General features: G+C 39.3%; 103 protein-coding genes and 2 other annotated features (2 of these 105 only partly in view). Of the genes, 21 read left to right on the plus strand and 82 right to left on the minus strand.

Annotated features, from left to right (window positions below):
* From recJ to ABH902_RS01530, 12 genes are all read right to left on the minus strand, one after another.
* Positions 1-505, minus strand: the 5' portion of a protein-coding gene (gene recJ / locus ABH902_RS01475; RefSeq protein ID WP_404588753.1) for a single-stranded-DNA-specific exonuclease RecJ. Its footprint begins 1,805 nt before the window's first position; the window shows 505 of its 2,310 coding nt (coding positions 1-505); its start codon is at positions 503-505; the stop codon falls past the left edge of the window.
* Positions 506-658: 153 nt separating this feature from the next.
* The gene (locus tag ABH902_RS01480) at positions 659-1,069 is read right to left on the minus strand and encodes a lipopolysaccharide assembly LapA domain-containing protein (protein ID WP_404588754.1); all 411 of its coding nucleotides are present in this window, start codon (positions 1,067-1,069) and stop codon (positions 659-661) included.
* Between the two features lie 13 nt (positions 1,070-1,082).
* The gene (locus tag ABH902_RS01485) at positions 1,083-1,883 is read right to left on the minus strand and encodes an SDR family NAD(P)-dependent oxidoreductase (protein ID WP_404588755.1); all 801 of its coding nucleotides are present in this window, start codon (positions 1,881-1,883) and stop codon (positions 1,083-1,085) included.
* Positions 1,884-1,894: 11 nt separating this feature from the next.
* Entirely contained in the window at positions 1,895-2,827 is a 933-nt protein-coding gene (gene rnz / locus ABH902_RS01490) for a ribonuclease Z (protein WP_404588756.1), read from the minus strand.
* 70 nt (positions 2,828-2,897) lie between these two features.
* Complete coding sequence (locus tag ABH902_RS01495) at positions 2,898-4,193, minus strand: sensor histidine kinase (protein WP_404588757.1); 1,296 nt, start codon at positions 4,191-4,193, stop codon at positions 2,898-2,900.
* Complete coding sequence (locus ABH902_RS01500) at positions 4,186-4,878, minus strand: response regulator transcription factor (protein ID WP_404588758.1); 693 nt, start codon at positions 4,876-4,878, stop codon at positions 4,186-4,188. The genes ABH902_RS01495 and ABH902_RS01500 overlap by 8 nt, the downstream gene beginning before the upstream one ends.
* Positions 4,879-5,010: 132 nt before the next feature.
* The gene (locus ABH902_RS01505) at positions 5,011-5,580 is read right to left on the minus strand and encodes a DUF1269 domain-containing protein (protein WP_404588759.1); all 570 of its coding nucleotides are present in this window, start codon (positions 5,578-5,580) and stop codon (positions 5,011-5,013) included.
* Between the two features lie 69 nt (positions 5,581-5,649).
* On the minus strand, positions 5,650-7,497 hold the full coding sequence (locus tag ABH902_RS01510) for a carbohydrate-binding domain-containing protein (RefSeq protein ID WP_404588760.1): 1,848 nt from the start codon (positions 7,495-7,497) through the stop codon (positions 5,650-5,652).
* 9 nt (positions 7,498-7,506) lie between these two features.
* The gene (locus ABH902_RS01515) at positions 7,507-8,184 is read right to left on the minus strand and encodes a DUF4956 domain-containing protein (protein WP_404588761.1); all 678 of its coding nucleotides are present in this window, start codon (positions 8,182-8,184) and stop codon (positions 7,507-7,509) included.
* On the minus strand, positions 8,174-8,902 hold the full coding sequence (locus ABH902_RS01520) for a polyphosphate polymerase domain-containing protein (protein ID WP_404588762.1): 729 nt from the start codon (positions 8,900-8,902) through the stop codon (positions 8,174-8,176). Before ABH902_RS01520 ends, ABH902_RS01515 begins: the two co-directional genes overlap by 11 nt.
* Positions 8,903-9,043: 141 nt before the next feature.
* Positions 9,044-10,357 carry a GTPase ObgE gene (obgE, locus tag ABH902_RS01525; RefSeq protein WP_404588763.1) on the minus strand — a complete coding sequence of 438 codons (1,314 nt, stop codon included), beginning with the start codon at positions 10,355-10,357 and terminating at the stop codon, positions 9,044-9,046.
* Positions 10,358-10,489: 132 nt separating this feature from the next.
* Positions 10,490-11,479, minus strand: coding sequence for a DUF4003 family protein (locus tag ABH902_RS01530; protein ID WP_404588764.1), 990 nt, complete (start codon positions 11,477-11,479; stop codon positions 10,490-10,492).
* A 156-nt stretch (positions 11,480-11,635) separates the two neighbouring features.
* Here ABH902_RS01530 and gap point away from each other — a divergent pair, with 156 nt between their 5' ends.
* Positions 11,636-12,646 carry a type I glyceraldehyde-3-phosphate dehydrogenase gene (gap, locus tag ABH902_RS01535; protein WP_404588765.1) on the plus strand — a complete coding sequence of 337 codons (1,011 nt, stop codon included), beginning with the start codon at positions 11,636-11,638 and terminating at the stop codon, positions 12,644-12,646.
* Between the two features lie 73 nt (positions 12,647-12,719).
* Here the strand turns inward: gap and ABH902_RS01540 are convergent, their stop codons facing one another.
* From ABH902_RS01540 to ABH902_RS01595, 12 genes are all read right to left on the minus strand, one after another.
* Complete coding sequence (locus tag ABH902_RS01540; RefSeq protein ID WP_404588766.1) at positions 12,720-13,751, minus strand: 3-deoxy-7-phosphoheptulonate synthase; 1,032 nt, start codon at positions 13,749-13,751, stop codon at positions 12,720-12,722.
* A gap of 54 nt (positions 13,752-13,805) precedes the next feature.
* Positions 13,806-14,048 (minus strand) — a binding site (T-box leader).
* Between the two features lie 62 nt (positions 14,049-14,110).
* Positions 14,111-14,563 carry a Fur family transcriptional regulator gene (locus ABH902_RS01545; RefSeq protein ID WP_404588767.1) on the minus strand — a complete coding sequence of 151 codons (453 nt, stop codon included), beginning with the start codon at positions 14,561-14,563 and terminating at the stop codon, positions 14,111-14,113.
* A gap of 126 nt (positions 14,564-14,689) precedes the next feature.
* On the minus strand, positions 14,690-15,556 hold the full coding sequence (locus tag ABH902_RS01550; protein WP_404588768.1) for a S1 RNA-binding domain-containing protein: 867 nt from the start codon (positions 15,554-15,556) through the stop codon (positions 14,690-14,692).
* 19 nt (positions 15,557-15,575) lie between these two features.
* Positions 15,576-15,902 carry an AzlD domain-containing protein gene (locus tag ABH902_RS01555; protein WP_404588769.1) on the minus strand — a complete coding sequence of 109 codons (327 nt, stop codon included), beginning with the start codon at positions 15,900-15,902 and terminating at the stop codon, positions 15,576-15,578.
* Positions 15,892-16,596 (minus strand): AzlC family ABC transporter permease, encoded by a 705-nt coding sequence (locus tag ABH902_RS01560; protein WP_404588770.1) that lies wholly within the window; start codon positions 16,594-16,596, stop codon positions 15,892-15,894. The genes ABH902_RS01555 and ABH902_RS01560 overlap by 11 nt, the downstream gene beginning before the upstream one ends.
* A gap of 149 nt (positions 16,597-16,745) precedes the next feature.
* Positions 16,746-18,578 carry a cell division site-positioning protein MapZ family protein gene (locus ABH902_RS01565; protein ID WP_404588771.1) on the minus strand — a complete coding sequence of 611 codons (1,833 nt, stop codon included), beginning with the start codon at positions 18,576-18,578 and terminating at the stop codon, positions 16,746-16,748.
* Positions 18,579-18,735: 157 nt separating this feature from the next.
* On the minus strand, positions 18,736-19,842 hold the full coding sequence (gene rpoD / locus ABH902_RS01570) for an RNA polymerase sigma factor RpoD (protein ID WP_154775571.1): 1,107 nt from the start codon (positions 19,840-19,842) through the stop codon (positions 18,736-18,738).
* 59 nt (positions 19,843-19,901) lie between these two features.
* On the minus strand, positions 19,902-21,830 hold the full coding sequence (gene dnaG, locus ABH902_RS01575) for a DNA primase (protein WP_404588772.1): 1,929 nt from the start codon (positions 21,828-21,830) through the stop codon (positions 19,902-19,904).
* A gap of 260 nt (positions 21,831-22,090) precedes the next feature.
* Positions 22,091-23,065 (minus strand): SPFH domain-containing protein, encoded by a 975-nt coding sequence (locus ABH902_RS01580; RefSeq protein ID WP_404588773.1) that lies wholly within the window; start codon positions 23,063-23,065, stop codon positions 22,091-22,093.
* Positions 23,052-23,285, minus strand: a complete 234-nt coding sequence (locus ABH902_RS01585; RefSeq protein WP_404588774.1) for a hypothetical protein — start codon at positions 23,283-23,285, stop codon at positions 23,052-23,054. The genes ABH902_RS01580 and ABH902_RS01585 overlap by 14 nt, the downstream gene beginning before the upstream one ends.
* 32 nt (positions 23,286-23,317) lie before the next feature.
* Positions 23,318-25,651 carry a cation-translocating P-type ATPase gene (locus ABH902_RS01590; protein ID WP_404588775.1) on the minus strand — a complete coding sequence of 778 codons (2,334 nt, stop codon included), beginning with the start codon at positions 25,649-25,651 and terminating at the stop codon, positions 23,318-23,320.
* Between the two features lie 142 nt (positions 25,652-25,793).
* A complete protein-coding gene (locus tag ABH902_RS01595; protein ID WP_404588776.1) occupies positions 25,794-26,408 on the minus strand; it encodes a lysozyme family protein in 615 nt (204 codons plus the stop codon).
* 168 nt (positions 26,409-26,576) lie between these two features.
* Here ABH902_RS01595 and ABH902_RS01600 point away from each other — a divergent pair, with 168 nt between their 5' ends.
* Together ABH902_RS01600 and mprF are read left to right on the plus strand one after the other, a co-directional pair.
* Entirely contained in the window at positions 26,577-27,293 is a 717-nt protein-coding gene (locus ABH902_RS01600) for an alpha/beta fold hydrolase (protein ID WP_404588777.1), read from the plus strand.
* An 11-nt stretch (positions 27,294-27,304) separates the two neighbouring features.
* Entirely contained in the window at positions 27,305-29,893 is a 2,589-nt protein-coding gene (mprF, locus tag ABH902_RS01605) for a bifunctional lysylphosphatidylglycerol flippase/synthetase MprF (protein WP_404588778.1), read from the plus strand.
* A 33-nt stretch (positions 29,894-29,926) separates the two neighbouring features.
* Here mprF and ABH902_RS01610 read toward each other — a convergent pair whose 3' ends face one another.
* The 9 genes from ABH902_RS01610 to ABH902_RS01650 form a co-directional block, all read right to left on the minus strand.
* A complete protein-coding gene (locus tag ABH902_RS01610; protein WP_404588779.1) occupies positions 29,927-30,787 on the minus strand; it encodes a PhzF family phenazine biosynthesis protein in 861 nt (286 codons plus the stop codon).
* Positions 30,788-30,888: 101 nt separating this feature from the next.
* A complete protein-coding gene (gene tuf / locus ABH902_RS01615) occupies positions 30,889-32,076 on the minus strand; it encodes an elongation factor Tu (protein WP_404588780.1) in 1,188 nt (395 codons plus the stop codon).
* A 208-nt stretch (positions 32,077-32,284) separates the two neighbouring features.
* Positions 32,285-34,273: an N-acetylglucosamine-specific PTS transporter subunit IIBC gene (gene nagE / locus ABH902_RS01620; RefSeq protein WP_404588781.1), complete on the minus strand. Its 1,989-nt coding sequence runs from the start codon at positions 34,271-34,273 to the stop codon at positions 32,285-32,287.
* Between the two features lie 24 nt (positions 34,274-34,297).
* Positions 34,298-35,131 (minus strand): PRD domain-containing protein, encoded by an 834-nt coding sequence (locus ABH902_RS01625; RefSeq protein WP_404588782.1) that lies wholly within the window; start codon positions 35,129-35,131, stop codon positions 34,298-34,300.
* A 280-nt stretch (positions 35,132-35,411) separates the two neighbouring features.
* Entirely contained in the window at positions 35,412-36,041 is a 630-nt protein-coding gene (gene rpoE, locus ABH902_RS01630) for a DNA-directed RNA polymerase subunit delta (protein ID WP_404588783.1), read from the minus strand.
* 75 nt (positions 36,042-36,116) lie between these two features.
* On the minus strand, positions 36,117-36,548 hold the full coding sequence (locus tag ABH902_RS01635; protein ID WP_404588784.1) for a DUF1934 domain-containing protein: 432 nt from the start codon (positions 36,546-36,548) through the stop codon (positions 36,117-36,119).
* 97 nt (positions 36,549-36,645) lie between these two features.
* Positions 36,646-37,590 (minus strand): sugar-binding transcriptional regulator, encoded by a 945-nt coding sequence (locus ABH902_RS01640; protein ID WP_404588785.1) that lies wholly within the window; start codon positions 37,588-37,590, stop codon positions 36,646-36,648.
* The gene (locus tag ABH902_RS01645) at positions 37,587-38,582 is read right to left on the minus strand and encodes an alpha-ketoacid dehydrogenase subunit beta (RefSeq protein ID WP_404588786.1); all 996 of its coding nucleotides are present in this window, start codon (positions 38,580-38,582) and stop codon (positions 37,587-37,589) included. The genes ABH902_RS01640 and ABH902_RS01645 overlap by 4 nt, the downstream gene beginning before the upstream one ends.
* On the minus strand, positions 38,579-39,553 hold the full coding sequence (locus ABH902_RS01650; RefSeq protein ID WP_404588787.1) for a thiamine pyrophosphate-dependent dehydrogenase E1 component subunit alpha: 975 nt from the start codon (positions 39,551-39,553) through the stop codon (positions 38,579-38,581). Before ABH902_RS01650 ends, ABH902_RS01645 begins: the two co-directional genes overlap by 4 nt.
* 191 nt (positions 39,554-39,744) lie before the next feature.
* Here ABH902_RS01650 and ABH902_RS01655 point away from each other — a divergent pair, with 191 nt between their 5' ends.
* The 4 genes from ABH902_RS01655 to yidA are packed head-to-tail and all read left to right on the plus strand — an operon-like array spanning position 39,745 to position 43,200.
* On the plus strand, positions 39,745-40,107 hold the full coding sequence (locus ABH902_RS01655) for a hypothetical protein (RefSeq protein WP_404588788.1): 363 nt from the start codon (positions 39,745-39,747) through the stop codon (positions 40,105-40,107).
* Positions 40,097-40,957 (plus strand): biotin/lipoate A/B protein ligase family protein, encoded by an 861-nt coding sequence (locus ABH902_RS01660; protein ID WP_404588789.1) that lies wholly within the window; start codon positions 40,097-40,099, stop codon positions 40,955-40,957. The genes ABH902_RS01655 and ABH902_RS01660 overlap by 11 nt, the downstream gene beginning before the upstream one ends.
* Positions 40,958-40,992: 35 nt before the next feature.
* On the plus strand, positions 40,993-42,369 hold the full coding sequence (locus ABH902_RS01665; protein ID WP_404588790.1) for an HD domain-containing protein: 1,377 nt from the start codon (positions 40,993-40,995) through the stop codon (positions 42,367-42,369).
* A gap of 24 nt (positions 42,370-42,393) precedes the next feature.
* Positions 42,394-43,200 (plus strand): sugar-phosphatase, encoded by an 807-nt coding sequence (gene yidA / locus ABH902_RS01670; RefSeq protein ID WP_404588791.1) that lies wholly within the window; start codon positions 42,394-42,396, stop codon positions 43,198-43,200.
* Between the two features lie 186 nt (positions 43,201-43,386).
* Here yidA and ABH902_RS01675 read toward each other — a convergent pair whose 3' ends face one another.
* Entirely contained in the window at positions 43,387-43,833 is a 447-nt protein-coding gene (locus ABH902_RS01675; RefSeq protein ID WP_404588792.1) for an NUDIX hydrolase, read from the minus strand.
* Between the two features lie 169 nt (positions 43,834-44,002).
* Here ABH902_RS01675 and ABH902_RS01680 point away from each other — a divergent pair, with 169 nt between their 5' ends.
* Positions 44,003-44,377, plus strand: a complete 375-nt coding sequence (locus ABH902_RS01680) for a VOC family protein (RefSeq protein WP_404588793.1) — start codon at positions 44,003-44,005, stop codon at positions 44,375-44,377.
* Between the two features lie 162 nt (positions 44,378-44,539).
* Positions 44,540-45,259, plus strand: coding sequence for a gamma-glutamyl-gamma-aminobutyrate hydrolase family protein (locus tag ABH902_RS01685; RefSeq protein WP_404588794.1), 720 nt, complete (start codon positions 44,540-44,542; stop codon positions 45,257-45,259).
* Positions 45,260-45,320: 61 nt separating this feature from the next.
* Here the strand turns inward: ABH902_RS01685 and ABH902_RS01690 are convergent, their stop codons facing one another.
* The 3 genes from ABH902_RS01690 to ABH902_RS01700 form a co-directional block, all read right to left on the minus strand.
* The gene (locus ABH902_RS01690) at positions 45,321-46,145 is read right to left on the minus strand and encodes an aldo/keto reductase (RefSeq protein ID WP_404588795.1); all 825 of its coding nucleotides are present in this window, start codon (positions 46,143-46,145) and stop codon (positions 45,321-45,323) included.
* Positions 46,146-46,253: 108 nt separating this feature from the next.
* Positions 46,254-46,883, minus strand: a complete 630-nt coding sequence (locus ABH902_RS01695; RefSeq protein WP_404588796.1) for a glucosaminidase domain-containing protein — start codon at positions 46,881-46,883, stop codon at positions 46,254-46,256.
* Positions 46,884-47,007: 124 nt separating this feature from the next.
* The gene (locus tag ABH902_RS01700) at positions 47,008-48,024 is read right to left on the minus strand and encodes a branched-chain amino acid aminotransferase (protein ID WP_404588797.1); all 1,017 of its coding nucleotides are present in this window, start codon (positions 48,022-48,024) and stop codon (positions 47,008-47,010) included.
* 169 nt (positions 48,025-48,193) lie between these two features.
* On the opposite strand from ABH902_RS01700, the gene ABH902_RS01705 reads away from it, so the two are divergent.
* Complete coding sequence (locus ABH902_RS01705; RefSeq protein WP_404588798.1) at positions 48,194-49,123, plus strand: mechanosensitive ion channel family protein; 930 nt, start codon at positions 48,194-48,196, stop codon at positions 49,121-49,123.
* A 45-nt stretch (positions 49,124-49,168) separates the two neighbouring features.
* On the opposite strand, the gene ABH902_RS01710 is transcribed toward ABH902_RS01705, so the two are convergent.
* The 6 genes from ABH902_RS01710 to racE form a co-directional block, all read right to left on the minus strand.
* Positions 49,169-50,293: an N-acetyldiaminopimelate deacetylase gene (locus ABH902_RS01710; protein WP_404588927.1), complete on the minus strand. Its 1,125-nt coding sequence runs from the start codon at positions 50,291-50,293 to the stop codon at positions 49,169-49,171.
* An 85-nt stretch (positions 50,294-50,378) separates the two neighbouring features.
* Positions 50,379-51,080 carry a 2,3,4,5-tetrahydropyridine-2,6-dicarboxylate N-acetyltransferase gene (gene dapD, locus ABH902_RS01715; RefSeq protein ID WP_404588799.1) on the minus strand — a complete coding sequence of 234 codons (702 nt, stop codon included), beginning with the start codon at positions 51,078-51,080 and terminating at the stop codon, positions 50,379-50,381.
* Positions 51,081-51,186: 106 nt separating this feature from the next.
* Complete coding sequence (cbpB, locus tag ABH902_RS01720; RefSeq protein ID WP_404588800.1) at positions 51,187-51,684, minus strand: cyclic-di-AMP-binding protein CbpB; 498 nt, start codon at positions 51,682-51,684, stop codon at positions 51,187-51,189.
* A gap of 109 nt (positions 51,685-51,793) precedes the next feature.
* Positions 51,794-52,312, minus strand: a complete 519-nt coding sequence (locus ABH902_RS01725; protein WP_404588801.1) for a YfcE family phosphodiesterase — start codon at positions 52,310-52,312, stop codon at positions 51,794-51,796.
* A 9-nt stretch (positions 52,313-52,321) separates the two neighbouring features.
* Positions 52,322-53,668, minus strand: coding sequence for a ribonuclease PH (gene rph / locus ABH902_RS01730; RefSeq protein WP_404588928.1), 1,347 nt, complete (start codon positions 53,666-53,668; stop codon positions 52,322-52,324).
* 5 nt (positions 53,669-53,673) lie between these two features.
* Positions 53,674-54,489 (minus strand): glutamate racemase, encoded by an 816-nt coding sequence (gene racE, locus ABH902_RS01735; RefSeq protein ID WP_404588802.1) that lies wholly within the window; start codon positions 54,487-54,489, stop codon positions 53,674-53,676.
* A 433-nt stretch (positions 54,490-54,922) separates the two neighbouring features.
* Between racE and ABH902_RS01740 the strand changes: the two genes are divergently transcribed.
* From ABH902_RS01740 to ABH902_RS01755, 4 genes are read left to right on the plus strand one after another with little or no spacing between them, the layout of a single operon-like run.
* Positions 54,923-55,651 (plus strand): amino acid ABC transporter ATP-binding protein, encoded by a 729-nt coding sequence (locus ABH902_RS01740; protein WP_404588803.1) that lies wholly within the window; start codon positions 54,923-54,925, stop codon positions 55,649-55,651.
* A 50-nt stretch (positions 55,652-55,701) separates the two neighbouring features.
* Positions 55,702-56,514 carry a transporter substrate-binding domain-containing protein gene (locus ABH902_RS01745; RefSeq protein WP_404588804.1) on the plus strand — a complete coding sequence of 271 codons (813 nt, stop codon included), beginning with the start codon at positions 55,702-55,704 and terminating at the stop codon, positions 56,512-56,514.
* A 44-nt stretch (positions 56,515-56,558) separates the two neighbouring features.
* Complete coding sequence (locus ABH902_RS01750; RefSeq protein WP_404588805.1) at positions 56,559-57,257, plus strand: amino acid ABC transporter permease; 699 nt, start codon at positions 56,559-56,561, stop codon at positions 57,255-57,257.
* 12 nt (positions 57,258-57,269) lie between these two features.
* The gene (locus ABH902_RS01755) at positions 57,270-57,926 is read left to right on the plus strand and encodes an amino acid ABC transporter permease (protein ID WP_404588806.1); all 657 of its coding nucleotides are present in this window, start codon (positions 57,270-57,272) and stop codon (positions 57,924-57,926) included.
* Between the two features lie 52 nt (positions 57,927-57,978).
* Here ABH902_RS01755 and pheT read toward each other — a convergent pair whose 3' ends face one another.
* From pheT to lepB, 6 genes are all read right to left on the minus strand, one after another.
* Positions 57,979-60,405 (minus strand): phenylalanine--tRNA ligase subunit beta, encoded by a 2,427-nt coding sequence (pheT, locus tag ABH902_RS01760; RefSeq protein ID WP_404588807.1) that lies wholly within the window; start codon positions 60,403-60,405, stop codon positions 57,979-57,981.
* A 6-nt stretch (positions 60,406-60,411) separates the two neighbouring features.
* On the minus strand, positions 60,412-61,458 hold the full coding sequence (pheS, locus tag ABH902_RS01765) for a phenylalanine--tRNA ligase subunit alpha (RefSeq protein ID WP_404588808.1): 1,047 nt from the start codon (positions 61,456-61,458) through the stop codon (positions 60,412-60,414).
* Positions 61,459-61,523: 65 nt separating this feature from the next.
* Positions 61,524-61,740, minus strand: a binding site (T-box leader).
* Positions 61,741-61,780: 40 nt separating this feature from the next.
* Complete coding sequence (locus tag ABH902_RS01770; RefSeq protein WP_404588809.1) at positions 61,781-62,125, minus strand: winged helix-turn-helix transcriptional regulator; 345 nt, start codon at positions 62,123-62,125, stop codon at positions 61,781-61,783.
* A gap of 76 nt (positions 62,126-62,201) precedes the next feature.
* Positions 62,202-65,993, minus strand: coding sequence for a helicase-exonuclease AddAB subunit AddA (addA, locus tag ABH902_RS01775; RefSeq protein ID WP_404588810.1), 3,792 nt, complete (start codon positions 65,991-65,993; stop codon positions 62,202-62,204).
* Entirely contained in the window at positions 65,986-69,561 is a 3,576-nt protein-coding gene (locus ABH902_RS01780; protein WP_404588811.1) for a PD-(D/E)XK nuclease family protein, read from the minus strand. The genes addA and ABH902_RS01780 overlap by 8 nt, the downstream gene beginning before the upstream one ends.
* Before the next feature lie 103 nt (positions 69,562-69,664).
* Complete coding sequence (lepB, locus tag ABH902_RS01785; protein WP_404588812.1) at positions 69,665-70,210, minus strand: signal peptidase I; 546 nt, start codon at positions 70,208-70,210, stop codon at positions 69,665-69,667.
* A 199-nt stretch (positions 70,211-70,409) separates the two neighbouring features.
* Between lepB and ABH902_RS01790 the strand changes: the two genes are divergently transcribed.
* Together ABH902_RS01790 and ABH902_RS01795 are read left to right on the plus strand one after the other, a co-directional pair.
* Positions 70,410-70,718, plus strand: coding sequence for a hypothetical protein (locus tag ABH902_RS01790; RefSeq protein ID WP_404588813.1), 309 nt, complete (start codon positions 70,410-70,412; stop codon positions 70,716-70,718).
* A gap of 1 nt (position 70,719) precedes the next feature.
* Positions 70,720-71,133 (plus strand): hypothetical protein, encoded by a 414-nt coding sequence (locus tag ABH902_RS01795; RefSeq protein WP_404588814.1) that lies wholly within the window; start codon positions 70,720-70,722, stop codon positions 71,131-71,133.
* A gap of 82 nt (positions 71,134-71,215) precedes the next feature.
* On the opposite strand, the gene ABH902_RS01800 is transcribed toward ABH902_RS01795, so the two are convergent.
* Complete coding sequence (locus tag ABH902_RS01800) at positions 71,216-72,565, minus strand: glucose-6-phosphate isomerase (protein ID WP_404588815.1); 1,350 nt, start codon at positions 72,563-72,565, stop codon at positions 71,216-71,218.
* A gap of 218 nt (positions 72,566-72,783) precedes the next feature.
* Entirely contained in the window at positions 72,784-74,130 is a 1,347-nt protein-coding gene (gdhA, locus tag ABH902_RS01805) for an NADP-specific glutamate dehydrogenase (protein ID WP_404588816.1), read from the minus strand.
* A 138-nt stretch (positions 74,131-74,268) separates the two neighbouring features.
* Here gdhA and ABH902_RS01810 point away from each other — a divergent pair, with 138 nt between their 5' ends.
* Positions 74,269-75,555, plus strand: a complete 1,287-nt coding sequence (locus tag ABH902_RS01810) for an NAD(P)/FAD-dependent oxidoreductase (protein WP_404588817.1) — start codon at positions 74,269-74,271, stop codon at positions 75,553-75,555.
* Between the two features lie 95 nt (positions 75,556-75,650).
* Entirely contained in the window at positions 75,651-76,088 is a 438-nt protein-coding gene (locus tag ABH902_RS01815; RefSeq protein ID WP_404588818.1) for a hypothetical protein, read from the plus strand.
* 44 nt (positions 76,089-76,132) lie between these two features.
* Here the strand turns inward: ABH902_RS01815 and ABH902_RS01820 are convergent, their stop codons facing one another.
* Positions 76,133-77,527, minus strand: coding sequence for a 6-phospho-beta-glucosidase (locus tag ABH902_RS01820; protein WP_404588819.1), 1,395 nt, complete (start codon positions 77,525-77,527; stop codon positions 76,133-76,135).
* Between the two features lie 201 nt (positions 77,528-77,728).
* Here ABH902_RS01820 and ABH902_RS01825 point away from each other — a divergent pair, with 201 nt between their 5' ends.
* The gene (locus ABH902_RS01825; protein ID WP_404588820.1) at positions 77,729-78,727 is read left to right on the plus strand and encodes a LacI family DNA-binding transcriptional regulator; all 999 of its coding nucleotides are present in this window, start codon (positions 77,729-77,731) and stop codon (positions 78,725-78,727) included.
* A gap of 27 nt (positions 78,728-78,754) precedes the next feature.
* On the opposite strand, the gene ABH902_RS01830 is transcribed toward ABH902_RS01825, so the two are convergent.
* The 21 genes from ABH902_RS01830 to ABH902_RS01930 form a co-directional block, all read right to left on the minus strand.
* Entirely contained in the window at positions 78,755-80,014 is a 1,260-nt protein-coding gene (locus ABH902_RS01830) for an ABC transporter permease (RefSeq protein WP_404588821.1), read from the minus strand.
* Entirely contained in the window at positions 80,007-80,906 is a 900-nt protein-coding gene (locus ABH902_RS01835) for an ABC transporter ATP-binding protein (protein WP_404588822.1), read from the minus strand. Before ABH902_RS01835 ends, ABH902_RS01830 begins: the two co-directional genes overlap by 8 nt.
* 171 nt (positions 80,907-81,077) lie before the next feature.
* Positions 81,078-82,868, minus strand: coding sequence for an excinuclease ABC subunit UvrC (gene uvrC, locus ABH902_RS01840; RefSeq protein WP_404588823.1), 1,791 nt, complete (start codon positions 82,866-82,868; stop codon positions 81,078-81,080).
* Between the two features lie 118 nt (positions 82,869-82,986).
* Positions 82,987-83,301 carry a thioredoxin gene (trxA, locus tag ABH902_RS01845; protein ID WP_404588824.1) on the minus strand — a complete coding sequence of 105 codons (315 nt, stop codon included), beginning with the start codon at positions 83,299-83,301 and terminating at the stop codon, positions 82,987-82,989.
* An 89-nt stretch (positions 83,302-83,390) separates the two neighbouring features.
* The gene (locus ABH902_RS01850; protein WP_404588825.1) at positions 83,391-85,754 is read right to left on the minus strand and encodes an endonuclease MutS2; all 2,364 of its coding nucleotides are present in this window, start codon (positions 85,752-85,754) and stop codon (positions 83,391-83,393) included.
* A gap of 59 nt (positions 85,755-85,813) precedes the next feature.
* Positions 85,814-86,362 (minus strand): CvpA family protein, encoded by a 549-nt coding sequence (locus ABH902_RS01855; RefSeq protein WP_404588826.1) that lies wholly within the window; start codon positions 86,360-86,362, stop codon positions 85,814-85,816.
* 18 nt (positions 86,363-86,380) lie between these two features.
* Positions 86,381-86,821, minus strand: coding sequence for a cell division protein ZapA (gene zapA / locus ABH902_RS01860; RefSeq protein ID WP_404588827.1), 441 nt, complete (start codon positions 86,819-86,821; stop codon positions 86,381-86,383).
* A 220-nt stretch (positions 86,822-87,041) separates the two neighbouring features.
* Complete coding sequence (locus ABH902_RS01865; protein WP_404588828.1) at positions 87,042-91,394, minus strand: PolC-type DNA polymerase III; 4,353 nt, start codon at positions 91,392-91,394, stop codon at positions 87,042-87,044.
* A gap of 352 nt (positions 91,395-91,746) precedes the next feature.
* Positions 91,747-93,459 carry a proline--tRNA ligase gene (locus ABH902_RS01870; RefSeq protein ID WP_404588829.1) on the minus strand — a complete coding sequence of 571 codons (1,713 nt, stop codon included), beginning with the start codon at positions 93,457-93,459 and terminating at the stop codon, positions 91,747-91,749.
* A 74-nt stretch (positions 93,460-93,533) separates the two neighbouring features.
* A complete protein-coding gene (rseP, locus tag ABH902_RS01875) occupies positions 93,534-94,802 on the minus strand; it encodes an RIP metalloprotease RseP (RefSeq protein ID WP_404588830.1) in 1,269 nt (422 codons plus the stop codon).
* Positions 94,799-95,956 (minus strand): 1-deoxy-D-xylulose-5-phosphate reductoisomerase, encoded by a 1,158-nt coding sequence (locus ABH902_RS01880; protein WP_404588831.1) that lies wholly within the window; start codon positions 95,954-95,956, stop codon positions 94,799-94,801. Before ABH902_RS01880 ends, rseP begins: the two co-directional genes overlap by 4 nt.
* A gap of 60 nt (positions 95,957-96,016) precedes the next feature.
* Complete coding sequence (locus ABH902_RS01885) at positions 96,017-96,817, minus strand: phosphatidate cytidylyltransferase (protein ID WP_404588832.1); 801 nt, start codon at positions 96,815-96,817, stop codon at positions 96,017-96,019.
* Complete coding sequence (locus tag ABH902_RS01890) at positions 96,814-97,620, minus strand: isoprenyl transferase (protein WP_404588833.1); 807 nt, start codon at positions 97,618-97,620, stop codon at positions 96,814-96,816. The genes ABH902_RS01885 and ABH902_RS01890 overlap by 4 nt, the downstream gene beginning before the upstream one ends.
* Before the next feature lie 238 nt (positions 97,621-97,858).
* Positions 97,859-99,376, minus strand: a complete 1,518-nt coding sequence (locus tag ABH902_RS01895; protein WP_404588834.1) for a PASTA domain-containing protein — start codon at positions 99,374-99,376, stop codon at positions 97,859-97,861.
* Positions 99,369-100,043 (minus strand): ABC transporter ATP-binding protein, encoded by a 675-nt coding sequence (locus ABH902_RS01900; protein WP_404588835.1) that lies wholly within the window; start codon positions 100,041-100,043, stop codon positions 99,369-99,371. Before ABH902_RS01900 ends, ABH902_RS01895 begins: the two co-directional genes overlap by 8 nt.
* A gap of 18 nt (positions 100,044-100,061) precedes the next feature.
* A complete protein-coding gene (locus tag ABH902_RS01905) occupies positions 100,062-101,528 on the minus strand; it encodes an ABC transporter permease (protein ID WP_404588836.1) in 1,467 nt (488 codons plus the stop codon).
* A 187-nt stretch (positions 101,529-101,715) separates the two neighbouring features.
* The gene (frr, locus tag ABH902_RS01910) at positions 101,716-102,270 is read right to left on the minus strand and encodes a ribosome recycling factor (protein ID WP_404588837.1); all 555 of its coding nucleotides are present in this window, start codon (positions 102,268-102,270) and stop codon (positions 101,716-101,718) included.
* Positions 102,271-102,273: 3 nt separating this feature from the next.
* Complete coding sequence (gene pyrH / locus ABH902_RS01915; RefSeq protein ID WP_154775510.1) at positions 102,274-102,996, minus strand: UMP kinase; 723 nt, start codon at positions 102,994-102,996, stop codon at positions 102,274-102,276.
* A 126-nt stretch (positions 102,997-103,122) separates the two neighbouring features.
* A complete protein-coding gene (gene tsf / locus ABH902_RS01920; protein WP_404588838.1) occupies positions 103,123-104,004 on the minus strand; it encodes a translation elongation factor Ts in 882 nt (293 codons plus the stop codon).
* 226 nt (positions 104,005-104,230) lie between these two features.
* Positions 104,231-105,019, minus strand: coding sequence for a 30S ribosomal protein S2 (rpsB, locus tag ABH902_RS01925; RefSeq protein WP_154775508.1), 789 nt, complete (start codon positions 105,017-105,019; stop codon positions 104,231-104,233).
* Between the two features lie 205 nt (positions 105,020-105,224).
* Entirely contained in the window at positions 105,225-106,007 is a 783-nt protein-coding gene (locus ABH902_RS01930) for a TrmH family RNA methyltransferase (protein ID WP_404588839.1), read from the minus strand.
* Between the two features lie 117 nt (positions 106,008-106,124).
* Between ABH902_RS01930 and ABH902_RS01935 the strand changes: the two genes are divergently transcribed.
* Complete coding sequence (locus ABH902_RS01935) at positions 106,125-106,400, plus strand: acylphosphatase (protein WP_404588840.1); 276 nt, start codon at positions 106,125-106,127, stop codon at positions 106,398-106,400.
* 120 nt (positions 106,401-106,520) lie between these two features.
* On the plus strand, positions 106,521-107,450 hold the full coding sequence (gene yidC / locus ABH902_RS01940) for a membrane protein insertase YidC (RefSeq protein WP_404588841.1): 930 nt from the start codon (positions 106,521-106,523) through the stop codon (positions 107,448-107,450).
* Between the two features lie 45 nt (positions 107,451-107,495).
* Here the strand turns inward: yidC and ABH902_RS01945 are convergent, their stop codons facing one another.
* The 9 genes from ABH902_RS01945 to ABH902_RS01985 all read right to left on the minus strand — a co-directional run.
* On the minus strand, positions 107,496-108,065 hold the full coding sequence (locus ABH902_RS01945) for a TetR/AcrR family transcriptional regulator (protein ID WP_404588842.1): 570 nt from the start codon (positions 108,063-108,065) through the stop codon (positions 107,496-107,498).
* Between the two features lie 62 nt (positions 108,066-108,127).
* Complete coding sequence (locus ABH902_RS01950; protein ID WP_404588843.1) at positions 108,128-108,922, minus strand: tryptophan-rich sensory protein; 795 nt, start codon at positions 108,920-108,922, stop codon at positions 108,128-108,130.
* Between the two features lie 249 nt (positions 108,923-109,171).
* On the minus strand, positions 109,172-111,253 hold the full coding sequence (gene glyS, locus ABH902_RS01955) for a glycine--tRNA ligase subunit beta (protein ID WP_404588844.1): 2,082 nt from the start codon (positions 111,251-111,253) through the stop codon (positions 109,172-109,174).
* A 1-nt stretch (position 111,254) separates the two neighbouring features.
* Positions 111,255-112,160 (minus strand): glycine--tRNA ligase subunit alpha, encoded by a 906-nt coding sequence (gene glyQ / locus ABH902_RS01960; protein ID WP_404588845.1) that lies wholly within the window; start codon positions 112,158-112,160, stop codon positions 111,255-111,257.
* Between the two features lie 318 nt (positions 112,161-112,478).
* Positions 112,479-113,288: a DNA repair protein RecO gene (gene recO / locus ABH902_RS01965; RefSeq protein WP_404588846.1), complete on the minus strand. Its 810-nt coding sequence runs from the start codon at positions 113,286-113,288 to the stop codon at positions 112,479-112,481.
* Positions 113,289-113,422: 134 nt separating this feature from the next.
* Positions 113,423-114,325 (minus strand): GTPase Era, encoded by a 903-nt coding sequence (era, locus tag ABH902_RS01970; protein ID WP_404588847.1) that lies wholly within the window; start codon positions 114,323-114,325, stop codon positions 113,423-113,425.
* An 11-nt stretch (positions 114,326-114,336) separates the two neighbouring features.
* The gene (locus ABH902_RS01975; protein WP_404588929.1) at positions 114,337-114,738 is read right to left on the minus strand and encodes a diacylglycerol kinase family protein; all 402 of its coding nucleotides are present in this window, start codon (positions 114,736-114,738) and stop codon (positions 114,337-114,339) included.
* A complete protein-coding gene (gene ybeY / locus ABH902_RS01980) occupies positions 114,722-115,198 on the minus strand; it encodes an rRNA maturation RNase YbeY (RefSeq protein WP_404588848.1) in 477 nt (158 codons plus the stop codon). Before ybeY ends, ABH902_RS01975 begins: the two co-directional genes overlap by 17 nt.
* Positions 115,198-115,343, minus strand: partial view of an HD family phosphohydrolase gene (locus ABH902_RS01985; protein WP_404588849.1) — the final stretch only. It continues 2,053 nt past the right edge of the window; only the last 146 of its 2,199 coding nucleotides appear in the window; the start codon falls outside the window, past its right edge; it ends in the stop codon at positions 115,198-115,200. The genes ybeY and ABH902_RS01985 overlap by 1 nt, the downstream gene beginning before the upstream one ends.

Here is a 115,343-nt window from a genome sequence, read left to right on the forward strand (position 1 = left end):
TTACAATAACGTCAACACCTGCATCACTAGCATATTTCAGCGCTTCATGTCCGGCTACACCATTATCAACAGTAATGATTAATTGCGTGCCACTTTCAATTTTTTCTTTAAATACTTCAAGATTTGGCCCATAGCCATGGATAAAGCGATTGGGTAAGAAGAAGCTCACTTCTCCTCCGATTAATTCGATCGCTTCTTTCATGACAGTGGTACTGGTAATACCGTCAGCATCATAATCTCCATAAACAAGAATCTGCTCCCCGTTGGCTACAGCTTCTTGAATGCGGGTAACGGCTTTTTCCATATCATGCATCAAGTAAGGATCATAAAGATTTTCCAAGGTTGGTCGCAAAAAAGCTTCCAACGACTCTTGGTTTTGGATGTTACGATCCCATAATAATTGTCCGACTAAAGGATTAATTGCTTCATTTTTGAGTATTTCTGAAAATTCTGCTGGCAGCTCTGCACTTTCGCGCAAGCGCCAAGTATATTTAGCTTTTTTCACGACGTCACTCCTAACCAAGTAATTATATCAAATGGATTAGAAAAACTAAAGCAACTTTGTTAGCTCCTTGTGAAGCTACTTTTGCTTTAGCTCAGAAAAACAGAAGCAAAAACTGTCTTTGGATGGACAATTTTTGCTCCTGTTTCGATACAGCTACCGTTCTTCTTCAGAATTTCTAGGCTTGGTAAAACGATCAATCCGACTGCCGACAGGTTCCTGACTGGTCGTTTCGGATAATGCTTTTGCCTCAAGCAGCTGATTTTCGTACTGTCGTTTCACTTTTTCGACTTCCTCAGCTACGATTTTGTCTGTTTCATTTTGGTAGGCATCCAATTGTTTTTCCAGTTCCTTAACTTGCTTTTTTTGTTTCCACATTGTTGTAGTTGAAGTCAATAAACCGATCAAAGCCCCTAGGATGGCTGATCCGAGAATAATTAAAATTAAAGGACCCGATACCTTGGTAAACCCAAAATTGACTGGAACCGTTTGATTGTTTAATACGGCAAAAAGCACAATGATTAACACTAAAACAAGCCCGAAAATGACACGCCCCTGATTTTTCAAATGGATCAACTCCTTATTTTTTGTTTAATAGACCGCCGGCAAGCCAGTCACCTAAATGCGGGAAGAGGGAATAAAAATGGTAAGCCCCCTGCATAATAAGCGGACGATTGATTTCTCTTTTAAAAGTGCCCATTGCAGCAACAATTTCTTGTGCCAGTTTTACCGGATCTAATACAAACAGATCGACAGAGGCCAAATAGTCGCCGGAAGGATCGGCAATATCAAAGAAATTCGTTTGAATTGGACCTGGATTCACCGTCGTAACTGCTACACCTAAAGGCTTCATTTCTAAGCGGAGTGCATTTGAAAAGCCAATAACGGCAAATTTTGTCGCAGAATAGACCGTTGATTTAGCCGTAGCCATTTTTCCGGCCATCGAAGCGACATTGATAATATGACCAGTGCCACGCTCTGCCATTTGAACCGCTGCTTTTTGAGTAAAGACCATCATTCCTAAAACATTAACCTCAAACATATTTTTGGCAACCGTTAAATCAGTATCAATGAAGTTTTCGAAAATACCATAGCCAGCATTATTCACTAGAATATCAATTGCTCCTACTTCTGTTTGGATACTTTGATAAACTTTTTCAACACTTTCTGGATTAGCGATGTCCAATTGGAAACAAAAAGCTGGTTTACCACTTAATTCCTCGCAGGCTTCTTTTACTTTTGAAATGAGGTTCACTCGTCTCGCACAAACAACGACGATTGCTCCCTGTTTGGCTGCTTCATAACAAATTTGCTCACCTAAACCGGCAGAACCTCCCGTTACTACCACAACTTTATCCGTTAAATCTTGTCTTATTCTCATGTTTTTCCTCCTTATTCATGCGTGAAAGGAATCTCGATGATTTCCAGATCCTTCACAGCCTTCACCTGCGGAAAGAGCTCTTTCGCTTCGTTTTCTAATTCGATAATATCCTTAGTCAAATAACGTGCACTAATGTGCGTTAATACTAATTTTTTTGCGTGAGCAGCTAAGGCAACCTCTGCTGCTTGGTGACTGGTAGAATGATGATACGCTTTAGCCATTTTGGCTTCATTTTTATTGAAGGTACTTTCATGCACTAATAGATCAGCATCCTGAGCCAGTGTCACGCTATTCTGTGTTTTACGCGTGTCGCCTAAAATAGTCACGATGCGGCCTTTTTTACTTGCGCCTACATACTCTTTGCCATTGATGACTTGTCCGTCCGGCAAGGTTACGGTTTCTCCTCGTTTAATTTTACCGTAAATCGGACCGGAAGGAATATTTAAAGCAGCGAGTCTTTCAACCTGTAGCTCCCCTTCATGATCGGCTTCGACAATACGGTAGCCATAACTTGTGATGCCATGATCCAACGGCAGACAAGTAACTGTAAACTGTGAGTCAGAAAAAATAGTGCCGGTTTCTTTTATTTCATGAAATTTTAGTTCGTAGGACAATTTTGTTTGCGAAACTTTCAATGCAGTACGCACAAAATCCGCAACTCCCGGAGGACCGTATATGTCCAGCCGTTCATTCCCCCCCTGAAATGAGCGGCTACTTAACAATCCGGGTAAACCGAAAATATGATCGCCGTGTAAATGAGTAATAAAAATTTTTTCGATCTTTCTTGGCCGAATATTGCTTTTTAAAATTTGCAGCTGTGTTCCTTCGCCGCAGTCGAAAAGCCAGACAGCATTTCTTTCGTCCAATAATTTTAAAGCAATACTGCTCACATTGCGATGCTTTGCCGGTACGCCGGCTCCTGTACCTAAAAATTGTATTTCCATCGGTTCCCCAACTCTTTCTTTAAACTTCTTCTTCATTTTAGAAGAAAGTAGCTGCTTTAGCAAATGATTTTTATTTTAAAGGAAAACGTAAAATAACTGTCGTTCCTTTAGGTGAGGTATCTGCTAATTCGATTTTCCCTTGATGTTCGCTGACAATCCATTTAGCAATGGCCAAACCAATTCCGTAGCCTCCTGTTTTGCGGTTTCTGGATTCCTCTCCGCGATAAAAGCGTTCAAAGACTGCGGCTTTTTTGTCATCCGTAATGCCACTGCCGGTGTCAATGACTTTAACCAGCCACTCATGATTTTTAATCGTGGACAAAACAGTAATGCTTTCGCCTTCCGCTGTATATTTCAATGCATTATCAAGCAAAATAATCAGCAGCTGATGAATTTTCTTTTTATCTAAAAAAAGCTGCTGTTCTTCACCCAACTCAAGGGTGAATTTTTTCCCTTCAGCGGTTGCGAGTTCTTGATAAGGAAGTAAAGCGTGATTTAAAAACGCATTAATCTTCAGCGGTTCCTTTTCTAAAACAATGGCGTTGGAATCGGAACGCGCCAATAGTAATAAATCACTGGTCAACTGACTTAGCCGTTGCACCTCATCCAGCGATAAAGCAATTGTTTCAGATTCCTCAAGAATGGTGTGGTTCGGCGTAGTGAATAATTTTTCCAGCTTAGCTTGGATAATCGTTAAAGGGGTTCTTAGTTCATGAGACGCATTTTCAACAAACTGCTGCTGCTTTTCCCAAGATATTAAGATAGGCTTCATTGACCATTTTGAAAGGAAATAGCTTAAGGCAATCGAAAGCAAGCTAAATATAATCATGCAGATAATCAGAATTTGTTTTACTTTTTCTACGGTTCCTTTGATCGGATCTGTATTGACCATTATTTGAATATAGGCAATGTTTTGTTGGTTTTCCACCGGAATAGTGATGGAACGAAATTGTAGCGTTCGATCGTTGCTGTCTTTAATTTGAATGTTGTCAATTTTTTTAAGAGCGTCCGTTGATAATGTTAAATTTTTAAAATCATAGATACGGGAGCCTAATTCATTTTCGTTGAGAATTTCGCCATCGGCTGACCAAAGGATCACCTGTTGCTGAAAATTATTCGGCGGAGGCGTATCCGCATTGCCAAATTGAATCGGTGGACCATTTAACTGCTGGCTTTTAGTAAGTTGTCTTTCTAAAAATTTAGAATCCGTTGCTAAATGCTCTAAATCATGATCCACACTTTGATAAATAGAGGTCTGTAAGAGCTGAAAGACAATGATTCCCAACACTAAAAAGATACTGGCAAATGAAATCAGGTTAATCAGAAAATAGCGAATTCGCTGTTTATCCGTCAGTTGTTTATTCATTGTCAGATTCCTCTAACGGTTCAAACAAGTAACCGACATTTCTCAAGGTTTTGATCCAGCGATCCAATCCAAAAGGCTTTAAATTTTTTCGTAAATTACTCATGTAAACCTCCACAACTGTTAACGTGGTATCCGACTGGAAACCCCAAATCCGATCAAATAATTGATCTTTAGTAATGATTCTGCCCTGATTTTGCATAAGATAATGCAACAAGTCAAACTCTTTTCCCTGCAGAATAATTTCGTTATCCTTGTAATATACCTGATGACTATCCAACTCCACACACAGCTCTTTGATTACCAGCTCATTTTTGACATTCATACCTAGTGCGCGGCGTGCCAATGCTTGAACTCTCATTAACAGCTCCTGACGATGAAAGGGTTTGGTTAAGTAGTCATCTCCACCGTTTTTAAAGCCGTTTACCTTATCTTCCAAACCGTCCTTAGCTGTTAAAATTAAAACGGGGGTATATATGTTTTTCTTTCGTAAATTACTTAAGACTTGTTCGCCGCTCATTTTAGGCAGCATCAAGTCTAAGATAATTACGTCATAAATACCACGTTCCGCCTCATAAAGGGCTTCTTCACCATCATAAACCTGAGTAATTTCACCACTTTCGATCAAAATTTCTAAAATGCTGTCTGATAAAATGTCATCATCTTCAACTAAAAGTATTTTAAGCATACTTGTATCCCATCTTTCTCACTAAGAAATGTTCAATCACTTCTTTTTTTCTATGTATAAAGTTTAAGTAAAAAAGGCTGGAACGAAACTATAGTTAGTCAAGCTCCAGACCCTTTATTTAATTACCAAAGATTATTGTTCTGATTCTGAGGATTGAGCCTTTTTATTGCGCCAAGCTTTTTCTGCGGAATCCTTCGTTTCTTGTTCCACTTGCTTCGCATTGGCAATTTCTTGTTCCACATCCTCAAAGTCCAAGCGCGTAATTTCGCCGCCCAATTCATTCATAATCAGTTGGTTCAAAGGACGATTATCGTCTTCTTCTGCGATTAAAATTAAACCTGTTTCCCCTTCGCCAATCTGTTTGGTCACGTGTTCAAAAACAGTTTGAGCACCTTGAATTTCCTTGGCATCTTGACTGGCCCCCAACAAACTACCGGCAAACCAGCCAAGTAAAATGCCTAAGGGACCGCCTAAAATACCGATCAGCATACCAATCATACTGTTTTTAGACGTATGGTCGTTCCCGGTAAAATCAAGGAAATCATCAATTTTAAACTGATGCACGCCGTCATTTACATGAGTGACAACCGCCATTTGCTCTCCTTTTACTTGTTTTTCAGCATACAATTTTTTGATTTCGGAAAATGCTTGATACGCTTGACTCTCTACTTCAAAGTGCATAATAATGACTCTTTTTGACATCGTACCACCTCATTTGTTTTGATGTTTCTATTTTAGCAATAAAGCAGTAGAAAACGCAATGAAAATCAATTACATCGGCGGCTGAGCGCCCATTTGGTTGCCGCTGACTGCTGCGCCTGTTTGGTCAACAGAAGTTAAAACAGAGTCAATTGAAATTTTGACTAATTCGGTGCCATCTGTATAGCTACCTCCAGTGTATAAACCGTTTTGCTCTGAGCCATTATCTTGTCCGCCTGTAGCAATCGTTACCGTATCACCCACCTTTAGATTAGGCGCGCTAACAGCAATATGAGTAAACTCTTTTTTCGGTGCAATGGAAGCAATCGTTTCTCCCGCAGCATTTTTGAAATTAATTAGGGTTCCGGCGGCTTGTGTTTCGTCAAAATACAAGCTCAGACTTGCCTGTGAAGAAGAATCGCTTGTACTCATAGCCATACCTGAACTGCCACTAGCAATGAATAATCCGCCATCTATAGTAAAGCTACCGTCGTAATCTAAGGCTCCATTCCCATTGTCGACAGGACCATTGACTACCAGTGTGCCGTCGGTCATTCGGATGTCGCCATTACTGTCAATACCGTCACCATCCGCTTCTACATAAATTGTGCCACCAGTGATTTCAATAAACTTCGTGCTGTCACCGCCGCCACCCGGTTCGCCAAAGGCGTCAGGTCCAAACGCTCCATCTGTGCTGTCACTATCACTGCCACCTGCAGCATTAATCCCATCATCAGAAGCCTTTACAGCAATTGTTCCGCCTTTAAGGGTCACAGCAGCACCTTCCAACCCTTCGTAGGAATTGTTTACCGAAATTTTACCATCGTTAAGCAACAGATCCGTATTGGCGTGCATACCGTCATCTCCTGAATCAATAGTAAAAGTACCATTATTAATAGTGATCGCAGCATTTGAATGAACAGCATCGTCAGCGGTGTTTAGACTGTACGTTCCTTCGTCTATAAGGATGTTGCCGGAGGCTTTTAAACCTTTATAACTGGCTGTTGCATCAATAGCTTGATCGTCATAGCCGCCAGCTGTTTTAATCGTCATTTTCGCTGTAGCAATCGACAAATTCGTTTCGGCCTGCACACCGTCATTACCGGCTTCAATAGTAAATGTCCCCCCATCAATCGCGATCCAGCCTTTATCCGTCTCTGTTGCGTTGTTTGCTTGAATCCCGTCTCCTTCTGTCGTTTTCAGTGTGAAGTCACCATCGGCAATTGAAACGGAATCTTTGCCTTTTAAAGCGTTGTTTTTAGCTGTAACATTGATTGTTCCATTTGTTATAACTAAGTCATCCTTGCTGCGAATACCGTTATTATAATTACCGGTAACCGTCAAAGTACCGTTGCCGTTAATAGTCAAATCATCTTTACTGAAAAAGGCGGCATCTGGTTCTGTTTCTTCCGCGTTTGCAAAGGTATAGTCAGCGCCGTCGGTTAAGGTGTTTTTGGTGCCTTTAACTAAGGTGGTAATAACCTTTTTGGCTTGTTCTACGTAGATCGCCGAAGAGCTCTCATTAGTGATCACAACATTATTCAAGACCAAATGAACAGCTTCGTCATTGGCGTTAATTGTCACTTGTCCTTTAAATTCACCTTCTAAAATATAAGTTCCACCAGCAGTAATTGAAAGAACATTTTCTTTTAAAGTAGCACCGGAACCGTCAATTTTTATTGCCGAATTATTTAGGGTGATTTTTGTTACGTTTTTCTCATCGTAGCTGTCATCAAAGTCTTCCTCGTCATACGAACCATATTTGGTATTTGCTTGCTTTGTTTCGTTAACAGCAGTAATTTCAGTTAAAGAGCTGTTGTTTGTTGCCGTTGTCATCTCTGTCGCAGAGTCGGTCTGCTTACAGCCAAACAAGAGCAAAACAAGAGTTGCTAAAGCGATGTGCAGTCGTCCTTTTTTCATTCCTTTCACCTACAATTCTTCTCTATTAGTCGACACTTTGCCGGATACAATTGTTAGATTACCGTTTCTTACGCGCATAGCATCTATTAATTCCTTTTCCGTGTTGCTGTTTTTCAGCATTATTCGATAGCGCAGCTCATACAAGCTACCCATGTTGGCTGTTTTTACTGAATCTAAAGATGCTGAATAGGTATAGCGCTGAAATAAATCATCAAACAAACCCGGATAATCCAAATCCTCTGGAATCGTAATCTTTATTTCGCGTTCAGCTACTTTATGCTTTTCTCCAAAACTTGTGGTATTAAGCACTAATAAAAACAAGCCGGTAATAACCGAAAATAATAAAATATAGCCCACAAAGCCCATTCCGGTTGCTAAGCCAATTCCCATTGACCAAAAGATACTGGTGATTTCTCTGGCACCGCCTGCGACTGAACGAAACCGGATTAAACTAAAGGCGCCCAAGACAGCGACGCCAGTGCCTAAATTTCCATTTACCAGCATTATGACTAATTGAACTAAGACTGGTAAGACGGCTAGCGTGATCACAAAATTTTTACTATAAACGTTTCTGTACATATGTACACAAGCCACTAAAATTCCAAGAACTACAGAGGTCAAAATACAAATCAGTAACTGCTTGAATGACAAATCAACCGAACTTTCCACTAATAAACTAGACAACATGACTAAAATCCTCCTTGCAATATAAATAACGCTGATACGTCTGCGCGTATTTTGAAAATGATGTGGGGTAAATTGCTAATTTCGTTAAAATTTCAGAGAACCACAATGGGTAAGCTCCTAACGCTTTTACTTCCATTAGAACATCAATTTCCGGAGCGACACGTTGTCCTAAATCATTTAACTCGTGATGCAACGATTCTTTTCGATAGCGAATATTAAAATCAAATGTTACACGAAAATCCGGGTCATCTGCAGCAAACAGTGCACGCCTGTCATAAGCAATCATCACTTTCGGCTCCAGCTTTTTACGAGCAAACAACCAGTCAATTTCCTGTTTGATTTGATGGTCCTTTGGCGCCGTAAGCTTTAAATTATGTGGATGCTGCAAATAGCTTTTCGCTGCTAGGTAAGGCAAAGCGATTCTTCGCTTGTATACGACCCCTTCAACCTTCTTTTTAATTTCTAAAAAAACATCCGACTCATTTTGAGGAACACCGTAACTTCTGATTCTAAATTTTTCTTTGTACACTGGTTTTGTTATAGAATGACGAATCATATCATATTGTTTCGTATCAAAATAAATAGAAATAATCGTATGTAGACCGTATTCGTCTTCCTGCATATAATGGGCTAATTCCTCTCTTAGCTGCTTATATTGTTTATCTGTTAGTGCATATTTCTTTTCTTTACGCTGAAAACATTTTTTTAATTTAACCATGACATCCTCTCCTTTATCTAAACTCATGGTATAAAAGGAACCATAAATTAAACTTAAAGACGAAAGATTTTTTTATAAAAAACAAAAAAACTTACCTTTGCATCCGAAAATGTAAAGGTAAGTTTTTATTTTATTAAGGAATTATTCAACAAATTCAAACTCATATTCAGCAATCCGAACAATATCGCCATCTTTGGCGCCGCGTGCACGCAATGCTTCATCAATACCCATACCACGTAGCTGTCGGGCAAAGCGCATGACGCTTTCATCATGTTCGAAGTTGGTCATCTTAAATAACTTTTCTAACGATTCGCCGGATAAAATCCAGGTTGCATCAGAATCACGATCAATTGTAAATTCAGGGCCTTCTGGCTGAAAACCATAGTGCACCACATCTTCCACAATCTCTTCTTCGTACAAGGGAAACTCTGGTGTCACATCCAACAAATCGGCAGTTGCATTTAACAAAGGTTCGATTCCTTTGCGAGAAACGCTGGAAATTGGGAAGATTGGCAGATGCTCTGCATATTCATCTGTCCGTTCTTTTTCTATTTGTTCTTTAAATTTCGCTAAATTCTCTTCTGCTTCTGGCATATCCATTTTGTTGGCTACAATAATCTGCGGACGCTCCATTAAGCGTAAATTGTGAGACGCTAGCTCCTTGTTAATTGCTAAATAATCTTCATAAGGGTCGCGCCCTTCCATTCCGCTCATGTCGATCACATGTAAAATGACCCGTGTTCGTTCAATATGACGCAAAAATTGCGTGCCCAAGCCTACACCCTGTGAAGCACCTTCAATCAAGCCGGGTAAATCTGCAGCAGCAAAGCTGCGGCCGTCGCTGGTAGTAACCATGCCTAAATTAGGAACAAGGGTTGTAAAATGATACGCACCAATCTTAGGACGTGCAGCTGAAATAACTGAAAGTAAGGTTGACTTGCCCACAGATGGGAAACCGACTAATCCCACATCAGCCAGAACCTTTAACTCCAGTTCTATTTTACGCTCTTGTCCCGGCTCTCCGTTTTCCGCAATTTCCGGTGCAGGATTTTTTGGCGAAGCAAAACGGATATTGCCTCTGCCGCCTCTACCGCCTTTGGCTACCGTCAAGGTTTGACCGTTTTCTACTAAGTCACCGATTAAGGTGCCTGTTTCAGCATCACGTACAGTTGTACCCGGTGGCACTTTGATAAAGGTATCTTCCGAACCCCGACCGTGCATTCCTTTGCTCATGCCGTTTTCGCCCGGTTGCGCTTTGAAATGACGATTAAAACGGAAATCCATCAGCGTCCGTAAGCCCTCTTCTACAATTAAAATAACGTCACCGCCGCGACCGCCATCACCTCCAGCAGGTCCGCCGTCCGGTACATATTTTTCTCTGCGGAAAGCGACCATCCCGTCGCCGCCTTTTCCTGCTTTGACGTCAATCGTCACTTGATCTAAAAACATGGACATTTGTTGTCCTCCTATTCTTTTAAAAACTACAGCAGCTCTTCACTGCGATCGTTCTTTTTAACGTGCTGTTCAGCGTTAAAAGCCTTTCTTATTGTAAAGGTTTAACTGGGTTTTGTCTAGCCGCATTCGTTCCTACGAATTAGAACTGTTTGCAGCAGTAGTACTAACAATGATTGCTGAAGCAATCATTGCCTGTTCCTGTGCAAGCATAATTGAAAGAGTCAATGCTGATACATCTATATAATCCTTAGAAGCATGCATCTGCTCTGTGATATATAAATTCAATGCTAATAATTGCCGCATTTCCTTGTAAAAACGTAAATGGGTCTTTTCTGCAATAAGTGCTAGATATTCTTCTATAGAATCAATTGTTAAAGGAGTCGTCATATCCAAAAAAGCTAAAGTTACAACACTTGTATAAAATTCAGCTTTAAAACGAATCCCTAACTGCTTTAAAGCTTCAATAATTTTAGGAATTCGCAATATCAATTCAGCAGAGAATTTTCCAGTTAACTGTGCTGCTAATGCAGCAGCAAACTGTAATTCATCAGATTTATAAAATCCATTATCATTAAAAGTACGATAATACTGCTCAACTAAAATCGCAATTTGTTCAGCACTTTGTTCTTCCAGCAATCTGCTTTGTGCCAAAGAAACAGCTGTGACACCATCTTCTGGACCAGTTAAAAAGAAGTGATTGCTTTTCATTTCTTTAAAAATATCATAAGCTTTTTTTATAATCAATTCTTTTTCAGCTGTTTCCGAATAGCTCAATACATAGGCAGCGAAATAGGAATAAGAAGAAAGGTTAAATCCTACGTTCCGCAGTCTTTGATAATCTGACAACAAAGTAGGGATCACAGTCGTCGTACTATTGGTGCGAGCCAAAAACATACCAAGTATCATACTTCTAACCGGCTGCGATAATAGATGAAACGCGCCCAATTCATTTTTCAACGCCTGATCCAGCTGACGATAATCAGAATCTGAATACTGTTTATCTTCCAGTGTGATCATCTGTGCTATCATATAGGCGACCCGCTTGTCCAGCCATTTTCCTTTTCCGGCTTTTAAACGTTCGTAATTCTCCTGCAGTAAATTTACCTTTGTTACCCGATTCATTTTTTCCACTCCTTTTTGAAGTCAAGATTTTTGACAAAAATCATAAAAGCGTTCATGCTTATAGTATAGCTTAGATAGAAGTAATTTTGAATGTTTGAATCTAACTGATTATTAATTTTTTAATAATCCAGATTATATCAAAGGAGGAAATTTAGTATGACAGTAAAAGTAGGTATTAATGGTTTTGGACGCATTGGACGTTTAGCATTCCGCCGCATTAAAGAAGTTTCCGATGATATTGAAGTAGTCGCAATTAATGATTTAACGAGCCCTACAATGTTAGCGCAGCTTTTACAATTTGACTCAACACATGGCACCTATCCCGGTAATGTAACCGCAACAGATAATGCGATCGTTGTTGACGGTGAGGAAACACGCGTTTATGCAGAGCCAGATGCCAGCAAAATCCCTTGGGCTAAAGAAAATGGCGTGGATATAGTTTTAGAATGTACTGGTTTTTACACCTCTCAAGAAAAAGCACAGGCTCATATTGATGCCGGTGTAAAACGTGTGGTTATTTCTGCACCTGCTGGTTCTATGAAAACAATTGTCTACAATGTAAATGACGATACGCTTGATGCTAATGACAAAATTATCTCTGCTGGTTCTTGTACAACCAACTGCTTAGCACCAATGGCGTATTTCTTAAACAACGAATTCGGTATTGAAGTAGGAACCATGACAACGGTTCACGCATACACATCTACGCAAATGCTCTTGGATGGACCCGTTAAAGGCGGCAACTTGCGGGCTGCTCGTTCTGCAGCTGACAATACAATTCCTCACTCTACAGGAGCAGCTAAAGCAATTGGCTTGGTTATTCCAGAACTAAACGGAAAATTACAAGGACATGCGCAACGTGTACCTGTAGTAGATGGCTCTTTAACTGAATTAGTGTCTATTTTAAAAACCAAAGTAACGGCCGATCAAGTCAACGAAGCTATCAAAAAACATACAGAAAATAATCCTTCGTTTGGTTATGATGATCGTCAAATTGTTTCCGGCGACGTTATCGGAACGACCCAAGGCTCTATTTTTGATCCGACTCAAACAGAAGTTACTACTGCCGGTGACTTCCAATTAGTAAAAACAGTCGCTTGGTATGACAACGAATACGGTTTTACTTGCCAAATGATCCGTTTATTAGAAAAATTTGCGAACCTTTAAGTCGAATTACTGATTAGTTAAACCAACGTTCCGTTCATGAGCATTTAGACATGAACGGAACGTTTTTTTGAGATTAATCACAATTTTCGGCAATGTAATGAACTAAGCGTTCTGTTTCTTCCCAGCCAAGACAAGGATCCGTAATAGATTGACCAAATACTGTTCCGTTTGCCTCTTGTCTACCACCTTCCAAGAAGCTTTCAATCATAAAGCCACGAACCCACTGCCTAACTTCCTGATTCCATGAGCGATTAATCAAGGTTTCTTTTACAATGCGTACCTGCTCCTTATACTGCTTGCCAGAATTATCGTGGTTGGTATCAATCACAATAAAGGGATTCTGATAGCTGCCTTTTTTGTAAAGCTCAATCACTTTAACAAGGTCTTCGTAGTGATAGTTAGGCAAATTTTCACCGTATTCATTCAATCCTCCCCGCAAAACGACATGTGCTAATGGATTCGAGCTGGATTCAACCTCTGTGCCATTAAAAATAAACTCTTGCTTTTGCTGTGCGGCATACAAGGAGTTAAACAAGACCTGCAAGTTCCCGCTAGTCGGATTTTTCATACCGGTTGGCTGATCAATGCCGCTGGCTACAAAACGATGCTGCTGGTCTTCCACAGAGCGTGCACCGACAGCAATGTAGCTAACCAAATCTTCTACAAATTCTAAATTTTCCGGATAAAGCATTTCATCCGCTGTGGTCAGTCCTGTTTCGGTGATGACGCGCTTATGCAAGGAACGAACTGCCGCAATTCCTTTGATCAAATTGCTTTTACCACTGGGATCCTGATGATGAAGTAAGCCTTTATAGCCATCACCATTTGTACGCGGCTTATTGGTGTACACTCGAGGAACAATGAAAATTTGGTCTTTGACCTGTTCTTGTAACCGTGCCAAACGTAAAGTATATTCCAGTACGGCTTTTTCATCATGTGCCGAACAAGGCCCAATCAACAAAAGGATTTTTTCATTTTTCCCTTCGATAATTGCTTTAAGCTCTTGATCTCGGAGCTGCTTCTGTTCTTTTTGTTGCACAGTTAGCTTCGATAAGGCTTTGACTTCTTCAAAATTAATTGGTTGACTAATGGTTTTAAAACTCATACGATAACTTCCCTTCATTTTTAGATAAATAAAAAAGCCCCATCCTTCCATTTCTGAAAGGACGAGACCATACGATCCGTGTTACCACCTTTATTTGCAGTGCATTCACATCCACTGCCTTATCAGGTACAAAAATATACCCTGACACGCTAACGGGTGTGCCTCGCCGTCACAGCCTACTTGATTCGGTGTGCAGTTCCAAGAGGAATTCAAATGAGTCAGGAATGTGCGCCTCTCAGCAACCGGCTACTTTCTGTTGCCCTTCATCATTTTACTAATTCTTGTCATAACTTTTGTTCTTTTTGTTTAGATCATTGTAAAAGAAGCCGAGCGAAAAGTCAATGCTTAACTAAAAACAGCTATTTCTTTTTTTGCTGGCATTGACGACAAATACCATGAAAAGTTAAGCGATGATCCTTTACCATAAACTGATAGCGCTGTTCAACGACTTGCTCTACCTCTAGCAACAGATCCTCTTCCACCTCTTCAATATTGCCGCATTCTAAACACAAAAGGTGATGATGAAAATGCTTGGCTCCTTCTTTGCGTAAGTCATAACGAGCTAATCCATCATTAAAGCTTACCTTGTCCACGACTTTTAAGTCCGTTAAAATTTCTAATGTTCGATACACAGTTGCCAGACCAATCTCAGGACTTTTTTGTTTCACTAAAAAATAAATTTCTTCCGCTGATAGATGATCTTTTTCATTTTCAAGTAACACTAAAACTGTTGCTTCACGTTGAGGCGTCAGTTTGAACCCAGATTCATGCAATTGTTGTTTGGTCTTTTTTAATGCAGCAGTTGAATCCATATATGCAGCCCCTTAATTATAATAATTTTAATTTAGACCTGATTATCCTAGTTACAAATTATAATAAGTATAAAATAAGCCCGGAATTTTTGCAAGCAATTCTCAATTAGAACAAGAAAACTTTAATTATTGCTTTTTATCTTCTAATAATACGGTATAGTCAGCTTCTTGTTTAATCTTCCCCTGCTTTAATAAATTACCAAGCGCACGTTTAAACTGCCCTTTACTGATGCCAAAGGTTTGCTTAATCGCTTCTGGATCCGATTTATCTGTAAAAGGGATTTTATGATCCTGCGCACGCTCCAAGAACGTCAAGATCATTGCCGCATCATCCCCAATAACTTCGTAGCTGCGCGGTTTTAGGGAAAGATTCAAAAGTCCATCCGGACGGACTCCGATCACACGACCGGCCACTTTCTCACCTAAACGAGGTTCTTGATAACGCTCTGACGGATGAATGAAGCCTATCGTAAAATCATCATTTAACACGTATGTTCCAGCCATTTTTAAGCGATAAACAATGCCGCTGATATTCTTGTTTTTTAACTCTTCGGTTCCTTTTATTGCCATTGCTTTAAAGACTTTTTCGTCTGCCAACGTTCCCCAAATACGTGCTTTTTCATCCACCTTTAAAGCAATCATCAGCTGATCCCCTTTTTTAGGCCATAATTCACGCATTAAAGGCAGCTCGTCTAACGATACGACGACATCCTTATCTTTCAGACCAATATCTACAAAAGCCCCTAAATCTCTTCTTGTACCAGTCACCGTACCGAAGGCATATTGACCAATTTTAACTGTGGGAACGTTAGTGGTCATGACAGGCTCTTGTTTTTGATTTAAATAAGCAAAACCTTCAACAGCATCACCGATTGCATGAACGCCTTCTTCTTTTGCCAAGCGGAAGGTAATTCCGTTCTTTTGTAAAAAGTAATACTTTTCGTTTTCATCAATCACTAAAGCAGTGAAAATTTTTGCTAATAATTCGTTCATAATAGTCTCCTTCTGGCATTTAGCCGAAAAAAATACGCAAGACTGCAATAGTTACAATCCCTACAATAACAGTCTTCATTAAATCCTTGGTTCTGATTGCGACAAGCAATGTTGGAATACAGCTTATCGCTTCAAGTGTTTTTAATTTGGGAAACCCTGCTTCTTGTATTTCCAAAATGCTTTGAAATAAAAGAGCGGTTAAAATGCAAATGGGAATATAGGATAAAAAGCGCATCACCCAATTGGGAAAATCAATTCGTTTTGTTAATAAAAAAGGAGCGATTCTTGGAATCCAAGTAACCAATGAACATCCCAGTATTGTCAATAAAACATAATTAGCGCTCATGATGATTCACCACCCCGACAGTACAGCCTAACAACGTTGCTAATAATACCGAAATTTCCGCTGAGAAAAAGCCCATTAAAATATATAAGGATAAGCAAACGGTTGCTAAAACAATCAGCGTTTCTTTGGTATGCTTTTTAATTGGCTCTGCTACTTGAAGAACAAATAATCCGCCAAACATCGCCACTAAAGCAAAATCCAAGCCTAAAAGATGCGGGTCGGGAATCCATTTCCCCAGTAAACCACCTGCGATAGTCGAAAGAATCCACGTTAAATAAGCAGTAATATTTAACCCATGAGTCCACGCAGAACTGACCCGATGATTATTGTTCAACGCGGTCATTAGAACGCCGTATGATTCATCTGTCAGCAGGGTACCGATACCAATACTGGTAATCAACGGTTCTTTCTTAAAATAAGTGGCCACCGACATACTCATTAAGAAATGACGTAAATTCACAAGAAATGTAGTAAAAATAATAGCAGAAATTGGCGAGTGAATCACCAGCATACCACAGATAATAAACTGCGCACTTCCAGCATAAACCAAAATAGACATTAAGGCGATTTCTATAATCGATAATCCTACACTTTTTCCTACGACACCAGCTGCAATGCCGATGCCTACATAACCTAAAATTGTAGGAACACAAGCTTTGATTCCTTCTTTAAAGGTTGCATATTGTTTTTCCATACCAGCTCAATCCTTTTTGTTTTCTAGTCCCACCTTTACCCTAACATCACTCTTTAATTAATCCTTGAGTGTCTAATCATCCATACTAAGGGATTATATTTTTTACGATTCAGACAAAGAAACAAAATTTGTCTGAATCGTCGATCCTTTTATCTGCCGGCATTTCTTGAGGCATTTCCTTTAAACCAGCCGGTCTTGGCATTAATCGTCACTAAATATTGATTGTCTGCCCCATACAAATTATAGTAGCCTTCTCCATTAACGATCCGTGCCGGCTGCAAAGAGTATGCGCCTGCAGTGATATAGCCGCGCTGGATGCAAGTCGCAATGACTTTTTCTTGTACACCAGGCGCCCATGTCCATGCAGGATTGCTCATATCTGCTACGTCGGCTGGATTTTCCGGATACACCGGCGCAGTATAGACACCATCTGCGTTTGGCGCAGAAAAGCCATTTGCATCTACTTGCTGGCCAGTCGTCTGCTGTTGAGTCTGGTCGGCTTGATAAGTTGGATCTGTCTGCGTCGGTGTTTGCACTGACTGATCAGCCTCTGCTGCAGCAGCTTCCGCATCTGACAGAACTTTATCCGCTTTAGCCAGAATCTCATTTAACGGCTTGCGCAACGCTTCATTTTTAACAAGATCAACTTCTGTTTTGGCAGCATTATAGGTTTCTCTCGTTAAAGCGGCAGTAAATTCATTGTTTTGATAGAAGCCTGCAACGGCTGCTTTGGCTTTTTGTAGCTGATCATATTGCGCTAAAGCTTCTGCCCGCCCTTGGTTCAACAATTTATCAAAATCATCTTTTTCTTCTCGCTTGGCTACCGTTACTTTCTGATCAGCTTTTAAGACGCTTGTATTCAGTTTATCGCCATTGATGATCGGCTGAGTAAACAATTCATTTGTTTTGGAAATAGCCGCTTGCTTTTCAACAACTTTATTATACGTATCTTCAAGCTTTTTACGCTCATCCTCATTTTTTATTGAAGCGATTGCTGTTTTGATTGATTTAGGCGCAACATCTACCATTTCAGGTTTAATAAATGTTTGAGCTTTGTCAGTGAAGTAGCTGTTCAGTTCTTTTTGTAGTTTTTGCACATCTTCTTGCTTATCCACGGCTTGAGTGCCCGGTTCTTTTTGCAGCTGATTATAAACAGCCCACGAACCGCCTGCAAGCACCACTACGGCAGCTAAAATAATTGATAATTTTTTATAATTTTTAGTCGCCGGTGTTTTTTCTTTTGGTTGCTGATCAGTAACCGGTTTTGTTTCTTTTGGTTCAATCGCTGGTTGAAGGTTCGGTGCTTCATCTTTTTCTTTGAAGAAAATCGGCGCTTCATCCATTTCAATTTCTTCCGGACGTTTACTTTTTGAAAGAATTTCGGGATGTTTTTGAGGAGGCGCTTTTGGACCGACAATTGGAGTTTCAGACGCTTCCTCGCCAGTTTCTGGCTTAGCAAAGCGTCGAATGGCTTCTCGTTCTCCCAGTTTCGAGATTGCCTGCTCTGAATCTTGCTTTGTTAATTCTTCCTCTGGAACTACTGCTTTTGGTTCAGTAGGTTCGTCCGCGTCGACACTTGCAGCCGCTTCTTGCGTTGCTTCAGCTATAGCTTCTGCCTTTAGTTCTGCCGATACTATTTCTGGTTCAGTTTCTGATGCTTTGAGATCGGATTCATTGTTAGTTTTGTGTTCATTAATATATTGATCCAGCGGAGATGAACTTGCCTCATCTTTCTCCTCACTTGTTTCAGTTGTTGGTTCTTCAGCTGCATCTTGTTGTTCGTTAAACATTGTCATTACATGACCGATGCTCATATCCTTTAATTCAGACCATTCAATATTTTCATTTGGCTCTGTATTGGTAAAAGTTGTATTTGTTTCTTCGGTTGCTTGTTCTTTATTTTCAAAAGTATGTCCGCAGTTGGGACATGTTTTTTCTTTAGTATCAAGTTGATTCCCGCAGTTGGGACATGTTTTTGTCATAATTTTGCCTCGCATTCTACTCATTCAAGTAAATCTAATCTACCACAAAATCGTGTTTCTTCCAATATGTACTCTCTAACTTTTTTATTACGATTGTTAAAAACAGCTCTTTCCGAAAGAAATCGAAAAGAGCTGCTCAACGGTCGAATGAATATTTTTATTCTAAGAAATCTTTTAATTGTTTAGAACGAGAAGGATGGCGCAATTTACGCAACGCTTTTGCTTCAATCTGACGAATACGTTCACGAGTAACGCCGAAAACTTTACCGACTTCTTCCAATGTACGGGTACGTCCATCATCAAGACCGAATCTTAAACGTAAGACATTTTCTTCACGGTCAGTTAACGTGTCTAAGACATCCTCCAACTGTTCTTTCAGTAATTCATAAGCGGCGTGTTCAGCAGGACTTGTCGCATCCTGATCTTCGATGAAATCACCTAAATGAGAATCATCTTCCTCACCGATTGGTGTTTCTAAAGAAACCGGTTCTTGCGCAATTTTTAAGATTTCACGTACTTTTTCAGTAGGTAAATCCATTTCCGCACCGATTTCTTCCGGTGTCGGTTCGCGCCCTAAATCTTGTAATAGCTGCCGCTGAATCCGAATTAGTTTATTAATAGTTTCTACCATGTGCACTGGAATCCGAATGGTTCTAGCCTGATCAGCAATCGCACGCGTAATGGCTTGACGAATCCACCAGGTCGCATACGTTGAAAATTTAAACCCTTTGCGATAGTCAAATTTCTCAACAGCTTTCATTAAGCCCATGTTACCTTCTTGAATCAAATCAAGAAACTGCATACCGCGCCCTACATAACGCTTCGCAATAGAAACAACTAAACGTAGATTCGCTTCTGCCAAGCGTTGTTTGGCTTCTTGATCGCCTTCTTCAATTTTTAAAGCCAGCTCAACCTCTTCAGCAGCAGTTAATAGCTGTACTCGGCCGATTTCTTTTAAATACATACGAACAGGATCATTAATTTTTACACCGGTTGGGGCAGATAAATCTTCCATTTGAGCCTTTTCAGCCACTTTTTCGTCTTTTTTTAGACTATGTTCACTAGGGTCACCGTTTTCGTCAACCACACTAATTCCTGCATCTTCCACTTTTTGAATGAGCGCGTCCATTTCATCTGCATTTAAAGTGAAAGGCGTTGCAAGAGTATTTGTTAGATTATCGTAAAAAACACTGCCTTTAGGCTTGTTTTCTTTGATAAAGGCCGCCACTGCAGCTGCATATTTTTTTTCTGTTTCTTTTTCCATGAAAGAAGGCCCCCTTCATTTTTCCATTCGGTTAAATCTATAAAAGATCGTTGCTGCATTTATAATGCTGCACGACTTTTTTGAAGTTTTTGCGCTAAACTAACGACCTCAATCGATAATTCATCTACCAATTGTTTATTGCCAAGTCTTTCAGCTTCTTTTTTTTGCCGCTGTTTTTGTTGAATTTGTTCTTCTATGCTGGAATTTTTAATCACTTGTAAAATATCAGCGATTTCTCGTTCAGAGCTTTCTTCAGAAATCGTCAGATAGGAAATTTCTATCGCTAGATTCTTCGCAGCATTTTCTTTGAGATAATCTAAAAAATCAGCAAGTAAAAATTCATCATGAATACTCATATAGCTATCTAATAGCAGGTAAAGCTCCTGATACTGATCATGAGCAAAATTGAAATCGGGATATTGCTGTAACTGATTTCTGATGCCTTGTTCGTTCATCAAGCGATAAAGCAAGGTTCGTTCTGCTTTTTCTACTTGAGTCAACGGTAATTTATTTTGAACAGTCGTCTGACTTGGGATGACTTCTGTTTCTGACATCATTGGAGGTTCCGGAAGATAATGTTCTTCTAGATCATATTCATAAACAGGAGCGAGCGGCTGATTCGACTGCTCCCTCTCTCTGCGCTTGGCAGAACGCTTTTGACGTTCCAACTGCTTCAATTGTTCTTCTAAACTATGAAATGAAAGCTGAAATTCCTGGGCCAGCTGATTTAAATAACGATCCCGCTCTAAAGGCGATTGAACTAAGATCAGTTCTTGCAGTAAATCGTTGACATAATCAAGCTGCTCTTTTTCATTGTTCATATTTCTGGATGCGCGCAAATACTGCATTTTAAAGCTAAAAACAGTTTGTCTGCCGTGTAGAGCTAATTCACGGAAAGAATCGCTTCCGTATTTCCTTAAATATTCATCCGGATCCAACCCTTCAGGGATACTGACAATGCTTAACTGAAAACGACTATGTTCATTTAATAACGATACTGCACGATTGGTTGCTTCAATTCCTGCACTGTCACCGTCATAACAAATGACCAGCTCTTTGGCAACCTTTTCCAGCTTGCGAATTTGCTCGTTGGTTAAACTGGTTCCCATGGACGCAACACCGCTTTGAATTCCAGCTTGCCATGCCGCAATTACATCCATAAAACCTTCAAATAAGAAAACAGTATTTTCTTTTCTAATTTCTTTACGTGCCTGATCAAAATTAAACAGCGTGTCACGCTTGTTAAATAAAAGCGTCTCCGGACTGTTTAAATATTTCGGCATATCTTTACCAGAAAAATCCTCTGTTTTAAATAAACGCCCAGAAAAAGCAATCACATTGCCGCGATCATCTTTAATCGGAAACATTACCCGCTGATAAAAGCGATCCAAAAACTCACCATTATCGCGTTGAATAAACAATCCTGCTTCTTTCAACGATTCTTCAGAAACCTCTTCGTTTTTGAAAACTTGACTTAAGAAATCACGTTTTTGCGGAGCAAAGCCAATGTTAAACGTTTCAATGATTTCCTTTGTCAAACCGCGTTCTAGTAAATAATTTAAAGCTGGCTCACCAATTTGTGTATTCATCAACACATGGTGATACAGATCAGCCGCTTTTTTGTGTAGTTCAATCAATTGCCGATTTTTAGTATTTCCAACAGAATCAGCTTCGATGGAATTGCTCCAATCATAACTGACAGGAATCTGTTCTAGTTCCGCCACTCGGCGAACGGAATCCGGGAAATTAATTCCTTCGATTTCCTGCAGAAAATTAAAAACAGTTCCGCCTTTTCCGCAGCCGAAGCAGTGGAAAATTTGCTTGTCTTCTGCAACTGAAAATGAAGGGGAACGTTCTTCATGAAACGGACACAAACCCATATAATTCTTGCCGGATTTTTTTAATTGAACGTATTGTCCGACGACATCAACAATATTTGTTCGCTGCCTTATCTCCTCGATCACTTCTTGAGGAATTCTTTGTGCCACTGTTCTCACCTCCAAAAAAAAGCCAAAGCTAATTCATGTGATCAGTCAGTAAAAAAGCACTGAAAACTCAGTGCGATTTACAAAAGACACAATTACACATGTTTCATTCTATCACAATGAACATAATTTTCAAGTAAATTGCACCTCTATTTTCATAAGAAGCCACTTTTTCTACAAAAAAAGCGGGATATGTATTCGAAAAAAATGTAAAAGACAAGCGGGATAAAAATCAAGCAGACTTTTATCTCGCTTTAGCGGATTTATTGCACTGAATTGCTTTCAACTTTATTGACTTCGTGGTCTTTCCACAATTCTTTTACAACTGGAATATTTCCCAGTTCAGTCATGTTACTTGGTAAAATAACAGTATTGGTGTTACTTCTCACTACTTGTTTAAAGGCTTCAATTCCTAGATAAGCCAAGGCTTGATCGTTCAACTCACTTTCCTTAATCGCCTGATTAAGTGTCAAAATACGTTGTTTTTCTGCCTCTGAGGTAATTCGAATCCGTTCAGCTTCCGCCTGAGCATCAATTCGAGTTCTTTCAGCACGTGCCTCGGCATCGATTTTGGTTTGCTTCGCTCTGGCTTCAGCGTCAATCTGCATTTGTGAAGCGTTAGCTTCTGAATCCAAAATAATTGACTGCTTGCGTCCTTCAGAAATTGTGATAGTGGATTCCTTATCACGACTGGCTGTAATCAATTTGTTCATGGAGTTTACAATTTCATCCGATACAGAAATCTCGCCAATATTGATCCGGTCAATCGATAAACCATAGCCGGCTGTAATATCTCTTACACTTTCAAACAGGCTGGCATTAATTTCTTCTGTTCCGTTTAGCACTTCATTCAAATCCATCTTACCAATAATGCCGCGTAGATTAGACTGACAGTCTTGAATCATGGAAGTCACAGAATCTTCATTATCATAAACAAAGGCACGAACATCTGTTACATGATATTTAATGGCTTCGTCTACTTCGACAATAACGTTATCACGAGTAATGACACTTTGCGATTCAATTTCAAGCGGCGTTTGTTTTAATGAAACACGCCCTTTTACTTGGTATAACACTGGAATTAAAAAATGTAAGCCGGGATCCAGCGTTTTTACATATTTACCAAAGCTTTCAACGATTTTTACTTCTCCTTGCTGAACAATAATGACCATCTTGGACAGCACGAAAACGATTATCATTAATACAATCAGCACCAAAAACAAATTAACGATTATCAATATAATTCACATCACTTTCGAATAAATAATTGTTGACGCTAACAAACAACTCAGTGCTGGAAAAATCAATAACCTCCAGCATTGCTCCTTTGGCAGGAATACCGTTGACAACACGATACATATAGGGGCTGCCATAAATTCTGACTACTCCATTATAATTATCGCTTGCAGATCGAAAGCATTTACCGATCGTTTTGTTCATTTGATATTCTCCGCTCATACTCTCCTCCTCCTTTTTAATTGTTGATCTACTTATAATTCCCGCAACGTTTTACCTACCCGTTTCAATTGGAAAAGTCCAATGAAGATCCGAACGATGATATTAATCACCATGATAATAATAAACAATGGCAACGTCTGCTGCGTTAAAAAGTTAATCTCTAAAATATGATGAAACAGCATTGCTGCAACGTAAATCCCGCCGATAGTTGTGACTGTCAAGAAAATTCTCAATGGATTAAACGGTAAGCACGCACGTACCACAGCCATACAGCTAATGCCGATCAGCAAATAATACATCAAGGTAGTTGTATCCATTTGTGATAAGTCTTGCTTTTGTCCCAACAAATACACAGCAATAATATTAACGACTACTAATAATGCATTCACAGAGGCATTTTTCAAGGCAGTAGGCAGGAACTTGCCCTTCACTTTTCTTTTATCACTTTCAAACGAAAGGAAGAAAGCTGGATAACCTTCGATAGCCAAATCAATCAACGTAATTTGAATTGGAATAAATGGAAATGCGACGGCTGTAAAGGCACAAACTAGAGATAGGATAAAAGAATAAATCGTTTTGATAAAGAAAATACTTGCCACTTTTGTGACATTATTGACAACACGACGACCTTCAAATAAAACATCCGGAAGCGTCGTAAAATCAGAATCCAATAAGACTAAATTGGAGATTTGTCGCGTTGCACCATCTCCTTCTGCCATGGCGATACTGCTGTCAGCTTCACGTAAGGCTAATACATCATTCACGCCATCCCCCGTCATAGCCACCACATGATCGTTGTCTTTTAATTCTCTGACAATAATTCGTTTTTGCTGCGGCGTTACTCGTCCGAAAACAGTATACTCATGAACTGCCTTGCGGACCTGAGCTTCTGTCTGCACAGTGGATAGATCAATATAGGATTCATACCCATACAAGCCGGCTCTGCGGGCGATATTAGAAACCGTGACCGGATTATCGCCAGAAATAACTTTAAGATCAATCCCTTCCTCACGTAAATAAGCGAGGGTTTCATTGGCATTTTGACGAATTGGATCATCGATTTCCAGGACAGCAAGTGGGGTAATATAAGGCATTTCTTCTTCATTCAATGGACTATTCGCAATGCCCATCATTAATACACGATAGCCGTTTTCCTGAGCAATAAATAATTCATTAGGCATTTGTTCTTTTGAAAAAAGCTTTTCAGGGGCTCCTAAATAAACCGTGCCCACTTCATTAAACTCAATAGCTCCCCATTTGCGCTCGGATGAAAAAGCTAAATTCTTCACCGCACCATAGCGATTCGACACTTCAAAGTAGTCGCGTATCGCCTGCATAGTAATATTATTGTCGGTGCTTTCAGCTAAGTAGCTGCCGATAATTTGCGGGAAATTTTCCTGATATTCAGGATGCAAAACCGTTACTTTTTGAACCTTCATCTTACCTTCTGTAATGGTTCCTGTTTTATCCAAGCATAAGGTGTCCACATGAGCCAACGTTTCAATTGAATACATATCCTGAACTAAGATCCGTTTTTTAGCTAATTTTACAACTCCTGTGGTTAAAGCAATACTAATTAACAAAACCAATCCTTTAGGCAACATACCCAAAAGCGCCGCAGCAGAAGCCACTACCGAAGACTTCATTCCGGCATCACGGATGAGAAAGCCCTCTAAGAATAGAATAATCCCCAATGGAATGATAACGACACTTGTAAATTTAGACACTTTACGAATCGAATTAATTAGTTCAGATTGAATCGGTTTATGCACTTTTGCTTCAGCCGTAATTTTTACCGCATAGTTATCGGCACCTACATGGATCACTTTTGCATAGACCTGACCGCTCGCCAAAAAGCTGCCGGACAATAATACATCACCTGCATGCTTCTCAATAAGGTCGGATTCACCGGTTAGAAGAGCTTCATTTGCTTCAGCCTGTCCTTCAATAACTTCCATATCTGAAGGTACTTGTTCTCCCGCTGAGATAACCACGATATCATCCATCACCAATTCCTTGGTATCAATGTCATGCTCCTGTCCGTCGCGAATCACCCGCACACTTTCTTTAGCCACAATAGACAGCTTTTGAACTAAATTTCTTGCATGGATTTCTTGATAAATCCCCATTACCATATTAACAATAATGATGGCAAGAAAAGCTAAATTGGAATAAGCGCCTACAAAAAATAAACAGATCGCAATAGCAAAGTTTAAAAAGTTAAACAGAGTCATTACATTATCATAAATAATATCTTTTGTGGATTTCGCCACATTTTCTTCGTAATTGTTTTGCAGCCCCTGCTGCTTTCTTTGTTCTACTTCTGATTGAGTCAATCCTTGTCTCTGCTCAAACTTGTTTGTCATGGAATCCGTTCCCTACTTTCTCCGTGTTAAAGATACATCTTCTTTAGTTTACTTGTTAATGCTCAGAACTTCAAGAAAATCCTCAAGAATTCGCCGAAATTTCATCTAACGATTCCTTGAGGATTTTAGTCTTAAGAACGGTTTATTTTAGCCATTTGATAAACTGACCATTCATTTTAACGAGATCTGCATAAAACATATTGCCGCCATTGCTGTAGAGGAAACCACCATTATACAAAACAGATTGCGGACGATAATAGCGATAAGTTTTTTGCGTAGTATTTCCTAAGAGCGGTGATAATACATTCTTAGAATATTCTTCGGCCAATTCTACTGAATTTTTGCCGCCTCGTTCTTTAATGTAGTCGATGTAGTCCAGCCCAAAATTATAGGCTTGAACGGCGGTCCAAATATCACAGCCGGCTTCGTCTGCTTTAGCTATTGACTGCGCTAAAAAAGACACACCGATTTCAATGCTTTCCTGAGGATCATGGATCATATGCTGTTGACCATAAGCACTTTCGCTGCTTTGCATCAAATCGTTGGTACGGCCCTTCGATTCTGTATAAATAATCGCCAACACCAGCTCTTTATACTCAGGAATTTGATTTTTTTCAACCTCTTGCTTCACTAAATCTTCGTACGTCATCACTTGCTGTACATTTTTACGAATCTTAAAGCCAAAATAGCCGGCTCCTATTAATAACAAAATTAATAGCAAGACTATGATCCTTCTTAATGCTTTTGCCAATCTCATGATCTTATCATCCAAACTTTTTCTAAAGTATTATTTATCATACGATATTATTAGAAAAAAAGCTAAAAAAACTAGCTTTCTTTAACATTCTTTAAAAAAATGAATGTATGCTTTCGGTTTAATTTCTAAACAAAAGAAGCTATACTAAAATGGACAGGTGGTAACGATATGAAAAGAAAAAAGAAATTTTTGCTGACAACCGACCGTTCATTGATTTACTATGAAGTTTCAGGACAAGGCTTTCCCCTGTTTCTACTCCATGGAAATGGTGGCAGCGGTGAATATTTTAAAAAGCAAATCCCAGTATTTAGTAAATATTTTACTGTTTATGTCATGGACAGTCGCGGTCACGGACGTTCAACAAACCGCAGCAAGTACTTATCCTTTGACCAAATGGCTGATGATCTTGCTATGATTATGGAAACAGAACATATTTCTCAAGCCAATCTTGTTGGCTTTAGTGACGGAGCGAATTTAGCAATGGTATTTACTAAAAAATATCCACAAAAGGTTCAGCGCTTGGTTTTGAACGCCGGTAACACGCAAGTAAAGGGGGTTCATTTTTTGGCACAACTCTTCACTTTTGTAGCTTATCAAGCAGTTCGGCTTTTCGCAGTTTTTAGTAAAAAAGCACAGCAAAAATTGGCTGTTTTACAGCTCATGCTAACAGATATCGGCGTAACAACAGCTGATTTAAACCAATTCACTCAAAAAACATTAGTGATTGTTGGTAAATATGATTTAATTAAACGCAGTCATTCTCTTTATTTAGCAAAAGAAATTCCATATGCATCTTTTGTCCTTGTTCCAGGGCAGGGACATTCCTTTGCCCGAAAAGCACCTCAGCGTTTTAATCAAGAAGTATTGTCATTTCTGAGAAAGTAGGTACGTAATTTATGAAAACAATCATTCAATGGATCAAAGATCGACTGGGCTATCTTAAAACGTTATTTATTTTTTCGGTTGTCATTATTGTTATTCGCGAACTCCTTTCCATCAGCAAGACCATTTCAACTGCTCAATTAGCGGAAATTTTTCGGACAATCGGCTTTGGGAAAATTGCTGCAATGCTGGTTATTGGCTTAATTTCCGTTTTACCGATGGTTGGGTATGATATCATTTTGAATCGGATTTTAAAACAAAAGCAAAAAAAAGCCTTTCTCTTGGAGACGAGCTGGATGATTAATACGATCAATAACATTGCCGGCTTCGGCGGTTTGGTCAGTATCGGCTTGCGTTCTGAATTTTACGGAACTAAAAAGGATGGAAAATCCGTCGTAAAGGCGCTTTCCAAAATTTTAATTTTCTTAATGTCCGGTCTTTCAATCTACAGCCTTTTCGCTTTTTTATTAGTCGTTCTGGGGCATACCAATAATTACTTAGAGCAATATTGGATTTGGCTGATCGGCGGCGGATTATATTTCCCAGCGATCATGCTGCTAAGCTTCATTCGAAAAGATGAATACATTGGAGATATTGACAACAAAACGCGTATTCAATTAGTTCTAACGTCATTTTTAGAATGGACGGGTGTATTAGGCAGCTTTTTAGTCATTGGATTTTTGATGGATATTCCAATGAATCCTTTACAAATTATCCCGTTATTTATTGCCGCTTCTGTTATTGGGATTGTTTCCATGATTCCTGGTGAATTAGGCAGCTTTGATATTATGATGCTGATTGGTCTTTCCGCTTTGGGAATCAAGCGTGAAATTGGCGTGGCTTGGATTTTACTTTACCGATTATTTTACTATATTGTTCCTTTTATTATTGGAGTTATTTTCTTTTTGAAAAATTTAAGCCATGGATTAAATCAACGTTATTCCGGCATTCCACGTGAATTAATGACCGAGCTAGCGCATAAGGTCGCTGTTTTTCTAATGTATTTTTCAGGAATAATGATTATTTTGTCCGCAACTATTCCAAGTGCTTTTACACAGGTAAAATGGCTGGAAAAAATTAATCCTCTTTCGTTTCATATCCTTACCCAGCTGCCAGCAATCCTACTTGGTTTCTTACTATTAATTACCGGACGAGGGATCGCTGCTAAAGTAAAGCGTGCATATTGGCCAACCTTAGCTCTATTGACCATTACTTTAGCCTACACTTTTTTAAAAGATTTTAGTTGGGGCGTCTTAGTCTTTTTATCCTTATTACTGCTTATTATGATTTTTTCTAAAAAAGAATTGTTTCGAGAGCAGCTTGTTTATTCTTGGGAGATGGTTACAGTAGACGGAGGAATTTTTATACTCTTGACTGTGCTTTATATCGTAATTGGGGTCTATAATTTACCGACGTTTCCCCATCACAAGCATCATTTTATCTCCTTCTTTTTATTTCCATCTGAGAAGATTTGGTTTTCAGGATTCGTAGGGATTTTACTTGTCACACTTTTCAGTTATTTATTCATTCGTTACTTAGAAGGAAATCGTTATCGAATCGGCATCCCGCTCAACAGTCAGCGTGTCCAAAAGCTTTTAGATACTTACGGCGGCAACTCTGACAGTCAGCTAATCTTTTTAAACGATAAGGATATGTATATTTATACTGACAACACAGGTGAAGACACTGTCTTACTACAATTCAAAACCTTGAACAACAAATGTCTAGTTATGGGAAATCCTTCAGGTAAAAAAGAAGATTTTGCAGCAGCTATTGAACAGTTCCTTGCTGAAACAGACCGTTATGGCTATATTCCCGTTTTTTATGAGGTCTCTGAAGAATTCGCCATGTTTTTACATGAATTTGGTTACGACTTTATTAAAATGGGCGAAGAAGCCCATGGCGATTTAGTCAATTTTACTTTATCCGGGAAGAAGATGAAAAGTGAGCGCGCCGTCATGAACCGCTTTACAAAAGCCGGCTATCAATTTGAAGTTCTTACTCCGCCCTTTTCTGCAGATCTGCTTGCTGAGCTCAAGCTGGTTTCTGATGAATGGTTAGGCAGTCGCAGAGAAAAAGGCTTCTCTTTAGGCTTTTTCTCGGAACAATACCTCCAAAAAGGACCTCTGGCACTTGCCAAGGATGCTGAGGGCAAGCTTGCTGCTTTTGCCAATATTATGCCGACTTATACTAAAAACGAAGGCACAATTGATTTAATGCGCTACCGTAAAAATGTCCCTTCCGGTGTGATGGACTATCTGTTCGTTTCCTTGTTTACTTACATGCAGGAGGAAGGTTTTACTTACTTTAACCTGGGGATGGCTCCGCTAGCCAATGTGGGAACCTCGAAAAAGAGCTTTATTCAAGAACGCATCGCGTATTTAGTTTATGAATTCGGTTCTCGCTTTTATTCTTTTCAAGGCTTGAGAGAATATAAGGAAAAATACGCAGCCGAATGGATTCCTAGATATACGCTTTATTCCAGAGATAGCTTTATTGCTTACGTAATGATTGCCTTATTACTGGTAGATAACGCACCAATCGAACAACAGCCAAAAGTACACGGTATCCGCCGTATTCTCAGAAATAGATATCAGCGCTAAAAAACCAAGGCTGGTCATGTCAGCCTTGGTTTTTTAATCGATTGCAATCTTAAATTCACTATTCACGCAAGCAGTCCCTGTAATCCAAATGTCATGTTGCTCGTGTGCACCTCTTCGTGCTGTTACAATTATTTCACCGCTACGCTGAACGTGTTTTCCTTGAGTAATAATAAGTGTTTTTTCAAAGACGGCGGGATAAAGGTGATTAAGCGCATAAGCCCCCATCACGCCAGAAGCGGTTCCTGTTACAGAATCTTCGATCGTTCCGGAAAACGGTGAAGAAAAATGTCTAGCAGTAAAAGTTCCGGCTTCTTGTGAAACAACTGCAAATGGATGAATGGATGCCGAGGTCAGCTCTGTCAATATAGCAGGAAATTGATCAGAATGAGGCACCATTTTGTCCAGTACGCTTTGTTCCTTTACAGGCAAAAGCAATGTCCATGAACCGGTATTGCCATACTCAATAGGAAGAGTCGAATGTAAATCAGTCACTTCAATTCCCAAACTGGCGCAGAGAGCCGCTTTATCTCCGTTAAAAGAAATAAATTGTGGTTGTGCTTGCTTCATTCTAATTTTGTTGCCTGCTTCTTGATACTCTACGGTTAAATTGCCCGCTCCTGTTTCAATCGTCAGCACACGATCTCCATATCCCTGAGATAAGACAAAAACCGCCCCCATTGTGGCATGTCCGCATAAAGGGGTTTCATGTCCCGGTGTAAAATAACGCAGCCTCACAGCTGCTGTTTCACTTCGACAAATAAAGACGGTTTCGTTAAACCCGACAGCTTTTGCGATGCGCTGCATTTGCTTCTCGGAATATTTATCACCATTCAACACAACTCCTGCCGGATTGCCTTGACCGGGTATTTGAGTAAAGGCATCCACTCTTTTCACTATACACTCCAATTAATCCACCTGCTTTTTATTGGTTAGTATAGCATAAAAAAGCTCAAAAACAAGACGATTGAAATTGTCCTATTTTTGAGCTATGGGTTTTATTTTTCGATTTCAGTCACAATTCCTGAACCAACAGTCCGTCCGCCTTCACGAATAGAGAAAGTTGTTCCTTGTTCAACCGCAATCGGATGAATTAATTCAACATCAATCGTAACGTTATCTCCTGGCATAACCATTTCGACACCTTCTGGTAATTCAACGACACCCGTTACATCTGTTGTCCGGAAATAAAATTGAGGACGATAGTTCGTGAAGAATGGAGTGTGACGGCCTCCTTCTTCTTTTGTTAAAACATAAACCTCTGCCTTAAATTTTGTATGTGGCGTGATAGATCCTGGTTTTGCAATAACTTGTCCACGTTCAATTTCATCACGGGTAATTCCTCGTAAAAGAACACCGACATTATCACCAGCTTCTCCATATTCCAAAGTCTTACGGAACATTTCGATTCCTGTCACTACCGCTTTTTGTGTTTCTGGCTTGATACCCACAATCTCGATTTCATCGCCAACCTTCACTTTTCCGCGATCAATCCGGCCTGAAGCTACAGTTCCGCGACCAGTAATTGAAAAGACATCTTCTACTGGAAGTAATAGCGGTTTGTCTGTATCTCTTTCAGGCGTTGGAATGTATTCATCTACTGTGTCCATTAATTCCATAATCGCAGCTTCTGCTTCTGCATCACCTTGCAGTGCTTTTAACGCAGAGCCTTTAATAATTGGAATATCATCACCTGGAAAATTGTATTCATTTAACAGTTCACGAACTTCCATTTCTACCAAATCAATCAATTCTTCATCGTCCACTAAATCAATTTTATTCAAAAAAACGATCAAATGTTTAACGCCTACTTGACGTGATAACAAAATATGCTCGCGGGTTTGCGGCATGGGACCGTCTGTTGCAGATACTACTAAAATGGCGCCATCCATTTGAGCTGCGCCGGTAATCATGTTTTTAACGTAGTCCGCATGTCCTGGTGCGTCAATGTGGGCATAGTGACGTGCTTTTGTTTCATACTCAACGTGTGCAGTATTAATGGTAATGCCACGTTCTCTTTCTTCTGGTGCTGCATCAATACTAGCATAGTCCTGCGGGTTTGCTAGGCCTTGTTTTCCTAATACTGTAGTGATTGCAGCGGTTAATGTGGTTTTCCCCTGATCGACATGTCCAATAGTGCCGATATTTACATGGGGTTTACTTCTGTCATAATGTTGTTTTGCCATGATATACAAACCTCCTATATTGTTTAAAAGGTGAAAAGTCTGTCGATTAATTGACCAACTTTGACCTTTATACTCTTATTATAGTCATTTTTTTTCATAGTACAACTTATATGCTTACTTTTGATAAGTGATAGAAAAGCTTACTGTATCTCCTCAAAAGACAAACAAAAAAGCAGCCTGAATCACTCGACTCAGACTACTTTCTTTTTTATTTAACAGTTACTTGACCAATGACTTCGTTTGCAGAAGCTGTTTGATCTGCTTTGGCTAAATCATAGCCGGAAACGACATCTTGGTTTGTAAAGACAACGATTAAATCGGATTTTTTACCAGCTGTTGCCAAGGCCTGTAAATCGATAGTTGCCACTTTGTCTCCTTGTTTCAGAACTTGTCCTTCTTCAACATGTAAGGTAAATGGCGCACCTTTCAGCTCAACCGTGTCCAAGCCCATGTGCAGCAACACTTCAATACCGGAATCCGTTTGGATGCCTAATGCATGTTTTGTTGGGAAAATGCTGGTTACTTTACCAGCTACTGGCGTATAAACAGCACCATCTGTCGGTACAACTGCGAAGCCATCACCCATCATTTTTGCAGAGAAGACATCATCTTGCACTTCTGAAATCGGAATAACTTTTCCGTTTGCCACAGCATACAACTCAGCTTCTTTTGTTGAAGAAACGGGCGCTTCTGTTTTCACTTCAGTTTCAGACTTTTTTACAGGTTCACCTGCAGCAGGAGCGGCACCGTTACGGATTTTGCTCATTTCATCTGCAACGAATTGTACTTCCGTTCCTACAATAACCTGAATATTCTTGTCATCAATCACTTTAACACCGGGAACGCCGGTTGCTTTAATTTTTGCTTGATCAACCTTGCTTGTATCTGCAACTGTCAAACGTAAACGAGTAGTACAATTATCGATAGAAGTAACATTTGCGTCTCCGCCTAAGCCTTGGTAAATTTTGCTTGCCAAAACAGCGAAACGATTATCACCAGTTGTATCGATATCCGGTGTTTCTTCTCCATCCCCTTCTTCACGTCCAGGAGTCATCAAGTTAAATTTCTTAATGGCAAAGTCAAATGCAAAGAAGTAAAGAACAGCCATAATTAGACCTTGAACAATTAACATATAAGGTTGGTTGGCAATCGGATTACGTAAGCTCAATACGAAATCGACTAGACCAGCACTAAAGGCAAAGCCTGCTGTCCAATGGAAGAATGCAGAAATAAACAGTGAAATCCCTGTTAAAGCAGCATGTACAACATATAATGGCCATGCTACAAACATGAATGAAAATTCTAATGGTTCAGTAATCCCAGTAAAGAATGAAGCAAATGCAGCCGCAATCATCAATGAAGCTGTTGCTTTTTTCTTTTCAGGACGAGCATTGCGGTAAATCGCATACGCACCGGCAGGCAATCCGAACATCATCATTGGGAAGAAGCCGGCTTGGTACATACCAGTAATTCCTTTTTCACCAGTACCAGATAAGAAGTTACCAATGTCATTAATACCCGCTACGTCAAACCAGAATACTGAATTCAATGCGTGGTGTAAGCCTGTAGGAATTAACAGACGGTTGAAGAAGCCGTAAATACCGGCACCGACAGCACCTAATTTAGAAATCGCTTCACCAAAAGTAACTAGACCAGAGAATACAACAGGCCAAACAAAGAATAATACGCCTGAAGTAACTAACATTGCTACGGCAGTCATAATTGGAACTAAACGTTTCCCGCTAAAGAAGGATAACGCCATTGGCAGTTTCACTTGACTAAAGCGATTGTACATTGCTGCTGCAACTAGTCCAGATAAAATACCGATAAAGGCATTACCGATTTTAGCAAATGAAGGATCGACTTGTTCAACAGGAATCCCCTTCATTGCGGCAACTGCTGCACTAGAAAGCAAGGTTGTAACGACTAAGAAAGCGACTAATCCGCTAAGTGCCGCTGCACCATCTTTGTCTTTTGACATTCCTAAAGCCAGACCTACTGCGAATAATACAGGTAAGTTATCAATAATCGCACCGCCTGCTTTAACTAAAAAGACAGATAAGAAGTTAGGATCCCCTAATCCAGTCATTACGTTCGGATCGATCCAATACCCTATCCCCATTAAAATTGCTGCTGCTGGCAATACTGCTACAGGAAGCATCAATGAGCGTCCCATTCTTTGCATGTATGCTTTCATTTTTTGTTTCTCCCCTTGTCGTCTTTAATTGGTCATTCTTAAGCGTTCAATATGAATCGCCAGATAACCTAATTCTTCGTTTGGAACTTGGTAGTGAAAATTTCTCATTAACAAAACTTGAACCTTTTTTGAAATCTCATAGCTTTCCGCATATTTTTTGCGCACAACTTCTAAGATTTCGTCATCCAACACTGCATATTGATTCTGTTGAAAACGGTGAATAAATAAGCGCAAATGATTGACCAGACGAGAATAGCTCAAGCTCATCTTTTCATCATGAATATTGATTGCCAATTCTTGCTCAATTAAATGAATAATTTCTGAAACAATGGTGACTTCACGAATACTTTTACTATTATCCGTGCGGCCGCTGCGAGCACTGTGAATATGGATCGCAATATAACCTGCTTCATCATAACTGAAAGGGATACCAAGTGTTTGTGTTAAATAATCAACTGCCCACTGAGCAATTGAAAATTCCTCACTATAGAGAATTTCAATTTCATTCAACAGCTTGTTTCTAACGATGATATGATTTTGAATATTCTCAGCAGCAAAGGCAATGTGATCACTTAGTCCGATGTTAATATGCTCATTTAACTTTTCACCCAGCACAGTTTCAGCATGAGCAATAATTTCTTCGGTGACAAAAAAATATTTTTCATCGATTTGTGATAACAGAACCTGCAGTTTTTTCAAACCTTCCGGCTCCATAACAAACATTCGTTCCACTTGTTGCGGGAATAACAAGTCATTTTTCTTCTTGTTAAAACCCACGCCTTTGCCGACAGCCACTTTTTCCTGACCAGCATCCTCCACAAGTACTGCATTTTGATTAAGCACCTTTTTAATTTTCATACACATTCCTCTTCTGCAGAAGTAGATTGTTCGTTTTCTTGATTCAAGACAACAAAAAAGCATAGAACAACCCCATCAAAATATGAGTATATCATATCTCAATGAAATTCTTCCATGCCTAGTATTATCCAGTCACATGAAAACGCTATTCATTTTTGTTAACAGTGATAGTTTACAAAGATATAGACCACTTGTCAACTATTTTTATTTATTTTTTTTGAATAAACTAAAAGTAAAAAAGGTTGTAAACAGCAAATGCTATCGTACAACCTTTTTTTTACTAATTTTCTTCGTCTTCAGAATATTCTTCTTCATCATCGAAATCATCATCAACATCCTCATCGTCAATGATGGTTAAATCTTCTTCGATACCAGGCAGTACTTCTTCTTCGTCATCCGCGTCAGCACCGATTTCTTGTAAATCAGAATTGTAGGCTTTGATTTCTTCATCCTCATCATCGTCGTCATCATCATACAAGATATCGTCTTCTTCTTCATCCGTCAATTCTGCATCTTCCGGATCATCGTCATTGTAGTCAATTACGTCTTCGTCATCTGCATCCATAATAAACGCATTGACTTTTTTACGTTTTCTACGACGTGGTTTGTCTTCTTCATCTTCTTCCAATCCATGAGTAACTTCCTCATCAATTGAGTCAATTGGATACCATGAGCGCAAGCCCCAACGATTATCTCCCAATGAGATAAAACTGCCGTCAATATTTAAGTCAGTATAAAATTGTGCTAAAGAGTCACGAATTTCGCTGTCAGATTTTCCAAGATAATTTTGAATTTGGTTTACTAAATCAGAGAAGTCCATCACATCTTCACGTTGTTCTAAAATTGCATGCGCAACTTCGATCATGGATAATTCATCTTTGTTCAACCCGTCAAATACATTAATTTCCAAACGGTACACGTCCTTTCACAGTCTACTCTTTATCATACAAAAACATCACCGAAAAATCAATTAATTCTTGTATAATTACGCAGTAAATTCCAGTTCTAAATGATATTCGCCAATTTTTTCTGCTTGAGAATACAGATCGTAGTCAATTAGAATACTGCCGGCTACCGGCTGATCCTTTAAGCTAAAGCGTAAATTACGCGTAAATGTGGTGATTTGGAATAAACCATAAGGGGTTTTGTAGCTAGTATCCAAGCGCTCCTGATAAGCAAATTTTAAGCGCATGCGCATTTCACCAGCGCGAATCAGTTGAATTTTACCGTCCGGCTCAACTTTAATTGTTACAGGAACCGCTGTCCCCTCCTGCTCTTCTTTGTAGCGAATATAAAGTGTATCGCCAATATTGACAATTTGTCCTTCTAAATCGAAATAAAAGTTTTTCTTTTCTCCTGCCTGATCTACTACTGTTTTTAGTTGAATCGAAACAGGTGTTCCTTGAGATAAGTCCATTAAAAACACACTCCTTAATTAATCCATATCATACCACTGCTTTTTAAATAAAAACAAGCAAAGCAGCTATTTTTATTTTAGATTAAAACAACCATGGCTATTCCAGCAACGCTTCAGCAATTGCTTGATCGATCGCTAAAATTGTACAACAGCCGGCAGCGACTAAAGGCTTGATGCTTTCGGCTTTTTCAACACCACAGCCAATCACCATAACATCGGGAATCTGGATTAAATCTTCTACTTTGATGCCCAGCATGCGTTCACTTATTTCATTGTTTACCGTTTGCCCTTTTTTGTCAAATAATGATGCGACCGCGTCTCCTTTGACTTGTGTTGCTTCGATAATCTTTAACTGTTCCGTCTGCATATAGCCTAATCTTTTCCATGTTGAGCTTTGATTCGGATTACCTACGCCAATAATTGCAAAATCAACACTTCTAGCATCAGTCAACGCTTTCCCTACCAGCTGACTTTCATTCAACGCTTGAGCTAAATAGCGACTTTCTGCTAACGCTGGTGCATAAAAATATTGACAATGACTATCTAGCTTTTCCGCCAGGCGAAAAACTAAATGATTCGTATCGAAATACAAATGTTCACTAGAAATTCCACCGACTAAGGGATAAACATTGATGGACGGATAAGAACAATACGGCATCGCATCAATCATATACGCCAGTGTGGTTCCCCAGGATAAACCAATTTTCATATTTGGCCGAAGCTGCTCTTTTAGATAGTGGGAAGCTGCTTGACTGACCTTTTGTTGAAGCTCTTCTCTTGGACGCTGTTCATTTGCGGGAATGACAAGAACATCTTTTAACTGATATTTTTCTTCTAAACGGAGCCCCAGCGCTACACTATAGGCGGTTTCGTCGTTGATGGAAATAGAGACAATGCCCTGTTCCTTAGCCTGCTGCAAAATTTTTGATATAACGGGTCTGGAAATCTGCATTTGTTTGGCGATTTGAGCTTGTGTCAATCCATGTTCATAATACATAGTAGCAATTTTTAAGAGCTTTCTGCGATCTTCACTAATTTTCATTGACTCGTTTCAACTCCAGCCATTGCCTGTTCAATTGCCTGTAAAATGGTCTTTACTTGAGGCGTCGCCTGCGTTTCCAGATATTTTTGGGCTGGCATTGGAATGAATTCACCGCCTAAACGAATAATTGGCGCTTTTAATGACAGTGCTATTGGAGATTCCGCAATCACAGCGGCTAATTCAGCGCTAAAGCCGCTGTTTTTAACAGCTTCGGTAACCACAATTACGCGTTTCGTTTTTTGAACTGATGCTAGAAGCGTTTCGCTATCTAAAGGAACCAATGTTCTAGGATCAATGACTTCCACAGTGATTCCTTTTTCTCCAGCTAATTCTGCCGCCTCCAAGGCTTTAGAAACCATGATTCCCGTCGCAACAATCGTGATATCATTTCCTGGACGTTTAATATCTGCTTTGCCAATCGGCAATGTATAGCAATCTTCCGGAACCTCTCCAGTTGTTTTATATAAAAGCTTATGTTCATAAAACATCACCGGATTATTATCTTTAATTGCAGCATGGAGTAGCCCTTTGGCATCATAAGCATTTGAAGGTTGGATTACTTTTAATCCTGGAATATGAGCCATCCAATTTTCTAAACTTTGAGAATGTTGCGCCGCCGCTCCTGTCCCTGACCCAGCAGCAGTTCGCATCACCATCGGAACCTGCGCTTTTCCGCTGTACATATAATGAATTTTGGCAGCCTGATTGACAAGCTGATCCATTGCTACCGTGATAAAATCGGAAAACTGTAGTTCGATAATCGGACGCATTCCTGTCATTGCCGCCCCTACTGCCGCTCCAGCTAAGGCACTTTCTGAAATCGGTGTATCACGCACTCGACTTTTCCCGTATTTTTTCTGAAGATTTTTGGTCGCGCCAAAGCCGCCGCCATAAATGCCGATGTCTTCTCCTAACAAGAATACACGCTCATCCTGCGCTAGAGCTTCATCTAAGGCCTCATTAATCGCTGTCAAATACGTAATAGTTCTCATTTCTCTTCCTCCGCATATACATGGGTTCGCAAATCCTCAATTGTTGGTTCCTTATCCTGCTTGGCTGATTGTGCCAGAGCCGTCAAGCGTTCACGTATCTCTGCTTCTATTTGACGTAGTTCTGTTTCTGTCATGCCCTCTTCTTGAACTAGCTTCTTTTCCAAGCGGGCAATCGGATCATTTGTTTCCTGCCATTGCTGACACTCAGCCTCTGAGCGATACAATAACTGATCGGATTTGGAATGACCCATATGCCGATAGGTTAATGCTTCTATAAGTGTGGGACCGCCGCCAGATCGCGCTTTTTCTGCCGCTTTAGCGACTGTATCAGCGACAACCTGCAGATCGTTGCCGTCTATTGTAATGCCTTCAATACCATAGCTGACTGCACGGTCAGATAATTTCTCTACGTTCACCATTTGGTCAATGGCACTGCTCATCCCATATTGGTTGTTTTCGATGAAATAAATCACTGGCAGCTGCCAAATAGAAGCTAAATTTAACGCTTCATGAAAACTGCCTTCATTGGTGGCTCCATCTCCGGCATAACATAATACAACTTGATCTGTGCCTTGCATTTGAGCTGTCAAAGCGGCTCCAGCAGCAATTGGAAAGCCAGCACCTACAATTCCATTTGATCCCAGATTTCCGACATCTAGATCAGCAATGTGCATGCTGCCTCCTTTGCCTTCATTCGTTCCTGTTTTTTTTCCCAGCATCTCAGCAAACATACGACGAATATCCGTTCCCTTCGCAATACAATGACCGTGATTTCTATGGGTGGAGACTATCCAATCACTCTTTTTAAGGATTCCTGCTCCGCCAACGGCCGTTGCCTCTTGGCCAATACAAAGATGCATGGTGCCATATAACTCTCCTGCTTCAAATAATCCTTGTATAGTTTCTTCAAAAATGCGAATTTCCCACATTTTTTTTAAAGCTGAGAGATTATCTAATGTAGAAAGACTCATCGTCTCACTCCTTTACATTTGTTCTCAACCAAATCATATGTAAATATTTTAGCGGTTTCCCAAAAGGATAGCAACATTTTCTTAACAAAATACGGCTTTTCTTAAAAAATGACAAGTTTCTGCGGGTTTTCCATTCAGATAAGCATGATTTTTCTTATAAATCGTTTATAATAGAAAGTGGAGGTGGAAACATGTTATTTCACGATGAACAAGCAACTTTATTTTGCATGCACTGTCAAAAAGAAACCCTGCATGACATTGAATATATGAATGAAGTAATCTCCGGCATTGAATGCGAAGAATGTCATAATAAAATGAGCATTGATATTGATGCAATGAAACAGTTTTATCACTACTTATATGAGCGTTTAGTCTCCAAACCGGGACGTTTAACGGAAGAAGCTAGACAAGATTTTAGTCGCTTTTTAGCCTCTATGCCCATGCGCATCATCAGTAAACCTGTTAGATTTATCAATGAATATGACCAAATGAATAAAGAAGTAAAAAAATACGTTTCACGAGTTAGTCAGGATGAAGAGTTAGATGAAGAATGAGTTTAAGGCATATTTTAAAGAAGCAACAATTGCCGTTTATGATCAGCATTGCTTAAGCGCAAAGGATTATTTTCTGCCATTTGCTTTAACCGATCTTTTTACCGCGTATGCCGGAACGCACCAGCAGTCAATCGTTCATTTTTGGCAGTTGGATCAGGCAATGATTTTAGGGATGAAAGATACACGAGTAACTGATTTAACAGCTGGGCTAGCTTCTTTAGAGAAGGACGGTTATCATGTTCTTGTGCGCAATTCTGGCGGACTAGGTGTCATTAGCGATGAAGGAATTCTAAATGTATCACTGATTATCCCCAATCCGTCAAAGCAAAAAATGAGCATTGATCAAGCCTACACCCTAATGTGGCATTGGATGAAGGCCGCTTTTGAAACAGAAACAAAGCAAATCAAGGCGTTTGAAATTACCGATTCTTATTGTCCCGGAACATTTGATCTTAGTATTAATGGTAAAAAATTTGCCGGCATTGCGCAGCGCCGGATTAAAGACGGCACAGCAATTATGATTTATTTAAGCGTCAATGGCGACCAAAACAAACGAGGTCAAGCAGTTAGAAATTTTTATAAAGCAAGTCTGCACGAAGCGTTCGGACAAAATGGGTATCCAGCCGTTGATCCGTCGGTAATGGCTAATTTATCAGAGCTGATTGATCAACCGCTGACAATTCCTACGGTGAAAAAACGCTTGTTGGATGTCCTTCCTACTGTTGCGGCAACTCTTGATGAAAAGATAATAGCAGAGCAATTAAACACTGCTGCTTTCACAGATGAAATAAAGAAGCAGCTTGAAAAAATGGCGCAAAGGAATCAGCTTTTGAAGGATTATCGCTACTAACAGTTCGATCCTCTTAGTTAAAAAGGAGTGAAAAAATGACAAATCTGACAACCTATAAAAATCAATTACTGCCCATCGAAAAAGTCTTTCGTGATCCTGTTCATAATTATATCCACGTTCAGCATCAAGTTATTTTAGATTTAATTAACTCTGCTGAAATGCAGCGTTTAAGAAGAATCAAACAATTAGGCACCTCATCTTTTACCTTTCATGGTGCGGAGCATAGCCGTTTTTCACATTCTTTGGGCGTTTACGAAATCACTCGCCGAATATGCGATATTTTTCAGCGCAATTATTCTGTTGAACGTTTAGGAGCAGACGGCTGGGACGATAACGAACGTTTAGTTACTCTTTGCGCGGCCCTGTTACACGATGTTGGACACGGCCCCTATTCCCATACATTTGAACATATTTTTCAAACGGATCACGAAGCGATTACTGTAGAAATTATTACTTCTCCCGAAACGGAAGTTTTTCAGATATTAAATCGAGTCTCCGCTGATTTCCCTGAAAAGGTAGCGAGTGTAATTACGAAGGAATATCCAAACCCTCAAGTTGTTCAAATGATTTCCAGCCAAATTGATGCAGACCGTATGGATTATCTGATTCGAGATGCTTATTTTACCGGCACAGAATACGGGACCTTTGATTTAACCAGAATATTGCGGGTTATTCGTCCCTACAAAGATGGCTTGGCTTTTGCTATGAATGGCATGCATGCGGTAGAAGATTATATTGTTAGTCGTTATCAAATGTATGTTCAGGTTTATTTTCACCCTGTTTCCCGAGGAATGGAAGTAATCTTAGATCATTTACTCCATCGTGCAAAAGAACTTTATGAGGAACAGCCGGATGATTATCAGCTACATTCACAGCTGCTGGTGCCTTTTTTCAAAGGCAATTTTTCGCTGTCAGATTATCTGAAATTAGACGACGGTGTCTTAAATACTTATTTTACTCAATGGACCTCTCTACCCGATCCTATTTTAAATGATTTAGCTGCACGTTTTTTAAATCGTCGGCCCTTAAAATCCGTTACTTTTTCTGGCAATAAAGAGTCAGTGACCATCCGTCATCTTCGTGCTCTAATTGAAAAAGTCGGGTATAATCCCAAATACTATACTGCAATTAATTCAAGCTATGATTTACCTTATGACTTTTACCGTCCCGAAAAAAACAGTCATCGCACACAAATTGAAATTATGCAAAAAGATAGCACCTTAATTGAATTATCCAAAGTCAGTCAGCTAGTCGCGGCACTAGCCGGACAAACCCAAATTGATGAACGCTTTTATTTTCCAAAAGAAATGGTCGACCCGAAAAGACAACAAAACTACGACTTGTTTGATGACTCTTATCGTGAATTCGTTTCTTATATTCATAATGGCGCATTAATCGAAGGAAAAGAATAAAATTACATGTCACAGGAGGCAACTATGTCAGTCAAATTAGTAGCAATTGATATTGATGGAACCTTATTAGATTCCAACCGCAGAATTACCCCGAAGGTGAAAGAAACACTAAAAAGAGCAAACGAACAAGGTATGTATATTGTATTATGTACCGGTCGCCCTTTGCCGGGAGTCACAGAACAGTTAACAGAGCTTGAATTGTACGGCGATAATGATTACGTTATTACCTATAACGGCTCGCTTGTCCAAGCGACAAAATCAAAAGAAATTATTTCCCAATATACATTAAGCTATGATGATTTTTTAAACATAGAATTAATGTCGAGAAAAGTGGGCGTCCATCTTCACACGATCGACAGCGAAGCAATTTATACAGCTAATCGGGATATTGGTAAGTACACCGTCCACGAAGCCAGCTTAGTCAATATGCCGTTGAAATATCGTACAGTTGATGAAATGACACCGGATATGTCGATCATTAAAATGATGATGATTGACGAACCAGAAATTCTAGACAACGCTATTGCACAGTTGCCGGCTTCCTTTGTTGAAAAATATACAACTGTTAAAAGTACTGACTTTTACTATGAAATACTCAATAAAGAAGCCAGCAAAGGCAATGCTTTGGCAAAACTAGGAGAGCATTTAGGCGTAAAACAAGCTGAAATAATGGCGATTGGCGACAATGAAAATGATTTATCCATGATCGAATACGCCGGCATCGGTGTGGCGATGGGCAATGCCACAGATAATATTAAAAAAGCTGCTGATATTCAGACCTTAAGTAATGACGAAGATGGCGTTGCCGAAGTTTTATTAAATTACTTATAAAACATAAACGAGGTGAATCAATAGTCATTTAGGTGCGAGCAATTGCAGTAAAAGAAAAAACAATATGCTTTTGATACTCATCGGATTTTTGAAATTGGCGAAGAAACTGACTTTTGGTCACCGTTTATTCGCAAATAGGGCAAGACAAAACTAAAAAATAGTTTTGCTTGCCCTATTTTATGTAGCTTATATTTTTAATTCTTGCCACTTTTTCACAGCCCACTTGTGACTGCCTCTTTTCAATAATTCTATCCCCTTGGTTACAGGGACCCAGTGAATCTGATTTGTTTTTTCAAGCGGCTCACAAACTTGTGTCCATTCATCCGCTACGAAAAAGTAACCTGGATTATAATAATCTTTTTGACGATGACGAGAATGAAAATATTCATCTGCCTGCCCTAAATAATTGCCTATAACTACTTTAATTCCTAATTCTTCTATCATTTCACGATGAATGGCTTCTTCGTTCGTTTCACCGCATTCTACTTCACCGCCCGGCAAAAAGTAAGCACCATTAGGAGCTTGAATCAGCACAATCTCCGTACCAGCCTTTCTGGATACAATAATATAGGCTCCTACTCTTTTTTTATAAACTATTGTATCTAATTTTTCACCAAAAGCTGGCGTTCCCATAAAAACAACTCCTTTTCATATATCCTAATTTTACATGAGAATTTTCTAATGAACAAGTATTATCCTATCATTTCATTCCCAATAAAAAGCTTGTTTATGCTACTATAAAAATATTGGCAGTTCTTTTATACAAACTGCGATATCATTTATTGAAAGGAAGATGATCTTGATGAAAATGGCTCATACTTGTGTCCGTGTCAAAGATTTAGAAGCATCATTGGATTTTTACCAAAAAGCCTTCAATTTTGAGGAAAGTCGGAGACGTGATTTTCCGGAAAACAAATTTACATTAGTCTATCTAACGCTCCCAGGCGATAATTATGAATTGGAATTAACGTACAACTACGATCATGAAGCTTATGATCTAGGAAACGGCTATGGTCATATTGCTATTAGCACTGATGACATCGAAAAACTTCATGAAGAGCAAAAAAATGCCGGCTTTTCCGTTACTGATATGAAAGGATTGCCGGGAACTGCACCTTCCTATTATTTCATTACAGATCCTGATGGCTACAAAATTGAAGTTATTCGTGCCCGTTAAGCATTTTAAGAATTATTGGGCTACAATGCCTTTTTTGCGCATAGAAGCAATGCATTATTCGCGTTGCTTCCATGCGCTTTTTTGCTTTCAATAGAAAAATCCCCCTTTTTTTACCAATAAGTGATAAACTACAACTACAGATTATTTTTAGGATGTGGTCAAATGTCGAACGTTATTGGAATAGCAGGAAATCAAATTATTGAAGCGGTGGATGTTTTTAATGGAAATTACGTAACCTACACGCCCCAGGGCTTTGTTGATGCGGTTCAACAGGCTGGAGGCTTACCTTTTGTCATTCCTATCGGAGACCCAAGCCAAGCTGCGGCCTATGTTTCTAAAATTGACAAGCTGTTATTAGCCGGTGGACAGGATGTTTCTCCGCAATTTTATAATCAAGAACCCCATCAGAAATTAGAAGAAACGAATTTTGCACGTGATTCTTTTGAAATTGCTCTGATTAAAGAGGCCAGAAAACAGCACAAACCAATTTTTGCTGTTTGTCGTGGTATGCAATTGCTGAATGTTGCTTTAGGCGGCACTTTGTATCAAGATCTTTCTCTTTATGCTGATTGGCAAATTAAGCACGCACAGCAGCCTACCAAGCCTCAATTTGCAACACATGATATTTTTGTTGAAAAGGATAGCTTACTTTATCAGCTTTTAGGAGAAAAAAGTCAGGTTAATTCTTACCACCATCAAGCGATTCATACACTGGCCAATGATTTGATTGTGACTGCTAAGTCTGCTGACGGTATTATAGAAGCTATTGAATCCCGTGACCCGAAATTGTCTTTACTGGGCGTTCAATGGCATCCTGAACTTCGTTTCAATGTATCAGAAAAGGAATTCAAACTCTTTGACTTTTTTGTCAATGAATTATAGAAAAAGAGAGCAAGCTTATCAGTGAATCGGTAAGTTGCTCTCTTTTAATTCTTTACTACGCTTAAAAGTCAAAATTGTCCGGATCGGCTCCTACACGTTCACCTGTATTTAGCTGATTGATTTTTTCCATATCTTCGTCACTCAATTCAAAATCAAAAACGTCAAAGTTCTCTTGGATCCTTTCTTTATGCACAGATTTCGGAAAGACAATGATATCATTTTGTAAGTGCCAGCGAATAATCACTTGCGCAGCTGATTTATTATATTTGTCGCCAATTTCAATTAATGTAGGCTCCTTAAGAATTGTTCCTTGACCTAAAGGAGACCATGCTTCCACCGCAATATCATGCTCTGTCAAAAATTTGCGCAAAGGCTCTTGGGTTAACCTAGGGTGAAGCTCGATTTGGTCAACAACCGGCAGCACACGTGCATCTTTCATAATGTCTTCTACATGATGCTGATGGAAGTTTGACAGACCAATCGCTTTAGCTCTACCACTGTCATAAATCTCTTCCATCGCTCGCCACGAATCTTTGTATTTTCCTTCTACCGGCCAATGAATCAAATATAAATCAACGTAATCTAATCCCAATCGTTCTAAGCTTTCATCAAATGCTTTAAAGGTACTTTCGTAGCCTTGATCTGCATTCCATAATTTTGTTGTAACAAATATTTCTTCTCTTGGAACACCTGATGCACGTATTCCTTCGCCAACACTCGCCTCGTTATCGTAAACCGCGGCTGTATCAATTAAGCGATAGCCTGTTTCCAAGGCCCATTTTACTGAATCGGATGCTTCAGCACCATCTTTTGCTCGCCATACACCAAGACCTAATCTTGGGATGATCGAACCATTTGCTAATTGCTTTGTTTTTTCTAAAGACATGCGTTTACCATTCCTTTCATAAAGATATCTAGAACTTTATTATACCTTGATTGAACAGGAATAAAAAAAATTTAACTTGTAATTTTCCAAGTGCTTTATCCAAGGATTTTAGATTTCGTCATAATAGGTTAGTTCGTATTCTGTAATTAATTCATTTAACTTTTGAGCATAGCTGATATCTGTTGCATAGGTACCGGTTAAATAAGCAGTTGCTTCTCTGTAATCATTCGTTTGACTTTTCCATGCTCCTTTGTAAAATAATGGATCATGATCAAGGCCGTTTTTTAGAAGAAAAACATAATCCAAAAGCGCATCTTTATAAGTCGGATATCTACGGAAAGCAGATGAAACAGTATACAGCTGTCCTGCCCCATCATCCTCTTGCGTAAGTAAAGTAGTTGACAACTCTTGATATGCTCCTTTCATGCCAAATATATTATAATACGGGGGGTTAGACAACATACTCGTACCTGAACCTGATTCTAAAATCGCCTGAGCAAGCATGACTGAAGCATATAAATCATTCTTAGCTGCAATTTCCTGTGCTTCGTTACAGATTTCATCGATGAACTGATCAATACTATCCTTGCTGTTTCGTCTTCTCTTCGCCTTTTTCATCAATACCGGCTGTTCGTTTCTTGCGCTACTGTTTCCTTTAGCGGCCGCTTTCAAGTGTAACGGTTCTCCAAATAATGCCATTGTTGCTAAAGCGATTAAGATACTTCGTCTAATTTTCATCCAATCCCCCTGCCTTCCTTTTTTTTGCTTTCTAACATAAACATACGCAATAAAAGCAGAATTTTTTTGGAAAATAAAAAAACGGAAAAGTCATAAGCAGTACTTTTCCGCAACGTTCCTCTTTTTAATTCTTAATATTTCTTATCCAGCCAGCTGGGGCTTCAATATCACCCAACTGAATTTTAGTCAGTGTATCATAAAGCTTTTGTGTCACTGGACCAACCTCTGTTTCACTATAAAACACATGGAAATCATCCCCAACTTGAATGCCGCCAATCGGAGAAATCACTGCAGCTGTGCCACAAGCTCCAGCTTCTGTAAATTTATCTAGAGAATCAAGGTAAACATCTTCTTCAACAGCTTCCATGCCTAAATGATGCTCCGCAAGATAAAGCAGTGAATACTTAGTAATACTTGGCAAAATAGAAGGCGACAATGGCGTAACAAAGCGATTGTCCTTGGTAATACCAAAGAAATTTGCTGAACCAACTTCTTCGATCTTAGTATGTGTCGCCGGATCTAAATAAATACAATCAGAAAAATGTCTTTCTTTCGCTAGTTTTCCAGGATAAAGACTGGCTGCGTAATTTCCGCCAACCTTAATCGCGCCAGTTCCTTGCGGGGCTGCCCGGTCATATTCGGAAACAACAAAATTCGTCGGTGTCAGACCGCCTTTAAAGTAGGCACCGACCGGCATACAGAAAACAGTAAACAAATATTCCGGCGCTGGCTGCACCCCGATTCCTTCACCGATTCCAATTAATAGAGGACGGATATACAAAGTCGCCCCACTGCCGTAAGGCGGTACAAACTCTGAATTTGCTCGTACCACTTCCTCAACAGCTTGAATGAATTTCTCTTCAGGAACCTCAGGCATCAGTAGTTGTTTGGCACTACGGTTCATTCTTTTGGCATTTTGATCTACACGAAATAAATTAATCGATCCATCCTTACAGCGATAGGCCTTAAGTCCTTCAAAACATTGTTGGCCGTAATGTAAAGCGGCCGATCCTTCATTAATGTGCAAGGTATTATCTTCTGTCAGCTTTCCTTGATCCCACTGGCCGTCTTTCCAAATAGAAAGATAGCGAAACGGGGTCTTTATATAGTCAAAGCCAAGATTAGCCCAATCAATTGTCATACGATCACTCCTTATTTTCAGAATATTGTAACATATTACCGATATCATTGTTAAGCTTTTTTCATAAATAATGACATCTTTCTGCAAATTCAAGTATAATATTAACAAGAATACTTTTATAAACAATAAAAGACTGAATAAAATGGACAAAGAAAGTTGGAAGATACTCATGTTTTTTTTAGGTCAATCAAGCAATTCCACGATTGAAAGCACCTTAGACTCTACTTTGGATATCAAAGCAGTTACTGAGAAAAAAGTCAGCGCCATTCAGCGCTTTTGGGACAGCATTAATTGGGATCAGATAATAGCGACCCTAATCGAAAAAGCGATTTATATTGTCTTTTTGATTCTGCTGTTTATTCTGTTAAACCGCATTGGTAAACTATTAATTGATCGAACCTATGGCAATTATAGTAAAAAGCAAGCACTGAGTCCTAGCAGATTAAAAACGCTGCATACACTAATTAATAACGCCTTTCAATATACGTTATTCTTTTTCTTTTTATATTCTTTATTGACAATCGTAGGCGTTCCTGTCGGTTCGTTATTGGCTGGTGCCGGAATCGCTGGTGTCGCCATTGGTTTAGGCGCACAAGGCTTTATGAATGATATTATTACTGGATTTTTTATCATATTGGAACAACAAATGGATGTGGGCGATTATGTTCGTTTAACTTCTTTAGGCATTGAAGGAACCGTCACTTCTGTCGGACTAAGAACGACACAGATGAAAGCCTTGGACGGCACGATTCACTTTATCCCCAACCGCAATATCACTACCATCAGTAACCTTTCCCGTTCCAATATGCAGGTTCAAATTGATGTACGCATTATTCCTGATGAAGGTTATGAAGAAATAACAGCAATTTTAGATCAAGTGAATGAAAAGTTAAAAGAAAAATACTCTGACAGCATCCAAACAGGGCCCACTCTTTTTGGCATCGTAGATCTAGGAAACGGTAATTTCGCTGTTCGAACTACAATGTATGTATTAAACGGCAAACAGGCAGTAATTAAGGAAGAATTTTTAGCACAATATGTGAAAAAACTTACGGAAGCTAACTTTACAATACCAAACACACCGATTACTTTAAAATAAGCTTAAAAGAAAACAAGAGCAGCCAAAACGACTGCTCTTGTTTTTTTAGATATCCAACGATTTTAAAAATTGACCGATATGGGCGACAGCAAAAGATAACGCAGCTTCATTTGGTTCAAATTTTTCAGAATGCAAACCATAAGGACTGTCCACACCTAACCAAAACATAGTTCCCGGTACTTTGGATAACAGATAACCAAAGTCTTCGCCTGTCATGGCCACCTGCGCTTCTTCAAAAACAACATCCGGCTGCTGTTGCATAAAGTGAATGAATTGACTAGTTGTTTCAGGATGATTGATGACCGGAAGATAGCCCTTTTGATCTAAAACAACATCTACCTCGCACTGAAATGACTGAGCGATTCCTGCGCCAATTTCTTGAATTCTTTGTTGAGTTAACTGATTCATTTCTTCCGTTAAAGTACGGATTGTTCCGGAGACCTTAGCCTCTCCAGCAATCACATTAGTAGCTGACCCGGCATGAAAAGTCCCGAAGGTCACCACTGCGCCTTCAACCGGATTCACATTGCGGCTGACAATCGTTTGCGCTTGCTGAACAAGACTTATCCCTGCAACAATCATGTCATTAGAATCCTGAGGAAAAGCAGCGTGCCCGCCTTTACCTTTTAAAGTAATCTGCATTTCGCAAGTTGCCGCAAAAAGTGTCCCTATCTTTGTAGAAATAGTTCCTACAGGTAAATCCGGATTAACATGCAGTCCATAAAACTCATCTGGCAGCCATTGACCGAACGCCTGATCTTCATACATCAGCATGCCCCCGGCTTCATTTTCCTCAGCTGGTTGGAACAAGAATAAGTAGTTGTTTTTGGGCTGAACTAACGTTAGCTGTTCTAATAAACCTAAGCCAATAGTCATATGAAAATCATGACCACACGCATGCATTTGTCCAGCATGAATTGAACGAAAATCAGAAACAACCTCTTCTTCGATCGGTAATCCGTCAATATCAGCCCGCCAACCAATTGTTTTTTCAGGAGAAGTGCCTTGAACGAAAACCATAATTCCGGTGCGCCAAGTTTTGATTTCAAGCCACTCTTGATTAAGTGAATAAATAATTTCTAATAATAATTGCTGTGTTTTTACTTCTTCTAACCCAATTTCCGGAATTTGGTGTAATTTTCTGCGAATCTCAATTAATTGTTCTTGAATCACTGTATCTGCCTCTTTTCTATTTCTCACGTTCTATTGTTTATCAAAAAAAGCCTGCTGTCAATCCTCCAGCAGGCTGAACATCTTATAGTTTACGCAATTCTTCCATCATGTTGGTTTTTCCTTTAGTCTTTTCATCAATATCTTTGATTTTTCTAGCTGGAACACCGGCAACGACAGTATTTGGAGCGACATCGTCCACGACAATAGCACCTGCAGCTACGACAGCGCCGGCACCTACTCTAACTCCTTCTAGAACAACAGCATTTGCACCAATCAAAACGTTGTCCTCAATCACGACTGGTAAAGCACTAGGTGGCTCAATAACGCCTGCCAAAACGGTTCCCGCACCGATATGGCAATGTTTGCCGACAGTCGCACGTCCGCCTAGGATCGCACCCATATCTATCATGCTGCCCTCACCAATAACCGCGCCAATATTGATGACAGCGCCCATCATGATGACTGCTTGATCGCCAATTTCTACTTGATCCCGAATAATTGCACCTGGTTCAATACGAGCATTGATATCTTTTATATCAAGCATTGGTATAGCAGAATTTCTCGCATCATTTTCAACAACAAAGTCTTCAATCTTCGCTTTATTAGCTTCCAGAAATGGTTTGATGATTTCCCACTCACCGAAAAGCGTCCCAGTTTTACAGTTGGTAAATGCTTGAATTTCATTAGGAAATTCAATTTCTTTTAAGCTGCCTTTTAAAGTAACCTTTACAGGCGTTTTTTTCTTGGCATTGCCAATATAGTTAATAATTTCGTGTGCGTCCATACAATAACTCCCTTCAAATTAAAACATTGCTATCTTAGAATAACGTATTTTGTTAAATTACACTACCCCTGACAGGAAAATAATTTTCAGTAAACAGCTTCCATTCTTAAATAGCCGCTTTTTCGTTTTCCTGTCCTTCAATTTTCGGTAAAATCACATTTTTCCGCTCAAGCTCATGCGCCATGTGATTAATCGCCTTTAACAGTTCCTTACGGGTAATGATCCCTTTAAAGCATTGATTATCATCTACGACAGGTAAAAAAGCTGAATCCACCAGTAAATGCAAGACATCCTCCAATTCCCAGCTTTCGCCAATAACCGGTACATTCACTTCCATAACATCCGCTACAGTGAAATCATTTAATTTATCAAAATCAACGGCATCAATATCAAACATTTTATCGACCACTTCAGATAAGCTGATCAGTCCGACAAAACGATCGCCCTTATCCAAGACAGGAATTTTTGAATATTTTACTTGAGATAAAACCAGCAGTGCATGACTTAACGGATTCAAACACATGACGTTTGCAACGTTTTCCGCCGGTATTAAAAATGTTTCTTCTTTTTCTAATAGTAATTCTTTTACAGCAGTTCCAATCATTGGAGTGCCTCCATTTCCTTTTCTTTGCTACCTTTTCTATTTTACCCAAAATAGATGTAAAAGTCTTGAATTTCAAACTTTCTTCACAAGATTTTAGAAAAGTTAACGTTTAAGCTTGCCGCGGATAGATGAAATGCAGCTCTTTGATTGGCTGATGGTCACGTCCATAGTACTGGATTTCCAGTGCTTCTGGACGACTATCAATCATTACGTAGGATTTTATTTGAATCGGACCTCTTGGCAAACGAATACTGCCGGGATTTAAAAAGAGTACGCCTTCATTCATTTCGCAGCCAATTTCATGTGTATGTCCAAACAAAGCAATGTTGGCCTGCGCTTCCGCTGCTTGTAGTGCTAGAGTAGTTAACCCATAACGAACATTTGCCAGATGACCATGTGTCATAAAGATGGTATCTTCTGTCGTCTTATCTACAATTTTGTTAGGAAAATCCGCAGAATAATCACAGTTGCCGCGGACTACAATAAAATCCTGCCAAAGGGAATCAGTTGGTTCCAGCTCAGAATCGCCACAATGAAACATTCTGTCTACTTGATGCTTATACATTTCCTTCAGTTCAACTAAAATATCACGATCTCCATGATTGTCACTTACTACTAAATATTTCATAGACGCCTCCTATTGATTCAACCAGTTTTCCCATTGGTCCTTAAGTTTTTCTACTGCTTTGGCTCGATGACTGATCTGATTTTTACGCTCATCCGTTAATTCAGCAGCCGTCTTTTGTTCTTCCGGTACAAAAAATAGTGGATCGTAGCCAAAACCATTTTCTCCCCGAGGAATTCCTGCAATGACACCGGCCCAATTGCCTTCAACCACTAAGCTGTCTTTTTCAGGTGCTGCAAAGACCAATGTACAATGGAAGGTAGCTGTTCTTTTTTCGGGCGGCACACCTGTTAGTTCATGCAGCAACTTAGCATTATTTGCGGCATTGTTTGTCGGTTCTCCCGCAAAACGAGCAGAATAAATGCCGGGACGTCCGTCCAGTGCATCTACAATTAAACCAGAATCATCTGCCAGCACAGGCTGTTGAATAAGAGCAGCAATTGTTTCTGCTTTGAGGCGAGCATTTTCTTCAAATGTCTTGCCAGTTTCTTCAATATCCGGTAATTCAGGATAATCAAGCAGTGTTTTTACTTGATAGCCTTTATTGGCAAACATTTTTTTGAATTCCTTAGCTTTTCCCGGATTTCTAGTAGCAATTACGATTGTTTTAGCCTCTGGCACAATGGATGTTTCAGCAAAAGCATCAAGCAACGCTTCTTTTTGATAGGCAATCAAATGCTCAATTCCTGTTTTTCCATAAAATAATAACGAATTTAGTTCATCACCGGAAAAAGTTGCTTCCTCTCCCGTTCCCTGCAATTCGACAAACTGACCGGATTCCGTCATAACCAAGTTCATATCAACCATTGCGGCAGAATCTTCTTCATAATCTAAATCAAGAACACAATAACCATTTTTTAAAATTCCTGCGCTTACTGCCGCTAAATATTCTTTAATGGGATCTTCAGTTAAAAGTCTTTGCTTCAACAGCTTGTCTACAGCTAATTTCAAGGCGACAAAAGCTCCCGTAATACTTGCTGTTCTTGTGCCGCCATCCGCTTGAATCACATCACAATCCACAACAATACTTCGCTCCCCGAGCTTCTCTAAGTCAACAACCGCACGCAGCGAACGGCCGATTAGACGCTGAATTTCCATTGTTCTTCCGGAAAGCTTTCCCTTGGCACTTTCACGGATATTTCTGGTATTGGTCGCTCTAGGCAGCATGCTATATTCCGCAGTAACCCAGCCAGTTCCTGCTCCTCTTAAAAAGGGAGGAACCTTTTCTTCCACAGTTGCAGAACAAATCACTTTTGTATCACCAAAGGAAATGAGCACCGAGCCTTCAGGATGTTTAAAGACATTTGTTTCAATGGTAATTTTTCGTAATTCTTTTGCCTGTCTGCCGTCGTGTCTAATCATTTCTATTGTCCTCCTAAACGAATATGTTGTACATTTATGTCTTCTATGTCCAGCCATTCATCTGCGATTGTTTGAAACATTTTTGGCGAGCCGGTTGTGTAAAACTCATTAACAGCTGATTTATTTTGCGGCGTATTCGCAATATCAAAATAGTCCAAGAGCATACTTACTTCTCCTACCGTTTCAGCGCCTGAGTCGATCAACGTAACATTGCTTCCCATTACATTTTGGATCAGCGGCCGCAATAAAGGATAATGCGTACAGCCCAAAATCAGTGTATCAAGCTGTTTTAATAGTAGCGGCTGCAATGTTTCAGAAACAACTTTCTTGGCTACCGATGAATGGAATTCATTACTCTCAACAATCGGAGCAAATTTTGGACAAGCCAAACTAGTAATGCTGGTATTTGGCGCTTTTTTCTTTATAGCAGCTGAATATGCACCGCTTTTAATTGTTCCGTCAGTTCCTATTACACCAATCCGATTATTTTTGGTCATTTTTAATGCGGCTCTCGAACCGGGCAAAATAACCCCAACTACTGGAATCTCTAAATGCGCTCTAATATCATCCAGCGCAACAGCCGTTGCCGTATTGCAGGCGATAACCAGCATTTTTATCTTTTTTTCTAAGAGAAAATTAGTCATCTCCCAGGTGAATTGCACCACTTGTTCGGCCGGTCTGGGGCCATACGGACAGCGAGCTGTATCACCCAAATAAATAATCCGTTCATTTGGTAATTGCTTCAACGCCTCTTTAACAACGGTAAGCCCACCAACTCCAGAATCAATAAATCCAATTGCTTCTTGATTAGTCAACATCAATCAAACCTTTGCAGTTTTTTTCAATACTTATATTTTCTACTTTTTAGTTCGCTTTTTCAAGTTTTATTGTTTGTTTCGTTTCCATTTTACCATGGTTTCCTCTGGAAATGTTTATTTTATAAGAAAGCTTTTGTTGTAATAAAAAAAGACTGGTAATCTCTTTTATCGTATGTTATAATTTCTAACATTAACGGATGAATAGAATTATGATGAAATGATTAAACTTTAAATAAATATATTTTTATCTTCTCATGCGTTTTATATCGAAAAGCTCGTTAAAGAAGGTTTAGAAAGATTAAAGATTTTTCATCACAATTCTAAGTTTACTGAAAATACAATTCGACTCCTCTTTTATTCATGAAGATGATTTTTTTATCCCACTGTTTTGAGCAAGTCGATGTGATAAATCCATACATAAAGGAGAATATTTATGATTTCAATGGAACATGTTAATAAGTTTTTTGGTGATCATCATGTATTAAAGGATGTTTCATTAAAAGTAGCGGAAGGAGAAAAAATTGTCATTATCGGTCCTTCTGGTTCTGGTAAAAGCACTTTAATTCGCTGCATTAACCAACTGGAAAAAGTCAGCGACGGACATATATTTGTTGCCGGAACAGACATCACGGAACCTAAAGCACCGATTCAAAAAATTCGTCAAAAAGTTGCTATGGTTTTTCAGAACTTTAATTTATATGCGCATAAAACCATTATTGAAAATTTGACATTAGCACCGATTAAAGTCAAAGGCGTCAGCAAAGAAGAAGCGTACAAAACAGGAATGGAGTATTTAGAAAGAGTTGGCTTGGCAGATAAAGCAAATGCCTACCCTGCTCAGCTTTCCGGAGGACAACAACAACGTGTGGCGATTGCCAGAGCGTTGAACATGCACCCTGAAATTATTCTTTTTGATGAGCCGACTTCTGCGCTTGATCCTGAAATGATTCAAGAGGTACTTGACGTTATGGTTGATCTTTCCAAACAAAACATCACAATGATTTGTGTCACTCACGAAATGGGTTTTGCTCGTCAGGTGGCAGACAAAGTAATTTTTATGGATGACGGACAAATCATTGAAACCGGCACCCCGGAACACTTCTTTACCAGCACTCAAAATGAACGTGCTAAAAACTTTTTAAGTAAAATCATCAAGCATTAAACAACTGATCAGCATGAAACATTATTACTATTATATAGGAGGAATTATTAATGAAAAAAATGAGCAAAATCGTTGGCGGCCTATCTCTAGCCTTATTACTTGGTTTAATCGTTGGTTGCGGAAATTCTTCAGAAAAAAAAGCAGACAATAAAGGGGTAACCACTGTTCAGAGCATCAAGGATGCCGGTGTAATTAAAGTTGGCGTGAAGGAAGACGTTCCTTATTTTGGTTATATGAATCCTGATACTGATAAAAACGAAGGGATGGAACCAGATATTGCCCGTTTAATCGCTAAAGAATTAACAGGCAGTGAAGATAACGTAGAATTTGTCGGTGTAACGGCGAAAACACGCGGACCATTGTTGGATAACGGCGAGTTGGATATGGTTCTTGCCACATTTACGATTACCGATGAACGCAAAGAAACCTATAACTTTACAACCCCTTACTATAAAGACGAAATCGGCTTCTTAGTAAGAAAAGATGACAAATATACCGACATGGCTAGCCTAGACGGAAAAACTATTGGGGTTGCACAATCAGCAACCACCAAAGGCGCAATTGAAAAGAAAGGTAAAGAACTTGGTGTTTCCTTTAAATTTCAAGAACTTGGCTCTTACCCTGAATTAAAAACTGCATTGGACGCTAAAAGAATTGATGCTTTTTCAGTTGATAAATCTATTTTAGCAGGCTACGTAAACGATAATACAGAAATCTTGAAAGACGGCTTCTCGCCACAAGAATACGGTATCGCAACGAAAAAAGCCAATACAGAATTAAACGATTATTTAGATGACTTAATTAAAAAATGGGAAAAAGACGGCACACTCGATAAAATTTACAAGGAACAGAATCTTGATTAATATTTCTCGATTCGGTCATTTTAATAGAATTGGGAGGAATTTGAATGTTTATTATTGCCAGCACTAGCCCTTTCGCGCTTCATCGCTGGGCAGCATTATTACAAGATTGGCGCCTGTTCGCAGACGCCTTCTTGTATACGATTCTTTTATCGATCGGATCTCTGCTTTTGGCGATGGCTTTAGGTGTGATTTTCGGCAGCTTGTCAACCATTCCAAATAAATTATTAAATGCACTTAGCAGAATTTACGTAGAGTTTTTCCAAAATACGCCGCTGCTGATTCAATTTATCGTGGTTTATTATGGTTTTCCTTTATTAAATCCGGTCTTTTCTTTTTCCATCACTACGATTGCGATTCTGTGTGTTGGACTTTATCACGGTGCCTATATTGCCGAAGTTGTTCGTTCAGGTATTGGCGCCGTTTCTAAAGGGCAGCTCGAAGCTGCTTATTCACAAGGCTTTTCTTATATTGGTACCATGCGCTATGTGGTCTTACCGCAGGCGTGGCGGATTATGCTGCCGCCATTAACGAACCAGATGGTTAATTTAATCAAAAATACCGCTACTGTAGCGATTATTTCCGGCGCAGATGTCATGTTTACAGCCAACAGCTGGTCTTCTGTCAACTTAAATTACATTCCAGCATTTACAATTGCAGGACTGCTTTACTTTATCCTGTGCTTCCCTCTGGCAAAATTAGCTAGAAGACTGGAAGAAAATAATAAGAAAGCATATACCAGATAGGAGGCTGCAACAATGTCATTTTCAGATCAAATGTCACAACTTCTGACCGGCAATAATTTGCGCTTTTTATTCGACGGTTTGAAGCTGACTCTTTATATTTCTTTTGTATCCATTATTTTAAGTATTATTTTCGGTACGATTCTAGCGGTTTTAAGAAATCAAAAAACCGGCCCGTTAAAATTTTTAGCAGGAATTTATATTGAGATTGTGCGAAATATCCCCAACCTGCTTTGGATCTATGTAATTTTTCTGATTTTTAAAATCAAATCTACTCCTGCCGGGATCGTCAGCTTTACCGTATTTACCACCGCAGCATTAGCAGAGATTATCCGCGGCGGCTTAAACGGTGTTGATAAAGGTCAAAAAGAAGCTGCTCGTTCGCAAGGCTTTAGTGAACTGCAGATTTTACTGTACATTGTTTTACCTCAAGCCATTAGAAATGTGCTGCCGGCAATTATTTCGCAATTTGTTACGGTTATCAAGGATACCAGCTTTCTTTATTCCGTTATTGCACTTCAGGAATTATTCGGAAAGTCCTACATTTTAATGGGACGTTATGCTGAAACAAGCCAAGTCTTCGTGATTTATGGACTCGTTGCTCTGATGTATTTTGTTATCAACTTCTCCATTTCCCAGTTTTCACGCTGGCTTTCACGTAATTGGGTATAAACAAAAAAACAGAGAAAAAAGTGGACAACACTTTTTTTCTCTGTTTTTTTTATTATCTGATGCTTACAGCAAATTGTTCCACTAACGCTTTTTCCACTTTTGTCATTGATTGATTGATTTCTTCATCAACTAAGGTTGCTTCCGCATTAACAAAGGTTAAGCTATAAGCCATGGATTTTTTACCTTCAGCAATATTTTCGCCTTGATAGACATCGAATAAATGAACAGATTGTAGGAACTTGCCGGCGTTCGCTTGAATCACCTGTACTAATTCCTGATTTGTCACTGTCTCATCTACAAGTAAGGCAATGTCTCTTGAAACCGCCGGGAATTTAGATACTGGCTCGTAGACGAAAGTCGCTTCTGCCGTCGCTTCGATTACGGCCTGCAGATTTAATTCTGCTGCATAAGTCGCTGGAATATCGTAACTTTTCGCCGTTGTCGGGTGAATTTGCCCAATAAAACCAATCACTTGATCGGCTAACAAGATTTTAGCAGTCCGACCAGGATGCAGCTCACTAAATTCCTTCGTCGCTTCGTACGTAATGTTCGTTGAAATACCGATTGCTTCAAATAAGGTTTCTAAAATACCTTTAAGTGTATAAAAATCAACAGCTGTTTCCTTCGTTTGCCAATCCTTCACCTGACGACTGCCAGTCAATACAATTCCAAGATGATTTTCTTCGTACGGCAAATTCTTTTTAGCGTCTTGTTCTTGATAAAAGACACGACCGACTTCATATAGCGCAACATTGGCATTTTTACGTGCAGTATTGTACGCCACATCATCCAGCAAGCCAGAAATCAGATTCATCCTCAGTACTGAACGTTCCTCACTCATCGGCCATTGTAATGAAGTCGTCTGACTTTCACGTAACAGAAATTGTCGTGATTTCGCTTCTGTTGTTAAAGCATAGCTGATCGCTTCACTAACGCCACAGCCTTCAAGCAAGCTTTTTATTCTGCGCACTAATGTTTGACCTTTGGTAAGACTGCCAGCCACTGTTTCACCTTTGGGTAAAGTTGAAGGCAAGTTATCGTAGCCGTAAATTCTAGCTACCTCTTCAATCAAGTCTGCTTCAATTTCAATGTCCCAGCGTCTTGGCGGAACCACTACTGTAAACAGCTCTTGATCTTCAGTATAATCAAAGCCCAATGCATCAAAAATTTCACCAACCGCTGCTTTATCCAGTGCTGTGCCTAAATATTCATTAATTCGGGTAACAGAAACACTTACTTCAACTTTTTCTAAGGTAATCTCTGAGCCAAGACTCACACCTGAAACAACGGTGCCGCCAGCTAGCTGAGCAATCATTGCTGCTGCAACTTCTCCTGCTTGACCAATAGTTGCTTGATTAATGCCTTTTTCAAAGCGACTAGAAGACTCACTGCGCAAATTAAATTCCTTGGACGTTCTGCGGATTGCCAATGAGTCGAATAATGCAGATTCTAAAGCAACTGTTGTTGTTTCATTAGTAATTTCTGAATCAGCTCCACCCATGACACCTGCTAAAGCTACCGGAATTTTTCCATTGGTGATCACAATATTTTCATTTGACAACTTACGTGTTTCACCATCTAAAGTTACGAGCTCTTCGCCTGCTGCCGCTCTTCTCACTAGAATTTCTTTACTATTTAGCTTTTGATAATCAAATGCATGCAGCGGTTGTCCAAAAAGAAGTAAAATATAGTTTGTTACATCAACTACATTATTAATTGGACGAATCCCCTCATTCATCAATCGCGTTTGCAGCCATAAGGGACTTTCAGCAATTTTTACATCTTTGATTACACGGATTTGGTACGCTGGTGCATCTGCAGGATCAGTCACTTTTACATTGATATAATCAGAAGCTTGTTCAGAAGTATCTTCAACCAATGGTTCATCCTTGAACTGCGGTGTTTGACGGTAAATAGCACCTACTTCGTAAGCAACGCCACGCATACTTAACGCATCCGCCCGATTTGGCGTAATCGATAGTTCAATAATTTGGTCATCCATATCTAAATATGGGAAAACATCACTGCCGTTAACAGCTTCTGCCGGCATATAATAAATGCCTTCAGCATAAGCTTTTGGAATAACATTGTCCGAATAGCCCAGCTCTTGCAAAGAACAGATCATACCGTTTGACACTTCTCCGCGCATTTTGCCTTTTTTGATTTTTTGATTTCCGACAATGCGGGCACCCGGCAACGCAACGATTACTTTAATCCCTGCCTTCACATTAGGGGCACCACAAACGATTTGAGATAACTCTTCTTCGCCGACATCAACCTGACAGATGGACAGATGATCTGAATTAGGATGCGGAACACATTCCTTTACCTCACCTACAACGATCTTTTTCAAGCCTGCTTCCGGCTGTTCAATGCCCTCAACTTCAATCCCAGTTAAAGACATTTGATCCGCTAATTCTTTTGCAGAAATATTGGATAAATCTAAATACTCACTTAACCATTTATAAGAAACTAACATTATCGTTTACTCCTTTACCTTAAACTGATTTAAGAAACGCAGATCATTTTGATAGAAATTGCGAATATCATTAACACCATAACGCAGCATTGCTACCCGATCTGGTCCTAAGCCAAATGCAAAGCCGGTATATTCCGTTGGATCAATACCGGACATTTTCAGTACATCCGGATGAACCATACCTGCGCCTAAAATTTCAATCCAGCCAGTGTGTTTGCAGACATTACAACCTGTACCGCCGCATTTGAAGCAGCTAACATCCACTTCGACAGAAGGTTCCGTAAATGGAAAATAGCTAGGTCGCAGCCGAATACTGCGGTCTTCTCCAAACATTTTTTTCATGACGACTTCCAGCGTGCCTTTTAAATCGCCCATTGTAATATTTTTATCGATGACTAAGCCTTCAATTTGGTGGAATTGATGACTGTGTGTCGCATCATCGGTATCGCGACGGAAGACTTTCCCCGGAGAAATCATGCGCAAGGCGCCTTTAGAAAAGTCATGCTTTTCCATCGTTCTGGCTTGAACAGGAGAGGTATGCGTACGAATCAAAATTTCATCAGAAATATAAAAAGTATCCTGCATATCACGCGCTGGATGATCCTTGGGTAAATTCATTCGCTCAAAATTATAATGATCTGACTCTACTTCATAGCCTTCAACAATTTGATAGCCCATGCCGACGAAAATGTCTTCGATTTCCTCTACGACTTGCGAAAGCACATGCCGACTACCATGTGTTATTGCTTTCCCCGGAAGAGTTACATCCAATGTTTCTTTTGCTAAAGCCGTATCTAACGCTTGAGCTTCCAACAAGACTTTGCGCTCTTCGATAGCTTGTGAAAGAATATCACGAATCTCATTAGCGAAACTGCCTACCACCGGCCGTTCTTCTGCCGAAAGATCCTTCATCCCGCGTAATACTTCCGTAAGCGGACCTTTTTTCCCTAATATTTCTACGCGTATTTGGTTTAGTTCCTTTAAATCTGTTGTCTTTTGAATGCTGGCTACTGTTTCATCGCGCAGCGTTTCTAGTTGAGCTTTTAATGACATCTTTCTAGTCCTTTCTATTGGGTAATGATTGAGTTTATAAATAAAAAAACGATAGCCCATTCCAAATAAGGAACGAGCTATCGTGTTACCATCCTACTTCACAGCTTTTAAACTGTGCACTCAATTTTTTTAACGGTTCTCACCGGTTTGTTCTAATTAGATAGAACAAACAAACTCCGGAAGTGAACTTCACTTATCCATACTGCAACCTGCTTCCAGTCTATGACAGGTATTCCCTTTAACAGCTTTACATAAGCTACTCTTTTCCATCAACGTTTTTGTTATTCAATTGATTACAGTTTACAAGAAGTTTGGTCTAAGGTCAACTGCATTCTTCAGCTGTGACCCATTTTTCTGCCCAATTTTGAATTTGTTCCATGGCAAGCTGTAAATCAAGTCCTTTTTGCGAAAGAAAATACTCAAGCCGGCTGCTTTCATCACAACGGACTGCTTTTGAGATAATTCCTTCTGCTTCCAGCTCCTTCAGGCGTTCAACTAATACCCGATCGCTAAGTTCAGGAATTTTTTGTTTCAATTCGCCAAATCGTTGAGGGCCATTTTCCAACAAGACATCAATAATCAAACCATTCCATTTTTTACCTAAAATCGCAAATGCTTTTTCGAACTTAGGACACAGTGAAAATTCGGTTGTTTTTACTTGCTCCATTTTCCTCACCTCGTGACATGAGTATAGCACAGAACTTACAATTTGTAAGTAAATCTGCTTTACTTTTATTTGCGTTCTATTTCATTATTTCACTAATCGTTTCTTTGTCCAAATCAATAATCAAACCGGCAGACAATAAGACTAAAAAGACTTGTGAGACTTCTTTTCCAGTTGCTTGTGCCAAGGCTTTTCGATAAAGATTCAATTGTCCGCGATAACGCTGCATAATTCCGTCGATTTCTTTCGGATCACTGCTGTTGCGCACAAAATCTGTTTTGAAATCATATAAAATACATGATGATTCCTCTTCTAAATACCCATCAAGCATCCCGTGAATCAATAAATCATCCCCTGTATGCTGCGGATAATCCTTAATCAACGTCTCGGCAGACAGCAGCATTGAAAAGGGTACTTCTCGCTTTACCTGCCCTGGATGAGCCAGCAGCTGTCGGCCTAATTGAGTTCGATAAAAAGCAAGAATCTGCTTTAAATTGACTTTTTTTGCCACAGCTTCAGTAACAATGTTCGCTTGAACTAATTCAGCTAATAGTTGCTCCAAATCTGCTTTTTCGGGTACTTTGGTTAAATCAATCATCTGTAATAAGGAGTGTGTCGCTGTACCGATTTCGGCACCAGAGGGCTTGCGAATCGTTTCAATAAATCTCGGTTTTCCCAGTTCACCATCTGTCATCCGGTGGACAATCATCGGTTCCGGCTGGATCTTGTTTCGCTGGTTTACTTGAATTTTGGCAATCTCTCTATTGTCCGGATCTTCAAAAATTCGTTTAATTTCCGAAACAGATTGATAATTCGTCGTTTCAGTAGCAATTTGATAAGGGTAACTGTAATTTAAGCGTTGAATCGCTTGACCGACGATTGTCGAATCTACCTGAGTTGCAGGAGTTTCCTTCACCTCGCTACTATCAATAAAATCTAAGGCCGCAAAACGTTCTTGTATTTCTGATTCCTGCATAAAAGTCAATGAAAACCCAGCCGGATGTTGACTTATTTCAGCTACTTTTTCAGTGACAAATTCTGTTTGATAGTCAGCCATTTTGGGATGACGAATTAAACTCATCCCTACCCAGTTCATCAAGCTGCTTTTACCCTGCAACCGATTTTCACTAGGTAATACCCGTGTATGAACATCTGCTACCTTCAACCATTCCTTAAACGCCGCCTGCTGATCATTATAAGAGCCAACTAAAAAAAGCTTTTGCTCGGCTCTAGTTAAAGCCACGTATAATTTACGCATTTCTTCTGCCAGCAATTTTTTTAGCTTCGCCTGCTTCATTGCCAGAAACGGCAGCGTTTCGTAAAGCATGCGTTCCTCCTGCTCCAAATAACGAATTCCGGCACCCAGACGATCATCAAAGATATAGCGTTCATTCAGATCCCCTAAATTGAATTCTTTTGTCATATCCAAAACAAACACTACAGGAAATTCTAGCCCCTTACTTGCGTGAATTGTCATTACCCGAACAGCATTATCTTCACTCAAAATAACAGGTTCAGCTAAATCTTTATCTTTTTCCTGCATTTTTTCAATAAAACGAACGAACTGAAACAAGCCTCGAAAACTAGTTTTTTCATAACTTGAAGCGCGTTCCATCAAGGCATAAAGATTGGCTTGTCGTTGCTTACCTGCCGGCAAACCACCTACATAATCTAAATAAGCGGTATCCTGATAAATCGTCCAAATCAATGTATCCAATTGATTTCTGCGCGCCATTTCCCGCCATTTCTCTAGACGTACAGCAAACTGCTGCGTTTTTTTCTGTAATTGTAACTGTTCTTGTCCTTGCGTATTTGATTGATTAAACAATCGAAATGCTTCGTAATAAGTACTTTTCTTATTTGCCAATCGAATCGTAACTAGCTCATTTTCCTTTAAGCCAACAATTGGCGAACGTAGAACAGCTGCCAGCGGAATATCCTGATAGGGATTATCAATCAGCTGGAGCAAGGCGACCATTGTTTGAACTTCTGTTGCTTGAAAATAATTCTGGGCATCATTCACTTGAATTGGAATTCCTGCTTGTTTAAAGATTTCCAGAATCGTCAGGTTGTTCTTTTTCGTTGGTGTTAACAAGACAATATCTTGATACTGCAGCGGACGATTTTCCTTTAATGATTTATCGTAAATTTGAAACTTGTTGTCCACTAATTCGCGAATTTTCAAGGCAGTCATGTATAATTCGCCTTCCGTTTTATCCTCTAAAATCAGGGCGGGTTCCCCGAGCTGAGTATCTGCACTTGCCGCTTTTTTCTCATAAATTAACAACTCAGTATCATAATTTTCGGCTTCTGCAAACTGATCAAAGCCGTGAACTAATTTCGCAGCCTCATCATAAGCGATTTGACCGACCTGTTCATCCATCAACTGTTCGAAAATTAAATTCGTAAAGTCCAAGACATTTTTCCGAGACCGAAAATTCTCTGCTAAAATAATTCGTTTTCCCTCTTGGTTTTCACCGTACTGCGTGTACTTTTCAATAAACAATGTCGGATCAGCCAGTCGAAAAGAGTAAATGGACTGCTTCACATCCCCCACCATAAACAGGTTGCCTTCAGAGGCTGTCGGTCTACGCAGCCAGTACAAAATCGTTTCCTGCAAGCGATTGATATCCTGATACTCATCTACTAACACTTCATCGAATTTTTCACGGTAATAGTTCGATGCTTCGCTTGCCAGCCACTCTCCAGCTTCTTTTTTGGCCAAAATAGCTAATGTAAAATGCTCCAGGTCATTAAAATCAACTAACCCCTTACGTAATTTTTGCTCACCATAAGCAGCAATAAAGGTCCACCCCACTCTAGCCATTTCCGCAACGACCGGCACAGCTTCCAGCATGATTTCTTTCATTCGTTCAGGTGCTAAGGTAAATAAATTAGCCAAAATATCATTCAAGGCCTTTTTATTTTGTTCTCGCAGCCCTTTGGCTAAAGCTGCGGTTTCTTTATAGTCTTCATCTCGAACCGTCGGATAACGCTCAAAAGTGATTTCATCTTTAAAAGCATAGGCAGCCTCTAAATCATTATCCGCCAATAAGCTAACGAAGGTTTCAGTTGCTGCTAATTCTTTTTGTGCCAAAGCAGCGATCTTGCTTAATTTTTCAGCTCCTGTGGCTAACTGCAGCATTTCCTGATAACGCGCCACACAGCGGAATAGTGTTTCCATGATTTGCGGTTTTAGATATTCTTGAAAGAGCTGAGAATCGCCCAGCTGATCTTCGATTTTGTAGCTGTCTACTAAATGCTGAAGCCATTCGTCTGGATCAGGGTTTGCTTTAGCAAATTCATACAGTGAAAAAACCAAGCGCGTCAAGCCATCATCTGTACGGTCATTGGAAAAATTACTCGTTAATTGATAAAAGGGCGCGCGATCCTGTTCGTAAAACTGTTCCCGTAATTCATCCCAAACATCCTCTTTTAACAATAAAATTTCTGTTTCATCCGTTAACAATCGAAACACCGGATCCATATCAATTATATAATAAAATCGGCGAATAACTGTTAAGCAAAAGGCATGCAGCGTACTAATATTGGCCGTCGGCAGCAAGCTTAACTGCTTAATAAAATGCTGCTTTTGCTGCGGATCGCTTTCGTTGTTAATGGCTTTTTGTAAAGTAGCCTGAATTCGTTCTTTCATTTCCTTTGCAGCTGCTTCTGTATACGTAACAATCAACAAACGATCAATATCCACACCGCTTTTCAGCTTTTCAATAACTCGACGAACCAAAACTGTGGTTTTCCCAGAACCAGCAGAGGCAGAGACAAGAATATTTTCATTCCCGTCAAAAACAGCCTGCCACTGATTATCAGTAAATTGTTCATTTTCCGGTCTTAAAGGAATGGCTTTACTCATCGTCTGCTCCTCCTTTTTCTGCGTCTTCCATCAGACGGTCCATTACTTCTTTTTTCGATAAATTTTCAATACGATTGTAGTTGTTTTCTTGTAGCATTACGTCAAATTCGCAGACACTTCTAAAGGGACAGAATCGGCAAGCAATTCTTTCTTTCCCTTGATATGCCGGATTTAATTCAATCTCACCTGTTGTAATTTGATTCCCTGCTTCGATAAATTTGCTGCGATTATGGGTTAATAAGGCATCAAGCTCAGGTTCTGTAACGAACTTGTCCTCTTGCCGACGACCCGGTTTAATTAATTCTTTTGCAGACTGCTCAATTGGATAAAGTAAGGAAGACTGCTTTGCTTCCAAGCTTTTATCTAAGTTTTCCAATAAATTGGGGTCATTCAGTATGATTCCATCGTATTGAAATTTCTTTAATACCTGCTGCTCCTTCTTTGCTTCGTCCTCATAAGGCAACAAGGGATTATGAACGTGCAGATAAAATGAGCCGGCCGGTTTCGCCGACTGACCGACCAAGTTTACAGCATCCATTAAAGCCACATCGAGATAGGTTAACATTTGCATAGCCAATCCATAGTAGGCTTCAGTAATATTGAACTTTCGATGACTGGATTTATAATCAACGACACCTAAGTATAGACCATTTTCAGTTGTCAGCTGATCCAACCGGTCAATTTTTCCGCGAACATTAATACTGCCACCGTTACTTAAAGGTAGACTTAGACCTTTGATACCCTTTTGTCCAGCAATTTGACCAAACAAGACTTCCGTTTGGACTGTTGTCATACCGCTGCGTTGGCTTTGCTGTTTTAAAGCCCAGCTTACTTTCTTGATTGTTTGCGTTAACTGGTAGCGAATATAGTTCATTCGATGAGAAGAATCCAAAATCATGAATTTTGCTTCACCGAAAACCGCCGCTAAAATTTGCTCGGTAAACTCGCGCACCTCTCCGTCAGTTAATTCAGAAAGCTGTTTCTTTTGTAAAATCAGCAGCTTAAAGAATTGATCGAGCGCTTCGTGGAAAAAATCACCCGTAGCTGCTGGCGACAAACCAAACACATCCCGCTCTTTTAGCCCCAGTCCAAAGCGTGAAAAATATTGGTACTGACAGCGATAGAAGCTTTCCATTCGGGAAACTGAAGTGTATATTTCTTTGCTGTATAATTGATCCGCCAATTCCTCTTTTAAGTTTTCAGGAATATTGCGATGTTCCAAGCTTTCAAAAACCTGTTTTGCTAAAGCTGCTTCCGAATGCTTAAACAACATTCGTTCCAGCCTTAACCAAAACGGTAATATGCCTTGGCGGGTTTCTTTTCTTTGACGCTTCAGATTAGTCAAATCGCCAATTAGTGAACGGTAGGTTCCCACATGCTGCAGACTTGTCGTTTCATCATCTGCAATACTCAATGTATTTTTTTCTTTAAGCTTCAAGCCCAGATCTCGTTGTAAATTACTTAAATAAGCAGATACTTTTACATCTTTTTCATTATCTAAGACGCGAGGATAGGTGCAATATAACCGTTCACTTGCGGCCGAAAATAAAACGTAAGCATTAAACGGTTCTTTTGCAATCTGTTTTCTAGTATCGTTCCATAAGTATTGTCCATCCTCTAAATGTTCATTAACCGCTTCTCTTTCTTCATCTGAAAGCAAAGTCTTATTTTCACATTTTTTGGGCAAGACTTGATCGGTTAAGCCAATTGCGAATACGACTTTTGCTTGGCCCGGTCTTGCTAAATCAATCGAGCTTACCTGTACTTGATCAATAGCCGTTGGCACCTTACTATAGCGTAATCCTTCCAAGCCGCTTGCAAAAATTTCTTCAAAACTTTTCAAATCAAATACCTGATCGCCGTAGATTGTGACATATTCATCCAATAAGGTCATCAAGGCTTCCCACGTTTGTTCATGATTGCGAGCAGCTTCCAGCTGACCTGCTTCAATAGCTTGATTTCGCCACATCATCAATTGTTTTTCAACCCCATTATTGATTAAAAAACGGTAAAGTAGATCAGCCGCCTCAACACCAGTCCGAGCTCGTTTAATTTTTTTGAAGAAGACGGGAATCGTTTGCTGGATCTGTTGTCGAATAACATTCGAATCTGCTTCCATCTTTTCTGTATCATCTTCTGTTTCCGCTTCAAAATCATAGCGAATAAAACGCCAGTCGGACTTCTTTTCCCAATGTGCGCCTTCATAACCATAAGCTAAAACTACATTTTCTGTAATATCAACCTTACGGCGCCATTCATTACGGACTTCCTGCCATTGAGCCACTGTTTCAACCTCTTCAAGCGGGAAAAACAATTCCGTGCGCAAAAAACGCAAAACATCTCGATACCGATAATGATAAGTGTCAATTGCAAATAACGCTTGAATAAATTCAACTAACGGATGCTGTTCCATTGCCATATCTCGATCTAAGTACAAGGGAATGTCCATCATTGAAAATAGTGGCAGAATGAGGGAATCATAACTGTCCAGATCGCGCGTCAATAGCAGCATATCTTTATAACGGTAACCTTGCTCCACTACAAGACGACGGATTTCCTTGGCTATTTGATTCATTTCTTCTTTCGCATTTTCTGCGCACCACAAGTGAATATCATTCTGACTCTCTAACGCAGGATATTGCTTCATTTGTCCGTCATGAGTCTCTTTCCAATATTGAGTTAATTGTCGTAATTCCTCGCTGACAGTTAGCACCCTTTTTTGTTCGACATAATCAGGTAGTATCGCGACCTGTGCTTGTCTTGCCGACTGATACAGCTGATAATACGTCACTCCTGTTTCAAAAAACAAGTCCATTGCAGGCGGTAATTCATTAGGATACTTTTTATCTAAAATTAAAGATATTTTAACCTCGCCAGCACGCCGCAATAATACATTGATTAGTTTCAATTCTTTAGCAGAAAAATGATGGTAGCCATTAATTACAAACTGAACCTTGCTTAGATCCTTTTTCTCTAAAAAATCGGCCAAATAATTGATAATTTCTGCTGACTTGATGCCATATTGACTCATCACTTCATCAAATTTTGTAAAGATTAAACGAATATCCTGCAGCTTCACCTGTAGATCGCGCTGTTGCTCCTGTCCTGAAGATGTCAGACCTGTAAACAATTCATTTAAATCAAGATTTCCTTCTTTGGTTTCTTGATAAAGGTCAAAAAGCTGTTGAATAAAACCAGCTTTGTTAATCTCCCCACGAAAAATTTGAAGCTCTTCTTCCACTTCAGACAAAATTTTTCTGAAAACCATGGCTGCACCAGCTTCTGTTAAGACATCAGAACTATAATACTGCGTATGCTGCAAAAAATACCAAGCCAATCGATAAAAGCTGAATACTTGAAAACGCATAGTTGCTATCGATTCCGATTCATTCCGCTGAAGCTTTTTCATTCGCTTAAGTGCACTTATTTCCTGCTCAAATTTCATGTGATTCGGCACTAGATAAAAAACCTCATGCTCGCTATCTTTTGAAAGCCAGTCTGCAGCAGCTTGAAGAAGCGATGCCTCCAAATCCATTTCAGCCGTTCCCCGAATAAATTGTAGACTCATACTTTCACTTCCTTAATAGATTTTTCCTGTAATCTTTTGGTCATTGGTCTATCGTCAGTATCAATAAAAAAAGCCTCTTAAAAAGAGAACTTTTTTTAAACGACTAAATCGTTCCAAAACGATTCAACGGCCATAAAACAAATTTAACATCTCCCAAGATGTCCTTATCTTTAATAAAACCGATAATCCGCCCGTCTTTAGAGTTTTGACGGTTATCTCCCATGACAAAATACTCGCCGTCAGGCACCTTTTCAGCTCCAGTGACTTCTTTAAGGGTAAAGTCTTCCGTCAAATCAGCGCCAGGGTCCAGTTCTTTTTTAAATTCATCCAAATAAGGTTCCTTTACCTCTTTACCATTAATATAAAGAACATCGTCCTTATATTCGATCGTATCACCCGGTAAACCGATAACCCGCTTAATGTAGTTTTTGTCAGGTGCATCCGGTGCCGGAAAAGTGACAATATCAAAACGCTGGATATCAGTATTTTTTAACGCAATCACTCTTTCGCCATCAGCTAGAGTAGGATCCATCGAGTGACCTTTAACAATTACCGGAGTAAAGACAAATTGTCTTAATAAGAGCAAGACAATCGCAAAGCCGATTAAGTATAATGCTGTATGTAATATTTCTTTTGATTTCAAGGTCATTCCTCCAAAAATTATGCTTCCTATAGTTTACCACAAACAGTGAGAATCCTACAGGAATCTTTCCTGTTTCTTTAAAATTTAATGCTTGTAATCAGAATGTATTGCTTAGATGATTTATAATTGTGGAAAAAAAAGATGACTCGCTTCAAAACATTTGATAAACTTAAAAACAGGATGGTTGAAAAGGAGGAATAGAGTCATGTTTATTTCATTCGGCATGTTTATAGGATTGATTTTTCTTACAATTCTTATGATTATAGCCATTATATTCTTAACATTTACAGCTCCAAAGGATAAAAAAGAACATCATCACACAAGTCATGTTGGACAGGCACATGAGCCAATACAAAGAGAGCAGCATTCTCATCTGGAATCCCGACAAACATTGCAAGAGTCGCAAAAAGCCGACTTTAACCAAAGTCAACAACAGGATTCAGTCCCAGCCACACCAGAAGAGGATCCTTTCAAGATTCTGCCCTATCCCAAAGAAGAAGACAAAGGAGTTTAAAATGAAAAAAATTGCGTTAATTGTTGGTTTATTAATCATTACTACTGGATGTACGAACGAAAAAAAAGAGGAAAATCACTCGCAAACTTCAAAAACGAGTTCCCTCACTTCTTCAACAAGTGAAGTAAGTACAACAGCAATCACAAGCTCGCCTATCGAAGCTAAAAGTACACCTAAAGAGTTGTTAGGCATTTGGCAGCAAATTGACGATCCTTCCCAAACAATTGAATTTACCGAAACTACAGCTAATGGCATCGAATTTACTGACTTTAGTGATTATAATGGCTATTATACCTTTAACAATGCCGTTGACGGTGTTCCCTTAACCGTTAGAGTGACGGATAATGAACAATACGGTGAAGTCTTAGAAGTCGTTTCAAATGAAGATAGTTCGAGTATTTTATATAAAAAATGATTATTTGCCTATTATAAAAATAAAACCACCGACTAATAATATACGTCAGTGGTTTTATTTTTATCTAACTAGAACACATCGCTTACAAGCGTGCATTCAAATCTTTCGCTAAGTCTTCAAAGCCTGGTTTGCCAAGTAAGGCGAACATGTTTTTCTTGTATGCTTCTACCCCTTCTTGGTCAAACGGATTTACCCCGTTTAGGTAACCGGAAATTCCTACAGCAATTTCAAAGAAGTACATAACATATCCTAATGAGTAAGCGTCCATAGCAGGAATTTTCACAACCATGTTTGGTACGCCGCCATCAGTATGCGCAAGTAATGTCCCCTGGAATGCTTTCGTATTAACAAAGTCAATTTCTTTTCCTTGTAAATAGCCCAAGCCGTCTAAATCTTCATTTAATTCAGGTATGGACACGCTGTGACGAGGTGTTTCTACTTTCACAACTGTTTCGAATAAATTACGCATGCCGTCTTGTACGTATTGTCCCATAGAGTGCAAATCTGTTGAGAAATCAGCAGCAGCCGGGAAAATACCTTTGTGATCTTTTCCTTCTGACTCGCCGAAAAGTTGTTTCCACCATTCAGAGAAATAATGCATTCCTGGTTCGTAATTAATCAACATTTCAGTTGTTTTACCTTTACGATATAAAATATTTCTTAATGCTGCATATTGGTACGCCTGATTTTTAGTTAAATCGGTTGTTTCGGCATATTCTTTACGGGCATCGTTGGCACCTTGCATTAAGCTGTCGATATCCGCTCCGCTGACAGCAATCGGTAGTAAACCTACGGGTGTTAATACGGTGAAGCGTCCGCCGACATCATCAGGAATCACAAAGGTTTCCCAGCCTTCAGCATCTGCTTCAACTTTCACAGCCCCTTTGGCACGATCCGTTGTCGCATAAATACGTTTGTTGGCTTCTTCTTTACCATATTTTTTGATTAAAAGCTCTTTAAAGACTCTAAAGGCAATCGCAGGTTCTGTCGTTGTTCCAGATTTTGAAATGACATTTACAGAGAAGTCACGATCACCAATAACATTAATCAAATCAGCTAAATAAGTAGAACTGATACTGTTGCCGGCAAAGAAAATTTGAGGAGCTTTTCTTTCGTCAGCTGGCAGTAAATTGTTGAATGAATGATGTAAAAATTCAATCGCTGCTCTCGCGCCAAGATAGGAACCGCCAATACCGATCACAACTAATACTTCAGAATCAGACTGAATTTTTTTAGCAGCTGCTTTAATGCGGGCAAATTCTTCTTTATCATAATTTTCCGGCAGATCAATCCAGCCAGTAAAATCACTGCCTGCTCCTGTTCCTTCTCGTAAAGCTTTGTCTACCGCAGTCACTTGTGTCTGCATGTATTCCAATTCATGTTCAGCAACAAATGGTGCTAACTTGGAATAATCAAATTGAATGTGTGACATTCCTTCTCCTCCTTGAAATTAAACTTATTACACTATTACTTTACGTTCTTTTGCCGCTTTTTTCAAGCAAATTATAGTCAGATGTACCAATTTTATGCAAATTCCATGAAATACTTACAAAACAATCGAATTTTGTTATTTTTATTAAGCCAACAAACAAGAAAAAGCGACAATGCTAAACCAAAAGTTTAGCATTGAGCGCTTTTCCAGTCATGCTATTATACTAAGCCTTGACTTAACATTGCACTTGCCACTTTTTCAAAGCCAGCGACATTTGCACCTAAAACAAAATTGTTTTCTGCATTATATTTTGCAGCAGTATCACGACAGGTTTGATAAATATTTTTCATAATATCATCAAGCATGCCATCGACTTTTTCAAACGTCCAAGACAAACGTTCAGCATTTTGACTCATTTCTAAAGCTGAAACGGCAACGCCCCCAGCATTGGCAGCTTTACCAGGACAATAGAAGACGCCTGCTTCTTCCAGTACATGTACAGCATCTAGTGTACAAGGCATATTGGCACCTTCCGCTACTACTTTCGCACCATTTTTGACAAGTTGTTTCGCTTGTTCAGCGTTAATTTCATTTTGAGTAGCACACGGCAAGGCAATATCATAAGATAAATCGAAATCCCAAACAGATTGGCCTGCATAATAAGTTGCACCAGTGCGAGTTTCAACGTATTTTGAGATGCGTTCGCGATTTTTTTCTTTTAATTCCTTCACTAAAGCTACGTCAATTCCCTCCGGATCATAAACAAATCCGCTGGAATCAGAGCAAGTCAGAACGGTAGCACCTAATTCCTGCGCCTTTTCCATAGCATAAATGGATACATTGCCGCTACCAGAAACAACGACTTTTTTACCAGCGAAAGAATCCTTTTGATCGTTTAGAAGATGTTTAACGAAATACACACAGCCATAACCAGTTGCTTCAGTTCTCGCCTGACTGCCCCAGTAACCTAACGGCTTACCAGTTAAGACCCCTGCATCATAATTTCTTAAGCGTTTGTACATACCGAACAAGTAGCCGATTTCACGTCCGCCAACACCAATATCACCTGCAGGTACGTCAGTATTGGGACCGATGTGTTTATGCAATTCCGTCATAAAGCTTTGGCAAAAACGCATAACTTCAGCATCAGATTTTCCTTTTGGATCAAAATCACTGCCGCCTTTTCCGCCGCCGATTGGCAGACCAGTTAAGCTATTTTTAAAGATTTGTTCAAAAGCCAAGAACTTCATTACACTTAAATTCACACTCGGATGGAAGCGCAATCCACCTTTATATGGACCGATAGCAGAATTATACTGAACCCGATAGCCTCGATTGATTTGCCAGTTGCCTTGATCGTCCTGCCAAGGAACTCTAAACTGCAAAATTCTTTCCGGCTCAATCAAGACACCTAAAATATTCGCTTCAATGAAGGCGGGATTTTCTTTTAAGAATACCTCAACTGTTGGTAAAAATTCATCGACAGCTTGTAAATACTCTACTTGACCCTGATCTTTTTCATGAATCTTTTTTTGGATCTGTTCCACATATTGTTTCGCTTCCATCTAATCATCCTCTCATTGTTATAATCTTATTTTAACCTAAATTCAGAAAATTTCCACACTTTTTTTACTGTAAATTACAAAAATATGAAATTTTTTACGAAAATTGTGGTAAACTACCATTGAATTGGAGGAAAAATTATGAATCAATTTGATGTAATTGTCGTTGGTGCCGGCACCAGTGGCATGATGGCGGCCATCGCAGCAGCTAAAGCCGACAGTCGAACACTGCTGATCGAAAAAAATAAACGAGTAGGTAAAAAGCTATTATTAACCGGCGGCGGACGTTGTAATGTAACCAATAATCGCCCGGCAGACGAAATTATTGCTCATATTCCCGGCAACGGTAAGTTTTTGTATAGTGCGTTTTCTCAATTTACAAACTACGACATCATGGAATTTTTCGAATCGAATGGTGTGCATTTAAAAGAAGAAGATCACGGACGCATGTTTCCAGTCACTGATCGTTCCAAGACGATCGTTGATGCTCTAAAACAGCAGCTGGAACAATTACAGGTAACTTTTTTTACGGAAGCAAAGGTTGAAAAGCTTTTGCACAAAGAGCAGCAGATTATTGGTGTAGCGCTGGCCGATCAAAAGGTTTATGCACCTTGCGTTATCTTAACCACTGGTGGCAGAACCTACCCTTCCACTGGCTCAACCGGTGACGGTTATCGTTTGGCAAAACGACTTGGACACAGTATTACACCTTTATACGCTACTGAATCACCAATTATTTCCAATGATTCCTTTATTTTAAATAAAACTCTGCAAGGCCTTTCCCTGCAGGACGTTTCCTTAGCAGTGCTAAATGCTAAAGGCAGAGAAATTGTTTCCCATCAAATGGATTTATTGTTTACACATTTTGGCTTATCAGGACCTGCTGCCTTGCGCTGTTCAAGCTTTGTCAATCAAGAGCTGACAAAACACGATCAGCAGCCAGTGACTCTTTCCTTGGATATCTTCCCTGAAAAAACCGAAGGACAGTTAAAACAAGAGTTACTTTCCAGAATCTCAGCGCAGCCGGAGAAATCAGCCAAAAATGCCTTTAAAAATATCGTACCTGAACGCTTATTAGATTATCTAATCGATGAACTCCAATGGAATCAGCTATCTGCAAAACAATTGACTGAAAAACAGCTGGAGCAATTTATTAGCTGTGTCAAGGCATTCAAAATAACCGCAGCAAAAACCTTGCCGATCGAAAAATCCTTTGTCACTGGCGGTGGAATTTCTTTAAAAGAAGTACAGCCTAAAACAATGGAAAGCAAGTTGGTTCAAGGCCTCTTTTTTGCCGGCGAACTGCTCGATATCAACGGCTATACTGGCGGTTATAATGTAACAGCGGCATTTGTCACTGGGCACGTGGCAGGAACCCATGCAGCTGAAGTGGCTTCCTACACTTATTTTCCTCCCCAGGAAAACTAGGGCTTTAGACGGATAAATTTATTAAAAAGAATCAGGCTTTTGTTTGATTCTTTTTTTTGTGAATCCTGTAAACTATTTTATAGGAGGTGTTTCTATTGAAAATCACATTAAAACGTCAAACCACTTGGGGCTGTGTTCGCCACTTTTCGGTATATAAAAATGGACACTATCAAGGACGGCTTTTTAATAACCTGCCCAAAGAATTAGTGGTTGAACCTGGAGATACTGTAGAATTTAAAGAAGGACTTTTTCGTTTTTCACAAAAAATTCAAGTAAACGCTGATATGGAAGAAATTACAATTACCAATACGAATCAGCTACAGCAATTATTCACATTATTCATTCTTCTATTTTTAGCGGTTTCCTTGGTTAGCCTTACGATTCAATCCTTGACCGGCTTTTTAGCAATTGAATTTAGCACCTTTGCTCTTTTAAATCAGCTGTTTCGTTATCGATCCTATCAATTCAATGTTGAAGCACAGTCTCAGCTTCCTTCGTTTATAAAAAATCCCATAAAAACGAAAGTAATTTAAACAAAAAAAGCCTTCCACTAACTGTGGAGAGGCCTTTTTTTTATTTAATTGCTTTTCATTAATTCAGTTACATAAGCAACAGTATCTGGTTGTGTTTTTTCGATTTTTTCAATTGCTTCTGCAAAGTTTGGTAAATGATCTTTGTGGGCAATTAGTAATTCGTCTAACAAGGTTTTAGCCATAGTTCCGCCTGGTACTAATGGATTAATAGTGAAGGCATGTAAAGCTGCGCCATAGTCGCCGTCAATCGCTGCACGAATCACAGTTTCTTCCATCCCCTTCATATTTTGGATGATACCGCGCGCTGCTGGCGGGAAGGCTCCCCAGTTATAAGGCTCGTGGCCATGTGACGTAACCGGTCCTGAAACTTCTACAACACAGTCATATGGCAAGTCTGTAATTGTTCCATTATTTTCAGTAGAAACAACCATGTCTGTTCGTTTGTCATTGTAAATTGACGCGATCATTTCACAAGCCGCATCACTATAGTGAGTACCACCGCGTTGTTCTAATTCTTTTGGTTTGTAATCTAATTCAGGATCTTTGTATAATTCGAACAAACGAGCTTCTGTTGCTTTTACAACCTGCGCTCTTGTTTCCCCTTTTTCAAATTCATCAATTGAATGCTTCAACATTTCATCTTCGATATAGTAATAACGATGATAGCCACAAGGTAACATACCTAAGTCTTTTAATTGTTCATAATGGAATGGTGCATCCCAAATATTTTTCAAATGGCTTTCTTGTTCTTTTTGTGGGCCATAAATTAAATCGATTAACTCTTGTGTACGTTCATTCCCTTCTTTATCCCAAACACGATGCCAATGGAAATGATTGATGCCGGCAAATTTGAAGAATAGGTCTTCTTCTGGTACACCTAAAGCTTCTGCAGCTTGCTTGCGGTGACCAATCGGCACGTTACACAAACCGACTGTCTTTTTCCAGCCGCCGTGCTTAATCGCTGCTTCAGTAACCATACCAGCCGGATTTGTAAAGTTTACCAGCCAAGCATTCGGACAAAGCTCTCTCATGTCTTTAATGATATCTAAAATTACTGGAATCGTCCGGAACGCTTTGAACATTCCTCCTGCACCATTGGTTTCTTGACCTAAAACGCCGTGAGACAACGGAATGCGTTCATCTTTGATACGTGCATCCAGTAAGCCAACCCGGAATTGAGTTGATACGAAATCAGCATCTTTCAAGGCTTCACGACGATCCAAGGTTAAATGGACTTCCCAATCTAAGCCTGCTGCTTTTACCATACGTTTAGCCATAGCACCAACGATTTCAAGCTTTTCTTTGCCAGCTTCAATATCTACTAACCAAATTTCTTTAATTGGCAATTGATCTTTTCTTTTAATGTAGCCTTCAATTAATTCTGGTGTATAGCTGGAACCTCCACCAATTGTTGCGATTTTTAATGCTCCTCTTGTCATCTGTTTCCCTCCTGATTTTTTGTTCAGAATAATTTCTGATATCGTTTACATTCTTATCATAATTTGTGGGAATGTTCCCATGTCAAGCACTTTTTTAAATTTTTTTATGGTATACTAAAAAAGAACGATTTACTGGAAAAATGGTAAGTCATTGGGAATTGATCCTTATATCATCGATCAAATTTTGTGAGGTGCATTAAAATGACGACAATTATTGATGTTGCTAAAAAAGCCAATGTCTCAAAATCTACTGTTTCAAGAGTTATTTCAGGCAATGGCTACGTAAGCCAGGAAAGCCGCAAAAAAGTACTTGAAGCAATGGAAGCTTTAGCCTATTCTCCTAATCTGATCGCTCGCAACCTACAGAGCGGCGAAACTAAAAATATCGGTTTTCTGGTTCATAGCTTTATTGATCCGTTAGGGGTCTTTTTAGAGAGCTTCATTTCTATTGCTAAAACCTACAATTATTACGTGACACTTTACTTTACTGATGGCGATAAAAAGAAAGAGATCGAAGCATTAAACCAAATGAAATATAAACAGCTGGATGGTATTTTTCTTTTAACGCGGGCCAATGAATGGTCAGTTATCGAACCTTATAGTATTTATGGACCTATAGCGACCTGGCATCGCATTGATTCTGAACGAATCTACTCTTCTTATGTAGATCATTACTCTGGCTATTACAAGTCACTGGACTATCTTCATAGTCAAGGATATGACACCATTGGTCACGTTTTAGGCAATCCGGAGAATCTGAATACGAAAGCCAGATTGAAAGCCATTGATGATTTTCATCGAGTGAAGAACCTGCCTTTGCAGCCGGATTGGCTCATCCATGATTTGACTCGCAAAGAAAATGGCCGCGACATCGCCCACATGTGGCACAAAATGCAACAACGACCTTCTGCTATGGCTTTTTACACGGATTCAGTGGCTGCTGGCTTCATTTCCGAGTTGCAAAACTTGGGCTATCAAGTACCCGAAGATATCGCAGTTATCGGTTTTGACAACAGTGAGATTAGCCAGCTGATGCATATCACTACCGTCGATTACTCCATTAACCATCAAGCAGAAAATTCTTTTATTTATATTTATAACCAGTTGAATGAAGAGCATTTACCAGAAAAAAAAGTCAGTGTGCAGTTGATTAAACGAGCAACCGTTCCCAAAAAAACCAAAAAGAATGACCGGAAATAAACAATTCTTTCCGGCCATTCTTTTTGGTTATACTTTTTTCCGTTCGTTTCTTAAAATAGAAATAGATTGCTTCAAAGACTTCCAAACACCGCCTTCGCTGTAAACCAGTACATTTGATTTGTACAGTTTAGCAGAGAAGGTCGTCAAAATAAAGGTGAATATGATAAGAATCACTAAAGAAACAATCGCATTTGCCGCTGTTGCTGTTTCAGTTGCCAGACGAATCGGCATAATAATAGATGAAACAAGCGGAATATAAGAAGTCACTTTGATCACGATATTTTGTGGATCATTTAAGCCAAAGCTAAAACCGATAACATAACCAATCATCGCTACATACATAATTGGCTGCACCGCTTTTGGTGTATCCTCCGGTTTTGATACAAGTGAGCCACAGAGTGCTGCCAATACAGAATAGGAAATAACACCCAGCAAGAAAAATATTAAGGTGAATACTAAGAAGGTTCCCAGTATATCCTGTAAAGAAATGCCGGCAATAAAGTCTTTAACCACACTCAAATTTTTTAATTGAGAATAACCTGCAACAAAAGTTACTGCATAAATGGCGATTTGCGTTAAAGCAACTAAAATCACGCCAACCAGCTTTCCGTAAAAATGTGTTTGAGCTTTGGTGCTGGACAAGATAACTTCCATAATACGTGTGCCTTTTTCAGAGGCAATTTCCTGAGCAATAATCGAAGAATACGTAATGATAATCATAAATAAGAAAACTGTTACGGCTCCAGTTAAGATCGTTTGAAAAGCAGAGTTATCCTCGCCTTCGATCATTTTTCCAGATTCTGAAAAACTGACCTTCGCTTTTTCAAAGTTAGCTGGTTCATTCAGACTAGCCAATTGCTGCTGTGATAAGTTCAATTTACTGGCATTTAAGGATAATTGTAAGTTATTCAAAAGCTGGCTAATTGTCAGCTCAGTGGTCATGCCAAGTGAAGCTTCTGCATACATTTTTCCTTTAATCTTATCCTCTTTGGTTGTCAATACTAAAAAGGAATCAATCTTTTCATTTTCCAACTGCTTTTCAGCTTCCTTTTGTGATTTGACAACCTTAAAAGAATAATCCTCTCCGTCAACAGCTGCTAATTGCTTCGCCAGCTCCTGATTATCCGAAACAAGACCAATCTTCGTATCTGAGCTGCCTCCTGCAAATGAGCCGGCCAAGTAAATAATGCCCATCAAAATAAACGGAACTAAAATCATGATTAAAAAGGAAACAGATTTTACGTTCTTTTTATATACATCAGTTGCAATAATCCAAAATTTACTCATTTGGTTCACCTGCTTTCAGCTTAAAGATCTCTTCTAATGTCGGCGGCTGTTGATTAAACATTGGTATGTAGCCAAATTGTGTGGCTCTGGCAAAAATTTCTTCGCCTGCCTTTGGTTCGTTCAAGGTCACTTCGACAACGCCGTCATTACGCTTAAACGCCGAAGCTACACCATCAATAGAAAGTACATCTTCTGGCGTCAATGCTGATTCCAGAAAAACCTTCGTCCGACCAAAGCTTTCACGAATCTCATGCACTTTTCCATTTAAGACCATTTTTCCGCTGCGCAGCATCACTAAATGATCACAAATTTTTTCAACATTATCCATATTGTGACTCGAAAAAATAACACAAGAGCCTTTTTCTTTCAACGCAATGATGCCGTCTTTTAAAAGCTCGGCGTTCACGGGATCCAAGCCACTAAACGGCTCATCCAAAATAACCAGCTTAGGCTCGTGAATCAGCGTGGCAATCAGCTGAACTTTTTGCTGATTTCCTTTAGAGAGCGACTTAACCTTATCTGTCTTTTTCCCTTTTACCTTGAAGCGCTCCATCCATTCGTCAATTTTCGGTTCGATTTCTTTTTTAGTTTTTCCTCTTAATTCAGCAAAGTAAATCAGCTGATCTTGTATGGAAACCTTCGGATACAAGCCGCGTTCTTCCGGCAAATAGCCAATATCATTGTAATCTTTGCCGCTTAACTGGTGCCCGTTCCAAAGTACGCTGCCGCTGTCTTGGGTAAGAAAATCCAATATTAAGCGAAATGTCGTCGTTTTACCCGCACCATTTTGACCAATCAAGCCAAGAATTTTACCGTCTGGAATTCTAAACGAAACATCATCTACAGCGGTGTAGTCCCCAAAAGTCTTGACCAGATTATTCACTTCTAACATATTCCATCCTCCTTAAATAAACCTCAGATCAGTCTTCTCTCCTCAAAAACCGGAAAGCTACTTATTAAACATGTTAGCCTTAGTTATAAGCGCTGTCAATGCATTTTTAGGGAATAGGACATTAATATATTAAAAAGATCTCAAAATCATTAAGATTTTAAGATCCTTTAATTAGTTAGATTGTTGTACTTCTTCATGCAAATGATCATACACATTTTGAGCAACATTTTGCGGTAACCCAGCTGTTTTTAACTCTTCTACTGAAGCCGCCGTAATATTCTTTAATGACTTAAACTGCTTCAACAACTCCTTCTTACGCTTCGGTCCCAAACCTTGAATGTTATCCAAACGTGAAGAAAAGCTGTTTTTGCTGCGTAGCTGCCGATGGAACGTAATCGCAAAGCGATGGACTTCATCCTGAATTCGCTGTAATAAAAAGAATTCTTGAGAATTTCTTTCTAAAGGAATGACCGCTAAATCTGTTCCGAACAGTAATTCACTCGTCTTATGCTTATCATTTTTAGCTAAGCCGGCAATGGGAATATCCAAGCCTAACTGATTCACCAGCACTTCTTTGGCAGCATCCACTTGTCCTTTACCGCCGTCAATCACAATTAAGTCAGGAAATGGCAGACCTTCCTTTAATACACGTGAGTATCTGCGGTAGATCACTTCACGCATGGAAGCATAATCGTCAGGACCTTTTACCGTTTTTATCTTGTATTTACGGTACTCTTTTCTAGCTGGTTTACCGTCTATAAAAACAACCATCGCAGCTACTGGATTGGTTCCCATGATATTTGAATTATCAAATGCTTCAATTCTAACCGGTGCGGGGATATTCATCGCATCTCCCAGTTTCTCCACAGCACCAATTGTTCGTTCTTGTTTGCGGACAATCAAGTCGAATTTTTCCTTCAATGCGACATCCGCATTTTTATTGGCTAGTTTGACTAATTTTTTCTTTTCTCCGCGCTGCGGCTGTAAAACTTTAGTAGACAGCAACGCTTCGACACTAGCCAAGTCAATATCGTCAGGAATAAGGACTTCTTTTGGAATAAAGTGTTCATTTTCCTGATAGAACTGACCAACAAAGGTTAAGAAATCTTCTTCTGCTTCATTATAAAATGGAAAAATCGAAACTTCCCGCTCGATTAATTTTCCTTGACGCACGAAAAAGACTTGCACACACATCCAACCCTTGTCTACCGCATAACCAAAAACGTCACGATCCAGCAGATCAACGTTAGTCATTTTCTGCCGCGTCATTACAGTTTCGATGGAGCGCATTTGGTCACGATATTCAGCGGCTTTTTCAAACTCTAAATCCGCTGCGGCCTGATCCATTTTCGCCTGCAACTGCTCTTGAATTTCCGTATGTCCGCCTGATAAGAAACGTTTAATCTCTTCCACCATATCCTTATAAACCTTTGGATCGACATCAAAAGCATACGGACAAAGACATTGACCTAAATGATAATACAGACAAGGTGTTTTTTGAGATGGTTGACATTTTCTCAACGGAAACAGCCGATCCAGCAGCCGCTTTGTTTCATTGGCTGCATTTACATCTGGGTAAGGACCAAAATATAAAGCCTTGTCTTTCAGTACTTTACGAGTAATCACTAAACGCGGATAATCCTCATTCGTAATTTTAATAAACGGATAGCTTTTATCATCTTTCAACATGATATTGTATTTAGGATCATTTTTATGAATCAAATTAATTTCTAAAAGCAGTGCTTCGATGTTTGATTCAGTCACGATATATTCAAAGTCGACGATTTCACTAACTAACCGTTCGGTTTTAGTATCATGACTTCCCGTAAAATAGGAGCGTACCCGATTTTTTAAGATTTTTGCTTTCCCGACATAAATGATCGTGCCGTTTTTATCCTTCATCAAGTAACAGCCCGGCTGATCAGGAAGCAATGCTAGTTTATTTTTAATTTTTTCGTTCATTGGACTTCCTTTCTGGTTCATTTATCAGATTTATTATAGCACTTTTCTGGACAAGCGGCGCAAAAAGAGAGCTGAGACATAAGTAATAGTACTTAAGCCCCAGCTTCTTAGACAATTCTTATAAGTAGTTGTCAATTAACGCCCGTAATTGGTCTTTTGAATGAACCCCTACTGCTTTTTCTACAACTTCTCCATCTTTTTTCAATAATAAAGTTGGAATACTCATGATACCAAATGATGCGGGCGTTTCCGGATTTTCGTCCACGTCCATTTTGGCAATTTTTAATTCACTTTCATCGTATTCTTCACTTAATTGTTCTAAGATTGGCGCTTGCATCCGACAAGGACCACACCATGTTGCCCAAAAGTCAATTAATACAAGTCCTTGATCTGTTTCTGCAGCAAAATCTTTATCTGTAATTACTTGTGTCATAAAATGACCTCCTACTCTTTTCTAACTAAGACAATTATAGCATTGTCGAGAGCGTTCTACCAGTTATTTGCTTACCTTTAGTAAGCATACTATTTAAACTTCACAATAGTTGCGCCATTACCGCCTTGATTTGCTGGTGCAAATTCAAAGCTACTCACGCTGCGATGATTTTTCAAATAATCCGTAATCCCAGTTCGCAGTGCACCTGTTCCTTTTCCGTGGACAATAGTCACCTGCGGATACCCAGCTAAAATAGCCGCATCAAGATATTGATCGACTTCTGCCAAAGCTTCTTCATAGCGCTTTCCGCGCAAATCTAATTGATTAGGCACATGACTGCTTTCACTTGAGCGGATAGCTGTCACTCGTTGCTTTGGTTCTTTTTCCGGAGCAACTAAAGTCATATCGTTTTCTGAAACGGTCATCTTCAGAATCCCCAGCTGAACCTGCCACTCATCGCCGACTTTACGCAACAAGGTCCCTCTTTGCCCATACGTCTTAACCAGGACTTCATCGCCAACCTTAAATTGCTTCTGCTCTTTGGCTTTTTTAAGTACTTTATTTTTCTCTAAAGCCGCTTCTTCTTGGTGAAGCTGTGCTAATTTCGTCTTGGCATCGATCAGTTGATGTTCTTTGATACCGCCTTGATTGCCACTGGTCAGCTGCATTTTACGAATATCAGAGATAATATCGCTGGCTTCAGCTTCCGCTTTTTCAACTAGCTCGTTGGCTTTTTTGCGTGCTTTGGTCATTTCTTTTTCACGTTCATCAAAGAAGTAGCTGTAGGCTGTTTTTAAGTCATTGTAAAGCTTTTCGGCTTCATCTACATAATGACGAACCTCCAAATATTCGGTTTCCGTCATCTTCCGCCGATTTTCCAAATCCGCAATCATTTCATTTAAATCCTGACTTTCGCCGTCCATAATCTGCTTAGCTTCTTCAATAATCCCGTGATCCAGCCCTAAGCGTTTGGAAATCTCAAAGGCATTACTGCGTCCCGGAACACCTATCAATAAGCGATAAGTAGGACTTAAAGTATCTACATCAAATTCCATACTAGCATTAATCGTACCTGCCCGATTGTAGCCGTATACCTTTAATTCAGGGTAATGCGTCGTTGCCATAACATAAGCACTTTTGGCGCCTAATGCATCCAATATTGAAATCGCCAACGCTGCACCTTCCTGCGGATCTGTGCCGGCTCCTAGCTCGTCAAATAGAACCAAGCTATGCTCATCCACCTTCTTCAACACATCCACGATCGTGGTCATATGGGAAGAAAAGGTACTTAAGCTTTGTTCTATAGACTGTTCATCCCCAATGTCAGCAAAAACTTCGTTAAAAATGCCCATTTGACTTTCTTCACCAACAGGTAAAGGCAAGCCAGCCTGTCCCATCAACTGCAGCAATCCTAAAGTTTTTAAAGTAATGGTTTTCCCACCCGTATTAGGACCTGTAATCACAACAGCCTGATAGTCTTTACCAATGCTGATATCATTTGGCACCGCTTTTTCTTGAGCCAAAAGTGGATGCCGAGCTTGCTTAAAGTAAATATGATTATCAGGATTAATCACTGGGACAATCGCGTTTAATTCTTTTCCGAATCGTGCTTTAGCATTAATGAAATCAAGCTTACCGATAACATAGGCATTGTGCAAAATATCTTTTCTGTGTGGCACTAACGCTGCAGATAATTCAGCTAAAATTCGAGTAATTTCGTTGCGTTCTGCAATTTGATGTTGCCTTAAGCGATTATTCAAATCAACAATCTGTTTTGGTTCAATAAATAAAGTTTGACCGGAAGCACTTTGATCATGGACCACTCCGCCAAAGACACTCTTATACTCTTGCTTGACCGGAATCACGTAACGTTCATTTCGCATTGTCACAATGGCATCGCTCAGATATTTCGCATTTTTCCCGCGGACAATACTATCAAGCTGCTCACGAATCGTTTGCTCACTTCTGCGAATATTGTTGCGAATCATTTTTAATTCAACGGAGGCTTCATCCGTCACTCGCCCGTCTTCATCAATCGATTCTTTTAACTTCCGGTTAAGTTCGGGCAAAACAACCAATTGCTCCAGCCAATCGAACAGACGCAAAAGCTCAATCTCACTATCCTTTAAATCATCAAAAAAACGGATAACTTCCGTTGCAGTGGATAATACTCTGCTAATATGTGCTAATTCGACACCGTTTAGATCGGCACCGATTTCTATTCTTTTCATATGCGGTCGGATATTTTCTAATTTAGGAATCGGAATGCCGCCGCGTAATCGTTGGATTTTCAATCCATCTTCAGTTTCTTCCAGCCATGATTGGACTTTCGTTGAATCGGAAACAGGCGCCAAAACCTCTAACTCATCTATTCCCTGTGCTGTAACGATATATTGCGAAAGCAACTGCTTTACTTTATCAAATCCTAATGTTGTTAAAATTCGTGTATTCATTTTTTCACCTTCTCTTTTAAGACTGGAAGCGTGACCTCTTGCCTAAAAAGGACAAGAAATTATTTTATCATTTGTTCAATCCATAAGTGATAAATCTGCTTCGAAAAAACAGGGGTATCTTCAATAATAAAGCGAGCCAGCCCACTATTTTTGAATTGATTTTGAACGGCATCGACCGGCAGCATTGACAGCATAGTCAACACTAAAAATACGCCTACATAAACGACAAGCAAACTCATCAGTCCGCCTATCAGCCAATTAGCTTCTTTTAAAACCGGAACAAAAACTAAGCCGCGTGCAAAAACAGCCAGTAAACGAACAATCAGCCAGCCTAACGCCAAAATAAATAAAAAAGCAACGGCTCCATAAAAAGCCTGATCTAGATCCAACGTGATATTTTGATCAAAAAAGACCAATTTGGTTTCGGCAGTCGGCGATGGATAAGGAATATATAATTCAAGATGTGAGGCTAAGTTTTTATAATACGATTTTGCTACAAGATAGGAGCAAAGATAACCGAATGTATACAAAACCTGCAAAATCAACCCGCGTCTAGCGCCAGTATAAAACGCAATGGCGAATAAAAGTAAAATAAATAATGTTAACATCCTGTCATCCTCTCAAGCTTATTGATCTGTACTTTTGTTTTGAATCTGTTGTTTACGATTTTCGTTTAAGATTTGTTGTGCTTCCACGTGATTATGGATTTCGACGTCGTCTTTTCCGTTTTTCTTTAAAACGTCGCGTGCTTCATCCTCAATGGCTTCAATTCGCTTAATCCGGTTTTCAAGCTCTGCTAAACGAATCGTTCGCTTCTTAAGATCCGCTACTTCCTGCTCCAGCTTAAGTAATTTTTCTTGTTTTTTTAATTGATCAGAAATAGCATTAATTGCCAGCAGAACGGAGGCTTGTTCGTCATCTGTCTGCGGCGAAATATGCTTAATTTCTGCGAGTTGTTCATTCACCAGCTTCGTTACTAAGTCCATGTGTTGCTTCGTTTCTTGTCCGATAATTGTGTATGTATGATCTGCAATCACAGCTTTATACCGTGTTTTTTCTTGATTCATGATCCTGTTCCCTCCTGATATTGTCCATCATCTCATTGTAACATGAAAACACTCGTAGTGTCCTTTCGATAAACCCTTTCTTATTATATGCTACTAAGCGAAAAAATTAAAGGTTTACTCTAATTATTACAAGTTTCATTAAAATTTAAGCATCGCATTGAATGTAAAAAACCGCATGCAGGCTAAACTACATGTCGGTTTTTTGGTCTTTTCTTCAATTTTACAGCATATCAAACAAGGATAATTGATTTTCATCCGGTAAATCTTTCAACACGCCATTTTCATTCATGTATTCAATTAAAGTTTTGGATACTTTTCCACGGTTGGCTAAATCTTCTTTAGACAAGAACGGTTCTTCTCTTGCTTCCACAATTGATTTGGCCACATTGAGCCCCAAGCTTGGAACTGCCCGGAATGGCGCAATTAAGGTATCGCCCTCAATCACAAAGTTTTCAGCATCAGATTTGTATAAATCGATCATGCCAAATTTAAAGCCGCGTTCAAGCATTTCATTCGCCAACTCTAAAACAGTCAATAGGTTCTTTTCTTTCGTAGAAGCTTCCAGTCCTTTATCCTGAATTTCCTTCATACGTGCTTTGACCGCTTCTTTGCCTTGCGACATCGCAACTAAATCAAAATCATCCGCCCGTACTGAAAAGTAGGCACAGTAATAAAGAATAGGAAAATACACTTTAAAATAAGCAACGCGTAAAGCCATTAATACATAGGCTGCCGCATGGGCTTTCGGGAACATATATTTAATTTTCGAACAGGAATCAATGTACCAGTCAGGAACATTATTTTCCTTCATCGCTGTCAAATACGTATCCCGCAACTCATCCGGAATTTTGTTCCACTGTCCTTTACGTACGGTTTCCATAATTTTAAAGGCCATACCGCTGTCAAGTCCGGCATGAATTAAATAAACCATGATATCATCCCGACAACCAATTACTTCTGCCAGATTGGCTTCTCCTCTGCGAATCAGCTCTTCGGCATTTCCCAGCCAAACATCGGTTCCGTGAGAAAGTCCGGAAATCTGCAGCAACTCTGCAAACGTTGACGGATGGGTTTCTTCAAGCATGCCCCGGACAAACCGCGTTCCGAATTCAGGAATTCCAAGCGTTCCTGTTTTCGAATAAATCTGCTCAGGTGTTACCCCTAAGACTTCCGGTCCTGCAAAAATCCGCATCATTTCTGGATCATCGGTAGGAATTGTTTTCGGATCAATACCGGAAAGATCCTGCAGCATCCGAATCACAGTGGGATCATCGTGTCCCAGAATATCTAGTTTTAAAATATTATCGTGAATGGAATGGAAATCAAAGTGAGTGGTTTTCCATTCTGCATTTTGATCATCGGCTGGATATTGAATTGGTGTGAAATCATAAACATCCATATAATCAGGAATAACAATGATCCCGCCCGGGTGCTGACCTGTAGTTCTTTTAACTCCAGTAGATCCCTTGGCCAAACGATCGACCTCCGCACCGCGAAAATGCAAATTATGATCCCGCTCATAGCCTTTAACAAAGCCGTAAGCCGTTTTGTCCGCAACAGTACCGATTGTACCCGCCCGATAAACGTATTCTTCACCAAACAGCACTTTCGTGTAGTTGTGCGCTTCCGCTTGATAATCTCCGGAAAAGTTCAAGTCAATATCGGGTACTTTATCTCCATGGAAGCCAAGGAAGGTTTCAAACGGAATATCATGCCCGTCTTTGAATAAACGTTGCCCGCAGTTCGGACAATTTTTTTCCGGCATATCAAAACCAGAACCATAAGAACCATCCTCGAAGAATTCCGAGTACTGGCAATTCGTACAATGATAATGTGGTGCCAGTGGATTGACCTCTGTAATTCCGGTCATCGTTGCCACAAAGCTAGATCCGACGGAACCACGTGAACCTACCAGATAACCGTCCTCCATACTCTTGTGTACTAGTTTTTGCGAAATTAAGTAAATAACCGAAAAGCCGTTACCAATAATACTGTCTAGCTCTTTTTTCAACCGTTTTTCCACAATCTCCGGCAGTGGATCCCCATATAATTCTTTTGCTCTCGTGTAGCTAAGATTTCGAATCTCATCTTCTGAACCGGGAATTTTAGGTGTATAAAGATCATCTTTAACTGGTGTGATTTCTTCACACAGATCGGCAATCGCATTTGTATTTTCAACAACAATTCGATGCGCCACTTCTTCACCCAAAAATTGAAAGGCTGTCAGCATTTCGTCCGTTGTTCTAAAGTGAACATCCGGCAGGCTATGACGATTTAGCGGATTCGCTCCGCCCATTGACCCGATAAGAATCTTACGATATACACTATCTACTTCATTTAAATAATGAACATTACCAGTAGCGACGACCGGTTTACCTAACTCATCACCAATTTTGACTAAATTAGCAATAATCTCTTCTAAATCAGCTTCACTTTTAACTAATTCTTGTTCAAGTAACGGTGCATAAACAGCCTTAGGCATAACTTCGATATAATCATAAAACTTCGCTCGATTTTTTGCCTCTTCAACCCCTTTTTGCATCATTGCTTCAAAGATTTCACCATTGGAGCAGGCTGAACCGATAATCAACCCTTCTCTTAGCTTATTTAGCTGAGAACGCGGAATACGCGGAATTCTGAAAAAGTAATTCACATTGGACATGGAAATCAGCTTAAACAGATTTTTCAAGCCGGCCTGTGTTGTTGCCAAAATGGTTGCGTGAAAAGGACGCGCTCTTTTGTAGGAATCCCCTTCACCAATGTGCATGTTTAACTCATCGTGATAAATCATTCCGTGATTTTCTTTGGCGTCCTTCAAAAAGATCCAGCACAAGTGTCCTGTAGATTCTGAATCGTAAATCGCCCGGTGATGCTGTTCTAAATTAACGCCGAATTTTTTAGACAACGTATTTAAACGATGGCTTTTAAAGGTTGGATGCAAATATCTGGAGAGCTCCAATGTATCAATAACCGGATTTTCAGCCTCTGGAATCCCGTATTTTCCGTAGCTGGTATTCAAGAACCCCATATCAAAAGAGGCATTGTGGGCTACTAGAATAGTCCCTTCGGAAAATTCGCGGAACAAGCGCAAAACCTCTTCCTCTGACTTGGAACCACGAACCATTTCATCAGTAATTCCAGTCAAATTAATCGTCGTCTGCGAAAGAGGATGACCGGGATCAATGAATTGTTCAAAGGTATCGATAATATTTCCTTTGTGCATTTTTACAGCGGCTAATTCGATAATTGTATCATAAACAGCTGATAAACCGGTCGTTTCCACGTCAAACACAACATACGTTGCATCACTTAACTCAACGTGAGCCTCATTGTAAGCTATCGGCACTCCATCATCAACCACATTGGCTTCAACACCGTATAAGATTTTCACACCGGCCTTTTTACCAGCACTATGGGCATCCGGAAAAGCTTGGGCACCGCCGTGATCAGTAATCGCAATCGCTTTATGCCCCCATTTACCTGCTTGAGCAACTAAATCGCCAATGTTGTTGGTTGCATCCATTGTGCTCATGTTGCTGTGTAAATGCAGTTCTACGCGTTTGTCGCCTTCTGGTGCATAATCTTTACGCGGTGCGTGTTTAACTTCCATTAAGTCCTGACAATTCATAACTAAGTCACGCATAAAAGTATCTTCTTGAATACTACCGCGCACACGCACCCACATATTTTTTTGAATCGCATCAAAAATTTGTTCATCTTTTTCCCCATTGGAGAATTTTTTTACGATAAATGAAGACGTGTAATCCGTGATTTTTAAGATTAAAATTTTTCGTTTAGAACGTAATTCTCGCACTTCTACATCGAAGACAAAGCCCTCAATCGTCACGCGACGTTCTTCTTCTAAAATATTGCCCATCGGCATGATCGGTTCATCATTAGGAATATTTCTACCTAAACGGATCGGCCCTTCAAGTGCAGGGGCCTGCTGTTGCTTTTCCTTTTTCTTTTGTTCATGCTTAATTAACGATTCCGCTGCCTGTTGTTGAAACGCAGCATCTTGTTCCTGTTTCCGTTCTTCAAATAACTCAAGCACACGTTTGGCCTGTTGCTCATCCATTTTCGGTTCAATATGGAATTTTTGAAAACCATATTGTACATATAATTCTTCTACAATCGGTAGATACTGCTGCTTCAAATAAGGAATCACGGCTTCATTATCCACCGGCAAAATAATTTTTTTGTCTTCGATAATCGGTGTTTGGCTTTTCATTACGCGCTGAACAAGCGGTGTGTCGCATTGGCTGTTCAACAAAGCCAGTTGCCAATAATCTGTCAGCTGCTCTGCTGTAAATTCATTACGACTTGCATTGATTCTTACCGACACACCAGCAATATGCTGAAAAGAAAGTTCTAACTGCTGCATAAATGAGCGATAAAGCATCACAGGTAAAATCTCATTAAAGCCTAGATGAAACTCCCATAAGCGACTTTGCTGATGAACAATTACTTTATCGATTCTGCCTGTATGAATCAACGGATGCTGCCGTTCTTCTTCATTCAATTGAATTTGATCGACTAACTTTGCAAATAAATCTTGTGCTTTTTCTGTCACTCAAAGAACCTCCTAAAACGAATTGCTCTCATATCCTTTTTTGTCTCAAGCCAGTCAGAAAAGGATGATTGCATATGTACTACAAACCCTGCATCTATTTTATGGTATATACCGACAAACAGTACACACAAATTTGATAAGAAAGAGGCCCTTAGACATTTCTGCCAAGTGCCTCGCCACTATCAAGTATACTATTTTTTCCTATGAAAAACAATGTTCAGAAAAACAAGAAAGAAGTGTTCAACTCCCAGACCCCAGAGAAGGTATAACTTTCTTGCTTTACTGTTTCAATCATTTATTAGGTTTTAAGCGTGGAAAATGATTTTCCCCACGCTCCTATTACAGACAGCTTTTAATTTTGTTCAGCATTCAAAAGAATGTTCAATGTACTTTCTAACTCTTCTTTGCGGACTTCTACCATCTCACCCGTCCGTTTGATTTTTACTTCGACAACACCATCCACTGCTTTTTTACCTACAGTGATTCGCACCGGACAACCGATTAAATCTGCATCAGCGAATTTAACACCTGCTCGCTCATTACGATCATCCACCAAAACTTCATAGCCAGAGGCAGCCATCATTTCATCCACTTCTTGCGCAAGCTTTGTTTGATACTCATCTTTAACATTCATTTGAACAATGTGCAAATCAAATGGCGCAATACCGGTCGGCCAGTTAATGCCGTTTTCATCCGCATTTTGTTCCACAATTGCAGACAGCAGACGACTAACGCCGATACCATAACAGCCCATAATCACATGCTTTTCACGACCATTTTCATCCAGTACGGTTGCACCCATTGCTTCACTGTAACGAGTACCGAGCTTGAAGATATGTCCAATTTCAATTCCTTTGGTAAATTCAAGAACGCCATTGCCGTCTGGTGATAGATCGCCTTCTTGAACAAAACGAAAGTCTTCGTAGCTGATTGGGGTGAAATCTCTGCCTGGATTTACATTCGTCAAATGATAGCCTGTTTCATTAGCCCCAGTAATCGCATTGGCTAAATCTTGAACATAGCGATCAGCGTATAGCTTCACTTCTTCTGATAAGCCAACGGGACCCACAGAACCAAAATCTGCATTTAAATATTGGCGCGCATCTTCATCTGTTGCTTCTTCTAAGAAATCTACACCTAAGAAGTTTTTCAATTTCACGTCATTTACTTCATGGTCACCGCGAACCAATACAAGCACTGGTTCACCATCTGCCATAAACAAAACAGACTTAATAATTTTACTTGATTCTACTTCAAAAAACTTAGCAACTTGTTCAATCGACGTCACATCAGGTGTCGCTATTTTTTCAATAGCCAGCTGTGTTTCATGCGATTTTTTCGGCGTATATAAACTGGTCGCCATTTCTAAGTTGGCTGCATAATCTCCTTCAGTTGAAAAACAAATAGTATCTTCGCCAATTTCTGAAATCGCCATAAATTCTTTTGAATCCTTACCACCCATAGCGCCGCCGTCACCGATAATTGCACGGAAGTTTAAGCCGCAACGTTCAAAAATCGCAGTGTAGGCTTTTTCATAATCACGATACGCTTCATCCAGACTTTCTTCACTTGCATGGAAAGAATAACCGTCCTTCATGATGAATTCTCGTCCTCTTAACAGACCAAAACGCGGACGTTTTTCGTCACGATATTTGGTTTGAATCTGATAAAGGTTTAACGGTAAACGTTTGTATGAATTGATTTCATCACGAATCAATTCAGTAAAGGTTTCTTCATGAGTTGGGCCCAATAAGTAATCACGATCGTTGCGATCTTTTAAGCGGTAAAGATTTGGCCCGTAGGTTTCATAACGACCAGATTCTTTCCAAAGTTCAGCTGGTAATAAGGCTGGCATCAGCATTTCCACTGCGTCAATTTTGGCAAATTCTTCACGCATAATTTGTTTTAACTTGCCTAGCACACGATTAGCCAAAGGCAAATAAGAATAAATACCCGCAGAAACCTGGCGAATATACCCGGCTCTTAATAACATCTGATGACTTAAAACCTCTGCATCATTTGGAACTTCACGTAACGTAGGGATTAACATTTTTGACTGTTTCATTAGAACTCTCCTTTGTTTGAACGAATACCATTACTCCTCAAGTCATTCGCCAAAAGTACATTATAATTATTTATTTAAAAGAAAAAACGTTGAATATCATTCCAAGTAACTAACACCATTAATACCATAATGAACCCAAACCCGACTAGTGTTAGTATTCCTTCTTTTTCTTGGCTTAAAGGTTTTCCTCTTACTCCTTCTAAAATATTTAAAATAATTTTGCCCCCATCCAGTGCTGGAATCGGCAACAGGTTGATAATACCTAAGTTTACAGATAACATAGCCATCATTGCGATAACGGTACCCACACCTGCTTTTGACGCTTCCGCAGATAATTGGAACATCATTACCGGACCACCCAATTTATTCAAACTAAAGCCGGTAATTAATGATTTTAATGCTTTAAAAATCTGCATGGAGCCACTAACTGTCTGTTGAAATCCGCCAGCCAACTTATCCATAAAGCCGGTCTTCTTTGGCGGAGTAATGCCAATTAAGCCAATCTCTTTGCCGCCGGATTCTTCTGCCTTCGGAGTGATATCAACTTCTTTGGTCTTACCATCTGATTCAACCAATAAATTTAATTCCTGATTGGGACTGGCCTGAATGATTTCCGTAAAGTCCTCCCAGTCTGAAACCTTTTTACCATCAATGGACAAAATTTTGTCGTTCGGCTTTAAACTCGCCTCTTCAGCAGGACTGTTTGCCTGAACTTCACCAATCAAATTCGTATTCGTATAAGCCACGCCGCCTTGCATAAAGACATAAATTGTGAATAAGACAAAAGCCAAAATAAAATTATTCATAGGCCCGGCAAAGTTGGTCAACATCCGCTGCCAAAGCTTTGCTGACTGAAACTGAACATCAAGCGGTGCAATCCGTACTTCAGTACCATCTTGTTCAATAATAGTCGCATCGTGGTTTACACGATAGGTAATCTCTGTTGTTTCGTCACCATTTACATAGCCTTTGATGAATAATTCTTTCTCTAGATCGGCTTCAAGCATTTCCAACGGAATACTATTCGTAAGCTGAACCTTCTTGCTTGTATTAATTTTTACAACTTCTTCTTGTTCATTCAGTTCAACAGATAACGGCATTCCCGGAACCAGCTCTGTTTCATCCTCACCCATTCCTGCCATCCGTACATAGCCGCCAATCGGCAACATGCGGATAGTATATGCAGTACCATCTTTTCCTTGATGAGCAAAGATTTTTGGTCCCATACCAATGGCAAATTCGCGTACTAAAATACCTGATCTTTTAGCAAAAAAGAAATGTCCGAATTCATGCACCAGTACAAGAACGCCAAAGACGATAATAAATGTTATGATAGTTTTCATATACGACCTTCTTTCTTAATCCATCCTTCTACGATTGCTCTCGTTTTTTTATCAATTATCAATACTTCTTCAAAAGTAACTTCTGTTGTTTCATTGTATTGTTCAACAGCTCTTTTGACAAGCTGTTCGATCTGCAAATAGGAAATCTTCCCTTCAATAAAAGCATTTGCCGCAATTTCATTCGCTGCATTATAGACTGTAGGGTACGCACCGCCTTTTCTGCCAACCGTATAGGCAAGCGCCAGCATTGGAAACCGCTCAAAATTCATTTTTTCAAAGTGCAGCTTAGCAATCTCTGTAAGATCAAACACTTTTTCATTTTTAATCGGTAAACGTTTAGGATAGGTCAGCGCATACTGAATCGGTTCGCGCATATCACTTGGTCCCAACTGTGCCAAATAAGCGCCGTCTTTTAAAACAATCATTGAATGAACAATGCTTTCTTTATGTAAAACAACTTTTATTTTATCATAATCTGTACCAAATAACCAATGTGCTTCTATGACTTCTAACCCTTTATTCATCATTGTCGATGAATCAATAGTAATTTTTTTACCCATTGACCAATTAGGGTGTTTTAAAGCCTGTGCTAAAGTAACAGTTTTTAGTTCCTCACGTGATAAGTCTCTAAAGCTGCCGCCAGAAGCTGTAATCACTAATTCTTTTAAATTTTGCTTTTCTCCTTGGAGACATTGGAAAATTGCTGAATGTTCACTATCGACAGGTAAAATCTGAACGTTATGCTTTTTCGCTTTTTCCATCACCCATTTTCCGGCCATGACTAAGGTTTCTTTATTGGCTAAAGCAATATCTTTTCCTGCTTCAATCGCAGCCATTGTCGGAAGTAAGCCCACACTGCCGGTTACGGCGGTTAGTACGACTTCTGCCTCTTTCAACGTTGCCGCTTCCACTAACCCTGTTTCTCCTACCCCAAAACAAATATCAGGAAATAATTCCGCCAGCTGTTCTTTGATTGCTTCTGTACCTACTCCTACATATTGCGGCTTCAATAACTTAATCAAAGCAGTTCCTTGCTCAACATTTTCGTGAAATGTTAAAGAAACAATGCTGAACAATTCTGGATGAGCCAATACTACATCTACTGTGCTTGTACCAATAGACCCGGTAGCACCAAGTAATGCGATTTTTTTCATAGTAAAAAGAAAAACTCTGAGACATTCAGAGTTTTTCACCTTCCCTTCTTGAATTAGAAATTAAAATAACCCGAATAAATGCATAATTGGAAAGACAAACAACAAGCTGTCAAAACGATCTAAAATACCGCCATGTCCTGGCAAAATATTTCCTGAATCTTTTACATCGTAATGACGTTTGATCGAAGATTCCACCAAATCGCCGAATTGGCCGACAATTGAAAACACTACAGTTAAAATCAACATAACAGGCAGATTATAAACAAACAACTCTTTGTTTGGATTTACCAGTAAAAAGATCAAAGCGACCACAACCGCAGATAAAATACCGCCTAATGAGCCTTCAATTGTTTTATTTGGTGAAACATCCGGCATTAATTTTCGTTTTCCAAAACGCTTTCCGATAAAATAAGCACCAATATCTGTTGCCCAAACTACAAATAATGCATACAGTAAAACAACAAAGCCTGCCTGTCTGGCTGTCACAAAATTTTGAAATCCTACTCCCACATATAAACTGGCAATAACTGGAAAACCAGCTTGAGAAATAGTATACATATTTTTTGAAGCAACTAAACCACCCAATAAAATCATCACAGTTAGATAAAAGAGAATAAAATTATCTGCTTTTTCGGGCAAAAAGAAAAACCAGCGTTCTTTCGGCAAAACTAAAAAGATTGTACCTAAAGCAGCTAGAACGCCTTCGAAGCTGGCTAATTCCAACCCTTTCATTTTGAATAATTCATACACACCAACTACGGCTAAAACCGCAGCAGCTAATTCAATGACAAAATTGCCATACCAAATGATGGGAATAAAAACCACCAAAGCTACAGCTGCTGTAATGACGCGCTGTTTCATTTTAACTCCTCCTCAGTTTCTTCCTTCAAACCGCCAAAACGACGCGTTCGATTTTGAAAAGATGCGATAGCCGTTTCCAAGAGTTTGTCATTAAAATCCGGCCAAAAGGCATCTGTAAAAAACAATTCACTATATGCAATCTGCCACAATAAAAAGTTGCTGATTCGTTCTTCGCCGCTTGTACGAATTAATAATTCAGGATCTCTTAACTCCTCTGGTAAAAAGCCTGTCATTAAGTGCTCTGAGATTGTTTTTTCATCAATCTCAGCTGGCTCTATCAGTCCTTGTTGACTTTTTGCAGCAATGGCTTTTACGGCCGTAATGATTTCCGCTCTTGCACCATAATTTAAAGCAAAATTTAAAACCATTCCTGTATTGTCCTTGGTTTGCTCAATTGCTCGTTCCACCGCGTCCTGTGTGTGTGCTGGCAGGAACTCCTTGTAGCCCATCACTTGCACTTTGACATTTTCTTTAATCAGCTCCGGTACAAACGTATCAAAAAAATCAACCGGCAACTGCATTAAAAAGCTGACTTCGTCTGACGGACGCTTCCAGTTTTCTGTCGAAAACGCATATAAAGTTAACACCTTGATTCCTAATTTACTTGCATGTTTGGTGATTTTCTTTACTGTATTCATTCCCTCTTTGTGACCAGCAATTCTCGGCAACCGGCGATTCTGCGCCCAGCGCCCATTCCCGTCCATAATAACTGCCACATGTTTAGGGATTGGTCCTTCGGTATTAAATGTAAACGTTGTTTCTTCTTGTACGTATTTATTTTTTTGCGGAAAAAAACGTAACATACATTTTCCCTCCAATCCAAAAATCTGACTAGACTATTATAGCAATATCTTGTGAAAAAGCCTATGCAAATGAAAAACTTTTCGAGATTATTTAATAAATTCCTCAATAAAAGAGTAAAATTTTCCAATTCTAGTCTAGATTGACTTTTTTAGCACGCAAAAGTTCGGGCATCAAAGTATAATTATTCATAGTATACTTCAATACCCGAAAACACGTCCATTCAAAGAACAGGAGTACTCACTCTGTTTCTTCTTCTGTTTTCTTATCTGCTTGTATATTTCCTTTACTCACACCAATTTGGATAATAGAATTAATCGGAATAAATTCATTATAGCTGCTCATTTGAACCACTGTTCCTTTAGTGACAGAAGAATCGACATAATGTACCTCGTACGTAATATTTGCACCTTTCGCTTGATATTCATCAAAAAAGATTTTTGGCAGATCACCTTCCAACGTATTGTTACGAAGATCTTTGATAAAAGGCTTTCCAATCGAGTATACTACCTGAATTGCTGGTTTTGCATCTTTTTCAGAAAATTTCTTGCCAACTTCAATAGATTGGCTAATAAAACGTCCATAAGGTACAACATCACTGAATGATTGTTTGATCTGAACCTGAAATCCGCCGGCTTTGCCTTCCGCTTCATCTGATGTGAACTGAGAAAAATCAGGGACTACAATTGCTTTACCAGCTGAAATCACCACAGTCAGCGTTTCTTTTTTAGCAACTTTTGTTCCTTTGCTAATACTCTGAGAAATCACCTTACCGTTTTCAACACTGTCCGAATCTGACTCTTCAACTTTTAAGCTGATCTCATTTTTTTTCGTCCATTCATTAACTTCCTCTTTCGTCTTGTTGGCGAAATCAGGCATAGAAATATCTTTTTCAAAGACTTCCTTTCCTTTGGAGAAGTACAGCTTGGCTTTATCTTTTCGTTTATAGTCTTCAGGTTTCACATCTTTCGTTGTCATTTCGAATTTAATGAAATCTCCAGTATTGATTGATTCACTATATTCTTCTATGATCGCAAGATTATCTGCTTTATGTTCTTTAATCCATAGCTTAGCTTCGTCAAGAGATAATTCTTTAAACACAGGCAGCGAAAGTGATTCCTCCGGATCCGGTCCTAAACTTGCATCTACAGTAAGTTGACTGCCTTTTTTTATTTTTCTATTTTTAACGCTTTGATGAATAATACTATTAACGTCTTTGTCAAAATCATATTTTTGCTTTACTTCAAGTTTTACGTTATTTTCAGACGTCCATTCCCTCACTTCTGAAAGCTCTTTTGCTTCAAAATTTGGAACCATAACATGTGTTAATTGATAATAAATTAAAAAAATTGTTATACTTAAAACAATGAGACCTAAGGCTATCAATATATATTTCTTTTTTTGCTTGTTTTTAAATGTAGGATCTGTTTCGGTCATTTCCTCAGGATTTTGTTCTGACACAGCGGCTTCGACAGAACTAGAATCATGTTGCGCAGTTTTTATTAAACTGCGTTTTTTCTTGACGGGACGTTTCGTGTAAATCAACTCTTTTTCATTAACTGCTGAATGCTTTGTAGCATGAGTAGTGTTCCGCTCATAATCATTCTCAGGAGAATTTATAGGTCCCATTTCCATCTTTTCTGGTTGAGGCTCAGTAGCTTCAGCAGATGCCGTTGACTCTGCTTCCTTTTGATCGATCTTTTTCTGACGTGTATGTTTATAGTTTTCGCCGCTAAAATTTGATAAAAAATCACTCATATTTTTTTAACACACCTTTTTTCAGGTAATAGGTTTCATCTGATTGACTAGCTATATCATTAGAATGTGTTACAACGATCACACATTTGTTGTGAACTTCAGCCAGATTTCGAAAAATATCGACTATTTCCTGTTCCATTCCTTCATCCAAATTACCGGTGGGTTCATCTGCCAAAATAACCTCAACATTTGTAGAAAGTGCACGCGCAATAGCGACACGCTGCTGTTCTCCACCTGAAAGCTGATTCACTAAACGATCTGCCTTTTCGTGAGTGATTCCGATGTAATCTAAAAGATTATAGGCTACTTCTCGTTGATTCGGCGGTAATTGATTATCAGTAATCGACATAGCGACTAATACATTTTCTAAAGCAGTCAAATATGGCACTAAATTATAGCTTTGAAAAATAATACTTACTGCATCGCGGCGATACTTTTCATACCCAATCGTTTTTATATCTTGCCCATTTAACAAAACCTGTCCTTCATTTGGTGTATCGAGCGCACTGATTAGAGACAGAAAAGTCGTTTTGCCTGAACCAGACTGACCTAATATTGTATAAAATTTCCCGCGCTCAAATGAAACAGTTGTATTTTTCAATATAAAGCGACGTTGATCGCCGTCTTGATAATAATAACTTAAGCCTTTTGCTTCTAAAATTGCCATAAGCTCACTAATCCTTTCTTACATCATAATTTTCTTTGGATTTAAACGTACAATATAAAGCAATGGTAAAACAGCAGAAAGCAAAACAGTTGCCAAGCCTACTACCAAATACGAGATAATATAAGCAATAGAAAATTTCACTTCATAAGCATTGAGAATATCATCTGTTGTCAGATCTGCGTTGTTCAAAATGCCACCATTAATCAAAAAATTGTCCATTTGTCCGCCAGCAGTAGCCAAAAAGTCACTATTTAACAGCGATTCCGAAACGATTTTTCCTAAAAAGTTTCCTGTTATCAAAGATAATATTAGCGCGATACCGCTAATCAACAGCAACTCAAGAATAATTTGCCCCATGACATGTCCGCGTTTGTCCCCTAAAGAAAGATAAATTCCCAATTCATGTTTTCGATCCCGCATAAATAGTAGAACAACCAGCGAAATAATTAGTAAAGCAGCAATCACAGCAATCCAGACGACATATCCAGAAATTTTGGCCATCTTATTCATACTTCCGCCAATCTTATCATATTGGTCCGTTGACGCAATTACTTTATAAGCCTCTGGCAAAAGCGGCTGCGTTTCTTGTTTAAAGGCTTCCACATCATCAGGATTTTTCAAAACGTACACAGGGGTGTAATATTCTTCATCCTCATAACCTTCGTACATCGAACTGTCTGAAGCTGTTTTTTTCATTTGTTCACTATAATTTTTATTAATCTCTACTACAGCCTTATTAGGTAAATAAACCGTATTCAACTGTTCCATTGACAAAAATTGTTGATCTGTCGTTGGCTTCTTTTTGTCTTTTTCATCTTTCACTTCTACCGACATAGGTTCAAAAATACCGATAATTTTGATTGGTATGTCTGTTTTGAATAGTTCTTTTTCTCCATTTTCTGTATAATCCAATCCTCGAGAATCCATAATCATTTGATCTCCAACAGACAACCCGTTTTCATCAGCGACTTTCTTTGAAATTAAGCCTACATTTTTACCTGAATCTATTTCCTCTTGAGTAAATGTACTACCTGAAACTAGTTTGATTTTCTTTTCTTCAATGTCCAAAATCTTAGAATAATTTGTTCCTTTTAATGAAAAGCCTTCTGTTCCAACAAAATTTTCTGAGTCCTCTGAATTCATTGTAACAGCTTTCAAATCCTTTGTTTGTACCCAACTCATTGTGTTATAGTCATAATATTTAAGATAAGGAGATTTGCCGATTTTTTTGATTAATTCAACTTTTAGTTGCTCTGGAACAAAATCTTCTTGTTCCAATAAATCCTGATTATTTTCATAATCAATCTCAATAGTAGCTAAGCCACCTAATTGCTTTTTTACATTTTTTTCGACGTTTTGTGTCGATTGTTGAATGGCAATAGCACCAGCAATTACATTTCCTAATACAAAAATAACCGCAAATAAAATCAGGGACTTTCCTTTTTTTCTAGTTACACTGTACAGCGCTCTTTTTATAAAATTCACTTCATCATCTCCTTTGAAGCTGTAGTTAAAATCATTATTCCATAACAATATGTAATAAACAAGGCTTTTTTTGTATTTTGTTTTTGTCTTCTTTTAATTGGTTTATTTTATCTTTTTCTTCTTTCTCGCAACAGTAAAAAAAGTAGATTTCTACGAAGGTAAGTCGTAAAAATCTACTTTTTTTATTTTATACTTCTAATAGTTCTTTTTCTTTTTCAGCAGTGATATCGTCAATATTTTTCACGCTGTCATCAGTTAATTTTTGAGCTTCTTTTTCAAGTGTACGTAATTCGTCTTCAGTGATTTCATTGTTTTTTTGTTGTTTTTTCAAATCGTCAATGGCATCTCTACGAATATTACGAACAGCGATTTTAGCATTTTCTGCTGCTTTTTTCACATCTTTCGCCAATTCTTTCCGACGTTCTTCGGTTAGTTGCGGAATCACTAAACGAATTACTGTTCCGTCGTTGGTTGGGCTAATGCCGATGTCGCTTGCCTGAATCGCTTTTTCAATATCTTCTAATGAATTTTTATCAAACGGAGTGATCATTAATACACGTGCTTCCGGAATATTAATTCCAGCTAATTGATTGATTGGTGTTGGTGCTCCGTAGTAATCGACTTGAATCCGATCCAAAAGACTGGCATTCGCACGACCAGCGCGAATTTGGCCTAATTCACGAACTAAACTTTGTTCTGCTTTTCCCATTTTTTCTTTTGCTGTTTGCAAGATTGCATTCATGTTTTATTTCCCCCTTACGGTTGTTCCGATATTTTCGCCAAGACATGCCCGACGAATATTACCTGTTTCGTTTAAATTAAATACAACTAATGGAATATCGTTGTCCATACTTAATGAGCTTGCGGTTGAATCCATTACTTGCAAGCCTTTTGAAATCACTTCTAAATGTGTTAGTTCTTCAAATTTCACAGCGTTGGCATCCAATTTTGGATCTGCTGAATACACACCATCAACGTTGTTTTTAGCCATGAGAATAACATCTGCATTTACTTCAGCTGCACGTAAAGCTGCGGTTGTGTCAGTTGAGAAATAAGGATTACCAGTACCGCCGGCAAAGATCACGATCCGTCCTTTTTCTAAATGACGTTCTGCACGACGACGGATGTACGGCTCTGCGATTTGACGCATTTCAATGGATGTTTGAACTCTTGTTGGCACACCAAGATTTTCCAGCGTATCCTGCAGTGCCAATGCATTCATCACAGTCGCCAGCATGCCCATATAATCAGCTTGAGCACGTTCCATGCCCATTTGCGCACCGATTTGACCGCGCCAGATATTGCCGCCACCGACTACAATAGCCATTTCAATACCAAGTTCATGAACTTCTTTAATTTCTTGTACAATATCCTTGATAACAGGAGGTTTAATTCCGAATCCTTCTTCTCCAGCTAAAGCTTCACCACTTAACTTTAATACAACACGTTGATACTTAGGTTTTACCATGTTTGATTTCCCTCCACCATTTCTCTATGAATATTCTAACACATTCCCGGTATTATTTCTTTTAATTCCTAAAAAAAGGGAGCGCATTGACATGCGTTCCCAACTGTTTCAGAACAAGAAACAGATTTATTTTTTAATTTGGCTCATTACTTCATCCGCAAAGTTGTCTTCACGTTTTTCGATTCCTTCGCCAACTTCAAAGCGAGTGAATGATTTAACAGTTGCACCTTTAGAAGCAACATATTTTTCAACTGTCATATCTGGATCTTTAACGAATGGTTGATCCACTAATGAGATTTCAGCTTTAAATTTGTTCAAACGGCCAACGACCATTTTTTCAACGATGTTTGCAGGTTTGCCTTCATTTAATGCTTGTTCAGAAAGAATTGCTTTTTCATGATCTAATTCTTCTTGAGGAATTTGAGATTCGTTTACATAACGAGGGTTAATTGCTGCTACGTGCATTGCTACGTCTTTAGCAACTTCTTCGTCAGTTGTGCCATCTAAAACAGCTAATACCGCGATGCGGCCGCCCATGTGTAAGTAAGCACCAAAAGCAGCATTATCTGCTTTTTCAACTACTTCAAAACGACGGAAGCTGATTTTTTCACCGATAACAGTTGTTGCTTCAACTAACTCAGACTCGATTGTTCCTTTGTCCGTTTTGATTGCTAAGGCTTCTTCCATTGATGCTGGTTTGTTTTTAGCAATTTCAGTAGCAATTTTTTTCACTAATTCTTGGAACATTTCGTTTTTAGAAACGAAGTCAGTTTCAGAGTTTACTTCTACGATTGCTGCAAAATTCCCATCTGTTGCAACATTTGCTAATCCTTCAGCAGCAACACGATCATTTTTCTTAGCTGCTTTAGCCATTCCTTTTTCACGTAAATAATCAACAGCTGCTTCAATATTACCTTCGACTTCTACTAATGCTCTTTTGGCATCCATCATACCGACACCAGTCATATCGCGTAATTCTTTAACTAATTTTGCTGAAATATTCGCCATTTTTAGTTCCTCCTAATTTTTAAAGCTGAACAGGCTCGTTTAACACTGACAGAAAAATAGGAAAATAAGATTGTGACGCTTTTTGTCACGAGATTATTTTATCTTTTTTCCGAAGTGTTAGCCTGAGAAGCTAAACAGTTTCTGTATTCATTCGTTTTAAAAAAGCTATCTCAAAGGAGAATCAGGCTTTTTCGCCTAGCCTTCGAGACAGCTCCGTTATTTTCTATTATTCAGCTGATTCGTTGCTGCCTTCAACAACATCAACGATTTCTTCGATAGATGCAGCTGCTTCGGAATTACCTTCAGTAAATGTTTCTTCAACGACTTGGTCTTCACCTTGGTTTCCTTCGATGAATGCATCAGCCATTTTTGCTGTGATTAATTTAACGGCACGAATAGCGTCGTCATTTGATGGAATTACTACATCAATTTCATCCGGATCACAGTTTGTATCAACCATCGCTACGATTGGGATGTTCAATTTTTGTGCTTCTTGAACAGCAATACGTTCTTTACGAGGGTCAACAATGTACATTACATCTGGAATTCTAGGCATATCAGCGATACCACCTAAGAATTTTTCAAGACGTTCACGTTGTTTGTTTAAGCCAACAACTTCTTTTTTAGGAAGTACGTCAAATGTACCGTCTTCTTCCATTTTGTTGATGTCTTTCAAGCGTTTGATACGTTTTTGAATTGTATCCCAGTTAGTTAGAGTACCACCTAACCAACGGTGATTTACGTAAAACTGACCTGAACGAATTGCTTCGTCTTTGATCGCTTCTTGTGCTTGTTTCTTTGTTCCTACGAATAATGCCACGCCGCCTTCTTCTGCAACGTTTTTCATGTAATCGTAAGCTGCATCTACTAATTTAACTGTTTTTTGCAAGTCAATGATGTAGATACCGTTTCTTTCTGTGAAGATGTATTTCTTCATTTTTGGGTTCCAGCGACGAGTTTGGTGACCAAAATGTACGCCGGCTTCTAGTAATTGTTTCATAGAAATTACTGCCATGTGTTGTTTCCTCCAGTTGGTTTTTATTTGTTCCCTCTTCCGTTCTCATCTTTATAAGGAACTACTATACGCAGCACCGCCTTATAAATCAAACATGAATGTGGATTTGGTGTATTTACACCGTTAATTAGTATAGCTTATTTTTTATCATATTACAACTAAAAATCAGATTTTTTTTGCAGCTAATGGAAACAAGTTCGTATCGCTAGCGCTCATTGTTTGTTTGAGCGAAATGATACATTAAAATTCCAGCCGCAATCGCCACATTGAGTGATTCAGCCTGACCTAAAATCGGAATATATAAATTTTGATCAGTCAATTTCAGCAAGTCTTGTCGGATTCCCTGCCCCTCATTCCCCATAATAAGCGCATAGTTCTTTGCAGGAGGAACCTTTTGATAGATGACTGCTTCTTTATTCAACTCAGTTCCGTAAACGGGAACACTTGACTGTCTGAAAGTGTCGACTGCAATTTCCAGCGGCATCCTTAAAATAGGCAAATGATAGTTGCTTCCCTGCATTGCCCGCAAAACCTTTGTGCTATAAATATCAGCACTACCCTCTCCAAGAATCACACCAGTCATGCCAGCAGCATCCGCTGTTCGAATCATCGTGCCCACATTCCCCGGATCCTGTACATTATCTAAGAGCAGCCAGCTTCCTGAAAAAGCCTGTTGCTTAGTGACTTTCGGCATTTTTATTACGGCAAGCAGTCCTTGAGGTGTTGGTAATTCCGACAAAACTGCTAATACCTCATCAGATACATATATTACTTGTTCTTGATCTTGCTGAACAAGCCATTGTCCCCATTCCCGCTGACCTCTTTGACTCACTAGTAGCCATTCCACATCAGCGCCCGCTTTTATCGCTTCTTCAATTAAATGAAAACCTTCTGCGATATAGCGCTGACTTTCTTCACGATATTTTTTTCGATTTAACTTTTTTAATTCTTTAATAAATGGATTTTTTGTTGATAAAATTTCTTTCATTTTCACACCTCGCTTGAACAGTATACCATGATTTTTTGAAATCAAACAGGGACTAATTCCCTTGCCAGAAATGAAAAAAATCGCTATCATTAAAAGAAAAAGCGAGGTGTTTTCGGTTTGAGAAAAGTACGAATGAATGTCCAAGGACGGGTACAGGGCGTCGGATTTCGCTACATGACGAAGATAAAAGCAGATGAATTAGGGATTTTCGGTACGGTAAAAAATGAGGATGATGGTTCTGTTTCAATTGAAGCGATCGGCTCAGATGATGTGATGCAAACCTTTATCAAAACAATTAAAGAATCCCCCAGTCCAGCCGGAAGAGTGACCTATGTCGATTTACAAGATGATCCGCTGATTGAAGATTATACAAGTTTCAAAGTTACCAATTAAATTACTTGAAAAGAATCTGATCTCATACTTGAGACGGATTCTTCTATTTTATATTGAAAAAAAACGCTTTTTCAAGTATAGTTAGACTTGTGCAAATTTTTATGAAAAGGAAAGAATGACATGAGAAAATTAAATAAATGGCTGTTGAGCTCCGGATTATTCACCTTAGTCCTTTTTTTATCCGGCTGTGTAAAAACAGGGAAAAACGGTCAGCCTACTGGAGACGGAATTGTCTATAATGTTTTAGTGAAGCCCATGAGTAGTGCCATTACATATTTGGTAGATAATTTTAATTGGAATTACGGCTGGGCCATTATTTTCATTACCATCATCGTACGTCTGATTATTATGCCACTAGGCTTGAATCAATCCAGAAAAAGTATGATTCAAACGGAAAAAATGCAAGCTATTAAGCCACAGCTTGATGCTGCACAGGCAAAATTAAAAGAAGCAACTACTCGTGAAGAGCAGATGCAGGCACAGACTGAGTTACAGCAAGTTTACAAGGAAAATAACATGAGTATGATGGGTGGGATTGGTTGTTTGCCTTTACTTATCCAAATGCCGATTTTCTCTGCTTTATTCTTTGCCGCTAAATATACAGAAGGAATTCTTAGCGCAACGTTCTTCGGTGTGAATCTTGGCAAGCCAAGCATTATCTTCGTTGTATTAGCTGGTATTGCCTATTTAGGACAGGGTTACCTTTCAACCATCGGTATTCCTGAAGAACAAAAGAAAACCATGAAATCAATGCTGATCGTTTCACCATTAATGATTGTTTTCATGTCCATGAGCTCCCCGGCAGGTGTAACCTTGTACTGGGTAGTCGGCGGGATTTTCACTTGTATTCAAACCTTTATCACAAATATTTTACTAAGACCGAGAATTAAAGCTCAGGTAGCGGAAGAACTGAAAAAGAATCCGCCGAAACAAGTAGTCACACCTAGAAAAGACGTGACACCTGCTAAAGAAGCTACACCAGCTAAGACAGTGCCTCAAAAAAATACACCTAAAACCGGCCGTAACGCAGGTAAACAAAATAGAAAATAAAAAAGAGGATTCATTCAATTCAATTGAGTGAGTCCTCTTTCGTTATTATTTTTCACCAGCAATACCGTTCACAAAAAAATCAACCATCTGTTCAATGGATAAGGCTGAAACAGTCTGATTAGCCTTTATATAAGGCGCTAAAGTATTCAGAAAATGCGTGGTGGCTACTTCTGCCGTGACTCCACTTCTAAGAATAAAATCACTTTCCTGAAATAACTGTAGTAATGGTTTTTTATAAGAATCATTCCAAAGCCCAAACAATAGACGCTGCGTTTGTTCAGTTAAGCTAGTTTTAAAATCATGAACCATTAAGTCAAAATCAAAAGGATGATTTTCCTTTAAGCATAGAGCAAATTTTTGCAATTTAGCCATCGTATTAAGTTGATAATCAGACACAATCTGAACCAATTCAGCATTTACATCACTCAAAAGTACTTCAATGACCCCAATATAAACCGCCTCTTTATTTTTGAAGTGGTGATACAAATTAGGCTGAGTAACTTTTGCCAAACGAGCAATCTGTCTGGTCGAAGTTCCTTGATAACCGTTATCCATAAACAATCTTGTCGCGATTTTAATGATATTTTCTCTCGTATTTAGCGCTTCTTTATCCATTGTCTAACCACCTATAGCAATATTCCACTCTAGTGTAACAGAATTAAAAGCTGTTGAATATCCTATTTGCGCTTCCATTCTACATATAATTGATAAATACAAGCAAAGGCAATAACAACCAGACAGACAATAACCGCAAAAATAACTGTCGGATACTGATGATTCCAGCCCTCTTTTGATTGATGCTTAATTAAAATACCAAAATAAGCCCAAATGGTCGCTAAGCCATAAGCAACGTTATGATTAGAAATAATCGTAGCGCAGATAATCAATGCACCGACGACTAAAACAACGACTGTCCAAAATGGCTGGTTATTTTGTAAAAATGCAATATTTTTATCGACCAGCAACGCAGCAACATTCGCAATTGTCGCAATTGTTATCCAACCAAAATACACACTGAAAGGTAAACGAATAAAGAAATAATCCTTTTTGGAAACGGCCGCTTTTTTTAAAAATAGATTCGCGTAGATCAAGGTTGCCAGTAAGGCAAGCATAATCACTATTGACAAGTTAATTTGCAGATATTGCCAAACGAATAGCCAGACGCTGTTTAAAATGGAAGTCAAAATAAAAACAATCCGAATTTTACTTGTTGCAGTCGTATCAGCTAATAGAGAATTTCTATCAGGCTTCCGCCACTGATAAATAACAAAAAATGCTAATAACAAATAGATCACTGACCAAATAGAGAACGTGATTCCGGCTGGTGCAAATAAATTAGGAAACGTATCAGACACTTCCTGAGTTGTTAATCCATTGATCGGCAATAAAACAGCTGCAGCATTCGTTGCCAGCATAATGAAATAAATCAGCACCACCAGTAATGGAAATAGTTTCGATTTTTTTTCAATCATTTTTCTTCCTCCTTCTATACCTTTGATAGGATTCAGCTCAAGCAAACGATGTAGCGAGCTTTCCTTATCGTTTGATAAGTTTATCGTAGCATGTCTGCAAAAATTATGAAAAAATTTTGATTCCATTTTAAAACGTGGCCGCATTTCTACGCGCAAAAAAAGAGGACAAGTCAAAACTGAAAAAATAGTTTTAACCCGCCTCTCTATTTACCTGTAAACGATGTCTAAAAGTCAGGCTCAGCCTGATTTTTATTTTACAATCAACAAATCTAAGCTAGCAAGTGAAAGAGCCATTTTAGCAATCCGATTCAGTTCATTTAAGCGGTTTGCTTTTACTTTCTCATCTTCCACCATTACCATCGTTTCGTCAAAATACTTCTCAATTAATGGACGTAAATCAACTAATGCCTGATAATTTTCACCCATTGTATTATTTTTGAAGCGTTCTTCCAATGCATTTACAGCCTGATGTAGAGCTTTTTCTGACTCATTTTCAAACAGACTTTCATCTACTTTACTGTCTTGTTTCAACAGCTCATGTCCTTTTTTCGCCAAGTTAATCACGCGAGTAAGAGCTTCAATGGAAGGTTTGAAATCATTATCCAAAATATGCTGCTTCAAAATACTTGCTGCAGAAAATAGTTTGGACAAGTCTTTTTGCTCGGCACTGACAACTGCATCAATAACATCATGACGAACATTTTTAGTCGAAAGCAACTGGCGTAAACGCGCTTTGACAAACTCAATGACTTCTTCTTGGCCTTTAGTCAGTTGAATACCGAAGCGCTGCTGATCGGCATTCACTGCCGCGCCGATCTCCATTTGTAATTGGACTAAGGGGAACTGCCAGCCTTTTGCTTCTACAATCCGAATAACACCATAGGTTTGACGGCGTAATGCATAAGGATCGTTTGAACCGCTTGGAATCATGCCAACAGTAAAGAATGAAAAGACGCTGTCCAATTTATCCGCGATAGCTAATACCGAACCAATCGCTGACTCTGGTAGCTCACCTTCACTTGAGATTGGCAGATAATGCTCACGAATTGCTTGGGCGACAGTCGGTTTTTCTCCTTGCAGCAGGGCATATTTTTCACCCATAATTCCTTGCAGTTCAGGAAATTCGCCGACCATATTAGTAACTAAATCAAATTTATAAATTTCTGATGCTCGTTTTAAATCCGCTAATTCTTCTTCACTTAAGCCGATTTCTTTACCGATAATCTGACTAATGATCCCCACACGTTGCATTTTTTCGTAAATCGTACCGATTTTTTCGTGGAAGGTTACTTGTTTTAATTTTTCAACACATTGATCTATCGTCAACTTTTTATCTTCATTATAGAAAAATTCAGCATCTTCTAAACGTGCAACTAAGACCTTTTCGTTTCCTTTGATGACATTTTCCAAGTGAACGTGATCGCCATTTCGCACAGAAATAAAATGCGGCAGCAATAGACCTTGGTCGTTTCTTACTTCAAAATATCGTTGATGCTCTTTCATAGAAGTTACTAATACTTCATCGGGCACTGACAAATACTTTTCCGCAAATCCGCCGACAAAAACTGTCGGATACTCCACAAGATTGTTCACTTCTTCCAGCAATTCTTCATCAAGGTCAACAGACCAATGATTCTTTTCGGCGAGTTGATTTGCTTGTGCTGTGATCAGCGCTTTTCTTTCTGCAGGATCAACAATAACGAACTGCTCTTTCAGTTTTTCCTCATATTCATTGGCATGCATCAAACTTGTTTGATCTCCTAAGAAGCGGTGTCCTAAAGAAGTGTTGCTTGTTTCAACATCTAAAACAGAGAATGGAATAACCTCTTCTCCTAATAAAGCAACAAGCCAATGAATCGGACGAATGTATTCAAAGTCATAATTAGCCCAATGCATCGTAACAGGGAAAGTCAGACTCATGATCACTTGTTTTAAGCCTGTTAAAACCTCGATCGTTTTTTGTCCTTGATTATGCTTGGTCACATAAACATATTCAACGCCATTAAGCTCTTTAAACGTAATCGCATCCGTGGTCAAGCCTTGTCCTCTAACAAAGCCCTGTGCAGCCTTGCTCCAGTTGCCTTGTTCGTCAAGGGCAATTTTTTTAGCCGGTCCTTTTACCTCTTCTTGAGTATCCTCCTGCTGCTCTGGTAAATTAGTTACCCGAACGGCTAAACGACGAGGAGTTGAAAAGCTTTGAACAGTTTCGTAAGCTAAATGATGTTCATCTAAAAATTTTATGATTTTTTGCTCTAGTTGTTCTCTACTAGGAGTTACAACATGTGCTGGCATTTCTTCCAGACCAATTTCAAGTAATAAGTCTTGCGCCATTTTATTCTGCCTCCTTCTTCAATGCTTCTTGTGCTAGTAATGGGAAGCCCAATTTCTCGCGTTCAGCTACAAAGATTTTTGCCACAGCTTTCGCCATGTTTCTGATGCGGGCTAAAAAGCCGGCACGCTCTGTTACAGAGACAGCGCCACGTGCATCTAATAAATTAAAGGTGTGGCTGCATTTTAAAATATAATCATAGGCCGGATGCACAAGATTTTCATCAATGCAGCGTTTCGCTTCTTTTTCAAATTTATCAAAGTTTTCCAGCAGCATATCCTGATTGCTGATTTCAAAGGAGTATTTTGAGTGCTCATACTCAGGCTGATTGAAAATTTCTCCATATTTAACCCCGTTCGTCCATTCTAAATCATAAACACTTTCCACCTCTTGAATATAAGAAGCCAAGCGTTCTAATCCATAAGTAATTTCAGAAGTTACCGGATGACAAGGCAGACCGCCCACTTGCTGGAAATACGTAAACTGAGTAATTTCCATACCATCAAGCCAGACTTCCCAGCCAAGACCTGCACAACCCATTGAGGGATTTTCCCAATTGTCCTCTACAAAACGAATATCATGAGCTAATGGATCGATACCGAGGAGCTTTAAGCTTTCTAAATAGAGCTCTTGAATATTTTCAGGTGACGGTTTCATCACCACTTGAAATTGATGATGCTGATATAAGCGATTAGGATTTTCACCATAACGGCCGTCAGCAGGACGACGGGAAGGCTCCACGTAAGCAGCGTTCCAAGGTTCTGGTCCGATCGCACGTAAAAAAGTATAGGGACTCATTGTACCCGCTCCTTTTTCCGTATCGTAAGCCTGCATTAGCATACAGCCGTTTTCCGACCAGAATTTTTGTAATGTCAGGATCATTTCCTGCACAGTCAGTGTCTTTTTCATGATAGTCCTCCTTGTTATTTTTAACCGTAAAATAAATGAATCAATGTAATAAAAAGCAAAACAAAAAAGCCCTATGTCTCCAAGAGACATAGGGACGAATAATCGCGGTTCCACCCTACTTCCGATCGTTATCGGCAGCTTCATTAGCTCATGCTCAAAAGTGCCCTTCAAAAGTCGTCAGCATCCGGCTCACACCTTCCCGGACTCGCTAGGCCTGCATTCCTTTTTACTCCTCTTTCTCACTGCATGTATCGTTGATATTATTTATAATAAGCCTTGCCGCTGTGCTTGTCAATGCTTTTTAACTAGTTTGCACTTTCAGTCAGACGGAGGAGTCGGATTATTAGAATCCGAGCCGCGTTTGGGAATTTTCAATGTATCTTCCCAGCTTTTCATCTGATCGATAAATTTTTTACTTTTCAAGTGAATGCCTACGTATTCATCATAAAGCTCATCAATCGTTTTTCTGATCGCGGTTTTGGTTTCTGGTTTAACATTAATATCCTGAACCTTATCATAAGAAATAGCTGAAAACAAGCGAATAAAATGAATCGCTCTAGGGTCTGCATGATAGCGCCGCTCATCAAATTGCCAGTGTCTTTCACATAAAACCCCATTGTACTTTGAAGAATAATCAAACTTTCCCTGCGTTTCCTGGCAAATGGCACAGTGCAGCCATTCTGGACTGACACCGAAACGATGCAACAGTTGAATTTCAAAAATATTGGTGATTATTTCAGCATCTTTTTGTTCATTCAGCAAAGTTAATGCCTGATGAGTAAAAGCATATAAATTAGGGTCATAGGTCTTGTCTTCAATCGCAGCATCCACAAGATTCAAGATATACGTTGCATAGGCATTCACAAAAATATCTTCCTGAATTAGACGAAACGGCTGAACTTCTTTACTGCCGTTCAAAAATGATAAGCCGTCCTCCCGAAAATCGCCAATATAAACAGCTTCCGTAAACGGCAAAATCGCCGGACCAATGGGATTATTTTTACGATGAGCACCTTTGACGAAAAACATCAGCTTGCCAAAAGATTCGGTAAATATTTTAACAAGTTTATCTTTTTCTTTATAATCCTTGGTAAATAAAATAATGCCCTTCGTTTCTCCTACTGCCATTACCACACCTCCATTTCCCTATTTTAACAAAAAAAAGATAAAGAGTGCTAGACAAAACCTGTTGTTTTGATTCCCACTCTATATCTAATAAACAGATGAGCGACAGCAACTCTTGCGCTCATCTGTTTCCATGCTTAGTATTCTTCTTTACGGTAACCGAAATCCTGTAAGTAGATTTTTTTATCGCGCCAGTCTTTTTGAACTTTTACCCACAATTCAAGGTAGACTTTGTCATCCAGTAGATGTTCGATATCCTGTCGGGCTTTGGTACCGATTTGTTTCAGCATTTTACCGCCCTTACCGATAATAATCCCTTTCTGGCTGTCACGTTCGACTATAATTGTTGCTTGAACATGAACCTTATCATTTTCATCACGTTTCATAGAATCTACCACAACGGCAACCGAATGCGGAATTTCATCACGTGTAAGTAACAACACTTTTTCCCGAACTAATTCAGAAACAATAAAATACTCCGGGTGATCTGTTACTTGATCGTCTGGAAAATATTGCGGTCCTTCCGGCATTTGTTCGACAAGAATATCCATTAAGCGGTTCACATTATTCCCCTCAGTAGCGGAAATCGGAATAACTTCTTTAAACGTCATTTGACTAGAATAATCTTCAATAATGCTTAACAGCTGATCGGGATGAATCGTATCAATTTTATTGATGACCAAATAAACAGGACTCTTCATCGCCTTCAACCGCTCAATAATAAAGTCATCCCCTCTGCCGCGTTTTTGATCTGCGCTGATCATAAACAACGTTGCATCGACTTCTCTTAACGCACTATAAGCCGTTTCAACCATGAAATCACCTAAACGATGCTTCGGTTTGTGAATTCCAGGCGTATCAATAAACACAATTTGAGCCGCAGGAACCGTGTAGATTCCTTGTATCTTATTTCTAGTTGTTTGCGCTTTGTCGCTCATAATAGCAATTTTTTGTCCTACGATTCGATTTAGCAGCGTAGATTTACCAACATTCGGTCTTCCTACAATTGCTACGAATCCTGATTTGTGCGATTCAGTCATTATTTTCTCCTCTATAAAAAGTCTTTTACCAGCTGCCATATTTTCGGTCCAAAAATAAACAGGCCTATCACCACTGCAAAGAGCGTTGTCAATAACACTGCCCCTGCAGCCATATCTTTAATTTTCTTGCCAATTGGATGAAAATGAAAATCTGTTACCATATCCACCACATTTTCAAACACTGTATTGATAATTTCTACCACTAACACCAGAAAAATAGCAAGAATTAACCATAGCCATTCAGAAAGTGCAAGGTGAAAAAGAACGCCGGCAATTAAAGCCGCAATTCCCATAAATACGTGCGTACGCATATTGCGCTCTTCATTAAAAACCGTTCTGATTCCTTGAACAGCAAACTCCAGAGAAGTAATGAAATGTTTGTTTTTTTCAGTGCGCTTATCTTTTGAGTCCATAGGCATCTAAAATCTCTTTCTGTAAACCAAACATTTCTTTCTCATCAGCCGGCTCCATATGATCGTAGCCGTTCAAATGTAAAAAGCCATGAACAGCTAAAAAGCCTAATTCCCGTTCAAAGGTATGGCCATATTCCTCCGCCTGCTCCGCTGCTCGTTCAGTCGAAATCATCAGATCTCCTAAATTTCTCGGAAAAAGCTCTTCTTCTTCTTCGAAAATAATTGGTAGCTCATCTTCTGATTCTTCTTCTAAAGCAAAACTGATAACATCAGTAGGCGTATCTTTGCCACGATAATCTCTATTAATCACTTGAATACCTGCATTATCCATAAATGTCACAGACATCTCTGTATCTCCTGCAATCTGCAAATGCTCCGCAGCAAACTGCAGCAAACGTTCGACCTCCTGCAGATTTTCTGATGATAGTTTTTCAGTTTCATCGATGAAGGTAATATCCATTAGTCATCTCTCTTTTCTTGTTCATCCCGCATTTTTTCAGCTTCAGATTTCATTTTAGGATACTTGATTCTTGAATGGAAGGTACTGCATAATCCGTTAATCAGGGATTTTTCAACCGTACGAATTTCCTTCATTGTCAAGCCAC

Source organism: Enterococcus sp. UD-01 (assembly GCF_044909655.1).
Taxonomy (GTDB): domain Bacteria; phylum Bacillota; class Bacilli; order Lactobacillales; family Enterococcaceae; genus Enterococcus_L.

Bases quoted from the DNA above. Each gene is read 5' to 3' on its own strand.
- ABH902_RS01485 (WP_404588755.1), bottom strand. From the start codon at position 1,883: ATGAGAATAAGACAAGATTTAACGGATAAAGTTGTGGTAGTAACGGGA.
- rnz (WP_404588756.1), bottom strand. From the start codon at position 2,827: ATGGAAATACAATTTTTAGGTACAGGAGCCGGCGTACCGGCAAAGCAT.
- ABH902_RS01495 (WP_404588757.1), bottom strand. From the start codon at position 4,193: ATGAATAAACAACTGACGGATAAACAGCGAATTCGCTATTTTCTGATT.
- ABH902_RS01500 (WP_404588758.1), bottom strand. From the start codon at position 4,878: ATGCTTAAAATACTTTTAGTTGAAGATGATGACATTTTATCAGACAGC.
- ABH902_RS01505 (WP_404588759.1), bottom strand. From the start codon at position 5,580: ATGTCAAAAAGAGTCATTATTATGCACTTTGAAGTAGAGAGTCAAGCG.
- ABH902_RS01510 (WP_404588760.1), bottom strand. From the start codon at position 7,497: ATGAAAAAAGGACGACTGCACATCGCTTTAGCAACTCTTGTTTTGCTC.
- ABH902_RS01515 (WP_404588761.1), bottom strand. From the start codon at position 8,184: ATGTTGTCTAGTTTATTAGTGGAAAGTTCGGTTGATTTGTCATTCAAG.
- ABH902_RS01520 (WP_404588762.1), bottom strand. From the start codon at position 8,902: ATGGTTAAATTAAAAAAATGTTTTCAGCGTAAAGAAAAGAAATATGCA.
- obgE (WP_404588763.1), bottom strand. From the start codon at position 10,357: ATGTCCATGTTTTTAGATCAAGTGACGATTGACGTCAAAGCAGGAAAA.
- ABH902_RS01530 (WP_404588764.1), bottom strand. From the start codon at position 11,479: ATGAATCGGGTAACAAAGGTAAATTTACTGCAGGAGAATTACGAACGT.
- gap (WP_404588765.1), top strand. From the start codon at position 11,636: ATGACAGTAAAAGTAGGTATTAATGGTTTTGGACGCATTGGACGTTTA.
- ABH902_RS01540 (WP_404588766.1), bottom strand. From the start codon at position 13,751: ATGAGTTTTAAAACCATTAGTCAACCAATTAATTTTGAAGAAGTCAAA.
- ABH902_RS01545 (WP_404588767.1), bottom strand. From the start codon at position 14,563: ATGGATTCAACTGCTGCATTAAAAAAGACCAAACAACAATTGCATGAA.
- ABH902_RS01550 (WP_404588768.1), bottom strand. From the start codon at position 15,556: ATGAACGAATTATTAGCAAAAATTTTCACTGCTTTAGTGATTGATGAA.
- ABH902_RS01555 (WP_404588769.1), bottom strand. From the start codon at position 15,902: ATGAGCGCTAATTATGTTTTATTGACAATACTGGGATGTTCATTGGTT.
- ABH902_RS01560 (WP_404588770.1), bottom strand. From the start codon at position 16,596: ATGGAAAAACAATATGCAACCTTTAAAGAAGGAATCAAAGCTTGTGTT.
- ABH902_RS01565 (WP_404588771.1), bottom strand. From the start codon at position 18,578: ATGACAAAAACATGTCCCAACTGCGGGAATCAACTTGATACTAAAGAA.
- rpoD (WP_154775571.1), bottom strand. From the start codon at position 19,842: ATGGAAAAAGAAACAGAAAAAAAATATGCAGCTGCAGTGGCGGCCTTT.
- ABH902_RS01585 (WP_404588774.1), bottom strand. From the start codon at position 23,285: ATGAGCGGAGAATATCAAATGAACAAAACGATCGGTAAATGCTTTCGA.
- ABH902_RS01590 (WP_404588775.1), bottom strand. From the start codon at position 25,651: ATGACAAACAAGTTTGAGCAGAGACAAGGATTGACTCAATCAGAAGTA.
- ABH902_RS01595 (WP_404588776.1), bottom strand. From the start codon at position 26,408: ATGAGATTGGCAAAAGCATTAAGAAGGATCATAGTCTTGCTATTAATT.
- ABH902_RS01600 (WP_404588777.1), top strand. From the start codon at position 26,577: ATGAAAAGAAAAAAGAAATTTTTGCTGACAACCGACCGTTCATTGATT.
- mprF (WP_404588778.1), top strand. From the start codon at position 27,305: ATGAAAACAATCATTCAATGGATCAAAGATCGACTGGGCTATCTTAAA.
- tuf (WP_404588780.1), bottom strand. From the start codon at position 32,076: ATGGCAAAACAACATTATGACAGAAGTAAACCCCATGTAAATATCGGC.
- nagE (WP_404588781.1), bottom strand. From the start codon at position 34,273: ATGAAAGCATACATGCAAAGAATGGGACGCTCATTGATGCTTCCTGTA.
- ABH902_RS01625 (WP_404588782.1), bottom strand. From the start codon at position 35,131: ATGAAAATTAAAAAGGTGCTTAATCAAAATGCAGTACTTGTGGAGGAT.
- ABH902_RS01635 (WP_404588784.1), bottom strand. From the start codon at position 36,548: ATGGACTTATCTCAAGGAACACCTGTTTCGATTCAACTAAAAACAGTA.
- ABH902_RS01640 (WP_404588785.1), bottom strand. From the start codon at position 37,590: ATGAAAATTAGTGAAGATCGCAGAAAGCTCTTAAAAATTGCTACTATG.
- ABH902_RS01645 (WP_404588786.1), bottom strand. From the start codon at position 38,582: ATGAGAACTATTACGTATTTGACAGCGATTAATGAGGCCTTAGATGAA.
- ABH902_RS01650 (WP_404588787.1), bottom strand. From the start codon at position 39,553: ATGAGTCTTTCTACATTAGATAATCTCTCAGCTTTAAAAAAAATGTGG.
- ABH902_RS01655 (WP_404588788.1), top strand. From the start codon at position 39,745: ATGTTATTTCACGATGAACAAGCAACTTTATTTTGCATGCACTGTCAA.
- ABH902_RS01660 (WP_404588789.1), top strand. From the start codon at position 40,097: ATGAAGAATGAGTTTAAGGCATATTTTAAAGAAGCAACAATTGCCGTT.
- ABH902_RS01665 (WP_404588790.1), top strand. From the start codon at position 40,993: ATGACAAATCTGACAACCTATAAAAATCAATTACTGCCCATCGAAAAA.
- yidA (WP_404588791.1), top strand. From the start codon at position 42,394: ATGTCAGTCAAATTAGTAGCAATTGATATTGATGGAACCTTATTAGAT.
- ABH902_RS01675 (WP_404588792.1), bottom strand. From the start codon at position 43,833: ATGGGAACGCCAGCTTTTGGTGAAAAATTAGATACAATAGTTTATAAA.
- ABH902_RS01680 (WP_404588793.1), top strand. From the start codon at position 44,003: ATGAAAATGGCTCATACTTGTGTCCGTGTCAAAGATTTAGAAGCATCA.
- ABH902_RS01685 (WP_404588794.1), top strand. From the start codon at position 44,540: ATGTCGAACGTTATTGGAATAGCAGGAAATCAAATTATTGAAGCGGTG.
- ABH902_RS01690 (WP_404588795.1), bottom strand. From the start codon at position 46,145: ATGTCTTTAGAAAAAACAAAGCAATTAGCAAATGGTTCGATCATCCCA.
- ABH902_RS01695 (WP_404588796.1), bottom strand. From the start codon at position 46,883: ATGAAAATTAGACGAAGTATCTTAATCGCTTTAGCAACAATGGCATTA.
- ABH902_RS01700 (WP_404588797.1), bottom strand. From the start codon at position 48,024: ATGACAATTGATTGGGCTAATCTTGGCTTTGACTATATAAAGACCCCG.
- ABH902_RS01705 (WP_404588798.1), top strand. From the start codon at position 48,194: ATGTTTTTTTTAGGTCAATCAAGCAATTCCACGATTGAAAGCACCTTA.
- dapD (WP_404588799.1), bottom strand. From the start codon at position 51,080: ATGGACGCACACGAAATTATTAACTATATTGGCAATGCCAAGAAAAAA.
- cbpB (WP_404588800.1), bottom strand. From the start codon at position 51,684: ATGATTGGAACTGCTGTAAAAGAATTACTATTAGAAAAAGAAGAAACA.
- ABH902_RS01725 (WP_404588801.1), bottom strand. From the start codon at position 52,312: ATGAAATATTTAGTAGTAAGTGACAATCATGGAGATCGTGATATTTTA.
- racE (WP_404588802.1), bottom strand. From the start codon at position 54,489: ATGTTGACTAATCAAGAAGCAATTGGATTTATTGATTCTGGAGTTGGT.
- ABH902_RS01740 (WP_404588803.1), top strand. From the start codon at position 54,923: ATGATTTCAATGGAACATGTTAATAAGTTTTTTGGTGATCATCATGTA.
- ABH902_RS01745 (WP_404588804.1), top strand. From the start codon at position 55,702: ATGAAAAAAATGAGCAAAATCGTTGGCGGCCTATCTCTAGCCTTATTA.
- ABH902_RS01750 (WP_404588805.1), top strand. From the start codon at position 56,559: ATGTTTATTATTGCCAGCACTAGCCCTTTCGCGCTTCATCGCTGGGCA.
- ABH902_RS01755 (WP_404588806.1), top strand. From the start codon at position 57,270: ATGTCATTTTCAGATCAAATGTCACAACTTCTGACCGGCAATAATTTG.
- pheT (WP_404588807.1), bottom strand. From the start codon at position 60,405: ATGTTAGTTTCTTATAAATGGTTAAGTGAGTATTTAGATTTATCCAAT.
- pheS (WP_404588808.1), bottom strand. From the start codon at position 61,458: ATGTCATTAAAAGCTCAACTAGAAACGCTGCGCGATGAAACAGTAGCC.
- ABH902_RS01770 (WP_404588809.1), bottom strand. From the start codon at position 62,125: ATGGAGCAAGTAAAAACAACCGAATTTTCACTGTGTCCTAAGTTCGAA.
- addA (WP_404588810.1), bottom strand. From the start codon at position 65,993: ATGAGTAAAGCCATTCCTTTAAGACCGGAAAATGAACAATTTACTGAT.
- ABH902_RS01780 (WP_404588811.1), bottom strand. From the start codon at position 69,561: ATGAGTCTACAATTTATTCGGGGAACGGCTGAAATGGATTTGGAGGCA.
- lepB (WP_404588812.1), bottom strand. From the start codon at position 70,210: ATGACCTTGAAATCAAAAGAAATATTACATACAGCATTATACTTAATC.
- ABH902_RS01790 (WP_404588813.1), top strand. From the start codon at position 70,410: ATGTTTATTTCATTCGGCATGTTTATAGGATTGATTTTTCTTACAATT.
- ABH902_RS01795 (WP_404588814.1), top strand. From the start codon at position 70,720: ATGAAAAAAATTGCGTTAATTGTTGGTTTATTAATCATTACTACTGGA.
- ABH902_RS01800 (WP_404588815.1), bottom strand. From the start codon at position 72,565: ATGTCACACATTCAATTTGATTATTCCAAGTTAGCACCATTTGTTGCT.
- gdhA (WP_404588816.1), bottom strand. From the start codon at position 74,130: ATGGAAGCGAAACAATATGTGGAACAGATCCAAAAAAAGATTCATGAA.
- ABH902_RS01810 (WP_404588817.1), top strand. From the start codon at position 74,269: ATGAATCAATTTGATGTAATTGTCGTTGGTGCCGGCACCAGTGGCATG.
- ABH902_RS01820 (WP_404588819.1), bottom strand. From the start codon at position 77,527: ATGACAAGAGGAGCATTAAAAATCGCAACAATTGGTGGAGGTTCCAGC.
- ABH902_RS01825 (WP_404588820.1), top strand. From the start codon at position 77,729: ATGACGACAATTATTGATGTTGCTAAAAAAGCCAATGTCTCAAAATCT.
- ABH902_RS01830 (WP_404588821.1), bottom strand. From the start codon at position 80,014: ATGAGTAAATTTTGGATTATTGCAACTGATGTATATAAAAAGAACGTA.
- ABH902_RS01835 (WP_404588822.1), bottom strand. From the start codon at position 80,906: ATGTTAGAAGTGAATAATCTGGTCAAGACTTTTGGGGACTACACCGCT.
- uvrC (WP_404588823.1), bottom strand. From the start codon at position 82,868: ATGAACGAAAAAATTAAAAATAAACTAGCATTGCTTCCTGATCAGCCG.
- trxA (WP_404588824.1), bottom strand. From the start codon at position 83,301: ATGACACAAGTAATTACAGATAAAGATTTTGCTGCAGAAACAGATCAA.
- ABH902_RS01850 (WP_404588825.1), bottom strand. From the start codon at position 85,754: ATGAATACACGAATTTTAACAACATTAGGATTTGATAAAGTAAAGCAG.
- ABH902_RS01855 (WP_404588826.1), bottom strand. From the start codon at position 86,362: ATGTTAACATTATTTATTTTACTTTTATTCGCCATTGCGTTTTATACT.
- zapA (WP_404588827.1), bottom strand. From the start codon at position 86,821: ATGAATCAAGAAAAAACACGGTATAAAGCTGTGATTGCAGATCATACA.
- ABH902_RS01870 (WP_404588829.1), bottom strand. From the start codon at position 93,459: ATGAAACAGTCAAAAATGTTAATCCCTACGTTACGTGAAGTTCCAAAT.
- rseP (WP_404588830.1), bottom strand. From the start codon at position 94,802: ATGAAAACTATCATAACATTTATTATCGTCTTTGGCGTTCTTGTACTG.
- ABH902_RS01880 (WP_404588831.1), bottom strand. From the start codon at position 95,956: ATGAAAAAAATCGCATTACTTGGTGCTACCGGGTCTATTGGTACAAGC.
- ABH902_RS01885 (WP_404588832.1), bottom strand. From the start codon at position 96,817: ATGAAACAGCGCGTCATTACAGCAGCTGTAGCTTTGGTGGTTTTTATT.
- ABH902_RS01890 (WP_404588833.1), bottom strand. From the start codon at position 97,620: ATGTTACGTTTTTTTCCGCAAAAAAATAAATACGTACAAGAAGAAACA.
- ABH902_RS01895 (WP_404588834.1), bottom strand. From the start codon at position 99,376: ATGAGTGATTTTTTATCAAATTTTAGCGGCGAAAACTATAAACATACA.
- ABH902_RS01900 (WP_404588835.1), bottom strand. From the start codon at position 100,043: ATGGCAATTTTAGAAGCAAAAGGCTTAAGTTATTATTATCAAGACGGC.
- frr (WP_404588837.1), bottom strand. From the start codon at position 102,270: ATGAATGCAATCTTGCAAACAGCAAAAGAAAAAATGGGAAAAGCAGAA.
- pyrH (WP_154775510.1), bottom strand. From the start codon at position 102,996: ATGGTAAAACCTAAGTATCAACGTGTTGTATTAAAGTTAAGTGGTGAA.
- tsf (WP_404588838.1), bottom strand. From the start codon at position 104,004: ATGGCGAATATTTCAGCAAAATTAGTTAAAGAATTACGCGATATGACT.
- rpsB (WP_154775508.1), bottom strand. From the start codon at position 105,019: ATGGCAGTAATTTCTATGAAACAATTACTAGAAGCCGGCGTACATTTT.
- ABH902_RS01930 (WP_404588839.1), bottom strand. From the start codon at position 106,007: ATGAAAGAAATTTTATCAACAAAAAATCCATTTATTAAAGAATTAAAA.
- yidC (WP_404588841.1), top strand. From the start codon at position 106,521: ATGAGAAAATTAAATAAATGGCTGTTGAGCTCCGGATTATTCACCTTA.
- ABH902_RS01945 (WP_404588842.1), bottom strand. From the start codon at position 108,065: ATGGATAAAGAAGCGCTAAATACGAGAGAAAATATCATTAAAATCGCG.
- ABH902_RS01950 (WP_404588843.1), bottom strand. From the start codon at position 108,922: ATGATTGAAAAAAAATCGAAACTATTTCCATTACTGGTGGTGCTGATT.
- glyS (WP_404588844.1), bottom strand. From the start codon at position 111,253: ATGGCGCAAGACTTATTACTTGAAATTGGTCTGGAAGAAATGCCAGCA.
- glyQ (WP_404588845.1), bottom strand. From the start codon at position 112,160: ATGAAAAAGACACTGACTGTGCAGGAAATGATCCTGACATTACAAAAA.
- recO (WP_404588846.1), bottom strand. From the start codon at position 113,288: ATGGCAGTAGGAGAAACGAAGGGCATTATTTTATTTACCAAGGATTAT.
- era (WP_404588847.1), bottom strand. From the start codon at position 114,325: ATGACTGAATCGCACAAATCAGGATTCGTAGCAATTGTAGGAAGACCG.
- ABH902_RS01975 (WP_404588929.1), bottom strand. From the start codon at position 114,738: ATGGACTCAAAAGATAAGCGCACTGAAAAAAACAAACATTTCATTACT.
- ybeY (WP_404588848.1), bottom strand. From the start codon at position 115,198: ATGGATATTACCTTCATCGATGAAACTGAAAAACTATCATCAGAAAAT.